This window comes from Paraburkholderia sp. RAU2J (assembly GCF_003634845.1).
Taxonomy (GTDB): domain Bacteria; phylum Pseudomonadota; class Gammaproteobacteria; order Burkholderiales; family Burkholderiaceae; genus Paraburkholderia; species Paraburkholderia fynbosensis.
This window is the reverse complement of sequence record NZ_RBXG01000001.1, coordinates 400,959-514,382: the sequence shown is the minus strand read 5'-3', so window position 1 is coordinate 514,382 and position 113,424 is coordinate 400,959. Positions and strand designations below refer to the sequence as shown.

General features: G+C 64.4%; 100 protein-coding genes, 5 tRNA genes, 2 pseudogenes and 1 riboswitch (1 of these 108 cut by a window edge). Of the genes and pseudogenes, 53 read left to right on the top strand and 54 right to left on the bottom strand.

The features are described from left to right. A protein-coding gene (gene hemN, locus B0G69_RS02375) for an oxygen-independent coproporphyrinogen III oxidase (protein ID WP_121315485.1) crosses the window boundary here: on the bottom strand, window positions 1-446 show its start. The gene continues 940 nt to the left of window position 1, outside the view; 446 of the gene's 1,386 nt are visible here — the first part of the coding sequence; it begins with the start codon at window positions 444-446; its stop codon lies off the left edge, out of view. A gap of 293 nt (window positions 447-739) precedes the next feature. Here hemN and B0G69_RS02370 point away from each other — a divergent pair, with 293 nt between their 5' ends. From B0G69_RS02370 to B0G69_RS02360, 3 genes are all read left to right on the top strand, one after another. Continuing rightward, a complete protein-coding gene (locus tag B0G69_RS02370) occupies window positions 740-1,042 on the top strand; it encodes a YkgJ family cysteine cluster protein (RefSeq protein WP_121319035.1) in 303 nt (100 codons plus the stop codon). A 103-nt stretch (window positions 1,043-1,145) separates the two neighbouring features. Beyond that, window positions 1,146-1,739 carry a DUF1439 domain-containing protein gene (locus B0G69_RS02365; protein WP_121315484.1) on the top strand — a complete coding sequence of 198 codons (594 nt, stop codon included), beginning with the start codon at window positions 1,146-1,148 and terminating at the stop codon, window positions 1,737-1,739. 91 nt (window positions 1,740-1,830) lie between these two features. Then, complete coding sequence (locus B0G69_RS02360; protein WP_121315483.1) at window positions 1,831-2,667, top strand: undecaprenyl-diphosphate phosphatase; 837 nt, start codon at window positions 1,831-1,833, stop codon at window positions 2,665-2,667. Window positions 2,668-2,771: 104 nt separating this feature from the next. On the opposite strand, the gene trmB is transcribed toward B0G69_RS02360, so the two are convergent. The 5 genes from trmB to B0G69_RS02335 all read right to left on the bottom strand — a co-directional run bounded on the left by trmB (window position 2,772) and on the right by B0G69_RS02335 (window position 5,989). Beyond that, entirely contained in the window at window positions 2,772-3,554 is a 783-nt protein-coding gene (gene trmB, locus B0G69_RS02355; protein ID WP_121315482.1) for a tRNA (guanosine(46)-N7)-methyltransferase TrmB, read from the bottom strand. 197 nt (window positions 3,555-3,751) lie between these two features. After that, window positions 3,752-3,825 (bottom strand) — tRNA-Gly (locus tag B0G69_RS02350). Between the two features lie 75 nt (window positions 3,826-3,900). After that, on the bottom strand, window positions 3,901-4,464 hold the full coding sequence (locus tag B0G69_RS02345; RefSeq protein ID WP_121315481.1) for a YggT family protein: 564 nt from the start codon (window positions 4,462-4,464) through the stop codon (window positions 3,901-3,903). Between the two features lie 194 nt (window positions 4,465-4,658). Further along, window positions 4,659-4,979, bottom strand: coding sequence for an EthD family reductase (locus B0G69_RS02340; RefSeq protein ID WP_121315480.1), 321 nt, complete (start codon window positions 4,977-4,979; stop codon window positions 4,659-4,661). Between the two features lie 77 nt (window positions 4,980-5,056). Beyond that, entirely contained in the window at window positions 5,057-5,989 is a 933-nt protein-coding gene (locus B0G69_RS02335; protein ID WP_121315479.1) for a DUF2520 domain-containing protein, read from the bottom strand. Window positions 5,990-6,237: 248 nt separating this feature from the next. Between B0G69_RS02335 and B0G69_RS41320 the strand changes: the two genes are divergently transcribed. From B0G69_RS41320 to B0G69_RS02325, 3 genes are all read left to right on the top strand, one after another. Next, entirely contained in the window at window positions 6,238-6,399 is a 162-nt protein-coding gene (locus B0G69_RS41320; protein ID WP_199731134.1) for a hypothetical protein, read from the top strand. A gap of 367 nt (window positions 6,400-6,766) precedes the next feature. Then, window positions 6,767-7,078 (top strand): hypothetical protein, encoded by a 312-nt coding sequence (locus B0G69_RS02330; protein ID WP_121315478.1) that lies wholly within the window; start codon window positions 6,767-6,769, stop codon window positions 7,076-7,078. 163 nt (window positions 7,079-7,241) lie between these two features. After that, window positions 7,242-8,207, top strand: a complete 966-nt coding sequence (locus B0G69_RS02325; protein WP_121315477.1) for a threo-3-hydroxy-L-aspartate ammonia-lyase — start codon at window positions 7,242-7,244, stop codon at window positions 8,205-8,207. A 57-nt stretch (window positions 8,208-8,264) separates the two neighbouring features. On the opposite strand, the gene B0G69_RS02320 is transcribed toward B0G69_RS02325, so the two are convergent. Together B0G69_RS02320 and B0G69_RS02315 are read right to left on the bottom strand one after the other, a co-directional pair. Then, window positions 8,265-8,942 (bottom strand): LysE family transporter, encoded by a 678-nt coding sequence (locus B0G69_RS02320; RefSeq protein WP_121315476.1) that lies wholly within the window; start codon window positions 8,940-8,942, stop codon window positions 8,265-8,267. A gap of 51 nt (window positions 8,943-8,993) precedes the next feature. Next, complete coding sequence (locus tag B0G69_RS02315; protein WP_121315475.1) at window positions 8,994-10,562, bottom strand: UbiD family decarboxylase; 1,569 nt, start codon at window positions 10,560-10,562, stop codon at window positions 8,994-8,996. Between the two features lie 602 nt (window positions 10,563-11,164). Between B0G69_RS02315 and B0G69_RS02310 the strand changes: the two genes are divergently transcribed. Beyond that, window positions 11,165-12,346, top strand: coding sequence for a lytic transglycosylase domain-containing protein (locus B0G69_RS02310; protein ID WP_121315474.1), 1,182 nt, complete (start codon window positions 11,165-11,167; stop codon window positions 12,344-12,346). A gap of 216 nt (window positions 12,347-12,562) precedes the next feature. On the opposite strand, the gene B0G69_RS02305 is transcribed toward B0G69_RS02310, so the two are convergent. The 8 genes from B0G69_RS02305 to B0G69_RS02270 form a co-directional block, all read right to left on the bottom strand. Continuing rightward, the gene (locus tag B0G69_RS02305) at window positions 12,563-13,759 is read right to left on the bottom strand and encodes a pyridoxal phosphate-dependent aminotransferase (protein WP_121315473.1); all 1,197 of its coding nucleotides are present in this window, start codon (window positions 13,757-13,759) and stop codon (window positions 12,563-12,565) included. A 140-nt stretch (window positions 13,760-13,899) separates the two neighbouring features. Then, complete coding sequence (gene nusB, locus B0G69_RS02300) at window positions 13,900-14,334, bottom strand: transcription antitermination factor NusB (RefSeq protein ID WP_121315472.1); 435 nt, start codon at window positions 14,332-14,334, stop codon at window positions 13,900-13,902. Further along, a complete protein-coding gene (ribH, locus tag B0G69_RS02295) occupies window positions 14,331-14,837 on the bottom strand; it encodes a 6,7-dimethyl-8-ribityllumazine synthase (protein WP_006050161.1) in 507 nt (168 codons plus the stop codon). Before ribH ends, nusB begins: the two co-directional genes overlap by 4 nt. A 49-nt stretch (window positions 14,838-14,886) precedes the next feature. Beyond that, window positions 14,887-16,020: a bifunctional 3,4-dihydroxy-2-butanone-4-phosphate synthase/GTP cyclohydrolase II gene (ribBA, locus tag B0G69_RS02290; RefSeq protein WP_121315471.1), complete on the bottom strand. Its 1,134-nt coding sequence runs from the start codon at window positions 16,018-16,020 to the stop codon at window positions 14,887-14,889. A gap of 209 nt (window positions 16,021-16,229) precedes the next feature. Then, window positions 16,230-16,844, bottom strand: a complete 615-nt coding sequence (locus B0G69_RS02285) for a riboflavin synthase (RefSeq protein ID WP_121315470.1) — start codon at window positions 16,842-16,844, stop codon at window positions 16,230-16,232. A 15-nt stretch (window positions 16,845-16,859) separates the two neighbouring features. After that, window positions 16,860-18,017, bottom strand: coding sequence for a bifunctional diaminohydroxyphosphoribosylaminopyrimidine deaminase/5-amino-6-(5-phosphoribosylamino)uracil reductase RibD (gene ribD, locus B0G69_RS02280; protein WP_121315469.1), 1,158 nt, complete (start codon window positions 18,015-18,017; stop codon window positions 16,860-16,862). Between the two features lie 81 nt (window positions 18,018-18,098). Next, entirely contained in the window at window positions 18,099-19,382 is a 1,284-nt protein-coding gene (hemL, locus tag B0G69_RS02275) for a glutamate-1-semialdehyde 2,1-aminomutase (protein WP_121315468.1), read from the bottom strand. Between the two features lie 158 nt (window positions 19,383-19,540). Beyond that, on the bottom strand, window positions 19,541-20,170 hold the full coding sequence (locus B0G69_RS02270) for a hypothetical protein (protein ID WP_121315467.1): 630 nt from the start codon (window positions 20,168-20,170) through the stop codon (window positions 19,541-19,543). Window positions 20,171-20,490: 320 nt separating this feature from the next. Here B0G69_RS02270 and B0G69_RS02265 point away from each other — a divergent pair, with 320 nt between their 5' ends. From B0G69_RS02265 to B0G69_RS02245, 5 genes are all read left to right on the top strand, one after another. Beyond that, window positions 20,491-21,711, top strand: a complete 1,221-nt coding sequence (locus B0G69_RS02265; RefSeq protein ID WP_121315466.1) for a Bcr/CflA family multidrug efflux MFS transporter — start codon at window positions 20,491-20,493, stop codon at window positions 21,709-21,711. A 194-nt stretch (window positions 21,712-21,905) separates the two neighbouring features. Further along, window positions 21,906-22,136, top strand: a complete 231-nt coding sequence (locus tag B0G69_RS02260; protein WP_121315465.1) for a hypothetical protein — start codon at window positions 21,906-21,908, stop codon at window positions 22,134-22,136. 150 nt (window positions 22,137-22,286) lie between these two features. Continuing rightward, on the top strand, window positions 22,287-22,691 hold the full coding sequence (locus B0G69_RS02255; protein ID WP_121315464.1) for a RidA family protein: 405 nt from the start codon (window positions 22,287-22,289) through the stop codon (window positions 22,689-22,691). A gap of 288 nt (window positions 22,692-22,979) precedes the next feature. After that, window positions 22,980-24,029, top strand: a complete 1,050-nt coding sequence (locus B0G69_RS02250) for a DUF4325 domain-containing protein (RefSeq protein ID WP_121315463.1) — start codon at window positions 22,980-22,982, stop codon at window positions 24,027-24,029. 328 nt (window positions 24,030-24,357) lie between these two features. Further along, window positions 24,358-24,900 carry a hypothetical protein gene (locus tag B0G69_RS02245; RefSeq protein ID WP_121315462.1) on the top strand — a complete coding sequence of 181 codons (543 nt, stop codon included), beginning with the start codon at window positions 24,358-24,360 and terminating at the stop codon, window positions 24,898-24,900. A 380-nt stretch (window positions 24,901-25,280) separates the two neighbouring features. On the opposite strand, the gene B0G69_RS02240 is transcribed toward B0G69_RS02245, so the two are convergent. Together B0G69_RS02240 and B0G69_RS41705 are read right to left on the bottom strand one after the other, a co-directional pair. Next, window positions 25,281-25,697 (bottom strand): DUF4279 domain-containing protein, encoded by a 417-nt coding sequence (locus B0G69_RS02240; RefSeq protein ID WP_121319033.1) that lies wholly within the window; start codon window positions 25,695-25,697, stop codon window positions 25,281-25,283. A 10-nt stretch (window positions 25,698-25,707) separates the two neighbouring features. Then, on the bottom strand, window positions 25,708-26,730 hold the full coding sequence (locus tag B0G69_RS41705; protein WP_121315461.1) for a hypothetical protein: 1,023 nt from the start codon (window positions 26,728-26,730) through the stop codon (window positions 25,708-25,710). 160 nt (window positions 26,731-26,890) lie between these two features. Between B0G69_RS41705 and B0G69_RS02230 the strand changes: the two genes are divergently transcribed. Then, entirely contained in the window at window positions 26,891-27,913 is a 1,023-nt protein-coding gene (locus B0G69_RS02230) for a hypothetical protein (RefSeq protein WP_121315460.1), read from the top strand. A gap of 20 nt (window positions 27,914-27,933) precedes the next feature. On the opposite strand, the gene B0G69_RS02225 is transcribed toward B0G69_RS02230, so the two are convergent. From B0G69_RS02225 to rph, 5 genes are all read right to left on the bottom strand, one after another. Then, window positions 27,934-28,425 (bottom strand): Arm DNA-binding domain-containing protein, encoded by a 492-nt coding sequence (locus B0G69_RS02225; RefSeq protein ID WP_121315459.1) that lies wholly within the window; start codon window positions 28,423-28,425, stop codon window positions 27,934-27,936. Window positions 28,426-28,637: 212 nt separating this feature from the next. Beyond that, a tRNA-Ser gene (locus B0G69_RS02220) sits at window positions 28,638-28,727 on the bottom strand. Between the two features lie 55 nt (window positions 28,728-28,782). Next, window positions 28,783-30,012, bottom strand: coding sequence for a radical SAM family heme chaperone HemW (hemW, locus tag B0G69_RS02215; protein WP_121315458.1), 1,230 nt, complete (start codon window positions 30,010-30,012; stop codon window positions 28,783-28,785). Next, a complete protein-coding gene (gene rdgB / locus B0G69_RS02210) occupies window positions 30,009-30,656 on the bottom strand; it encodes an RdgB/HAM1 family non-canonical purine NTP pyrophosphatase (RefSeq protein ID WP_121315457.1) in 648 nt (215 codons plus the stop codon). Before rdgB ends, hemW begins: the two co-directional genes overlap by 4 nt. After that, on the bottom strand, window positions 30,649-31,389 hold the full coding sequence (gene rph / locus B0G69_RS02205) for a ribonuclease PH (RefSeq protein WP_121315456.1): 741 nt from the start codon (window positions 31,387-31,389) through the stop codon (window positions 30,649-30,651). Before rph ends, rdgB begins: the two co-directional genes overlap by 8 nt. 302 nt (window positions 31,390-31,691) lie before the next feature. Here rph and B0G69_RS02200 point away from each other — a divergent pair, with 302 nt between their 5' ends. From B0G69_RS02200 to B0G69_RS02180, 5 genes are all read left to right on the top strand, one after another. Further along, window positions 31,692-32,615 (top strand): YicC/YloC family endoribonuclease, encoded by a 924-nt coding sequence (locus B0G69_RS02200; RefSeq protein ID WP_121319031.1) that lies wholly within the window; start codon window positions 31,692-31,694, stop codon window positions 32,613-32,615. 17 nt (window positions 32,616-32,632) lie between these two features. Continuing rightward, the gene (gene gmk, locus B0G69_RS02195) at window positions 32,633-33,316 is read left to right on the top strand and encodes a guanylate kinase (RefSeq protein WP_121315455.1); all 684 of its coding nucleotides are present in this window, start codon (window positions 32,633-32,635) and stop codon (window positions 33,314-33,316) included. A gap of 60 nt (window positions 33,317-33,376) precedes the next feature. After that, entirely contained in the window at window positions 33,377-33,580 is a 204-nt protein-coding gene (gene rpoZ, locus B0G69_RS02190) for a DNA-directed RNA polymerase subunit omega (protein WP_044848533.1), read from the top strand. Between the two features lie 100 nt (window positions 33,581-33,680). Continuing rightward, on the top strand, window positions 33,681-36,035 hold the full coding sequence (locus B0G69_RS02185) for a bifunctional (p)ppGpp synthetase/guanosine-3',5'-bis(diphosphate) 3'-pyrophosphohydrolase (RefSeq protein WP_121315454.1): 2,355 nt from the start codon (window positions 33,681-33,683) through the stop codon (window positions 36,033-36,035). A 122-nt stretch (window positions 36,036-36,157) separates the two neighbouring features. Then, complete coding sequence (locus B0G69_RS02180) at window positions 36,158-36,646, top strand: phage protein NinX family protein (RefSeq protein WP_121315453.1); 489 nt, start codon at window positions 36,158-36,160, stop codon at window positions 36,644-36,646. Between the two features lie 92 nt (window positions 36,647-36,738). Here B0G69_RS02180 and B0G69_RS02175 read toward each other — a convergent pair. Then, a tRNA-Arg gene (locus tag B0G69_RS02175) sits at window positions 36,739-36,815 on the bottom strand. A gap of 77 nt (window positions 36,816-36,892) precedes the next feature. Next, a tRNA-Arg gene (locus B0G69_RS02170) sits at window positions 36,893-36,969 on the bottom strand. Window positions 36,970-37,090: 121 nt separating this feature from the next. On the opposite strand from B0G69_RS02170, the gene greB reads away from it, so the two are divergent. Further along, window positions 37,091-37,660 (top strand): transcription elongation factor GreB, encoded by a 570-nt coding sequence (greB, locus tag B0G69_RS02165; RefSeq protein WP_121315452.1) that lies wholly within the window; start codon window positions 37,091-37,093, stop codon window positions 37,658-37,660. Between the two features lie 472 nt (window positions 37,661-38,132). On the opposite strand, the gene B0G69_RS02160 is transcribed toward greB, so the two are convergent. Together B0G69_RS02160 and B0G69_RS02155 are read right to left on the bottom strand one after the other, a co-directional pair. Beyond that, window positions 38,133-39,281 carry a porin gene (locus B0G69_RS02160; protein ID WP_121315451.1) on the bottom strand — a complete coding sequence of 383 codons (1,149 nt, stop codon included), beginning with the start codon at window positions 39,279-39,281 and terminating at the stop codon, window positions 38,133-38,135. 535 nt (window positions 39,282-39,816) lie between these two features. Next, a complete protein-coding gene (locus B0G69_RS02155; RefSeq protein ID WP_121315450.1) occupies window positions 39,817-40,059 on the bottom strand; it encodes a hypothetical protein in 243 nt (80 codons plus the stop codon). Window positions 40,060-40,499: 440 nt separating this feature from the next. Between B0G69_RS02155 and B0G69_RS02150 the strand changes: the two genes are divergently transcribed. Both B0G69_RS02150 and B0G69_RS02145 read left to right on the top strand, forming a co-directional pair. Then, a complete protein-coding gene (locus B0G69_RS02150; protein ID WP_035547750.1) occupies window positions 40,500-40,703 on the top strand; it encodes a cold-shock protein in 204 nt (67 codons plus the stop codon). A gap of 343 nt (window positions 40,704-41,046) precedes the next feature. After that, complete coding sequence (locus tag B0G69_RS02145; protein WP_121315449.1) at window positions 41,047-42,198, top strand: exonuclease domain-containing protein; 1,152 nt, start codon at window positions 41,047-41,049, stop codon at window positions 42,196-42,198. Between the two features lie 116 nt (window positions 42,199-42,314). Here the strand turns inward: B0G69_RS02145 and B0G69_RS02140 are convergent, their stop codons facing one another. Further along, a complete protein-coding gene (locus tag B0G69_RS02140; RefSeq protein ID WP_121315448.1) occupies window positions 42,315-42,911 on the bottom strand; it encodes a chorismate mutase in 597 nt (198 codons plus the stop codon). Between the two features lie 280 nt (window positions 42,912-43,191). Next, a complete protein-coding gene (locus B0G69_RS41310; RefSeq protein ID WP_175158391.1) occupies window positions 43,192-43,341 on the bottom strand; it encodes a hypothetical protein in 150 nt (49 codons plus the stop codon). Between the two features lie 872 nt (window positions 43,342-44,213). Here B0G69_RS41310 and B0G69_RS02135 point away from each other — a divergent pair. Further along, window positions 44,214-44,414 carry a hypothetical protein gene (locus B0G69_RS02135; RefSeq protein ID WP_121315447.1) on the top strand — a complete coding sequence of 67 codons (201 nt, stop codon included), beginning with the start codon at window positions 44,214-44,216 and terminating at the stop codon, window positions 44,412-44,414. A gap of 502 nt (window positions 44,415-44,916) precedes the next feature. On the opposite strand, the gene B0G69_RS02130 is transcribed toward B0G69_RS02135, so the two are convergent. The 5 genes and pseudogenes from B0G69_RS02130 to pepN all read right to left on the bottom strand — a co-directional run bounded on the left by B0G69_RS02130 (window position 44,917) and on the right by pepN (window position 49,833). Then, window positions 44,917-44,992, bottom strand: a tRNA-Thr gene (locus B0G69_RS02130). Window positions 44,993-45,047: 55 nt separating this feature from the next. Then, window positions 45,048-46,064 (bottom strand): class 1 fructose-bisphosphatase, encoded by a 1,017-nt coding sequence (locus tag B0G69_RS02125; RefSeq protein ID WP_121315446.1) that lies wholly within the window; start codon window positions 46,062-46,064, stop codon window positions 45,048-45,050. A gap of 121 nt (window positions 46,065-46,185) precedes the next feature. Then, window positions 46,186-46,641 carry a HigA family addiction module antitoxin gene (locus B0G69_RS02120; RefSeq protein WP_121315445.1) on the bottom strand — a complete coding sequence of 152 codons (456 nt, stop codon included), beginning with the start codon at window positions 46,639-46,641 and terminating at the stop codon, window positions 46,186-46,188. 19 nt (window positions 46,642-46,660) lie between these two features. Next, window positions 46,661-46,937 (bottom strand): annotated as a pseudogene (locus B0G69_RS02115) (type II toxin-antitoxin system RelE/ParE family toxin); the annotation flags it as partial. Window positions 46,938-47,136: 199 nt separating this feature from the next. After that, a complete protein-coding gene (gene pepN / locus B0G69_RS02110; RefSeq protein WP_121315444.1) occupies window positions 47,137-49,833 on the bottom strand; it encodes an aminopeptidase N in 2,697 nt (898 codons plus the stop codon). Window positions 49,834-50,063: 230 nt separating this feature from the next. Between pepN and B0G69_RS02105 the strand changes: the two genes are divergently transcribed. Continuing rightward, complete coding sequence (locus B0G69_RS02105) at window positions 50,064-50,762, top strand: DUF4136 domain-containing protein (RefSeq protein ID WP_121315443.1); 699 nt, start codon at window positions 50,064-50,066, stop codon at window positions 50,760-50,762. Between the two features lie 218 nt (window positions 50,763-50,980). Here B0G69_RS02105 and B0G69_RS02100 read toward each other — a convergent pair. Continuing rightward, a pseudogene (locus B0G69_RS02100) lies at window positions 50,981-51,551 on the bottom strand (TMEM165/GDT1 family protein); the annotation flags it as partial. Window positions 51,552-51,634: 83 nt separating this feature from the next. Next, window positions 51,635-51,791, bottom strand: a riboswitch (yybP-ykoY riboswitch). A 598-nt stretch (window positions 51,792-52,389) separates the two neighbouring features. On the opposite strand from B0G69_RS02100, the gene B0G69_RS02095 reads away from it, so the two are divergent. The 17 genes from B0G69_RS02095 to B0G69_RS02015 all read left to right on the top strand — a co-directional run bounded on the left by B0G69_RS02095 (window position 52,390) and on the right by B0G69_RS02015 (window position 69,324). Then, window positions 52,390-53,184 (top strand): beta-ketoacyl synthase chain length factor, encoded by a 795-nt coding sequence (locus B0G69_RS02095; protein WP_121315442.1) that lies wholly within the window; start codon window positions 52,390-52,392, stop codon window positions 53,182-53,184. Next, window positions 53,168-53,962 (top strand): lysophospholipid acyltransferase family protein, encoded by a 795-nt coding sequence (locus B0G69_RS02090; RefSeq protein ID WP_121315441.1) that lies wholly within the window; start codon window positions 53,168-53,170, stop codon window positions 53,960-53,962. Before B0G69_RS02095 ends, B0G69_RS02090 begins: the two co-directional genes overlap by 17 nt. After that, a complete protein-coding gene (locus B0G69_RS02085) occupies window positions 53,937-54,236 on the top strand; it encodes a phosphopantetheine-binding protein (protein WP_121315440.1) in 300 nt (99 codons plus the stop codon). Before B0G69_RS02090 ends, B0G69_RS02085 begins: the two co-directional genes overlap by 26 nt. 3 nt (window positions 54,237-54,239) lie before the next feature. Beyond that, window positions 54,240-54,491, top strand: coding sequence for an acyl carrier protein (locus B0G69_RS02080; RefSeq protein ID WP_121315439.1), 252 nt, complete (start codon window positions 54,240-54,242; stop codon window positions 54,489-54,491). Then, window positions 54,491-55,153 carry a hypothetical protein gene (locus B0G69_RS02075; RefSeq protein ID WP_121315438.1) on the top strand — a complete coding sequence of 221 codons (663 nt, stop codon included), beginning with the start codon at window positions 54,491-54,493 and terminating at the stop codon, window positions 55,151-55,153. The genes B0G69_RS02080 and B0G69_RS02075 overlap by 1 nt, the downstream gene beginning before the upstream one ends. Then, a complete protein-coding gene (locus tag B0G69_RS02070; RefSeq protein WP_121315437.1) occupies window positions 55,150-56,865 on the top strand; it encodes an AMP-binding protein in 1,716 nt (571 codons plus the stop codon). Before B0G69_RS02075 ends, B0G69_RS02070 begins: the two co-directional genes overlap by 4 nt. Then, complete coding sequence (locus B0G69_RS02065) at window positions 56,865-58,607, top strand: glycosyltransferase family 2 protein (protein WP_121315436.1); 1,743 nt, start codon at window positions 56,865-56,867, stop codon at window positions 58,605-58,607. The genes B0G69_RS02070 and B0G69_RS02065 overlap by 1 nt, the downstream gene beginning before the upstream one ends. Beyond that, window positions 58,594-60,198: an aromatic amino acid ammonia-lyase gene (locus B0G69_RS02060; protein WP_121315435.1), complete on the top strand. Its 1,605-nt coding sequence runs from the start codon at window positions 58,594-58,596 to the stop codon at window positions 60,196-60,198. Before B0G69_RS02065 ends, B0G69_RS02060 begins: the two co-directional genes overlap by 14 nt. Then, window positions 60,195-60,626: a thioesterase family protein gene (locus B0G69_RS02055; protein WP_121315434.1), complete on the top strand. Its 432-nt coding sequence runs from the start codon at window positions 60,195-60,197 to the stop codon at window positions 60,624-60,626. Before B0G69_RS02060 ends, B0G69_RS02055 begins: the two co-directional genes overlap by 4 nt. Then, entirely contained in the window at window positions 60,614-61,312 is a 699-nt protein-coding gene (locus B0G69_RS02050) for an outer membrane lipoprotein carrier protein LolA (protein WP_121315433.1), read from the top strand. Before B0G69_RS02055 ends, B0G69_RS02050 begins: the two co-directional genes overlap by 13 nt. Then, a complete protein-coding gene (locus tag B0G69_RS02045) occupies window positions 61,312-63,978 on the top strand; it encodes an MMPL family transporter (RefSeq protein ID WP_241991256.1) in 2,667 nt (888 codons plus the stop codon). Before B0G69_RS02050 ends, B0G69_RS02045 begins: the two co-directional genes overlap by 1 nt. Further along, on the top strand, window positions 63,975-65,159 hold the full coding sequence (locus B0G69_RS02040; protein ID WP_121315431.1) for a beta-ketoacyl-[acyl-carrier-protein] synthase family protein: 1,185 nt from the start codon (window positions 63,975-63,977) through the stop codon (window positions 65,157-65,159). The genes B0G69_RS02045 and B0G69_RS02040 overlap by 4 nt, the downstream gene beginning before the upstream one ends. Window positions 65,160-65,164: 5 nt before the next feature. Then, the gene (locus tag B0G69_RS02035; RefSeq protein WP_121319029.1) at window positions 65,165-65,653 is read left to right on the top strand and encodes a hotdog family protein; all 489 of its coding nucleotides are present in this window, start codon (window positions 65,165-65,167) and stop codon (window positions 65,651-65,653) included. Beyond that, entirely contained in the window at window positions 65,650-66,375 is a 726-nt protein-coding gene (locus B0G69_RS02030; protein ID WP_121315430.1) for a 3-ketoacyl-ACP reductase FabG2, read from the top strand. The genes B0G69_RS02035 and B0G69_RS02030 overlap by 4 nt, the downstream gene beginning before the upstream one ends. After that, complete coding sequence (locus B0G69_RS02025; protein ID WP_121315429.1) at window positions 66,375-67,601, top strand: beta-ketoacyl-ACP synthase; 1,227 nt, start codon at window positions 66,375-66,377, stop codon at window positions 67,599-67,601. The genes B0G69_RS02030 and B0G69_RS02025 overlap by 1 nt, the downstream gene beginning before the upstream one ends. Continuing rightward, window positions 67,598-68,839, top strand: coding sequence for a beta-ketoacyl synthase N-terminal-like domain-containing protein (locus tag B0G69_RS02020; RefSeq protein WP_121315428.1), 1,242 nt, complete (start codon window positions 67,598-67,600; stop codon window positions 68,837-68,839). Before B0G69_RS02025 ends, B0G69_RS02020 begins: the two co-directional genes overlap by 4 nt. Window positions 68,840-68,901: 62 nt before the next feature. Further along, window positions 68,902-69,324, top strand: coding sequence for a signal peptidase (locus B0G69_RS02015; protein ID WP_121315427.1), 423 nt, complete (start codon window positions 68,902-68,904; stop codon window positions 69,322-69,324). Between the two features lie 65 nt (window positions 69,325-69,389). Here B0G69_RS02015 and B0G69_RS02010 read toward each other — a convergent pair whose 3' ends face one another. Next, a complete protein-coding gene (locus tag B0G69_RS02010; RefSeq protein WP_121315426.1) occupies window positions 69,390-70,118 on the bottom strand; it encodes a class I SAM-dependent methyltransferase in 729 nt (242 codons plus the stop codon). Window positions 70,119-70,225: 107 nt separating this feature from the next. Between B0G69_RS02010 and B0G69_RS02005 the strand changes: the two genes are divergently transcribed. Then, a complete protein-coding gene (locus B0G69_RS02005) occupies window positions 70,226-71,470 on the top strand; it encodes an NAD(P)/FAD-dependent oxidoreductase (RefSeq protein WP_121315425.1) in 1,245 nt (414 codons plus the stop codon). Between the two features lie 149 nt (window positions 71,471-71,619). On the opposite strand, the gene guaD is transcribed toward B0G69_RS02005, so the two are convergent. The 10 genes from guaD to B0G69_RS01950 form a co-directional block, all read right to left on the bottom strand. After that, on the bottom strand, window positions 71,620-72,993 hold the full coding sequence (guaD, locus tag B0G69_RS02000; RefSeq protein WP_121315424.1) for a guanine deaminase: 1,374 nt from the start codon (window positions 72,991-72,993) through the stop codon (window positions 71,620-71,622). A gap of 83 nt (window positions 72,994-73,076) precedes the next feature. Further along, window positions 73,077-74,135, bottom strand: coding sequence for an adenosine deaminase (locus B0G69_RS01995; protein ID WP_121315423.1), 1,059 nt, complete (start codon window positions 74,133-74,135; stop codon window positions 73,077-73,079). A 46-nt stretch (window positions 74,136-74,181) separates the two neighbouring features. Continuing rightward, on the bottom strand, window positions 74,182-75,198 hold the full coding sequence (gene xdhC, locus B0G69_RS01990) for a xanthine dehydrogenase accessory protein XdhC (protein WP_121315422.1): 1,017 nt from the start codon (window positions 75,196-75,198) through the stop codon (window positions 74,182-74,184). Window positions 75,199-75,328: 130 nt separating this feature from the next. Beyond that, window positions 75,329-77,758 carry a xanthine dehydrogenase molybdopterin binding subunit gene (xdhB, locus tag B0G69_RS01985; protein ID WP_121315421.1) on the bottom strand — a complete coding sequence of 810 codons (2,430 nt, stop codon included), beginning with the start codon at window positions 77,756-77,758 and terminating at the stop codon, window positions 75,329-75,331. Beyond that, on the bottom strand, window positions 77,758-79,323 hold the full coding sequence (xdhA, locus tag B0G69_RS01980) for a xanthine dehydrogenase small subunit (RefSeq protein WP_121315420.1): 1,566 nt from the start codon (window positions 79,321-79,323) through the stop codon (window positions 77,758-77,760). Before xdhA ends, xdhB begins: the two co-directional genes overlap by 1 nt. A 469-nt stretch (window positions 79,324-79,792) precedes the next feature. After that, window positions 79,793-80,302, bottom strand: a complete 510-nt coding sequence (locus B0G69_RS01975) for a disulfide bond formation protein B (RefSeq protein WP_121315419.1) — start codon at window positions 80,300-80,302, stop codon at window positions 79,793-79,795. A gap of 144 nt (window positions 80,303-80,446) precedes the next feature. Continuing rightward, a complete protein-coding gene (locus B0G69_RS01970; protein ID WP_121315418.1) occupies window positions 80,447-81,826 on the bottom strand; it encodes an amidase in 1,380 nt (459 codons plus the stop codon). Between the two features lie 144 nt (window positions 81,827-81,970). After that, entirely contained in the window at window positions 81,971-82,651 is a 681-nt protein-coding gene (locus tag B0G69_RS01965; protein ID WP_121315417.1) for a GntR family transcriptional regulator, read from the bottom strand. A 269-nt stretch (window positions 82,652-82,920) separates the two neighbouring features. Further along, on the bottom strand, window positions 82,921-84,273 hold the full coding sequence (locus B0G69_RS01955) for an MFS transporter (RefSeq protein WP_121315415.1): 1,353 nt from the start codon (window positions 84,271-84,273) through the stop codon (window positions 82,921-82,923). A 7-nt stretch (window positions 84,274-84,280) separates the two neighbouring features. Further along, window positions 84,281-84,967 carry a DUF2848 domain-containing protein gene (locus B0G69_RS01950; RefSeq protein ID WP_121315414.1) on the bottom strand — a complete coding sequence of 229 codons (687 nt, stop codon included), beginning with the start codon at window positions 84,965-84,967 and terminating at the stop codon, window positions 84,281-84,283. 209 nt (window positions 84,968-85,176) lie between these two features. Here B0G69_RS01950 and B0G69_RS01945 point away from each other — a divergent pair, with 209 nt between their 5' ends. The 3 genes from B0G69_RS01945 (at window position 85,177) to B0G69_RS01935 (ending at window position 89,974) form a co-directional block, all read left to right on the top strand. Beyond that, entirely contained in the window at window positions 85,177-86,937 is a 1,761-nt protein-coding gene (locus tag B0G69_RS01945) for a cation:proton antiporter (RefSeq protein WP_121315413.1), read from the top strand. Between the two features lie 162 nt (window positions 86,938-87,099). After that, complete coding sequence (locus tag B0G69_RS01940) at window positions 87,100-88,611, top strand: type 1 glutamine amidotransferase (protein ID WP_121315412.1); 1,512 nt, start codon at window positions 87,100-87,102, stop codon at window positions 88,609-88,611. A gap of 583 nt (window positions 88,612-89,194) precedes the next feature. Further along, entirely contained in the window at window positions 89,195-89,974 is a 780-nt protein-coding gene (locus B0G69_RS01935) for a DUF2968 domain-containing protein (RefSeq protein WP_121315411.1), read from the top strand. Window positions 89,975-90,084: 110 nt separating this feature from the next. On the opposite strand, the gene B0G69_RS01930 is transcribed toward B0G69_RS01935, so the two are convergent. Both B0G69_RS01930 and B0G69_RS01925 read right to left on the bottom strand, forming a co-directional pair. Continuing rightward, on the bottom strand, window positions 90,085-91,191 hold the full coding sequence (locus B0G69_RS01930) for a hypothetical protein (protein WP_121315410.1): 1,107 nt from the start codon (window positions 91,189-91,191) through the stop codon (window positions 90,085-90,087). 304 nt (window positions 91,192-91,495) lie between these two features. After that, on the bottom strand, window positions 91,496-92,020 hold the full coding sequence (locus B0G69_RS01925) for a GNAT family N-acetyltransferase (protein ID WP_121319027.1): 525 nt from the start codon (window positions 92,018-92,020) through the stop codon (window positions 91,496-91,498). 306 nt (window positions 92,021-92,326) lie between these two features. Between B0G69_RS01925 and B0G69_RS01920 the strand changes: the two genes are divergently transcribed. Beyond that, complete coding sequence (locus B0G69_RS01920) at window positions 92,327-93,628, top strand: MFS transporter (RefSeq protein WP_121315409.1); 1,302 nt, start codon at window positions 92,327-92,329, stop codon at window positions 93,626-93,628. Window positions 93,629-93,844: 216 nt separating this feature from the next. Here the strand turns inward: B0G69_RS01920 and B0G69_RS01915 are convergent, their stop codons facing one another. After that, the gene (locus tag B0G69_RS01915) at window positions 93,845-95,692 is read right to left on the bottom strand and encodes a tetratricopeptide repeat protein (protein ID WP_121315408.1); all 1,848 of its coding nucleotides are present in this window, start codon (window positions 95,690-95,692) and stop codon (window positions 93,845-93,847) included. Between the two features lie 391 nt (window positions 95,693-96,083). On the opposite strand from B0G69_RS01915, the gene B0G69_RS01910 reads away from it, so the two are divergent. Both B0G69_RS01910 and B0G69_RS01905 read left to right on the top strand, forming a co-directional pair. Beyond that, window positions 96,084-97,226 carry a cation diffusion facilitator family transporter gene (locus tag B0G69_RS01910; protein WP_241991345.1) on the top strand — a complete coding sequence of 381 codons (1,143 nt, stop codon included), beginning with the start codon at window positions 96,084-96,086 and terminating at the stop codon, window positions 97,224-97,226. A 192-nt stretch (window positions 97,227-97,418) separates the two neighbouring features. Next, window positions 97,419-99,143 carry an FAD-dependent monooxygenase gene (locus B0G69_RS01905; protein WP_121315406.1) on the top strand — a complete coding sequence of 575 codons (1,725 nt, stop codon included), beginning with the start codon at window positions 97,419-97,421 and terminating at the stop codon, window positions 99,141-99,143. A 234-nt stretch (window positions 99,144-99,377) separates the two neighbouring features. On the opposite strand, the gene B0G69_RS01900 is transcribed toward B0G69_RS01905, so the two are convergent. The 4 genes from B0G69_RS01900 to B0G69_RS01885 are packed head-to-tail and all read right to left on the bottom strand — an operon-like array spanning window position 99,378 to window position 104,672. After that, complete coding sequence (locus B0G69_RS01900) at window positions 99,378-99,632, bottom strand: formate dehydrogenase subunit delta (RefSeq protein ID WP_121315405.1); 255 nt, start codon at window positions 99,630-99,632, stop codon at window positions 99,378-99,380. An 8-nt stretch (window positions 99,633-99,640) separates the two neighbouring features. Beyond that, a complete protein-coding gene (gene fdhF, locus B0G69_RS01895) occupies window positions 99,641-102,586 on the bottom strand; it encodes a formate dehydrogenase subunit alpha (RefSeq protein ID WP_121315404.1) in 2,946 nt (981 codons plus the stop codon). A 14-nt stretch (window positions 102,587-102,600) separates the two neighbouring features. Beyond that, entirely contained in the window at window positions 102,601-104,169 is a 1,569-nt protein-coding gene (locus tag B0G69_RS01890; protein WP_121315403.1) for a formate dehydrogenase beta subunit, read from the bottom strand. Beyond that, entirely contained in the window at window positions 104,166-104,672 is a 507-nt protein-coding gene (locus tag B0G69_RS01885; RefSeq protein WP_121315402.1) for an NAD(P)H-dependent oxidoreductase subunit E, read from the bottom strand. Before B0G69_RS01885 ends, B0G69_RS01890 begins: the two co-directional genes overlap by 4 nt. A gap of 118 nt (window positions 104,673-104,790) precedes the next feature. Between B0G69_RS01885 and B0G69_RS01880 the strand changes: the two genes are divergently transcribed. Together B0G69_RS01880 and B0G69_RS01875 are read left to right on the top strand one after the other, a co-directional pair. Further along, window positions 104,791-105,879: a substrate-binding domain-containing protein gene (locus tag B0G69_RS01880; protein ID WP_121315401.1), complete on the top strand. Its 1,089-nt coding sequence runs from the start codon at window positions 104,791-104,793 to the stop codon at window positions 105,877-105,879. Window positions 105,880-105,988: 109 nt separating this feature from the next. After that, a complete protein-coding gene (locus B0G69_RS01875; RefSeq protein ID WP_121315400.1) occupies window positions 105,989-106,255 on the top strand; it encodes a hypothetical protein in 267 nt (88 codons plus the stop codon). A gap of 78 nt (window positions 106,256-106,333) precedes the next feature. Here B0G69_RS01875 and B0G69_RS01870 read toward each other — a convergent pair whose 3' ends face one another. Continuing rightward, window positions 106,334-106,702 (bottom strand): hypothetical protein, encoded by a 369-nt coding sequence (locus B0G69_RS01870; RefSeq protein WP_121315399.1) that lies wholly within the window; start codon window positions 106,700-106,702, stop codon window positions 106,334-106,336. Between the two features lie 893 nt (window positions 106,703-107,595). Between B0G69_RS01870 and B0G69_RS01865 the strand changes: the two genes are divergently transcribed. The 4 genes from B0G69_RS01865 (at window position 107,596) to B0G69_RS01850 (ending at window position 113,325) form a co-directional block, all read left to right on the top strand. Further along, window positions 107,596-108,453 (top strand): hypothetical protein, encoded by an 858-nt coding sequence (locus tag B0G69_RS01865; RefSeq protein ID WP_241991255.1) that lies wholly within the window; start codon window positions 107,596-107,598, stop codon window positions 108,451-108,453. A 105-nt stretch (window positions 108,454-108,558) separates the two neighbouring features. Next, window positions 108,559-109,752: an HlyD family efflux transporter periplasmic adaptor subunit gene (locus B0G69_RS01860; protein WP_121315397.1), complete on the top strand. Its 1,194-nt coding sequence runs from the start codon at window positions 108,559-108,561 to the stop codon at window positions 109,750-109,752. A 2-nt stretch (window positions 109,753-109,754) separates the two neighbouring features. Further along, complete coding sequence (locus B0G69_RS01855; protein ID WP_121315396.1) at window positions 109,755-111,857, top strand: ABC transporter transmembrane domain-containing protein; 2,103 nt, start codon at window positions 109,755-109,757, stop codon at window positions 111,855-111,857. Beyond that, window positions 111,850-113,325 (top strand): TolC family protein, encoded by a 1,476-nt coding sequence (locus tag B0G69_RS01850; protein ID WP_121315395.1) that lies wholly within the window; start codon window positions 111,850-111,852, stop codon window positions 113,323-113,325. Before B0G69_RS01855 ends, B0G69_RS01850 begins: the two co-directional genes overlap by 8 nt. Window positions 113,326-113,424: the final 99 nt, after the last annotated feature.

Below are 113,424 nucleotides of genomic sequence, written 5' to 3'. Positions count from 1 at the left end.
ATCGAATATTCGGCCTCGGCATCGGGCTGCAACGCGAAGTGCTCACGCGTGGCGGCCATCAGTTCCGCCGTTTCGTCGTGCGACAGAAAGGTGGGCGTGCCGCCGCCCCAATGCAGTTGCGATACCGGACGTTGCGTGTCGAAACAGGCGGCCTGCAACGCGATCTCCCGCTTCAACCGATCGAGGTAGGGACGCGCGTGCGCGCGGTTTTTCGTCGCGACCTTGTTGCAGCCGCAGTAGAAGCACACGGTGTCGCAAAACGGAATGTGGAAATACAGCGAGAGCTCGGTCGAGGATGCGCCAGGGTCGGCGGCAGCGCGCAGATAATCGCCGGGGTCGAACTGCTCGTGGAACTGCAGCGCAGTCGGATAGGACGTATACCGTGGGCCGTTCGCCATGTATCTGGCGAGCAGGTCAGGGCGGAAAAGCGTATGGGCGAGGGTCATGAGGGGCTCGGGGCGGTTGGCCACGAGGAAGAGGCGGGAGCCGGCGGGTTTGCCAGACCGGATCGAACTGCGCGAACGCCTCTTGAGCATGGCCTTTTCGGAGTCGTCGAGTTTAAGTGAGGGGTCATCGGCCGGATTGTGTAAAAAGGTCGCACGGAACGCGGTGGCACAATGCGGGTCTGGCAATGCGGTTGCCTGCTTTCAAGATCAGGATGGATGCCGTGAGTGATGAGTTGAACAGCGTGTTGAACAGCGCGTTGACAAGCGTGTCGAAAAGCCCGTCGAACAGCGACGTGAAGCGCGAGTCGCCGATTCACGCGGCCGATCACGCGTGCCGTCCCGATTGCGGCGCGTGCTGTATCGCGCCGTCGATTTCGAGCCCGATCCCGGGCATGCCGGACGGCAAGCCGGCGGGCGTGCGCTGCGTGCAACTCGGCGACGATCTGCGTTGTGCAATCTTCGGTCAGCCGGAGCGGCCCGCGTGCTGTTCCGGTCTGCAACCGCAGACCGAGATGTGCGGCACCGACCGTGGCGAAGCGCTCGCCTGGTTGACGCAGCTCGAGGTGCAAACGCAACCGCACGCGGCGGCTCACTAGTCCGTCAGATTGGTCGCACCTGCCCCGCGCCATCCAACCCGCATCGGCCGGCCATCAGGCAACCCAACCGCATGCTTGAGAAGGCTTCCACTGGAGATTTCGCATGACTCGATCCGCAGCGCCGGCCCGGCGCCGCTTTCTGCGCGCCGCGCTGACCGGCTGTAGTGTGCTCGGCATCACCGTATCGCTCGCGGCCTGCGCGACGCCGATGTTTCCGTTCATCCCGTCGCACTACACGTTCTCGCAACAGCAGGTGCAGGACGCGGTGCAGCGCAAATTCCCGTACCAGCGCACGGTCTCACAGGTATTCGACGTCTCGCTGACTCATCCGGTAGTCGGTTTTCTGCCGGATGCGAACCGCGTCTCCGTGAAGCTCGACGCGCGCTTCGCGAGCCCGTTCATGCCGCAGCCGGTCGACGGCGTGTTCACGCTGTCGAGCGAGCTGGCCTATGACGCGGCCAGCAGATCGGTCGTGCTGAAGTCGCCGAATGTGGACAACGTCAGCGTGAACGGACAGGCGCAGGTCTACACCCAGCAGATCAATGCGGCGGCGGCGCTGCTCGCGACGCAGTTGCTGACCAACTATCCGATCTACACATTCAAGCCCGAACAACTGCAATTTGCCGGAGTGAATTACGAACCCGGTACAATCACCATCCTTACAAACGGCATACGCGTGCAAATCGTCGAAAAATGACGGAGCGCGCGGCCGGCGGGGCCGCGCAGACACGTGACTGTTCGCGCCGGTCCTGTTCGTTTCCGACAATCTACCGCGACAAGGGGCACGGATGGACTGGCTACTGGCTTGCAAGGCGTTGATTCTGGGCGTCGTCGAAGGTTTGACCGAGTTTTTGCCGGTGTCGAGCACCGGGCATCTGATCGTCGTCGGCAGTCTGCTGAATTTCACCGACGAACACGCGAAAACCTTCGATGTCGTGATCCAGCTCGGCGCGATTCTCGCCGTGTGCTGGGAGTTTCGCCGCCGCATCGGCACGGTGGTGGTCGGTTTGCCGACTCGGCCCGAAGCACGCCGCTTCACGCTGAACGTGATCATTGCGACGATTCCGGCGATCGTGCTCGGCCTGCTGTTCGAAAAAACGATCAAGGCGGCGCTGTTCTCGCCGGTGCCGGTCGCGTTTGCGCTGGTGGCGGGCGGTGTCGTGATCCTGTGGGCGGAGGCCCGTCAGCGGACGGGCGGCGCCGAGGTGGTGCGGGTGCGCAACGTGGACGACCTGAGCGCGCTCGATGCGCTCAAAGTCGGTCTCGCGCAGTGTTTCGCGCTGATTCCGGGCACCTCGCGTTCGGGCGCGACGATTATCGGCGGGATGCTGTTCGGGTTGGAGCGGCGAGTCGCCACGGAATTTTCGTTTTTCCTCGCGATTCCGATCATCTTCGGCGCAACTGCGTACGAGCTCTACAAGGACTGGCATCTGCTGTCCACTGACGCGCTTGGCAGCTTCGCGGTCGGCTTCGCGGCGGCCTTCGTCAGCGCGTTCATCTGCGTGCGCTGGCTGCTCCGATATATCGCCTCGCATGATTTCACCGCGTTCGCGTGGTATCGGATCGGCTTCGGCTTGCTGATCCTGCTGGTCGGCTATAGCGGTGTGTTGAGCTGGGCAGAATGAAGTCTTGCGCTTTGCTCGTGCCATGAAAAAAGGTCCGCTCGATTGAGTGGACCTTTTTGCTTTCGGGCAGTCACAACCTGCAGGCGGCTTGCCGGCGCGAGCCTTTACCCGGCGTTGCGTTTGCGGAACACCAGATCCCACACGCCATGACCGAGCCGCAGCCCGCGCCGCTCGAACTTCGTCACCGGACGATACGCCGGGCGCGGCGCATAGTCGTCAGCCGTGTTCTCCAGCGCCGGTTCGGCGCCGAGCACTTCGAGCATCTGTTCGGCATAGTTCTGCCAGTCGGTCGCGCAATGCAGATAGGCGCCCGGTTTCAGGCGCGACACGAGCAGTGCGACGAACTTCGGCTGGATCAGCCGGCGCTTGTGGTGGCGCGCCTTGTGCCAGGGGTCCGGGAAAAAGATGTGCACGCCGTCGAGGCTGTCCGGCGCGATCATCTGTTCGAGCACTTCGACCGCGTCGTGCTGAATGATGCGGATATTCGACAGCGACTGCTCGCCCATCAGCTTCAGCAGCGCGCCGACGCCCGGTTCGTGCACTTCGACGCCGAGGAAGTCGTCCTCGGGACGATGCAAGGCGATTTCCGCAGTAGTCGCGCCCATCCCGAAACCGATCTCCAGCACACGCGGCGCGGTGCGGCCGAACACGCTCGTCCAGTCGGGCTGGTGCGGCGTGAAGGGCAGCACGAAGCGCGGGCCGAGTTCGTCCATCGCGCGGCGCTGCCCGGTCGACACGCGGCCGGCGCGCGTGACAAAGCTGCGGATACGGCGCCGATGCAGCGCCTCGTCTTGCGGCGAGTCGTCGCTGGCGGATTGGCCTTCGACAGCGCTCGGGGGCGTCGGGAGTTCGTCCGGCAGGCCGGTGTCGTTTGGATCGTGGATCATCGTCGATGCTGCTACAAGGGTGAGGGCTTCGCGGCTCGCGCAGCGTGCCTGTCCGCGCGGGCGCAGGCCGCGAAACGTGTGCGCGGTTGGCGGAGCGCCGTGTTTTGCGACTCGCTATGCCGGGCCGCCGCCACTACAAAAAAGCCGCCTTCATGGAGGCGGCTCGTGCGGTATTTTGCTGAAGGCTCAGCGGAAGGTGGAGCGGGCGATGGGAATCGAACCCACGGCTCTAGCTTGGGAAGCTAGGGTATTACCATTATACGACGCCCGCAGAGCGCACAATTCTACTCGGGAAAGGGCGTTCAGCGCAAATCACGCCACGCTTTCCCGCCAACGCTGGGCGTCTTCAGATGACGAAGTAGGTGAGTTGAACGGCGGCGCGGGTGACCACCATCAACAACACCTGCACGATCACGAACAACAGGATTGGCGACAGATCGATTCCGCCCAGTTGCGGAATCACCCGGCGCAGCGGATTCAGGAACGGCGCGGTCAGCTGATACAGAATCGGCATGGCCGGCGAGCGCGGGTTGAGCCAGGACAGCAGTGCCATCAGGATCGTCATCCAGATGATCAGATTCAGCGCCCACTTGATGACGGTCAGCACGGCGACGATCAGCAGCGTCGGCACGAGCGTGAGTGGATCGGCGCCGGTGAGGACCACCATCAGCACGACGTACACGATCGCAGCGATCAGCGCCGCGACGAGGCTCGCCCAGTCGATGCTGCGCGTACTCGGCAAAATGCGCCGCAGCGGTAGCACGATCCAGTTGGTGGCCTGCAGCACGGCGTTCGTCACCGGGTTGTAGGGCGGCATGCGCACGACCTGCAGCCAGGCGCGCAGCAGCAGCGCCGCGCCGAACAGCGTGAAGACGGTATTGAGCAGAAAACGGGCGATATCGCCAAACATCTCGTGTCCTTATGCTTCGGATGGCGGCCGTCGAGCGGTCGCGGAGTGCCGGCGTCGACCGTTCAGTGCGCGCCGGCGGTTCATTGGGATTGCATGCGCGTTTCGCGCGTGGATTCGGTGACGCGGCTTCAGACCGGATGCCCCGGCAAGCATGATGACACGCCACCGTTTCACCGCTGTCTGTCTGCTCGACATCACACGGAAATCTTGATCTCGCTGATCAGGATCGTGCCGTTGCCGCCGTCGGTGTAATTGGGAATGTCGGCCGTCAGTTGCTCCGCGGCCGGCTTGAAGACTTTGTAGAAGTCGTCCGCGCTGTCGAACAGGAAGTGGCCCGCGGCCACATAAGGCGGCGGCGTTCCCGGCGGCCCGGCGTTGATGCCGACGTCGACCGACCAGCCCTTCAGCGACGGCCCGAACAGCTTCGCCGCGAGCGGCATATGCGTGACGCTGTAATAGTCCACATCGAAGTGGCCGTTTTCCCGATACGGATAGAGGATGCTGACCTTGATCATTGTGCGTTCTCGTCTGTTGGTCCCGAAGCGCGGCGCTGGCGGATTGCGTGCTGCGCCGGACGTCACATTATCACGCCTTACTTGACGCTTGCACCTGCTGCGGCCTGATTCAGCGACCGGTTCAGCGATTCTTCCACCGCCGCGGCGATTGCCTCGATCGCCGCGGGCGGGCTCGCGCGGCGCTTGGCGAGTCCGACCGCGCGCCGGGACAGCAAACCGTACAGCGCGGCGTGGTCGCCGCCGAGGTCTTCGAGCAGCGCCAACTGCTTCGCCACGACCCCGGTATCGCCGCGCGACACCGGGCCGGCGAGCGCGTTAGGCAACCCTTTGTCGCGGGCGGTTTCGATGGTCCCGGCGAGCATCGGCAGCAGCGCGCGCAGCGCGTCGTCTTCGGCGAAACCCAGTGTGCGCCACAGCGCGACGCATTCGGCGAGGCTGCACAGCGCGAAGCTGGCCGCGTAGTGCGCAGCGGCGTGATACAGCATGCGGCCGCCCGGCGGAATCGACAGCGGATGGCAGCGCAGCGCGATGGCCAGCGCTGTGAGCGTGTCCTTCAGCGCGCCGTTGGCCTCGATCGTCACCGAGCAGCCGGCGATCCGCTCGAGATCGGCGAGGTCCCCGCTAAAGAGGTACAGTGGATGAAATCCGCCGATCGCCGCGCCCTGGCCGCGCGCCGGTGCCAGCAGATCCACCGGCGTCGCGCCGCTGCAGTGCACCAACGCCTTGCCGGACTGGGCAGCGTCCGGGCCGAAACGCAGTGTGTGCGCTGACGTACCGATGCTGTCGTCGGGAACGGCTAAAAAGACGATATCGGCGGCGTCGACAACATGCTGTGGGTCGTCCGATGCCGTGCAATGCTCGATTTGACTGGCAAGCCTGGCGGCCGAGCTCGCCGAGCGGCTCGCCACCGCCGTGACCGGATAGCCGGCGCGTGAAAAGCTCAGCGCAAGACAACGCGCGAGCCGGCCCGCACCGATAAACCCGAGGCGCGGCAGAGGGAAGTGGGACATGGTTGCCTGCTCCAGACGGGACATTTGAACGGAAAGCAGAAGTATCGCGCATTCGGCTGCCAGCAGACTGATCTGGCACCGACTTTCCTCCGAGCGGCTTGCGCACGATCTGCCGCCTGCAGCCGGTCATCCGACCGCGCCACGGCGGGTTCGAAAACTGCTCGCCATTCGCGATTCGCGTGATACGTCAGTTTGGTAGTCGCTGTCTCTGGGTACTTCGTTTCGCAGTCAGATTCGGGAGGTCGACGATGAGCATTTTTTCTTACCGGAAGCACTTGCGGTTCCTGACACCTGCACAGCGCCGCCGCTGGTGGGACCAGAAAAAGCGCCTGACGCCGCGTGTGCGCATCAGCGGCGCATATGTCCCGCCCAGCGTGTCTCGTGAATTTGCCTATGTGAAAGTCGGCTAAACGGCGACGCTCACAGGCGAGAAATGCCCGGCGTATTCGCCGGGCATTTTTTATGGCGCAGCTCGATTGCGCCGTCAGGATTGAAGCTAATTTGTAATCAAACATTACTGAAACGCGAACTCGAAAAACGCCGGTGTCGTAAAATGACGATAGGCGTATCCCTGAAACTCCTCAAACCCTTGATTCTCGGCTCGCCACGATGCTGCGGCGAGGCTCGGCGCGCCCGCGCAAACCACAACCTATTGCGACGAATTGCAATTTGCAACAAATGCGAACAGAAGTACGCGGCCTTTTTCGATAAATTGTTCCAATAGCATGCAAGGCATGCCAAGTCGGCGACCTTATCAGGCCGCGCTAGGAGAACAAAGTGAAAAAGATCGTTCCGTTCGTTGTTGCCGCAGGGCTCGGCCTTGGACTCGCCGGTGCTGCTGAGGCGCACGTTTCCGTGGGTATCGGGATTGGGGTTCCGCTCGCGCCGGCTTATCCGGTGTATGCCGCGCCGCCGCCCGTTTACTACGCACCGCCGCCGCCCGTGTATGCACCGCCCGTCGTGTACGCGCCGGCGCCCGTCGTGGTAGGTGGCTACTACGGGGGCTATGGCCGCCCTTATTATCGCCACGGCTACTATCACGGTTATTACGGGCACGGTTATCACGGCCACGGCTATTATCGCCGCTAAACGCGGTATGCCTCCTTGAGGACTGACGACGGCGTAACGCCGGCTTGATCGCCGGGTTACGCCGTTTTTGTCTGATGCCCCCGCGCCAGCGGCATTGGCGTTCCAAAGCATTCGCGAAGCTGGGAGAATGGCTGTTTCGCCAACGCCCAGGAGAGTTTCGCCGATGCAAGCGCTTCCCGCTCCCACTTTCGACGACGTACTCGACGCCGCAGCGCGTCTTGAAGGCGTCGCCCACCGCACCCCGGTCCTGACATCGAGCACGTTCAACGAGCGCACGGGCGCGTCGGTGTTCTTCAAGTGTGAAAATTTTCAGCGCGCGGGGGCGTTCAAGTTTCGCGGCGCCTATAACGCGATTTCGCATTTCGACGCGGAACAGCGCAAGGCGGGGGTGCTGACATATTCGTCGGGCAATCACGCGCAGGCAATCTCGCTGTCGGCGCGCCTCGCCGGCATCCGCGCGACGATCATCATGCCGCACGACGCTCCCGCCGCCAAAGTAGCGGCGACCAGGGGCTACGGCGGTGAAGTGATCACCTACGACCGCTACAAGGAGAACCGCGAGGAGATCGGCCGGCGGCTTGCCGAGGAGCGCGGCATGACGCTGATTCCGCCGTACGACCACCCGCATGTGATTGCCGGGCAGGGCACCGCGGTGAAAGAGTTGCTCGACGAAACCGGCCCGCTCGACCTGCTCTTCGTATGCCTCGGCGGCGGCGGCTTGCTCGGCGGCAGCACTTTGTCGGCGGTTCAGCTGAGCCCGACGTGCACGATAATCGGCGTGGAACCGGAGGCGGGCAACGACGGCCAGCGGTCGCTCGCGCGCGGCGAAATCGTGCATATCGACACGCCGCGCACGATCGCCGACGGCGCCGCCTCCACGCATCTCGGCGACTACACGTTCGCGATCATCCGCAAGCACGTGGCGCGGATCGAAACCGTCAGCGACGCGCAGTTGATCGAGACGATGCGCTTTTTCGCGCAGCGCATGAAGATGGTGGTCGAGCCGACGGGTTGCCTCGCCGCGGCGGCGGTGTACAACGGCATCGTGCCGGTGAAGGGCAAGCGGGTCGGCGTGGTGGTGAGCGGCGGCAACGTCGATTTGCCGAAGCTCGCGGAGTATCTCGCCTGAACGATCGGTTCGAATCGGATTAACGACGACGGCTTGCCAGCGCAAGCCGTTTCTTCATCAGCTCGCGACGTGCGTGCTTTGCACGATCAGATCGTGATACCCGTTGACGATCACGCTGTACGAAAAATACGCGAACAGCAGCGCGGACAGCACATGGCAAGCGCGCAGCAGACCGGCGCCGGCGCGCTTGCGGCCATGACTACCGAGCCCGCAGATGAAGATCGTCCAGCACAGCCCGCCGAGGAAAAAGCCGCCAAGGAAGATCAGTGCGGTTGTGGGACTGGTGGCGCCCGCTTTTGCGATTAACGCCCCGCCGACCGCCGCGAACCATAGAATTGCCGACGGCGACGACACCGCCAGCAGCACGCCGCGCAAAAACCCGCGCCATGGCAACAGATGCGGCGCCGCGGCGCCGCCTTCGCCCGCTACCGCCGGCGCCGTTGCCGGGAACATTGCCTCGCGCGCCATTTTCCACGTGAGAAACAGCAGGACCGCCGCGCCGCCGATCCATACCACCCAGCGCACCGATTCGAACTGCAGCAGCGCGGCCATGCCCGCGAGCGCGAGCGCCGCGTAAATCAGATCGCCGACACATGAGCCGAGGCCGAGCCAGAACCCCGGCTTGAAACCGTGCGACAGCGTCAGCGAAATGATCGCGACATTCACGAGGCCGATATCCAGGCACAGCGACAACGACAGGAAAAACCCGTCCGACATCATAGAAAAGGCGTGCATCCGAGCAACTGCTCCATCTGCTTTGTTATTGGTCTTGTCGTACGGCTCGCCTTACAGGCCCAACTCGTTCCACAAGCTGTCCACGCGCTGTTTGACCGCGTCGTCCATGACGATCGGGCGGCCCCATTCGCGGTCGGTTTCGCCGGGCCATTTGTTGGTCGCGTCGAGTCCCATCTTCGAGCCGAGGCCCGCGACGGGCGACGCGAAATCCAGATAGTCGATCGGCGTGCGATCGACCAGCACCGTGTCGCGCGCCGGATCGATACGCGTGGTGATCGCCCAGATCACCTCTTTCCAGTCGCGGATATTGACGTCCTCGTCCACCACCACGATGAATTTCGTATACATGAACTGGCGCAGGAAGCTCCACACGCCGAACATCACGCGCTTCGCGTGGCCAGGGTAGCTCTTCTTCATCTGCACGATCGCCATGCGGTAGCTGCAGCCTTCGGGCGGCAGATAGAAGTCGGTGATTTCGGTGAACTGCTTCTGCAGCAGCGGCACGAACACTTCATTGAGCGCGACGCCGAGCACGGCCGGCTCGTCGGGCGGTTTGCCGGTGTAGGTGGAGTGATAGATGGCGTCGCGCCGCATCGTGATGCGCTCGACCATGAACACCGGGAACCACTCCTGTTCGTTGTAATAGCCGGTATGGTCGCCGTACGGGCCTTCGAGCGCGTGCTCGTACGCCGCCGACGCGCCCTTCGCCGGACGCGGCGGCGCGCCTGCGGGAGCGGGCGAGGGCGTGCCCTCTTGCGGATAGATGAAGCCTTCGAGCACGATCTCGGCGCGCGCGGGCACCTGCAGGCCGTCGACGCCCGGGGTGAGGCACTTAGCCAGTTCGGTACGCCCGCCGCGCAGCAGACCTGCGAACTGGTATTCGGACAGGGTGTCGGGCACCGGCGTGACCGCGCCGAGGATGGTCGCCGGGTCGGCGCCCAGCACCACGGCCACCGGATACGGCTTGCCGGGGTTCTGCAGCGCGAATTCGCGGAAATCGAGCGCGCCGCCGCGATGCGCGAGCCAGCGCATGATCAGCTTGTTACGGCCGATCAGTTGCTGGCGATAGATGCCTAAATTCTGCCGGCTCTTGTTGGGACCTTTCGTGACGGTCAGGCCCCACGTGATCAGCGGACCGGCGTCGCCTGGCCAGCACGTCTGGATCGGCAGTCTGGCGAGGTCCACGTCATTGCCCTCCCAGACGATTTCCTGGCAGGGCGGCGCGCTCACCGTCTTCGGCGCCATATCCCACACCGCCTTGGCGAGCGAGAGCAGCTTGCCCGCGTCCTTGAGGCCCTTCGGCGGCTCCGGCTCCTTCAGTGCCGAGAGCAGCCGGCCAACGTCGCGCAGCGACTCCAGCGCCGCGCCGTCGCCTTCGCCGGCTTGCGCGTCAATCCCCATGCCGAGCGCGACCCGGCGCGGCGTGCCAAACAGGTTGCCGAGCACCGGGAACGCATGCCGCTCCTTGCTCTCGAACAGCAACGCGGGGCCACCGGCGCGCAGCACGCGGTCGCATACCTCGGTCATTTCCAGGTTGGGCGAAACGTTTTGCGAGATGCGGCGCAGTTCGCCAATCGTTTCGAGACGGCCGACGAAGTCGCGCAGGTCTTTGTATTTCATCGGGTGCGGTCAGGGCCGCATCAGCGGCAAAAGAGAAGGGCGCGGCGGGCTGCAGGGTGCCGGAACGAATTGTCGATTTTACCTGCGTTGGCTAGCGCACGTAGATCGACCGAACGACGTAGTCCGAACAGATGAGTTCGGCGCGTCTAAAAGGCGCGTCCCGTGCGGCTCCTGGCGGACTGAACACTGTTCATTATTACAAATAGTTATACATTTGCTATTCTATAGTGTTGACGATCTATAAAACCCTGCATAGAATCCGTCCACATTGGTTGCAGGGCGTGAACCTTTTTACCACTGCCCCCGGTCCCACTGACGCAACGCGTCACCGCTTACCGATTCCCTGCACGGTTTTGCCGGCTTTTGAAGTCCTCGCCAGCGCCGATTGACGCTGGTTTTTCGCGTGGGAGCCAACGCCTGCCTTCTTGGCATCGCGTTTGCCATTTTTTTCGAGATGGCACCCCACAAACGGTATTTGCCGTTTTCCCGACGTCGCTGCTGCCCTAACCAGACAGAGCACGCGATGTCTTGACTCTGCGAACGTGTGGTACCGCCATCTTCATTGGGCGGGGTTCGCGGATCATGCAACATGGGAGATCTGAATGAACGCCTGGTTATCGTGGCGTCCCGATGAGCGTATCGCGCAAGTTGTGCGTGGTGTGCTGCGTCGCGGGACGCGAATGAGTCATTATCTGTTCAGCATTGTCGGCGGTGCTGCTGTCGTGCTGGCAGTCGCGCTGTGGCTGATGCCGGCCTGGCGCGGCACGCTCGCCGCGCGGTTGATGCCGGTCATCTCCGCGGCCGTGCAAGCGGGTCCCGCCCGTCTGCTGCAGGGCAATCCGCTGCCGTCCTTTGGGCCGCCTGGCAACGTGGCTGCGTCTTCCGACGACACGCTGTCGGCCAACTCGACGAACGGTGCCGAAACGAACAACGGTGCAAACAGCGGCGGCACCAGCCTTACCGTGAGCAATACCAGCTTCGACGGCGCTTTCGACGGCTCCGGCTCGACCGGTATGGGCGTCGCGGCGCTGAACGGGCTCGATCCGCGCACCATGCAGAGCGTCACCGCGCTCGCGCGCATGATCCCGTCGCAACGCGTGTCCGCCGATGCGCGTGACGATCGCGTGCTGATCTCGAGCCGCGAGCAGGATCTGGTCGCGTCATACCTGGCGCGGCGTTATCGCGTCGCTCAGGAGCCTGTCAGCGAGTTGGTGAAGGCAGCCTTCGACACCGGCCGCGAAGTCGGTCTCGATCCGCTCCTGCTGCTGTCGGTGATGGCGATCGAATCGGGCTTCAACCCGTACGCCGAGAGCGGCGTGGGCGCGCAAGGCCTGATGCAGGTGATGTCCAAAGTACATTCGGACAAGTTCCAGTATTTTGGCGGCGAGAGCGCGGCCCTCGAACCGGTCGCGAACATCAAGGTGGGCGCGCTGGTGTTGAAGGATTGCATCGCCCGCGGTGGTTCGCTGCCGGGCGGCTTGCGTCTTTACGTCGGCTCGACCTCGCAGGACGACGGCGGCTACGGCGCCAAGGTGATGGCCGAGCGTGGCCGTCTGCGCGACGTGGCGCGGGGCCGCAAGGTGCCGATCAACGCGCCGCAGGCTCCGGTACTGACCGCGTCGACCACCACCAATGCGGCGGCCAGCGGCGGCAAGCGGGTGCAGGTGACGCTTCAGGGCGCCCATCAGCTGAGCGCGGCGAGTCCGGTGACGGCACCGGCGGCTCCTGAGCAGGACGATGCCAACACGAAGCACGTGGCATCGGCTTCGGAGTTGGGCGCCTGAAGCTGGGCGGCACCATGCCGACGTAGCTGTCGGCAATGTGATGCATCAGCAGCGGTGATGAAAAAAGGACACCCAGGTGTCCTTTTTTTGCGTCTGGAGGATCAGGAGGGGCGCGGCGCGCTGGTGGTCGGCGCGTCAGGCGTGTGATGGCGCAGAGGTACTTGGCAGGTCCAGCGCGGAAAATTCCGAGCGCGGCAGATCCCGCCCGCAGCACTTTCAGTGCCGCCCGAAGAGCTTCGTTAACCGCTCGACCGCCTCCTCCAGCTTCGGATAGGCCGTGGCATACGACAACCGGATGTACTCCTTCGGCGCGTGCGTGCCGAAGTCCATGCCCGGCACCAGCACCACGCCCGCGTCGTGCAGCATGGCTTTGGTGAGCGCCGCGCTGTCGCCGGCAGCCGGATGCGAGACGGTGCGGCAATCGGCATACACATAAAAGGCGCCGTCCGGCATCACCGGGACCGAGAAGCCCAGCGACTTCAGCGCCGGCGCGATGAAGTCGCGGCGGCGCTTGAACTCGAGGCGCCGCGCTTCATAGACGGCGATCGTTTCCGGCTCGAAGCAGGCAAGCGCCGCGTGCTGGGCGAGCGCCGACGCGCAGATGAACAGGTTCTGCGCGAGCTTTTCGAAAGCGCCCACCATGCCGGGCGGCACCACCAGCCAGCCAAGCCGCCAGCCGGTCATGTTGAAATACTTCGAGAAGCTATTGACGGTAATCACGTCGTCGCCGAGCGAGAGCGCCGACACCGGCTTGGCGTCGTAGCTCAAGCCCTGGTAAATCTCGTCGACGATGGTGAATCCGCCACGCGCCCGTACGGACTTGACGATGCGTTCGAGTTCGGCCGGTTCGATCGACGTGCCGGTCGGATTCGACGGCGACGCGAGCAGCACGCCGCGGGTGCGCTCATTCCACAGGCGCTCGACATCGGCGGCGGTCAACTGGAAGCGTTCGGCCGGGCCGCTCGGCACCATCACTGGCTTGCCTTCGGCGGCGATCACGAAATGACGGTTGCACGGATAGCACGGATCGGGCATCAGCACTTCGTCGTCGCGATCGACCAGCGCCGCGCAGGCCAGCAGCAACGCGGCGGAGGCGCCGGCGGTGATGACGATCCGCGCCGGATCGACGCTGACGCCGTAGACCTCGCCGTAATGCGCCGAAATCGCTTCGCGCAGCGCGTGCAGGCCGAGCGCATTGGTGTATTGCGTGACGCCACGGCGAAGCGCATTGGCCGCCGCTTCGATGACCGGCTCGGGCGCGGTGAAATCGGGCTCGCCGATTCCCATGTGAATGATGTCGCGTCCGTCGCGCTCGAGAAGCGCTGCCTCCTTGGCCAGTTCCATCACGTAGAAAGGCTGGATGGCGTCGACACGCGCAGCAAGCCGCACCAAAGGTTCGGTCACGGAGTTCATACAATCAAATCCAGTTCAGAAGCAAAAGCGGGACGGCGTCCGGCGCATTCATCACGCGCGAAACGGCGTCCCCGCAAACAGTTCGGCTTTGTCAGGCGAGGCGCGAGGCACCGGCGTGGCCGGCGTCTTGCACCTCATACTCAATGCTTGCGAGCCGCCTGTGTTTCGTCAGCGCGCAGTTGCGCCGAGAGCTTGTCCAGCACGCCGTTCACGTACTTGTAGCCGTCGGAGCCACCGAACGTCTTGGCCAGTTCAACTGCTTCGTTGATGACCACGCGATAGGGAATATCGACGTGATTCTTCAACTCGAACGCGGCAACCAGCAGCACCGCGCGCTCGACGGGCGAGAGCTGCTCGATGGGACGGTCCAGACACGGCGCGATGGCGGCGGAGAGCGCTTCCGAATCGCGCATCACGCCATGCAGGATCGCGTCCAGATGCTCGTGGTCTGCCTTGTCGAAGCCTTGCGCGCCGCGCAGTTGCGCGTCGATCTCGCCGGCGGGCGAACCCGACAGCAGCCACTGATAAAGCCCCTGCGTGGCCAGTTCGCGGGAGCGTCGGCGTGCGCTCTTCATGCCTCTTCCTCTTCTTCGTCTTCTTCTTCGTCGTCGCCGCCGAGTTGTTCGAGCGCGACGGCGAGATTCGCCATTTCGACGGCCACGCGCGCCGCGTCACGACCCTTCTCGGTCATGCGGGCGACGGCCTGTTCGTCGTTCTCAGTGGTCAGCACGGCGTTCGCAACCGGAATGCCGAAGTCCAGACCGATGCGCGTGATGCCCGCGCCGCTTTCGTTCGACACCAGTTCGAAGTGGTACGTTTCGCCGCGAATCACCGCGCCGAGCGCGATCAGTGCGTCGAACTGCGCGCTTTCCGCGAGCTTTTGCAGCGCCAGCGGGATTTCCAGTGCGCCCGGCACGGTGACGAGCAGCACGTCTTCGCCGGTCACGCCGAGGCGTTCCAGTTCTTCGATGCAGGAGTCCGCGAGACCGTTGCAGACGGGTTCGTTAAAGCGCGCCTGAACGATGCCGATGCGCAGTCCGTCGCCGTCGAGATTCGGTTGGTATTGTCCGATTTCCATGTGAATTCCGTAGTGTTTTGAGTGGGCGCTAAGCGCGTGAATGGTCGGATCAGCCTTGCGGAGCCTGCGCGGCGCTGCCCGGCATCGGAACGAACCCCGTGACTTCGAGACCGTAACCCGACATGCTGCCCAGCTTGCGCGGGTTCGACAGCACCTGCATCTTGCCGACACCGAGCTCGCGCAGAATCTGCGCGCCGATGCCGTACGTCTTGAAATCGACCGGTCGGCGCTTGAGCGCGTTGGCTTTTTCCTTCGAGTCGAACGCCTTGAACACGTCGATCAGATGGTCTTTCGAGTCGCCGCAGTTCAGCAGCACGACCACGCCGAGGTCGCGTTCGGCGATCTCTTTCATCGCCGCGTCTAGCGTCCACGAGTGCGTGGATTCGCCGACTTCGAGCAGATCCAGTACCGACAGCGGCTCGTGCACCCGCACCAGCGTGTCCTTGTCCGGGTTCGGCGTGCCGCGCACCAGCGCGATATGCGGCTGGCCGCTCGGCTGATCGAGATACATGACCGCGCGAAACGCGCCGTGTGCGGTCTGCATGGTGCGTTCGCAAATACGCTCGACGATCGACTCCGTGCGGCTGCGGTAGTGGATCAGATCCGCGATCGTGCCGATTTTCAGATCGTGCTCTTTCGCGAACTCCATCAGGTCCGGCAGGCGCGCCATCGTGCCGTCGTCCTTGATGACTTCGCAGATCACCGCGGCCGGCGTGAGGCCCGCCAGCGCGGTGAAGTCGCAACCCGCCTCGGTATGGCCGGCGCGCACCAGCACGCCACCAGGCTGGGCCATGATCGGGAAGATGTGGCCCGGCTGAACGATGTGCTCGGCTTTGGCGTCCGGCGCGACCGCCGCGGCGATCGTGCGGGCGCGGTCGGCCGCCGAAATGCCGGTGGTCACGCCTTCGGCCGCTTCGATGCTGACCGTGAACGCCGTGCCGTACTGCGTGCCGTTGCGGTAGGTCATCAGCGGCAGGTTCAGCAGCTTGCAGCGCTCCTGCGTGAGCGTCAGGCAGATCAGGCCGCGGCCGTAGCGGGCCATGAAATTGATCGCTTCCGGCGTGACGAACTCGGCGGCGACCACAAGGTCGCCCTCATTTTCGCGGTCTTCTTCGTCGACGAGGATCACCATCCGGCCGGCTTTCAGTTCGGCGATGATCTCTGGAGTGGAGGCGAGCGTCATGTTGGCGAGATTTTCGGGAAAGCGCGTATTTTACGCCACGCGCGAGTCCAAGTCGCCTCCGCCGGATGGCATAGGCCGTTTGGCCGACTGGCGACGGCCCCCAGGGCGTTGCTATGCTCGTCGAAACGATGCACGCATGAAGCGGCTGAAAGCGGCGGGGCGCCGCTGCCAGCCCATGCGCGGCCGGGCCTTGGCCCGGCGCGGGTACGTTATTTCGGCGCGTTCAGCATGCGCTCGACGTAGCGCGCAATCAGATCGATTTCCAGATTCACCTGCGTGCCTTCGCGCAAACGCTTGAGCGCGGTTACTTCAACCGTGTGCGGAATCAGGTTGATCGAGAACTCGCAACCGTCGTCGCGATCTTTAACCGAGTTGACGGTCAGGCTCACGCCGTTGACAGTGATGGAGCCTTTGTACGCCAGATAGCGGCCGATCTCGCGCGGCGCCAGCACGCGCAGTTCGTGCGATTCGCCGACCGGCGCAAAATGCGTGACCGTGCCGAGGCCGTCCACGTGGCCGGAGACGATATGGCCGCCGAGCCGGTCGTGCGCGCGCAGCGCCTTCTCCAGATTGACTTCGCCGATTTCGCCGAGGCCGGCCGTGCAGTTCAGGCTTTCGCGCGACACGTCGACTTCGAACGAATGTGCGGTCTTCGCGACCACGGTCATGCAGGCGCCCTGGATCGTGATGCTGTCGCCGAGCTGCACGTCGCCGAGGTCGAGGCCGCCGGCTTCGACGTTCAGGCGCACGCCCGCGTCGCCGTCCGTGCCCAGCGGTTTGACTGATTCGATGCGGCCCACTGCCGCGACGATTCCTGTGAACATCGTGCTAATCCTTGGTCATTTCGAAACGGAGGGAGGCGCGGGAGTCGTGCCGGTTTCGCCTGAGGTCTGCGGCGCGATGCGCGCGAGAATCCGCAGATCGTCGCCGATCCGGTCGACCGCGTGGAAATTCAGTTTGACACGGCCGTCGAGCGATTCGGGCGCGCCGAGGTTGAACATGCTCATCGAATCCATGCCGAGCAGACTCGGCGCGAGATAGACGAGCAGTTCGTCGACACAGCCCTCGCGCAGCAGCGAGCCGTTCAGCTTGTAGCCTGCCTCGACGTGCAACTCGTTGACGTTGCGCTCGCCGAGCACTTTCAGCAGGCGCGGCAGATCGACCTTGCCGGCCGCGTTCGCCAACGGGATGATCTCGGCGCCGCGATCGCGTAACGCGGCCGCCCGATCGGCATGGCGCTGATCGAGATTGCCGCAGAAGATCAGGGTGGGTGCGCCGGCCAGAATCTGTGCGTCCGGCGGCACGTCGAGCTGACTGTCGATCAGCACGCGTTGTGGCTGACGTGGCGTGTCGACCGCGCGTACCGTCATGCGCGGGTCGTCTTCCCTGACGGTGCCGATGCCGGTCAGAATCGCCGATGCGCGGGCACGCCACGCATGACCGTCGGCGCGCGCCGCTTCGCCGGTGATCCATTGGCTGATGCCCGACGGCAAGCCGGTGCGGCCATCCAGCGAGGCCGCCACTTTCATGCGGACCCACGGGCGGCCGCGCGTCATGCGCGACACGAAGCCGATGTTCAGTTCATGCGCTTCGTTCGCAAGCAGCCCGCAACGCACTTCGATGCCGGCGTCGCGCAGCATCGCGAGACCGCGTCCGGACACTTGCGGATTCGGGTCTTCCATTGCCGCGACCACGCGCGCGACCTGCGCGTCGATGAGCGCGTTCACGCACGGCGGCGTGCGGCCGAAGTGGCTGCACGGTTCGAGCGTCACGTAAGCGGTGGCGCCGCGCAGATCGTGGCCGCGCGAACGCGCGTCCTTCAACGCGCGAATCTCCGCGTGGTCCTGGCCGGCAGGTTGCGTGAAGCCTTCGCCGATCACCTCGCCGTTCTTGACGAGCACGCAACCCACGCGCGGATTCGGATCGGTGGTGTACATGCCGCGCCTGGCCAACGCGAGCGCGCGTTCCATATGGACGAAGTCGGTTTGCGAAAACATCGGGATCCGGTCGGGTACGGTGGCTAGGCTATATCGTGTTTCGGTTTCGGCGGTCTTTGCTGCTTCGAAGCCGCGCGGGCCTCAGGCCGCGAGCGACGCAAAGGCGCCGCGCGCCGCGTCGATCGTGGCGTCGATGATCGCATCGTCGTGAGCGATCGACACGAAGCCCGCCTCATACGCCGACGGCGCGAAGTACACGCCCGCGTCGAGCATCTTGTGAAAGAACGCGTTAAAGCGCGGCACGTCGCTCTTCGTGACTTCGGCGAAGCTGCTCGGGATCGACTCGGTGAAGTAGAGGCCGAACATGCCGCCGAGCGAATCGGCCGCGAACGGCACCTTCGCTTCGCCTGCGACTTGCGTGAGTCCCTGCACGAGGCGTGCGGTGCGTGCCGCGAGCGTGTCGTAGAAGCCTGGCGCCTGGATCAGCTGCAGCGTCTTCAGGCCGGCGGCAACCGCGATCGGGTTGCCCGACAGCGTGCCCGCCTGATAGACGCCGCCGAGCGGCGCGAGGTGAGCCATGATGTCGCGCCGTCCGCCGAAGGCCGCCGCCGGCATGCCGCCGCCGATCACCTTGCCCAGACACGTGAGGTCCGGCGTGATGCCGTACACCTCTTGCGCGCCGCCGAGCGCCACGCGAAAGCCGCACATCACTTCGTCGAAGATCAGCACCGAGCCGTATTCACTGCATAGGCGGCGCAACGCCTGCAGGAATTCCGGCGTGGCGCGCACGAGATTCATGTTGCCCGCGACCGGCTCGACGATCACCGACGCGATCTCGTTGCCGAACGCCTTGAACGCTTCTTCGAGTTCGGCGACGTTGTTGTATTCGAGCACGGTGGTGTGCTTCGCGATATCCACCGGCACGCCCGCCGAGGTCGGATTGCCGAAGGTCAGCAGGCCCGAGCCGGCTTTGACGAGCAGGCTGTCCGCGTGACCGTGGTAGCAGCCTTCGAACTTGACGATGCGGCTGCGGTTCGTGAAGCCGCGCGCGAGACGCAGCGCGCTCATGGTCGCTTCCGTGCCGCTCGACACCATGCGGACCTGTTCGATCGACGGCACGAGCTTGCAGATCTCTTCGGCGATTTCCACTTCCGACTCGGTCGGCGCGCCGAACGAAAAGCCGTTGGCCAGCACGCGCTGCACTGCTTCGAGCACTTCCGGGTGAACGTGGCCGAGGATCATCGGGCCCCACGAGCCGATGTAGTCGGTGTAGCGCTGGCCGTCCGCGTCCCAGAAGTAGGGGCCTTGCGCGCGCTCGATAAAGCGCGGCGTGCCGCCGACGGAACGGAAGGCGCGCACCGGCGAGTTCACGCCGCCAGGAATGGTGCGTTGCGCGCGTTCGAAGAGGAGTTCGTTTTTGGACATGGCGATGGCTGGAATTGGGGTTGCGCAGCGGCGCAGGCTGCCCGTGGGCGATTCGCGCGATGCTGGGATAGGTGGAGAAATTGTACCGGAGTCGGCGTGAACGGGTCTTGCGGCGCGCCCGATAGCGTCCTTGTGGCGCGGCTCGCGCGGCACGCCTTTTAACCTTGTTGTGCGCGTTTCGTCACGGCCTTCTTCGCCGCGGTTCGGCTTGCCGGCGCGCGTCTCTGCTTGCTTGCCGTCTTTGGCTTCGAGTCCTCGGGACTTGGCGCCGCGCGTTGTGCGGCCGCCGCATGCGCCGTGACTTTGCTCGAACGCGTGGGGCCCGCTGGCGTGTCGAGTTTCGGCGGCTTGCGTTTGCCCGTGAGTTCGGCCCAGCGCTTTTCCAGCGCGCCTTCGGCGCTCGGCTTGATCACGGTGCCCGAGCTCTGCGCGTCCCATGTCTGCACGGAGAACGGAAACATGCGCAACATCTCGCGCGGGATCACCGGTGCTTCGTGCGCGTCGACGAGCCAGTCGTACACGAAGTCGATGCATAGGCGATAGCCGCGTTTCGTCGCCGGGTCGGGGACTTCATAGGGGGCACGCGTTACGTAACCCGAGCCGAAGATGCCTTTCGGTTGCTGCGCGACGCGATGCAGGAATACGCGATCGCCCGGCAGGATGCTGCGCGCAAATCCGCAGCCCCACACGTCGCTGACCGCGACGCCCGCGGCGACGCGTTTCGCAACGTCGGGCAACTCGGGCCACGGCCATTTCTTGGGGCTCCAGATCAGCAGGAAGGCGGTCATCGCATGCTCGAAGCAGAATGGATGGGGAAGGGCGTGCGTAGCTTCTGGCGCGGCCCGAACGGTCAGGCGGCAGCTTAACCGATCGACGGCGCGCTTGCCGCGTGGTGTCCACCCAGTGGCCGCCCGGCCATATTCGCGTGTGGAAACCGGCGAGGCACGGCTAAACACGGCGAGATACGACGCGAAGGGCGCGAACGGCGAGCATAGCCCAGGCACTCGCAAGCCGAGCCCGTCGCGTACAATCGGTCCCGATACCTTGCTGCTATCCCGTTCTACCCGCTCTGCTGCCGATGTCGGCGCGGCGCTCCATCCGGATTTCCATGTCTCACGTCCCCAGAAGCCGGCCAGATGGCCGGCTGATTCTGTTGCTCGGTGCGCTTGCCGCGTGCGGGCCGATTTCCATCGACATGTATTTGCCGAGCCTGCCCACCATCGCGCAGGCCTTCGCGATCAGCACCGGCGCGGCCCAGGCGACGCTCACCAGTTTCATGTTCGGCTTTTCGATCGGCATGCTGCTGTACGGCCCGCTGTCTGATACATATGGACGGCGGCCGGTGCTGCTAGGCGGCATCGTCATGTATGCGCTGGCGAGTGTGGCGTGCGCGCTGTCGTTCTCGATCGGCTCGCTGGTGATGTTCCGCTTCGTGCAGGCGCTCGGCGCGGGCGCGGCGTCGGTGCTCGCGCGTGCAATTGCGCGCGACGCACACGGGCCGACCGATGCCGCCCGCGTGCTGTCGATGCTCGCGATCGTCACGTCGATCGGTCCGTTGCTCGCGCCGCTGATCGGCGGACAACTGCTGCTGCTCGGCGGCTGGCGCGTGGTGTTCGTCGTGCTGACGCTGTTCGGCGCGGTGTGCGCGGTGACCGCTTTCTTCAAGGTGCCGGAAACCTGGCCGCGCGAGAAGCGCGCGCAGTCGGCGCTGCTGAAATCGTTCGGCGCGTACGGCAAGCTGCTGCGCGATCCGGTGGCGTGGGGGCACATGCTGTGCGGCGGCATGGCGTTCGCATCGATGTTCGCCTACATTACGGCGACGCCGTTCGTGTACATCGAGTATTTCCACGTGTCGGCGCAGCATTACGGGTTCCTGTTCGCGTTGAATATCGTCGGCATCATGTTCGGCAACTTTCTGAACACGCGTCTGGTCGGCCGGCTCGGCTCGCTGCCGATCATCTCCTTGGCGGCGACCGTGAGCTGTGTGGCTTCGCTGTTCGTCTGTCTCGTATCGCTGACCGGGTGGGGCGGCTTGTGGTCGATCGTGTTCGGTCTGTTCTTCGTGGTGGGCGTGGTCGGTGTGCTGGCCGCCAATTGCACGACCGATCTGATGCACCGTTATCCGCTGAATGCCGGCGCTGCGGCCGCTGTGTTCGGCGCGGTGCAACTGGCGCTCGGCGCATTGTCGAGCCTCGCGGTCGGACTATGGCAGGACGGTTCACCGAGAGGCATGGGCATCGTGGTCGGCGTCGCCGGTTCGTTGTGTTATGTCGGGCGGATGCTGGTCGTCCGGTGGCATGGGACGAAGGCGCCTGCGGCGGTTGTGTGACGGTTGCCACGAGGTTTCGGCCGAGCTTGCCTGAGCCTTGCCCGAGGCGAACCCGATAGATCGCCGGCATGACACATCCGTTCGTCGCTCGCAACCGGGCGTCTCTACGGAAAACACCAGGTGTTGCGTGCGCGCGACCTTGCGTTTCAAATTGCATTGCTATGATGGAGTCACTGTTCCTCGGAGCGGCAATCATGGCGATCAGAGACTTGATGAATGGCGAACGGCAGCATGCGGCTTTCGCCGAAGCGCAGAAGCTGGCCGACAGCGGCGCTTATCACGATTACACGGACATCGAATACGTCTTGCGCTTTGATTATGGGTTGACCGATGTATCGGCTCTGCTCGACAGTCAACCGATGCATCGCGACCTGAATCTCCGTTGCGCGGATGCGCGCGAAAAGCTGGAGATGCTCAGCGTGTGACGGGGCGGTGGGGGACTCGTTGGTCGATGCGTGTGAGCGGTGCCGGATGTTGGTTGGTTGGTGGCGCGCAACCTCGTGCAGCGAATGCAGCGGCTTCCGTTCGCTATGGCCGCGTGTTGCGTGACGCTTGGTCACCATTGGAGTGAATTCATGGCGGATAGCCAGCAGGATACACGTCTACCAAAGACGGACAATCCCTCTACGCTTGCAAAACCAGGTGGTCATTACAGCCACGTCGCGATAGCAAACGGCTTCGTGTTCGTCTCCGGGCAATTGCCGATCAACGCGCAAGGCGACAAGCTCGCCGATGCGTCGTTCGAAGCGCAGGCCGAACAGGTTCTGGCGAACGTGCAGGCCGCTCTCGAGCGCGCCGGCAGCAGCATCGCGCAACTCGTGCAGGTGCGCGTCTATATCGTCGATGTCGAACACTGGATGAGCTTCAACCAGATCTACACGCGCTGGGCCGGTGAAGCACGGCCTGCGCGTGCCGTCGTGCCGGTGCCCCAACTGCACTATGGATTCAAGATCGAAATCGAGGCGACTGCGCTGGTTTAGACCGTGGTGTTTGCGTCGCAGCGTGACCGCACGCGGCACAAACGAAAAACGGGCCAACTGGCCCGTTTCGTGATGACTTGGCGGAGACGGTGTCCGCCAAGCTAGTATATCTGGAAGGGGTTTCAGGCTTGATGTTCCTATCAGTCCACCAAAGAGACCACCATACGACCGACGGTTACCAAGTGGTGTGATCTCGATCCTAAGCCGGGGCGGCAGTGTGAATAAGGTTGACGAACGCATCAATAAGGTTGACAATAAATCTAACTTAGGTTGTCAAAGAGGCGTCGTGTGACCAGCAAAGTTAGAGAAAAAGGCGAGCAAGTACGTAGTTTTATCCTGGCGAACATAGAAAGCCATAATGGCGACATAGCAGCCCTCGTCGCCAACAAGTTCGGTATCACTCGGCAGGCCGTGAACAAACATCTCGTGAGACTGCGAGAGCAAGGGACCATCGTAAAAGAGGGCAGCGCTCGCTCGCCCGTTTACAAAATGGTTCCTATGGTGGCAAAAACCTTCGTTTATCATTTAACTCCTACTTTGCAAGAGGACGTGGTTTGGAGTTCAGCAATAAAAGAGGCAGTGCTGCCATTGCCGGACAATGTGCTTAACATCTGGCATCACGGTTTCACCGAGATGTTCAATAATGCGATTGACCATTCGGGCGGAACCGAAATTCTAGTAACGGTGAAAAAGAATGCCCTTTCTACCGAAATAATGATTGCGGACAATGGTATTGGGATTTTTAAGAAAATTCAAACTGAATTCGACCTGCTCGATGAGCGGCATGCCATCTTTGAGCTGGCTAAAGGGAAGCTGACGACTGACCCACGAAATCATTCTGGAGAAGGGATTTTCTTCACGTCGAGGATGTTCGATACTTTTGAGATTCTCTCCGGCGGTCTTTACTTTGGGCATGAAAGGGGTAAGCCAGAGGACTGGTTGCTTGAGAGATCCAAGGCTGATAACGGTACAAGTGTTTTTATGCAACTGAATAATCATACATCGAGAACAACAAAAAAAGTCTTCGATGAATATACGGAAGGCGACGACTACGGTTTCGACAAAACGGTTGTTCCTGTAAATCTAGCGAAATACGGGATGGATGAGCTAATCTCACGTTCACAGGCGAAGCGGTTATTGGCTCGCGTCGAGTTATTTAAAAAGGTGATTTTCGATTTCAAAAATGTCGAGCAGATTGGTCAAGCATTTGCGGACCAAATATTTAGAGTTTTTGCTAACGACCATCCAGAAATAATATTGCAGCCTATCAATACGAGCGAAGCTGTGAGAGAGATGATTTCTCGTGCCCAAGCTCACCGTAGCGCCGAAGAGGGATGACCCAACCGCCCCTTCCCCGGGGGCACTCTATTCAGCATTAACATCTAAATGTATCGCATTGACAGATCGTTGCGAGGCCGGCCCGCCGGTAAAGCGTGGTGGACTGGCCTTCCCGCCGATTTCCGGGGTTGTTAAAAGCTTTAACAAAATCCTGAAAAGGGAAAATTTTCTGCGCGTGCGGGAACGTGTGGTCTATACCGGCGCTGGTCGCGGACTTTTCCCGTACCCCTCTCGTTCGGCCGCAGAGAACCACGCCGCGGCTTGGTGCAACACGCACGCATGCTGCCCGGCGCTCTATAGAATCCGGGTATCAGAACGAGGCCCAGCCATGTGCACGAAAGATTTATGGAGTATCGCGGTTGACATTGCGCAGATCGCTTCCGCCCTCGGCACTTGTGCTGCTGTTGTTGTTTCGCTATGGCTTGCCGGCAGGGGAGATTGGCTGCGAGTTCGCGTGTCGTTGACGGTGCGCAATCGGATGTTCTCTTCGACGAATCCATCGGACGCCCGGTTCGAATTGACCAATGTGGGCGAGCGCGACGTCTTCATCTCGCGTGTTTATTGGCGCATCGCGCGAACGTCGACGACACATTGGATGAGCTGGCAGCGGTACGGTGATGACGAGGAGCAGGGCGACATTTACGGTGTCGGGCTGCGGCATGGGAAGCCCCTCGCGATTCTTGTGCCGTATCGAATCAATGTCCGACACATCCGCGAGTTGCTTGGCATCGAAGGGCGGTTGTCCAAGAGGCGACTGAAGCGCATCCGACTCGAAATCATCTTCACAACCGGCCGAGTTAAGTGCATCAAGATCCCGGATGATGTCGCCCGGGAGATAGAGGCAGTGTCCGGACAGCCTGAGCCGGCCTGAGTGCACCGGCTCATGTCGGCGAAATTGGTTTTCATTTTTCGCGGGCGTGAAGATTTGACGAACTGGTCGGTCCCGGGCAGGTATGCCTCCGACTTTGCCTACACCCCTTGGGTGCGGCCAATGAAAGAGCCGCGCCAAGAACGTCTGGCGCGGCTCAGTGCAGGTGCCTCAGGTAAGGCCGTCGGGGACTCGCGTCGCCCCCGGCGCATCCCGGCTCGCCATGGCTCGGCTCTAACGTAAGGGTGTCTCTTACATCATAGGCTGCATGGTGAGGCGTACTTGTGCGCTATCAATTGCTATCAATCGCGCGGCCGGGGACCTGGCGGTGTGTGGGGGTGATCGGTCAGGCGTGCGTGAGAGGGCAAGGTAAAGCACGCGCCCTATCGGTACTCGTCAATCTCGATGGTGCCGCCCATGGCTTCCATCATCGCGCGGATATCGTCCGGAACGTCGGGCACGCGGTCGCCGGTCTCGTTGTCCCAATAGCAGAAGAAACGCATCTGTGCGCCTTTGTTTGCGAGTAGCTGGCGCAAGTCATCTCGCGGCAAATTCAGGCGATCAATGAGATAGCGGAGATGCGGTTCTAGCGAGTCGCTACGAATGGCGGCCTTGCTTTTCACCCCCCACACGCCGGTACGCCCTGGCACCCTGCTCAAGCGCCCCGACGGAGTCATAAAAGGCTTGCCCTTGACTATCGCCGTGTCCGGCGGAACGCCGAAATATCTAGTCCAAACCTCGGGCTCCAAATCATCCCCGGCTATCGAAAATGATGCATGTGCGAGTTGATGTGCGTTCATCGTATGAAGGTCAGTTTGCATAGTCGTGCATATTGCCGATGATGTTTTTCCTAAATTCAACGTCCCCACTATCGTGCCAAATGACATTGTCATCGCCTCGCAGCTTGAGGTCGTCTTTCATCGCATGGACCATGTCGCCAAACGTGTCGCGGTCGTATCCGAGCATTTTTGCCGCGTAGTTTGGATTGTTTGTCCTGGCCGCCAGCTCTTCCACGTCACCGCTCACGGCATCCGGGGTGTACTCGAAAGGCTGCGCGTCGCCGAGTGGCGTCGAGGTGTCGTTGCCCGATTCTGCGAACCCATCGGCCACGCCGTCATCTTTATCCATATCCGTGTCGCCGCCGACAAGCGCGCCGGCCACGGCCTCCACTATCCCAAGCAGGCCACCGCCACTGCTGCTGCGGCTGCCGGTCGTCGCGGCGCGCGCGGCTATCCGTCTCACCTCGATGGTAGCGGGATCGTACGGGCCGGACAGGACCGGCTCGCCGTTGAATGAGGTGGTGCCGGGAGGGAACAGATTGGGTGAGCGACTCCAGTAGGTTTCACCTCCACCCCCTGACGCCGGCCAGCGCAGCGGTGCCGGGCTGGGGCTGCACACACGGGCCAGCCCGGAGTGCCGATCGCGATGGACCACCGGCATCAGGCGTTCGTCCGCGACGGCTCGCCTGAGAACGCGCTCAATGCCGGCATTGTCGGTTGGCAGGTTCCAGTGTGCGAGGCCCAGCGCATCGCGCACGTAGGTCTGGATGGCAGACAGAGCCTGGCCGCCGGTGATCGTTCGCAGGTCAAGGCGTGGCCGAAAATACCTGTCAAAGTCCCGCCGGTCCTGTTCAAGCTGCCTGCGCGCGTCGTCTTCTTCGTGGCGCCTGTCATCGCTCATGAACGACGACGACCCGCCTCGCGAGCGGCGGCTGTCTCGATCCAAGGACAGGCGACTGCGCCGTTCCCGCTCCATGCTGTGATACTGGCTGGCGGGATGCAGTGCGCATTGCCAGCCGCACTCCAGCGGAATTTCGAGCGTGTTCCAAGACATATGGAGATCTCTGTTTTTGTGACGGCGTAAACCTAGCAGATCGGCCGCCGCAGTTGTTTACGAGATACGCCAACTACGCGAGCCGGTTCAATTGTCGAGTATCGTTATCTCTTTGTGCTGTCTCCTTAAAGTGCCTTGTGGCTAGCTAAACGGAAAAGCTATGGAAGAAAATGAAGACAACACCCCAAATGAGTTTCCTATAGCACCGCAGACCGCACCCGAGAGTTTTTCTGTCAGTGTCTGGGGATTCGACACGGCGGACAGAGCTAGTCGGTACGCAGAAATTATCGGCGCCTACGTTCGCGGTCTCAGTTCTCTGTTCGATCTGAGCAGTCTTGATGGAATTACGATTGCGTTCGACTACCGACAGGCGCTGTTAGATGTTGATCTAGGCATACCCACGACTCGTCAATTGGCACCGAGCGACGGAAACGTAGTTGGCGTGGCAATCACCCCTTCGGTTTTGAGAGAAGGCAAGGTGAAAAGCCATATCGTTCTCAACGCGGCGTATGTCATTGGATTGGAGGATTCCCCCTCTGGGGATCACTTCAATTTTGCGCTGCATTTGTTGGCGCACGAATGTGCCCATGTCGACGCGACACATCACTTCGACAGGGCGTTTCCTGGAATGCTGCTTCAGAGTAGCGCCAGCGATGTATATCAAGCCCTTAGATGGCGAATCATTCAAGTCTGCTGGGACGAATATGCGGCAACGTACCTTAGTAAAGACATTGGGCGCAATCCGGTCCGCGACTACGAAGAGACGTTTCTCCTGGCGCTCGAGGAGACGCGGAAAGCGGCCAACAACGCGATACGCCTGTATCGCTGGCACGCCGACGCACCGCGTGTTTTGGAGGAGGTCTACGGTGCTTATGGCAATCTCATGAAGTTCGCCTGCTACTTCCTCGGAAACATGGCCGGAACCGGGGTTGGACTGGACGACCTGCCGAACACCCGTGCCGCGCTGGAGGATCATTGGTTCGCGCCGTACTTCGCCCGTCTGGATGATATTTGTCGGCGCCTTGGTGAGGACTACGGCGCATGGAGTGACCAGAAGACCTTCGAGGAACTGGGCGATTGCGCCGATGCAATCGCGGCCGAAGGCGGCATCATCGTTAGGCATACTGCCGCCGGTGGCGTCTACGTGGACGTTCCGTTCTCGCAGCCCACCATGCCATTTTAGGTATAGCTAGATCGGTGGCCCTAGCTTTCTATTTCGAATGCCGTTTGAAGGAGGAGCCGCCCATTTGCATCTAGGACATAGGCGAAAAAGCCGACCATCGCGGGTCGCCTTTCTCTTCCTCGTCTTTCCCGGCTGTCCCTTCGCCATTCCGGCTCTTTCACTTTGATGAAACGCTTCGCCGCTTGCTCGAACGTCATTTCGAGCGCCTGGCTCGCACGCAGACGGCTTTTGGCCTCTTTCTTCTGCATAACCGGATCGACGCCGCGGGCGATATCCTCACGCACGGCCAGTGCCTTCACTCGCGCTGCCGCGACACCCATGCCGGATTCGGCGTATGCGCCCAAGCCAATTTCACGGCGCTGACCCGCGACGGCGACACGTAGCACCCATGAGCGCGCATGTTCGCTGATGACTTTGAGATACAAGCCGGCCACGCCGCCAACGGGATGTTTTCCCGGGGTCGTCAGTCGCTTGACGGCCAGCGGCCCGAGTTCCTTGGCTTTCTTTGGCATCGTTGCTCGTTATCGATCGGCGCGCCGGCAGTCCACCAACTGGTCCACCAACGCTAGTCCACCATCCAGTCCACCATAAAATTTACGACTGAACGCGATTAATTGCAACGAAACCAGACAACTACATTTGGCAGTTTTGCGCTGAGAGCCTTAGCTGGTAAGGCTTTGCGCGATTGAATCGGATTGATCCGGACGGATCAAAACAAGCGTCCTGGCGGAGGCGGTGAGATTCGAACTCACGGAAAGATTGCTCCTTCGCCGGTTTTCAAGACCGGTGCCTTAAACCACTCGGCCACACCTCCAAGCCCGAAATTGTAACCCGAAAAAACCTCGCTGCGGTGCTCAGTCGATCGGCAATCACTGCGGATCTTTCAGAAACAGCGCTTGCAGATCGTTCAGGAACGCCTGGCCGAGCGGCGTGGGCGCGATCTTCTCGTGGTCGCGTGTGATCAGCTTGCGTTTTTCGGCTTCCTGCAGCGCCGGCTCGATCGACGTCATCGACAGCCCCGTGCGCTCGATAAACCGATGCACCGGAAACCCTTCCACCAGCCGCAGCGCATTCAACATGAACTCGAACGGCAAATCGCGCGGCGCGACTTCGTGCTCTTCCTGCACCGCCGTGCCCGCCTTTGCCTGCTCGATGAACGTGGTCGGATGTTTGTAGCGCACCTGGCGCAGCACGCGATTCGGAAACGACAGCTTCGTATGCGCGCCGGCGCCGATGCCGAGATAGTCGCCGAAGCGCCAGTAGTTCAGATTGTGCTTGCTCTGCCGATGCGGCTGCGCATACGCCGACACCTCATAGCGCCCGTAGCCTGCGGCCGTCGTGCGTTCGTGGATCCAGTCCTGCATGTCGGCGGACGCGTCGTCGTCGGGCAACGCGGGCGGGAATTTCGCAAACAGCGTGTTCGGTTCGAGCGTCAGGTGATACAGCGACAGATGCGGCGGCGCGAACGACAGCGCCGTGTCGATATCGGCCTGGCATTCGGCGAGCGTCTGCCCTGGCAGCGCGAACATCAGATCGAGGTTGAAGTTGTCGAACGTGGTCGCGGCGACTTCGACCGCGTGGCGTGCTTGCGCCGCGTCGTGAATCCGGCCGAGCGCCTTCAGATGCGCTTCATTGAAACTCTGGATCCCCACCGACAGCCGGTTGACGCCGCTCGCGCGAAACTGCGCGAACTTGTCGGCCTCGAACGTGCCGGGGTTGGCTTCGAGCGTGATCTCCGCGTCGGCGTCGAGCGGCAGCAGCGCGCGGATATCCGACAGCATCCGGTCGAGACCCGCCGCCGACAACAGGCTGGGCGTGCCCCCACCGATGAACACTGTATGCACCTGACGACCCCAGATCAGCGGCAGCGCCATCTCGAGGTCGGCGCGCAATGCGTCGAGGTAATCGTTCTCCGGAAACGTCTCGCCTTTCCACTCGTGCGAGTTGAAATCGCAATACGGACACTTGCGCACGCACCACGGAAAATGCACATACAGCGCCAACGGCGGCAGCGATGTCAGCCGAATACTGCCCGGCGAGGTGAATGCCTTGATGACGCCGTTGCCGATGTCGGCGGGCGCCGGCCTGATCGGAATCACGCTTCCTCCGAGAGGCGCGCAAGCAGTTGCCGCAACGCAATCGCACGATGGCTGCTGGCGTTTTTCACCGCGGGCTCCAACTCGGCGGCGCTCGCGTTCAACGACGGCAAAAAGAAGTACGGATCGTAGCCGAAGCCATGTTCGCCGCGCGGTGCGCCGAGAATTTCGCCATGCCAGCGGCCCTCAGCGATCAGCGGTTCGGGATCGTCCGCGTGACGCACGAGCGCGAGCACGCAGTAGTAATAGCCGCGCCGATCGGTTTCACCCTGCAACGCGGCGACGAGGCGCGCGTTATTCGCGGCGTCGCTTTTCTCGCCGCCGGCGAGTTGCGCGTAGCGCGCCGAATACACACCCGGCGCGCCGCGCAATGCGCGCACACACAGACCGGAGTCGTCGGCGAGCGCGGGCAGGCCGGTGAGCTTCGCCGCATGACGCGCCTTGGTCAGCGCGTTTTCGACGAAGGTCGGATGCGGCTCTTCCGCTTCCGGCACGTTCAGCGTGCCCTGGGCAATCAGTTCGATGCCGGCCGCGTCGAGCAGCGCCGCGAACTCGCGCAGCTTGCCCGCGTTATTCGACGCCAGCACGACTTTCTTCAACGCCGCGCCTGATGCATGCGCGCCGTCGTCTTGACGAACCTCATTCACTCTTTTGCTCCAGCGCTTCTTTCTGCCTGGCGATCAGCGTGTTGATGCCGTCGCTCGCCAGATCCAGCAGCGCGTTCATTTCGTCGCGCGAGAACGGCACGCCCTCGGCGGTGCCCTGAATTTCGACGAAGCCGCCTGCGCCCGTCATCACCACGTTCATGTCGGTGTCGCACTGCGAGTCTTCGTCGTAGTCGAGGTCGAGCACCGGCAGCCCGTCGTACACGCCGACCGAGATGGCCGCGACGTAATCGGTGATCGGCGAGCTTTCGATGCGGCCCGTCGTCAGCAGTTTCGCCACCGCGTCATGCGCGGCCACAAACGCGCCGGTGATGCTGGCCGTGCGCGTGCCGCCGTCGGCCTGGATCACGTCGCAATCGATGTGCAGCGTGCGCGCGCCGAGCTTCTCGAGATCGAACACCGAGCGCAGCGCGCGGCCGATCAGCCGCTGGATTTCCTGGGTGCGCCCGGTCTGCTTGCCGCGCGCCGCTTCGCGGTCGCTGCGGGTATGGGTGGCGCGCGGCAGCATGCCGTATTCGGCGGTGAGCCAGCCTTGGCCGCGGTCGCGCAGGAACGACGGCACGCTCTCGGCGATGCTCGCGGTGCAGATCACTTTTGTGTCCCCGAACTCGACCAGCACCGAGCCCTCCGCGTGCTTCGTGTAGTGGCGCGTGATGCGCACGTCGCGCAGCTGATTGGCCTGGCGGCCGCTGGGGCGTTGGGTGTCGTTGGTCATGTTGGGATCGGTCAGGAAGAAATGCGGAGGGAAACCGCGATTTTACAGCCGATCGACGGGCGCGGTGAGCCGCGCCGAATGGTGCATCGGTGAAGTCGAGTCACTGCGCGGGCCACTAAGCGGGTCACTAAGCGGGCCACTGCGCGGACCACTGAGTGCTCGCCCGCATGCACGCTCGCTCGCGGGGGAGGTCGCCGCCAAAAATGGGATAATGCCGGTTCTCCGTCCCGCGTCTCGTACACGCCGGGCGATCTGCCTCTCAGGCCTGCGTCGAACGCATGGCCGCAATCGCGAGAAATACGATGATCTACAGCATGACTGGCTATGCGAGCGCCACGCGCGAACTCGTCGCGGCTTCCGGGACAGGCGGCGTGAGCGTGTCGGTCGAACTGCGCACGGTGAACTCGCGCTTTCTCGATCTGAATTTCCGCATGCCGGAAGACGTGCGCGTCTGCGAGCCGACGCTGCGTGAAATGCTGATGAACAAGCTGTCGCGCGGCAAGGTGGATATCCGCATCAACCTGCAACGCAGCGAACAGTCGGCGAACGCGGGCGCGATCAATCGCGACGCGCTCACGCAGCTGGCACTGCTCGAACGCACGGTGCTCTCGACATTCCCGGAAGCGGGCCGCCTGCGGACCGGCGAGATTCTGCGCTGGCCTGGCGTGCTGGCAGAAAGCGGCGTGGCGCCGGAAGTGCTGCGCGACGCGGTGCTCGCGTGCGGCAAGCAGGCGATCACCGACCTGATCGACGTGCGGGCTCGCGAAGGCGCGCAACTCGCGACGATGCTGCTCGCCAACGTCACCGAAATGGAAACGATCGTCACGAAGATCACGCCGCTCGTGCCGGAACTGATTACGAGGCACCAGCAGAAGATCGTCGAACGGTTGCAGGAGGCGCTCGGCATCGCCGCGCCGGACACGGCCGCGACCATCGTTTCGCGCGAAGAGATCAACGAGCGGATTCGCCAGGAAGTGACGATGTACGGCATCCGTATCGACATCGCCGAAGAACTGTCGCGCCTCACGGCTCACCTGAACGAAACGCGTCACGTGATCGAGAAGGGCGGCAAGGTCGGCAAGCGGCTCGACTTCATGATGCAGGAGCTGAACCGCGAGGCGAACACGCTCGGCTCGAAGGCGGCCGCGAAGGAACTCGCGGATTCGTCGATGACCCTGAAGCTGCTCATCGAACAGATGCGTGAGCAAGTACAGAATCTGGAATAAAGCTGGACACCACCAACATGATCGATCACCACACACGCGAAAGCGGCGCACCGCGCAATCCGTACGCCGGCGCTTATCCCGGCAATCTGTTCATGGTCGTCGCGCCTTCGGGCGCGGGCAAGTCGACGCTCGTGAACGCGTTGCTCGCCGGCGACGACGCGATCCGCCTGTCGATCTCGTACACGACGCGGCCGCCGCGTCCGAAGGAGCAGGACGGCGAGCACTATCACTTCACCAGCGTCGACGACTTCATGAAGCGTCACGACGAGGGCGAGTTTCTCGAAAGCGCGGAAGTGCACGGCAACTACTACGGCACGTCGCGCGTGTGGATCGAGGAACAGATGAGGAGCGGGCACGACGTATTGCTCGAAATCGACTGGCAGGGCGCACAGCAGGTGAAGAAGCAGTTTCACAACGCGGTCGAAATTTTCATCCTGCCGCCGTCGCTCGACGCGCTCGAAGAGCGTCTGAAAAAGCGCGGCCAGGACGAGCCGAACGTGATCACGCGCCGCCTGCTGGCAGCTGGCAGCGAGATGGCGCACGCGGCCGAAGCGGAGTACGTCGTGATCAACGAGAACTTCGATCGCGCATTGAGCGAACTGCAGTGCCTCGTCGCCGCCACGCGTTCGCGCTTTGCCTCGCAGTACGCGCGTCACACGCAGCTTTTCGTGCAGCTCGGCATTCACCTGCCGCACGCTTGAGCGCGGCGTTGTGCCGAGCACATAAGGTAGAATAAGCAACATACTGAGAAGGAACCCAACATGGCCCGCATTACCGTCGAAGACTGCCTCAAACAGATCCCGAACCGTTTCGAACTCGCGCTTGCCGCAACCTATCGCGCGCGTCAGCTCGCTCAAGGCCACACGCCGAAGATCGAAAGCCGCGACAAGCCCACCGTCGTCGCGCTGCGCGAAATCGCATCCGGCCAGGTCGGCGTCGAAATGCTGAAGAAGGTGCCGGTTTAAGGCGCAGTGTTCCGTTTTCGATTGCCACGTATTTGCCACACCCAGTTGCATCATTAACGTACAGACCGGCGTCCAACCCTAACCCGCTACGGAGGCGACCATGAGTGCTACCCCGCCCACCGCCACGGAAGCGGACCACGACGCCGACTCACCCTCGTCTGCACGGAAGTACATCGACGCGGTCCTGGAACAATCGTTCCGCCATCTGTTCGGACCCACCGCCACGCCGGAGCAACCGCGCCGGCATGACGTCGTCTCCATCGCCAAACTGACGTCCGTGTTGTCCGGCTATCTGCAGCCGGAAGAGATCAAGGACATCAAGGCGGCGTTCCATTTCAGCGACGAAGCCCACCTCGGCCAGTACCGCCAGAGTGGCGAGCCTTACATCACGCATCCTGTCGCCGTCGCGGAAATGTGCGCCGGCTGGAATCTCGACGCCCAGTCGATCATGGCGGCGCTGCTGCACGACGTGATGGAAGACCAGGGCGTGACCAAGGCCGAACTCGCCGAGCGCTTCGGCGCGAAGGTTGCGGAACTGGTCGACGGCCTGTCGAAGCTGGACAAGATGGAGTTTCGCAATCGCGAAGAAGCGCAGGCGGAAAACTTCCGCAAGATGCTGCTCGCGATGGCGCGCGACGTCCGCGTGATTCTGGTGAAGCTCGCCGACCGGCTGCACAACATGCGCACGCTCGGCGCGGTGCCGCCGGAAAAGCGCCGCCGCGTGGCCCGCGAGACGCTGGATATCTACGCGCCCATCGCCCACCGCCTGGGCCTGAACAACACCTACCGCGAACTGCAGGATCTCAGCTTCGCCAACTTCAATCCGCATCGGTACGCCACGCTCGAAAAAGCCGTCAAGGCGGCGCGCGGCAACCGGCGCGAGGTGGTGGGCAAGATTCTGGAGTCGGTGCAGCGCGCTATCGCCGACGCGAAGATCGACGCCGAAGTCACCGGCCGCGAGAAAACCATCTTCAGTATCTACAAGAAGATGCGCGACAAGCAGTTGTCGTTCTCGCAGGTGCTCGACGTGTACGGCTTCCGTGTGGTGGTCGAAAGCGCGCTGGAGTGCTACACCTGCATCGGCGCGCTGCATGCCTTGTATAAGCCCGTGCCGGGCAAGTTCAAGGACTACATCGCGATCCCCAAGGTGAACGGCTATCAGTCGTTGCATACCACGCTGGTCGGCCCGTTCGGCGCGCCGATCGAGTTCCAGGTGCGCACGCGCAAGATGCACGAGATCGCCGAGGCGGGCGTGGCCGCGCACTGGCTGTACAAGAACGGCAGCGCGGACCTGAACGATGTGCAGAAACGCGCGCACCAGTGGCTGAAGTCGCTGCTCGACATTCAGAGCGAAGCGGGCGATTCGAGCGAGTTCCTCGAGCACGTCAAGATCGATCTGTTCCCGGATGCAGTCTATGTGTTCACGCCGAAGTCGAAGATCATGGCGCTGCCGCGCGGCGCCACCGCGCTCGATTTCGCGTATTCGATCCACAGCGACCTGGGCAACCAGTGCGTCGCGGTGAAGATCAACAATGAACTGCTGCCCCTGCGCACCGAGTTGAAGAGCGGCGATATCGTCGAAGTGATCACGGCGCCATACTCGAAGCCGAATCCGGCATGGCTCGGTTTCGTGCGCAGCGGCAAGGCGCGTTCGGCCATTCGCCACTATCTGAAGACGATGCGTCTGAACGAGTCCGTGCAGCTCGGCGAGCGTTTGGTCGACCAGGCGCTGAAGGGCTACGGGCTCGCGCTGTCGGATGTGACGCCGGAAGCGTGGGAAAAACTCGTGCAGTGGACGGGCAACAAGAACCGTCAGGAAATTTTCGCGGACATCGGTCTCGGCCGGCGTGTCGCGGCGGTGATGGCCAAGCGCATCGAAGTGCTGATGAGCGGGCGCGACGCCGACGACGACGGCTCGCGCTCGGGGTCCACGCCGCATGCGCCGCCAGTGGTCATCACGGGCACCGAGGGCATGTCGGTGCAGTTGTCCGCCTGCTGTCGTCCGATTCCGGGCGACGACATCATGGGCTATATCGGCATCGGGCTTGGCATGGCCATCCACACCACCGACTGCCGCGTCGCGCAGCGCATCCACAAGCGCGATCCGGGCCGCTGGATCGACGTCGCGTGGGCGCCGCAGCCGGGCCGGCTGTTCGACGTCGCCGTGAAGGTGCTGGTCAAGAACACCAAGGGCGTGTTTGCCCGCGTGGCGGCCGACATCACGTCGGCGGATGCGAACATCGTCCATATCGCGATGGACGAAGACCTGTCGCAGGAATCCACGGTGCTGCGCTTCGTCATTCAGGTCAGCGATCGCGTTCATCTGGCCAACGTGATGCGCCGCGTGCGTACGAACCCGGACGTCATGCGCATTGCGCGTGAACGGCCGAGCGAAGAAGGGCATCACCGTCACGAAGGCGGCATGCGAATCGATCGCGAGCGCGCGGACTACTGAGCGCGCGCGGTTTTGCGCCCTTGATTCGCCTTGGCGTACTCAGCGGGCTCCAGATGTTCTCTGCTCTTATCTGAACGTGCCGGCTACCGGCGAGTCTCATCTGTAACTCTGGGAGAACGCTGATGAAAGTAGCCGACCTCAACGGCGTGGCGCTCGATTATTGGGTGGCCCGCAGCCTGCACGACTTCGTGCGCGAAATCTATTTCACCGACAGCGGCGAAACCGTTTCGATTCGCGGCAATGACCGCGGCCGTCCATGGGACGGGCGCTTCACGCCGTCCACATCGTGGGAGGCGGCCGCAGCGGTCCTCGAGCGTGCGCAGCGGCTCGAAGTGAGTGAGCGGACCGATGTCGGCGCGGCGCACTGTGTCGCGGAGTTTCACGGTGGGCAGCGGGCTGTCGAAGGGCGGGGCGATTCATTGCGGGTGGCGTTGCTGCGAGCGTTCGTCGCAAGCCGTTTCGGCGATAGCGTGGACGAAATGCTGCGCGAGCCGCAAGCGCTGACCGGCGACCGGGTTCGGCCGATCGGCGAGCGCGCGTCCGGGGATGTTGTCGAGGATGTGCCGAGCCCGGATGGGCGAATCGGAGATATCCAGTCGCCGCCGCGGTAACCTGAGAGGGTGATGCGAGCAGAGCGCCGAGCGCTTGCCCAAAAGCACGAGACAAAAACAAAGGGCCTTCCGATTGGAAGGCCCTTCATAGTTGGTGCGGCTGGCAGGATTCGAACCCACGACCCCTTGGTTCGTAGCCAAGTACTCTATCCAACTGAGCTACAGCCGCACGCTTAAACCGGTGATGCTTACTGCAATGAAACCAGGTGAAACTGAGGACTTCCGGCACGGAAACCCTCGAATAATTGGTGCGGCTGGCAGGATTCGAACCCACGACCCCTTGGTTCGTAGCCAAGTACTCTATCCAACTGAGCTACAGCCGCACACAGAAACGAGATTATAGCCAAACGTTTTGGAAAATGGAAGCGTGTAACTGCGATTTGTCTCATGGGCCTGATCGTGTACCCTTGATAGGCAGTCGATTGCTGCAGTTAACGGACCATCATGAACAAGGCCTTTGTCAAAGAGTCGAGTGAAGAGAATGACGACGACCTCGACGTCGCCCAGCCGGAAGTCCCCGCGGGTACCAAAAACTACATCACGCCTCGCGGTTACCGGCGCATGCGCGATGAACTGCTGAATCTGATCGATGTCGAGCGGCCGGAAGTGGTCAGACTCGTGTCGTGGGCGGCGTCGAACGGCGATCGCTCGGAGAATGGCGACTACATCTACGGCAAGCGCCGCTTGCGCGAGATCGACCGGCGAATCCGTTTTCTGACCAAGCGTCTGGACCTCGCTGAAGTCGTGGATAGCAGCAAACAGGAGAACGTCGATCAGGTTTTCTTCGGCGCGACCGTCGACTATGCGACGGAAGATGGCGCTGCGCATGCCGTGACAATTGTCGGGATTGACGAGGTTGATCTGGATATCGGGCACGTGAGCTGGATTTCGCCGATTGCCCGTGCGCTGCTCAAAGCGAAGATCGGCGATACGGTCACGTTGTTCACGCCGGCCGGTCCGCAGCCGATCGATATTCTCGACGTCAAGTACCCGCCGCCGGATCCGGGCGGATAAGCGCGCCCACGGCGTGCTTGATATCGATGAGGGCGGGGAGCGGATCAGACGGTCTCGTTGAGATCCTCCGCGCTGCTGCTCAACGTGGAGCAGCAGAGGGAGCGTTTGTCTGCTATGGGCAAGCAGTGTAGGCACCCGATCGAGCATGCCGCTACGCTTCCAGTTCAGATACTTCGCATAGCAGGTTTGTTGCGGCGGAATGTGTGCGGGAAGGTACATTCAGCGCTCGCCCGTACGCTCGATCCACAGAATGGCTTCGGGCACGGCGCGCGACTTGGCGGCCGGGCGTCCGGTGGCTTTTTGCATGGCTGCCGGCGGAATCAGCTATTGAATGCGCTCCCACTCGGCACTCGCCAGTCGGTCTATCTCGTCTTCTCCTCAAAAGCATCGTAGGGCGCATGTAGACGGGGCGAAAAAAAAGGCGCCGAGAACGGCGCCTTCGATATTGCGAGTACTCCGCAGCTTTTGAAGCTTAGAAGCGGTGACGCAGACCTGCGGTCACAGCGACCTGCTTGTTGCTGCTCGACGCTGCGCCCAGACCATTGATGCTGGCGTCGACGATGGCGCCCTCGTTGGTTTGCTGATACACGCCTTGCAGGTACACGTCGGTACGCTTGGACAACGAGTATGCGGTTTGCAGATTGAACTGGTTCCAGTGCATATGCGAGCTGGACAGGTTCGCGCGAGTGTACGTATATGCACCGGCGATGCTCAGAGCCGGCGTCAGAGCATAACGGGCATTGGCTTCGAAGTTCTGGAATTGAGCGCTGTTAGTCGGGAAGCCAACGCCACCCGCCACGCCCGACGAGCCCTGGCTGATGCCGGCGAGGCCCGACAGGTTCGTTTGCGAATACACGAGGCCGACCGTTGCCGGGCCGAACGCGTAGTTAGCGCCTGCGCCCCACGTTTGCTGACGTTGAGCGAAGAACGTGTTGTCGCCCGAAACCGCACCACCCGAGTTGAAGGCAGCGGCTGCAGTGTTCGCGCCGTTGCTGTTCAGTTGCATGTAAGCGGCAGCGACGTTCAGGCCACCCCAGTTGTACGACGCGCCTGCACTGTACGCACGGTTGTTCGCGAAGCCGGCAGCCTGGTTCGAGAAGCCGTACAACGCGCCGAACTTGAAGCCGCCGTAGTTCGCGCTCTGGTACTTGACCGAGTTATTGATACGGAACGAGTTGTTCAGGTTGTCGTTGTCGAACGGGTGCGCGAACTGCGTGCCGCCGTATTGCGTGCCCGTCAGCGCCAGCGGGCCGACGTAATCGACCATGCTGTCATACTGACGACCGAGGGTCACGGCGCCGAATTGGTCACTTGCCAGACCGACGAAAGCCTGACGGCCGAACAGACGGCTGTTCTGCTTGAGCGTGCCGTCATTGATGCCAAAGCCGTTTTCCAACGTGAAGATGGCCTTCAGACCGCCGCCCAGATCCTCAGCGCCACGCAAGCCGAAACGGCTGCCGTTCACCGAGCCGCTCGTCATCTGCCAGTTGCTGTGGTCATGCTGGTTGTTCGTATAGGTGATGCCGGCGTCGATCAAGCCGTACAACGTCACGCTGCTTTGCGCATGCGCGGCGGTTGCAAAAACGCCCGTGAGGGCCGCGACCATGAGTGTCTTCTTCATTGTGTAACTCCGAGAGCGAGAGATGTACTTGGAACCCTGGCTTGGGAGACCTTCACACGAGCGCATGTGCTGCGAGAGGCAGATTCGTGTGAGAAGCGCGTTGACCAATTCGCGCTGGTTTCCGGTTAGGCAGAGTTTAGAGAGACACTTCGCAAAGTGGGCGTTCCGATTTTCGCAATAAAGTATTACTCGATTGGAAACGATGCGCGAATGCCGCTTGAGCCTTATGGATAAAGGCTTGCAGCGTTATTGCGGGAGTGGGGTGATGGGTTCGCGTTCGATTGCGTTGCTCATTTGCGACACTAAACGACGCAAAAAAACAACGCACCAATATCGAAAAAGGATTGTTGTTGTCTGTGCAATAGCAGATTGTTAATTGTGTGAATAATGGAAATGAGTTGTGCGTCTATACTGTAACTTCTGCTTTTCGAAGCAGACTTTTTCGTTGACGAAAAAGATCTCCAAACCTTTGTCGGCGCGACTCCCCAGTCGCGCTTTTTTTTCGTCTGCGCGATTCGAATTCGCAGTGCATCACTCAGTGTGCGGGCGCTGCGCCCTCCAGGTCGCTCCAGTCGGTTGTCGGCGGGGCGCTCCAGTCTTCCATCACGTACCGGCGGGCGTCCATTGGGGATGACAGGAGGTTCTGCCAATGATCGCCGTGCCACATGGGATCGAATTCGAACGGCGCGTCGGTGACCGGCTCGGGATGATCGGCGACGGTCTTTGCGTGCGAGGGGGTAAGCCAGACAAAGAGGCGGCGGAGTTGATTGAGCAGCATGGCAATCTCCTGATACGCGTTTACTACAACCACTGGGTCCGATCATCCCGCCGCGAATGTGGCGCAGCAAGTCGGACAAACACTTACTAAATACAGTTTTTGTTACATTTTATTTTCCGTGAACCAGAAAAATTTCCCCGTTGTAGGGGCGTATTGAACTGTTCGGGCAATATTGCCTTCATGATTTACTCAGTAGTTAATGAATATGCACCGGGGATTTTCTAGTGAAATCCGGTCGTTATCTCGGCATGTGCTAACTGCATATGAAAAATTTACTTGACGACAATTATTCGTTCCCCGTATAACGGCAAGTCTGAATTTCAGTTGTCAGTTCCGGGTATTGGAAGGCTGCCTGATATCAGGATGCCCGGCGAAGTGGCGGTGTTATTCGGACATAAGGGTAATACCCGATTTTTGTACATCATCGAGGGAAACTGAAAATGGAAACTGGTATCGTCAAATGGTTCAACGATGCTAAGGGTTTTGGCTTCATTACGTCGGATTCAGGTGGAGAAGATCTGTTCGCACATTTTTCCGAAATTCGCGCTGACGGCTTCAAGTCGCTGAAGGAAAACCAGCGGGTTTCCTTCGAAGTCAAAGCCGGTCCGAAGGGCAAGCAGGCAGCGAACATCCAGCCTCTGTGAGCCGCGCGGGCACGCCGCCGATTGCCAGAGAGCCCTCGCCGCGTGCGAGGGCTTTTTTATGGCTTGTACAATTTTTTCCAGTCAGATCCGTAGGAGTTTTTTGATTAAAGCCGCGTGGGCACGAATGGCGAAGCGTTGATTTTCGGGCGTGGTAGTTATTGTTTTGGATCAAATCGAATAGTGTTCCCCGGTTCGCCAGCGTTCAACGGCATCGGGCGGTTTGCACTAAAAAAGGCGTCTCTCGCCCGGCAATCGCATCGCCTCGATGCGATGCGATTTGGGTGCGGGCCGCTCAACTAAGGCATACTTGCCGCAAAGCCACGCGTCTAAAGTATCTCTTTCCATGTCTGAACAGTTTTTGCCGGAACCGGCCCTCGATGTACCCATTGTCTTCGTCGACCTCGAAACCACTGGCGGCTCGACCAGTGAGCATCGCATTACCGAGGTCGGCGTCGTCGAAGTAGGGCCGGCCGGCGTGTCGCGCTGGAGCACTCTGGTCGACCCGCAGCAGTCGATTCCGTCGTTCATCCAGCAGCTCACCGGCATCACGAATGCCATGGTGCGCGGCGCGCCGACCTTCGACGAAATCGCACCCGCGCTGTTCGAACGCCTGAGCGGCAAGCTCTTCATCGCGCATAACGCCAGTTTCGACCGCGGTTTTCTGCGCGGCGAGTTTCGGCGGACCGGACTCGCGTTTGATCCCGACGTGTTGTGCACCGTGCGTCTGTCGCGCGCATTGTTTCCGACCGAAAAGCGTCATGGTCTGGACGCGCTGGTCGAGCGTCATGGGCTGGTGCCGTCAGACCGCCACCGCGCGCTCGCCGACGCCGATCTGATCTGGCAGTTCTGGCAACGTCTGCACGGCCTCGTGCCGCTGGACGTGCTGCGCGCGCAGATCGAGCGCACCACGCGCCGCTACCGGCTTGCCGGTGACATCACGGAGGATCTGCTCGACACCGCGCCCGCCGGTTGCGGCGTCTACGCTTTTTATGGCGAAGGAGACTCCCCGCTGTACGTCGGGCGAAGCGTGCGCGTACGTCAGCGGCTGCGCTCGCATCTGACAGGTGAGCGGCGTTCGTCGAAGGATATTCGGCTGGCGCAGCAGGTACGGCGTGTCGAGTGGCGTGCGACCGGCGGGGAGTTGGGGGCGATGCTCGCGGAGGCGCAATGGATTGCGACGCTGCGTCCTGGCCATAACCGGCTTGCGCGCGTGACAAAAAGCGACCCGGCGGATGCGCCCTGGCCATTTCAGGGGCCGGTCGTTTTTGAGGAGCGCGAGGAAGCGTCGCAGGCGCGGGCTTTCCATGTCGTCGACCGCTGGCGCTACGTCGGGCATGCGCCGTCGCTCGCGCAGGCGGCCGACTTGTATGCGTCGAGCGTTGCTGGGTCATTCGAGCTGTCGACGTATCGCATCCTGCAGAGCCATCTTGCACGCGGGCTGCGCGTGATGCCGCTGAGCGTTTCGAGCGACGCACCGGCTTCGAGCCTCGCTTGACGCGCTGCCTCACCGCTCAAAGCAAAGCAGGTTCAGTCCTCAGGTAAGCGCAGTTCGGTCGCGCGCGGCAGGCCGAGCGCCTTGGGCCCCCCGTGCTTCGTCCCCCCCGGTCCGAATCAGCCGGTTGCCCCCACGCCGCCCGTTTCGCACACGTGACCTAGCGCGCGCGTCAATGCGCTCGCGTGAGCAGAGTCGTAACGGGTCAGCGATTTCCAGTTGGCAAGCGATTGCGCGACGCGCGACGGGCAGTCGTCCGCCGTCCGCAGCGGCTGCACACGCGCAAGACTGGTTACGAGCGATTGCGTCAGCCGGTCCAGCTGCGGCCTCGTGCTGGTCGCGAGGTCGGGCGCGGGCCCTTGCGGCGGTTGCGTGCTGCGCCAGGTGGCAAACAGCGCGTTCTGCACGTCCTTGCTTGCGTCGATCTGATCCTGGAAGAACGCACGGGCGAACGCCGGGTCGACGTTCGCCGCCGCGGCGCGCTTTTCCACATCGGCAAGCAGCGCGTTCTCGCGCGGCGTATCGGTAATCGCCTGATGGTTGGCCCACTTCCAGCGCGCGACCGGTTCCGCGAGCGCGAGGCGCTGCGAAGCCAACGCAATCAGATTGGTGAGCGCCGTGTCGTCGCCGTCGGCGACGGCGGGGGACGGGGCGAGGGCGACGCAAGCGGCCAACGCGAGTGCGCATGACGCGCCAAATCGATACGAGCGATTCATGGGAAATGGACGTGGCCGAATGGCCGCTGAGGAAAACCAGAAGATTAAATGATGCGGCGGTCACGGAGCGTTTAGTCCGACCGACAGTCAGTGCCCGGTTGTCAGACGCATGAATCGGAAGCGCGCGCGGTCAGGCGCCGCGGTCCGAACAGCCGGACGTAGCGTGCTTCAGGCGAGCCGAATTAGCGTCACGCGCCGCACGCAAGACGCGTAGGGGGCGCGTGCTCACACCGCGCGTCGCTACGCGCGGACGTCGATGCTGCATCGCGCCGCTGTCCAATTACTTCGAGTCGCACGACCTACGTTGTTCGTCGAAAAATGCGCGCACGTGCTCAGGCAATTCGGCACCCAGAAACTCGACGCCAGCGGGTTCCGGATCCGGGCAAAAGACTTTATCCGGGGTCGGAATCTTCGTTGGTTTGGCATCCATGATCTTTCTCCTTTACCAACCGATTATCTGCCTCGGTCGTTGTTTTGCACCAGTGTGAGATGCTGGTCAGATGTTCTCTGTTGCTTTAACGGCACAAGCCAACACTTCAACAGAGTGTTTGAATAGAATTTATCGTCTATCTATTGCCGCGCGGTTTCTCCGCACGAATCAAAAATCAGTCCGGCCTGCTGCGTCGTTTCCTTCTCCGCCTTGTCCCGTGCGCTTCGCGCCCGAAGTTCCTTGGCGTCCGCGCGATACACACTCCAAATGACTTTTGTGTGACCAAATCGGCGTATTTCGTGCGGTGCAGCATCGGGAGGATTTTCTCGATAAGTGACTGAACGTTCGTTAATTACCGATGCACTCAGTCTCGATGGTCGTCGGCTCCCTAATGTTTCGTAAACGATTGATTTACGGTTTCGTTGACGAAATTAACTTTTATTAAGGTTTTTCTTCAGAGACTCGCGCATTCACGGTCGGCATCAGTTCGAACTCAAGTCGTGAACAACTGGGCGTGGCGAGCGAAACAGCTGGTCGCCCGCCGGACCGAGTCGCGGATTGCGGGGCAAAGGGGCAGCCACGCCTGTCCTGGAGGAGGGTGTGCCGTCGCGTTGGCGGCGCGCGCTGGCGTGCATTCATGTTCCGACTCAGGTCGGCGCGAATAGAAGAGCGACGGCGAATGAACCCCGCGTTTCTGTACGCGATGCCACGCTCCGGCTTTCGTGCCAAAACCTCCTCACCCGATGACATGCCGCTCAACGCAGCCTCCGCCTATGCTTGAAGGGGCTATCTGCCATACGACGTGCGGTGGCTAACGGACGCGCCTATCCCCGACGCGGACGATGTCAGTCTTCGCTCTTTGGAGAAGTTCCATGGAAAACGCTGTCTACTGGAAAGGACGTCAAGTCGGAATCGAATGTGCCGGCAGAATCTTATGGTTTGCGTCGGCGCCGCAGGCAGCGATCGCCGCGTACGGCAAGGCACGAGAAGAACCGGCGGTGGCCGAGGATTCCATCGTGGCCCGCAACCTCGTCATGACGCAGTCATATGACCGCTCGCATTTTCGCGGATGACCAGCGCGGCCGCTTTCATCGAACTGGCTCTGAAGGAAGTCAATGAAACTGGACTTGCTCCTGCGTGAGCGAGTCGAACATTGGCCGTTCGCGTCGCGGAATTCTCTTGTCGCGCGACGAAGCGCTTGACGCAGGTGAACGTCGTCGTATCAGCTTTACCGCTTCAACCGGAAAGCAGGTTCACAAGGGCTCGAGCCAGCGAGTTCTGAATGATGGCTGCGCGACAACTCCGTTCAAATGAACTTACAGGATGCGGACGACTCCTCGCCGGCACGTGTAGTCGACCTGCGTCAGGTTGATCAGCGCGAATGTTTCGCCCATCTCTTCCTGTTCCCGCTTTGCACGAAAGCGCTGTGACATGTTCGGCGCTGAGCCGATATTTTGAGATGCGTTGGATCAACGTGGTGAGCGATGCGGATTGCACGCGCGTCTGTCTTGTCGATGGACTTGCAGAAAGCAAAAAGCCCAGTCGCAAGGACTGGGCTTTTTGCTTGAATCTTGATGGTGCCGGAAAGAGGAATCGAACCCCCGACCTTCGCATTACGAATGCGCTGCTCTACCGTCTGAGCTATTCCGGCATCAGGAGAAACGAGATTATAGGGACTTCTTCAGCAGCTTGGCAAGCCCCCTAACTCATTTTTTTATTTCGAGATGGTAGCGTGTGACGCGATCGACCTCGTTCTTCGAGCCGAGGAATACCGCTACGCGCTCGTGCAGGCTTTTCGGCTGAATGTCCAGAATGCGTTTTTCGCCGTTGGTCGCCGCGCCGCCCGCCTGCTCGACGATGAACGCCATCGGGTTCGCTTCGTACATCAGGCGCAGCTTGCCCGGCTTGTCCGGCGTGCGCTTGTCAGCGGGGTACATGAAGATGCCGCCACGACTCAGGATACGGTGCACGTCCGCGACCATCGACGCGATCCAGCGCATGTTGAAATCGCTCTGGCGTGAACCATCCTTGCCGGCCTTCAATTCGCCGATGTATTGCTCGACCGGCGGATACCAGTGTCGCTCGTTCGACGCGTTGATCGCATACTCGCGCGTTTCGACGGGAATGCGCATGTCGCTTTGCGTGAGCACCCACGATCCAAGCTCGCGGTCGAGCGTGAAGCAGTTCACGCCATTGCCCGTGGTCAGCACGAGCACGGTTTGCGGACCGTACACCGCATAACCCGCGGCGACCTGTTGCGTGCCCGGTTGCAGGAACGACTGCTCGGTGGGCTGCTGGCCGTCCGGGCAACGCAGCACCGAGAAGATCGTGCCGATCGACACATTGACGTCGATGTTCGACGAGCCGTCGAGCGGATCGAACACCAGCAGATATTCGCCCTTCGGATAGTTGGCCGGAATAGGGAAGAACTGTTCCATTTCCTCGGACGCCATGCCGGCCAGGTTGCCGCCCCATTCATTCGCTTCGAGCAGGATTTCGTTCGACAGGATGTCAAGCTTCTTCTGCACTTCGCCCTGCACGTTCTCGCTGCCCGCGGTGCCGAGCGCATCGCCGAGCGCGCCTTTGCTGACGTGGTAGCTGATCGCCTTGCATGCACGCGCGACGACTTCGATCAAAAGGCGCAGGTCGGCTGGCAGGTTATTGGTCTCGCGCTGCTGCTCGATCAGGTACTTCGTGAGAGTGGTACGACGTTGCAAAGCCATTGCTGTACTCCGGGAAGGCTAGAGGAATATCCCGATTTTACCCGCTCGGTGTGTCTGCTCTGTGCTTTTAAGCGCGAAGAGCGCGCGTTGATGCGGCCGGCGCTGTGCGGCGCGGGCGTCATCAGGCTTTGCGGCGTGCTTTGCCGGCGGTGCGGCTGCCCCTCACGCTGACCGCGAGCGCTGCTGCGCGGGCATGCTCGGCCGACACTTTCGGCATTTTCGGGCGATTCGCCCGGGGCATCGGTTCGATCTCCCGTTCGATCTGCTCGCCGGCTGCCGCGGTGGCGATGCGCAGGTCATAGGCGATCTGCAGGTTGAGCCAGAATTGCGCGCTCGCGCCGAAATAGCGCTCGAGCCGCAGCGCGGTGTCGGCCGAAATGGCGCGCTTGCCGCGTACGACGTCGTTGATGCGCGGCGCCGGCACGCGCAGCGCAAGCGCGAGCGCGTTGACGGACATGCCGAGCGGTTCGAGGAACTCGCTGCGCAGAATCTCGCCCGGATGGATCCCGGGGATGGTGTCGCCGGTATCGATGCCCGAGAAATCGATGCTCTTCAGCGCGGAGCGTTTGATGACCATGCCGGTCTCCCAATAATCTGTGATAGTCGACAATCTCGACATTCAGAGCCTCCTCGGCGACGAAGCGGAAACAGATGCGCCATCGCGCATTGATGCGGATGCTCCACTGCCCGCTGCGCTGGTCTTGCAAGGCCTCGAGCCGGTTACTGGGCGGCGCGCGCAGACTCATGATGGAGTCTGCGCATCGATCATCAGCAGCCTGCGGCGTGCGAGCGTCTGGACGTGACGCGGCATGAGTGCACGAACTTGCCTTGAAAGATTCTCGCAGTAGTTTTGTCGCCGAATGTCGTGATCATAGGGAACATATAACGCATTGCGTTAACCGCAAACCGTTAAGAGAATGCGTTTGCTTTCGCCCCGCCGGCGTCAGACAAACAGTCGTCCAGATGGCTAACGCCTACTTCGCCAAGTACGGACGCCGGCGCAAACTCAGGACGAAAAAAAGCCGGCAACGCGTGCCGGCTTGTCGAAGCGAGTGCGGCTGTCAGGCGGCGATCAGGCCAAGGCTTTTTCCACGATCTCGCGCACGTCGCGCGACTTCACCTGTGACGCCACTTTCTCCAGCGCCGCGCGCATGCCTTCGCGCAGCGCCGGCGTGAAGCGGCGCCACAATTCGAGCGAGCGGGCGAGGCGGGCGGCCACTTGCGGATTGATCGCATCGAGCGCGATCACCTGCTCGGCCCAGAACGCGTAGCCCGAGCCGTCTTCGGCGTGGAATTGGGCGGGGTTCGCCGCACAGAAGCTGAAGATCAGCGAACGCGCGCGGTTCGGATTTTTCAGATTGAAGGCCGGATGCGTCATCAGCTTGCGCACGATGTCGATCACCGGACGTTGCGCGCTGCCGCGCTGCGTGGCCTGCAAGGCGAACCATTTGTCGATGACGAGCGGCTCCTTTTCGAAGCGCCGGTAGAAGTCGTCGAGCGCCTGCTGCGCCTGAACGCTGCCGCCGTTGGCGGCAGCCGCGTTGAGCAGCGCAGAGAGTGCCGCCGCGCGGTCTGTCATGTTGTTCGCCGCGTCGTATTGCGCGGACGCGAGGCGCACCGCCTCGGTAGGATCGTCCAGCTCCGCGAGATACGACAGTGCGAGATTCTTCAGCGCGCGATGGCCGCCCGCCTCGGGCGTCGCCTCGTAGGCGCCCGGCGTGCGATGCTGCTCATACACCTTGAGCCAGTCGTTTTTGAGCGCATTGGCGAGACGCTTGCGCACGAACTGCCGGGCGGCATGCACGGCCGCCGGATTCGACTCGGCCATCTGCTCGGCCAGGTACGCTTCGGACGGCAGCATCAGCGCGAGTTCGCGGAACGCCGGCGACAGTGTTTCGTCGGTGAGCACGCGCGCAAACGCGGCGACCACCGAGTCCTCGAGTTGCAGCGGCACGCCCGAGGCCGCGCGGCCGGCGAGCGCCATCAGCTCGCGAGTGGCGAGCCGTTGGCCGGCTTCCCAACGGTTGAACGGATCGCTGTCGTGCGCGAGCAGGAACGCGAGCTGGTCCGCCGAGTAGTCGTATTCGACGATCACCGGCGCCGAGAAATTGCGCAGCAGCGACGGCAGCGGCTCCTGCGCGACGTCGACGAACGTGAAGGTCTGTTCGGTTTGCGTGAATTCGAGCACGCGCGTGGTGGCGGCCGACGCCTTCGCTTCGCCTTCCAGCTTGAGCGGCAAATCCGTGCCGTCCTTGCCGATCAGGCCGATCGCAAACGGAATCAGCAGCGGTCCTTTTTGCGTTTCGCGCGCGGCCGCCTGAGCGTCGCCGTAACCTTGGCGCAGCGTCACGCTGTAGCGCCGCTGCACGGCGTCGTACTGGGCGCGCACGGATACTCGGGGGGTGCCGGCCTGGCTGTACCAGCGCTCGAACTGCGCGAGGTCGCGGCCGTTCGCGTCGGCGAGCGCGTGGCGGAAGTCGTCGCAGGTCACGGCCTGGCCGTCATGGCGCTTGAAGTACAGGTCCATGCCCTTGCGGAAGCCGTCACGGCCGAACAGCGTCTGATACATCCGCACGACTTCCGAGCCTTTCTCGTAGACGGTCATCGTGTAGAAGTTGTTGATTTCGACGTAGCTTTCCGGACGCACCGGATGTGCCATCGGACCCGCGTCCTCGGCAAACTGCATCTGGCGCAGCACGCGCACGTCCTCAATGCGCTTGGTCGCGCGCGCGGCTTCGTGCGTCGCGCCGCCGGCCATGTCGGCCGAGAATTCCTGATCGCGGAACACCGTCAGGCCTTCCTTCAGGCTCAGCTGGAACCAGTCGCGGCAGGTCACGCGGTTGCCGGTCCAGTTGTGGAAGTACTCGTGGCCGACCACCGCCTCGATGTTCGCGAAGTCGGTGTCGGTTGCCGTTTCGGGGTTCGCCAGCACGTACTTCGTGTTGAAGATGTTGAGCCCCTTGTTCTCCATCGCGCCCATGTTGAAGTCGCTCACCGCGACGATCATGAAGCGGTCCAGATCAAGTTCGAGCCCGAAGCGTTCTTCGTCCCAGCGGATCGAATGGATCAGCGAATCCATGGCGTGACGGGTCTTGTCCAGATCGTGCGGCTCGACCCACACCTGCAGCAGCTTTTCCTTGCCCGAGCCGCTCTTCACGCGTTCTTCGAGTGCGACCAGCTTGCCCGCGACCAGCGCGAACAGATAGCTAGGTTTCCTGAACGGATCTTCCCAGCGCGCGAAATGGCGGCCGTCCGGCAACTCGCCTTCTTCGAGCAGATTGCCATTCGATAGCAATACCGGATAGTCGGCCTGGCTCGCGCGCAGCGTGACCGTGAAGGTCGCCATCACATCCGGGCGGTCGAGGAAATAGGTGATGCGGCGAAAGCCTTCGGCCTCGCACTGCGTGAAGAAGTTGCCGCCCGATACATAGAGGCCCGACAGCGTGGTGTTCGCGGCCGGATTGCAGATGCTGGTGAGCGTCAGTTCGAAGCTGTCCGGCACGTTGTCGAGCAGCAGTCCGTGCTCGTGCGCATGCGCGTTGGCGAACGGCTGGCCGTCGATTTGCGCGCCGACGAACTCCAGTTGCTCGCCCATCAGTTCGAGATGCGCGGCGCGGGACGCCTCCGGGTTGCGGCGCACGCGCATCGTATTCCTGACGATCGTGCGTTCGGGGACCAGATCGAACTCCAGCGCGACGGTGTCGATCAGGAAGGCGGGCGGCGCGTAATCGGCGCGGCGGATCACATTGGGCGTTGCGGTATCGGCCATGGCGTTCTGTAGTGTTGGTACTCGAGCGGTCAGGCGCGCGAAGGGCACGCAAGCCGGGCTGGTCGGGCCATTGTACAAAGCCTCGGGCAATCGTGCGGAGCGAACTTTTTACCGGCTCGCGGGGTCAGCGTCTTATCGGGCACCCGCGCGTGAAAAAGCCGCGTGCACGTTCGACGCAGCCGGTCATCACTGGCGATAATGGGCAATTCAAAGGCCTCACGAGGTAGACCATGAATATCGATCGATGGACCCGCCGCGCCACGCTGCTGTTGGCCGTGCTGGCGGTGCTCCTGTCCGGCTGCACGACCTACGTGACGACTCAGGTCACGGCATTCTCCGACTGGAGCGGCAGCGACGCCACCCGCACCTTCGCGTTCACGCGGGCGCCGGATCAGCAGAGCAATCTCGAACTCGCCACCTACGAGCGCATGGTCGCCAGCGAACTCGCGGCGCACGCGTTCCGTGAAGTCGACGGCGCACAAGCGCGCTATCTGGTCGGACTCTCGTACGGCATCCGCTCGGACATGGTGACGGTTGCTGAACCGGTGTACTACAACCCGTGGCCGTCGCCGTACTGGGGCCGCCCGTTCGATCCGTGGGGACCGTGGGGTCCGTATCCGGCCACATATGTGAACCAGACCTATCCGATTTTCACGCATCTGCTGGGCATACGGATCACCGAGCGCGCGACCGGCAAGGAGGTCTACAACGTGACGGCCCGCAACTCGGGCGGCGAGTCGTCGCTGGTGAGGGCGATGCCGTATCTGGCGCGCAGCGCGCTGGCCGATTTCCCGCTCGGCAATGGCGCTGTGCATACGGTGAAGATTCCGCGCGGCCAAGGCGGCGGCCCGGCGAACGAAGTGGTCGCGAACGGCGGCGCGCCGGCCGCGGTGCCGGCTCCGGCGTCGGGCGCCAAGGCGGCGGAGTAGGTGACGGGCAGCGTGGCGCAGGTTGAAGCGCAAAAAGAGCGGCCCGGCGGGTTATCCCTGCCGGGCCGTTCTGTTTGTGCAGTCGTGAGAAGCAAAACGTCTCACGCGATCTGGAGTTTTACAGGCTGGCCGATGCAGCGAAGCGCAACGCTAGTGCGACGCACCCGAGCGCGCAGTGCCGCCCGAAGACCGCACAGACGTCGCCCGAGCGCCGCCTCAACGCCGACGCCAAACAACGCCATCGCCCCCAGCACCACGAACAGCACTGCCGCGATGCCGTGCACGAGCCCGGTCGGCAGGCGGTGGGCGAAGCGGTCGCCGAGCAGGATCGCCGGCACGTTGGCGATCATCATGCCGAGCGTGGTGCCTGCCACCACGCCGAAGAAATCGTGAAAGCGCGCGGCGAGAGCGACCGTCGCAATCTGCGTCTTGTCGCCCATTTCCGCGATGAAGAACGCCACCACGGTCGCGCCGAAGACACCGAAGTGCGTGCGGTTCGTGTTGGCTTCGTCCTCGTCGAGCTTGTCCGGCACAAGGATCCACAGGCCCATCGCGATGAACGAGGCGGCCAGCGCCCAGCGCATGATGGTTGGCGTCACCAGCGAGCCGAGCCAGGCACCGAGCGCACCCGCACCCGCGTGATTGATGAGGGTCGCGGGTTAGCACGCCGAGAATGATCGGTACGGGTTTGCGGTAGCGGGCCGCGAGCACGAGCGAGAGCAGTTGTGTCTTGTCGCCGATTTCGGCGAGCGCGACCGCTCCGGTCGAAATGAGAAAAGCGTGATTCACGATTGTGGGGTTTTTCGGGCCGAGATGTGAACGAGCGACGACCCACGACCCACGACCCACGACACGCCGGGCCCTGTTGCGGCGCGTCTGGATCATCGGTCTCGCCAGGCCAGAGGCTACGGCTGCCATGGCCATGCAGGCCAAGTCTGTTGACAGGCGCCCCCGCGAACCGCACGTTCGACGCACCGGGTACAGCGGTGCGGACATGGCGCGGGGCGGCTACTCCCCAATGAGCGACGGAGTACAGCAGGCAGGGATGTGTCTGATTGCGCGAGCGGGCTGCGCGGCGGCCGCGGCGTTTGCTCAGGCGGATCGGCGATGAGCGGGTTGAGCCCGGGATGTTTATCGCATACCAGGCCCGCCATAACGCTTGGCCTGTGTGCAAATGTTCGGATCTGAAACACCTCTGAAGAAAGTCGAATGAAAGTATTCGCGCAGATCGCGCGTTTTCGACCGGGCCGCCGGCTCGAACCGAAACATACCGGAAGGGACTTTCAGCGGGATCGCGGCGCGGAGCGCAAATGTCGATCCGGCGGTTCGGCGCGGTTCAGCCACCTGTCGCACCGGCGATACGGATACAGATGGATACGTCTTTTGTGGCTGATTTAATCCAGAATATTCAGTATGATTCCGGCGACCAGGAGCGCCTCGGACGATTCATCTGACTAAACGTCACAGGCCTCTAACAATTAGGGCCAAGTGCCGTTAATGCGCGACCCTATAAGAAAATTGCCCACCGGCTGGAGATCGCCGATCCGCGCGGCGCGTGCAGGCCGTGACGATTTGTGTTCCGTCTGGCGCCTGAGCCTCTCCCCCGTTTGAACGCGCAAGCACCGATATGCCCGATCTGCACTGGACCATTCCGGTCGGTCGCTGGTCTAGCTGGCCGGCCACCGCATCTGCCGCACCCGATATTGGCTTTATCGAGCCGATCGTGCGGCGTCGTCTGAGCACGCTGTCGAAAGTCGCGCTGAAGGTCGCGCACGACTGCGTCGCGCAGGACGCGGTGCGGGTGGTGTTCGCGTCGCGGCATGGCGAATTGCGCCGCACCACCGACATCCTGCGCAGCATCAGCGCTGGCGAACCGGTTTCGCCGACCGCCTTCAGCCTGTCGGTGCTGAACGCCATGACCGGTGTGTTCGGTATCGCGCGCGGCGACCGCTCGGCGGCCAGCGCGATTTCGGCCGGCGCGCAAACACTCGGCTACGCGCTGCTGGAAGCGCACGCGCAATACGCGACGCAGTCCGACTCGCCGGTCTTGCTGGTGTACGCCGACGAACCGGCCGACGCCGCCTACGGCACGATCGAAGACGAAGTGCAGGGCGGCGCGCTCGCCATTCTGCTCGACAGCGAGGCGGCGACCGGGCATATGGTGTGCTCCCTGTCACGCGCCGCCGGTGATCAGACGTCCGGGCGGCTCGGCGGCGTAAGCGAAGCCGGCGCAACCGAACCCGGCGAAACCGGCATCGACCCGGGCGCGGGCGCAAGCACCGGCATCGCTCCAACCCCCGCGCCCGCGTCCTTCGCGACCCAAAGCCAGGCGTTGCTGCACTGCCTCGAAACCGGCCAGCCTGCATGCTGGCAGCGCGCCGGCATCATCTGGCACTGGAGTTGGCATGACCGCGCGGCTTGATTATCTGTGGCGTTTTTGCGCGACCGGCGTGGCCTTCGTGATATTCGGCGTGTGCGGCATGCTGTTTTCCGTGCTGGTGTTTCCGCTCGCATGGCTGTGGCCGCATCGCGTGTCGCGGCAGCGGGCGGTGAGCGGCGTGATCCACTGGTTTTTCCGCGCGCTGATCGCTGCGTTGCGGCGCATCGGCGTGATGGCACTCGACGTGTCGGGATCGGACGCGCTGCGCGCCGGCGGCCCGGCGATCGTGGTCGCGAATCACCCGACCTACCTCGACGTGATGGTGCTGCTGTCGCTCACGCCGCGCGCCTGCTGCGTCGTGAAGAACGCGCACTGGCGCAACCCGTGTTTCTGGGGGATCGTGCGCGCGGCGGAATACGTCAGCAACGCGGACCCCACCGAATTGATCGAAGCGGGCGCACGGCAACTCGCGGCCGGCTACACGATGATTATTTTTCCCGAAGGCACGCGCAGTCCCGCGCCGAACCGGCTGCACGCATTTTCGCGCGGCTTCGCGCACATGGCGCTGAAGGTCGGCGCGCCGATCGTGCCGGTGCTGATGGATTGCGATCCGCCCGCGTTCACCCGGCAGATGCGCTGGTACGACGTGCCCGCGCGCGCGTTCCGGATGCGCGTGAACGTGCTCGATCCGCTCGGCGTCGAGCAGTTCGCGGCCCATGACACGGCACCGGCTCTGGCGGCGCGCAGCGTGACGAGCGCCGTCGAAGCCCACATTACCCGGCACCTGTTCGATTATGGATTCTTTAAAACTGGAAATTAAACAGCTTCTGATCGAAGCGCTCGATCTGGAAGACCTGAGCCCGGCCGATATCGACGACGATGCCCCGCTGTTCGACACCGACGGCATCGGTCTCGATTCGATCGACGCGCTCGAAATCGGCATCGTACTGCGCAAACAATACCAACTGACCATCGCGGCCAACGACGAACGCACGCGCGAACATTTTCGCTCGATCAGCACGCTAGCGGCGCTGGTCGAGAGTCAGCGCGAAGCGGCGCACGCTGCGAACGAAACCGCAAAGAAGGGGGAGTAAACCGTGTCCGACGCAGAGATTCTTGAACGCATCCGCGCGATCTTCAAAGAGAACTTCGCCATCGAGCCCGAACGGGTGACGCCCGACGCGCATCTGTTCGAAGACCTCGATCTCGACAGCATCGACGCCGTCGACCTCGCGATCAAACTGCAGGAAATGACCGGCCGCCGCATCAAGCCGGAAGAATTCAAATCGGTGCGCACCGTCGGCGACGTGATCGCTGCGGTCGAATCCCTGCTGGCGGCCCAAGGCTGATGCCGCTCGCGCGCTCGCGGGTGGCAGCGGCGCCGCCGGACGCTGCCGTGGCGACGCCCGGCACTGAGCGCCATTGGGGCAAGACCGTCGTGCAGGTGCTGTTGAAGCTCGCGTATCCCGCGCTGATTCTGTGCGCGTGGCGCTGGGACGAGCCGCGCCTCGTCGGCGGCATGCTGTTGGCGATTCTGTGGCTGCAGCGCTGGGCCGGCAGCGGCCCGGTCGCCGCTTCGCTGCGGCGTCTGTCGGCGCTCGACTGGAGCGTGGTCGGCTTGCTGAGTGTCGCGTCGGCGGCGATCGTCGTCACCGATAGCGAACTGCTGCTGCGCCTCTACCCGTCGCTCGTCAATCTCGGTTTGCTGATCGCGTTCGGTGCGACGCTCGTGCGCGGCCCGTCGATGATCGAGAAATTCGCGCGCCTCGGCAATCCCGATCTGCCGCCCGCGGCGGTCCATCACACGCGGCGCGTGACGCAGGTGTGGTGTGCGTTCTTCGTGCTGAACGGCGCGTTCTCCGCCTACACGGCGCTGTACTGGAGCCGCGCGAGCTGGTCGTTGTATAACGGCGCAATTGCCTATGGACTGATCGGCGTGCTGCTCGTGGCCGAACTCATCTGGCGTTATCTGGTCGTGTTGCCGCGAGCCGCGCGTTCGGAGGCGGCATGATCGCGTTGCATGATCTGCTTTCGGCTTGCGGGGAAGCTTCGTGGAACACGCCGGTGTGCCGGGACGGCGGCGAGGTGCTCGATCGCGCGGCATTTCGCGCGCGCGTCGCGGCATGGATCGCACGGGTGCAAACGCAGGCCGCGCAACGCTACGCGTTGTGTATCGACGATCCGTTCGACTTCGCCTGTGCGTTGTTCGCGCTATTCGCGTGCGGCAAGGAACCGGTGATTCCGGCCAACGCGACGCCCGGCTATCTCGCTGATCTCGCCGACGCCTACGATGCCATGCTGAGCGATGCGGATCTGCCGCCGTTCGCGCGGCAAGCGGGCGCAGACGCCAGCGCAACCGTCGGCACAGGACACTGCATCGACCCACAAGCTCCGCTGACGCTCTACACGTCCGGCAGCAGCGGCAGCCCCAAACCGATCCGCAAGACGCTCGCGCAGTTCGACGCCGAAGTGCACACGCTCGAGCAGCAGTGGGGCGCTTTGGTCGGCGACGCGACGATGCTTGCGAGCGTGCCGCATCATCACATCTACGGTTTGCTGTTTCGCGTGTTCTGGCCGCTGGCGGCCGGCCGCGCGTTCGACCGTGCGATCAGCGTCGAGCCGCTGCATTTGCAGAGCCGCATCGAGCAATGCGGTGCAACCGTGGTCGTCTCGACGCCCGCGCAGTTGTCGCGTTGGCCCGCGTTGCCCGGCTTCGCGTCGTTGCTGCCGGCCCCGCGCGCCTTCTTTTCGTCGGGCGGCCCGCTCGCGCTCGATGCCGCGCAGCCCTACGCCGCGGCTTACGGCGCTGCGCCGCTCGAAATCTACGGCAGCACGGAGACGGGCGGCATCGCGTGGCGGCGTCAGGATCGGACCGATGCGTGGCAACCGGTGAGCGGCATCGAAATTCGCCGCGATGAAGACGGCGCGTTGAACGTGCGCTCGCCGCATCTCGGTCACTCCGGCTGGCACCGCACCGACGATCAGATCGCCTGCGACGAGCACGGCCGCTTCCGTCTGCAGGGCCGGCTCGACCGTGTGCTGAAGCTGGACGGCAAACGCGTGTCGCTGCCCGAGCTGGAAGCGCGTCTCGCGCTGCATCCGTATGTCGCGCAAGCGGCGCTCGTGCCGCTGGCCGGCGCGTCGCGCGAACGCGTCGGCGCGCTGGTCGCACTGACCGAAGCGGGCAGCGTAGCCTTGCGCGACGAAGGCCGCGTGCTGCTCGCGCGAACCTTGCGCCGGCATCTCGCCGGTTATGTCGACGTGGTGGTGCTGCCGCGTCATTGGCGTTTCCGGCTGAGCTTGCCGTTCGACGCGCGCGGCAAGCTGCCGGTCAGCGCGGTGGCGGCCGCTTTCGGCGCGCGCGCCGAAGGTATCGAAGTGCTGGCCGAAGCGCTGACCCAGGCGCACAGCGGCGACACGCTGCACTACGAACTGCGCGTGCCGCCCACGCTCGTGCATTTCGCCGGCCATTTCCCGGGGCTGCCAATTCTGCCCGGCGTGGTTCAGGTCGACTGGGCGGTTCGCCTTGCCGCCGATCATCTGCCGGCCGTGCGTGCGGTGGCGTCGATCGATCGGCTCAAGTTCATGGCGCCGGTTTCGCCGGGCGCGGTGCTCAAGCTCACGCTGGCCCACGACGCCGCACGCCGGCGCGTGCAGTTCGCGTACCGGCTGGACGGCCGTGAATGCGCGTCGGGCGTGATCGTCTATCGGGAGCCCGGGTGATGAAGTTCGCTCCCTGCGTCGTCATTCCGATTTACAACCACAAGGACGCGATCGGCGCGAGCGTCGCGCATCTCGCGGTGCATCGCCTGCCGATCTTCGTCGTCGACGACGGCAGCGACGACGCGACCCAGCAGGTGCTCGCCGCGCTCGCGCAACAGTACGCAGGGCAACTCGCGCTGTTGCGGCTGCCTGTCAACGGCGGCAAGGGCGCGGCGGTGATGGCGGGGCTGCGCGCCGCGCGCGAGGCAGGGTACACCCACGCATTGCAGATCGACGCCGACGGCCAGCACGATGCGACCGACGTGCCGCGTTTCATCGACGCCGCGCGCGCCGAGCCTCGCGCGGTGATTCTCGGCCGCCCGGTCTACGACGAGAGCGTGCCGAAAGCGCGCCTCTATGGCCGCTATCTGACGCACGTGTGGGTGTGGATCGAAACGCTGTCGCTGACGATCCGCGACTCGATGTGCGGCTTCCGTCTCTATCCGCTGGCGCTCGCATGCGAGCTGATCGACAGTGTGCCGTTGCCCACGCGCATGGACTTCGACATCGAGATCCTCGTGCGCCTGCATTGGCGGCGCGCGGCGTTCCGATCGATTCCGACGCGCGTCACCTATGCCGCCGACGGCGTGTCGCATTTCGACGTGCTGTGGGACAACGTGCGCATCAGCCGCAGCCACACGCGGCTCGTGTTCGGCATGCTGTGGCGTCTGCCGATGCTGCTTGCGCACAAGCTGATGCCGCGCCGCGCCGCGCCCCTGGATGCGCCGAGCGAAGCACAACAACGCGATGAACCGGATGACGAGGCCTGGTGGCGGATCGCCGAACGCGGCAGCCACCTCGGCATGGCCTTGCTCGCGCTCAGTTGCAAGCTGTTCGGCCGCCGTTTCACCGGGCTCTGGCTGCATCCGGTCGTCGCGTACTTCCTGCTGACGGGACGCGCCGCGCGCGAGGCGTCGGGCACTTACTTCAGGCATCTCGGCGCGGCCGCGCCGCAAGACGAAACGCCGCGCCCGGGCTGGTTGTCCGCGTATCGCCACATGCTGGCGTTCGCGCAGTCGGGTTTCGACAAACTCGCCGCGTGGTCCGGCCGCTTCGATGACTCGGACGTGACGTTCGAAGATCGTTCGGCGTTCGAAGCATTGGTGGCGAGCGGCAAGGGCGCACTCGTCATCGGCGCGCATCTCGGCAACCTGGAGATGACCCGCGCGCTCGCCGCACACGGTGCTCACGCGAAGGTCACCGCCGTGGTCTACACGGAGCACGCGCGCCGCTTCAATAGCGTGCTGGCGTCGGCCAATAGCGAGTTCTCGCGGCATCTGCTCGAAGTCCGCGACTTCGGTCCCGAGACCGCGATGCTGATGCAGCAGCGCGTCGATGCCGGCGAGCTGCTGGTGATCGTCGGCGACCGCGTGCCCGCGCACGAAGCGGGCCGTACCACCGATGCGCGGTTTCTCGGCGCGAGCGCGCCGTTCGCGCAAGGTCCGTATGTGCTCGCGCACGCGCTCGGCTGCCCGGTCTACCTGTTCTTTTGCCTGAAAGAGCACGACGGTTATCGTCTGTATTTCGAGCCGTTCGCCGAACGCATCGAATTGCCGCGCCGCGAACGCGCGCAGCATCTCGCCACGTGGGCGCAGCGTTACGCGGCACGTCTCGAACATTATTGCCGCAAGGCTCCCTATCAATGGTTCAACTTCTTCGATTTCTGGGCCAGCCCCAAGCGAGGCGCGAATGGCCGAACATGATCTGAGCGAAGCCGGCACGAACACGCAAGCCGGGGTGAATCGACCCGCCGCGGCGGTCGTGATCGGCGCGCGCCAACTGACGATCGAAGAGGTCGTCGCGATAGCGCGGCAGCGCGCACCGGTCGCGCTAAGCGCGGACCCGGCATGGCGCGCGCGTATCCAGCGCGGCGCGGATTTTCTGCGCCGCCATCTGGCCGCGGGCGCGACCGTCTACGGCGTGAACACCGGTTACGGCGACGCCTGCGTGGTCGACGTGCCGATGGAACTGGTCGAAGCGTTGCCGCTGCAACTGATGCGTTATCACGGCTGCGGTATGGGCCAGTATCTCGACGACGCACAAACGCTCGCGGTGATCGCCGCGCGCCTGAACTCGCTCGCGTATGGTTTTTCCGGCGTGCGTCCGGTGTTGCTCGAACGCCTTGCCGATCTGATCAATCATCGCGTGTTGCCGCGCATTCCGGCCGAAGGCTCGGTTGGCGCGAGCGGCGATCTGACGCCGCTGTCGTATGTGGCGGCGGCACTTGCCGGCGAACGCGACGTGCAGTTCGACGGCGCGCTGCGCGATGCGCGTGACGTATGGACCGAACTCGGCCTCGCGCCGCTCACGCTCGCACCGAAAGAAGGCCTCGCGCTGATGAACGGCACGGCGGTGATGACAGGCCTCGCCTGTCTCGCGTTTGTCCGCGCGAATCATCTGACGCGGCTCGTCGCGCGTTTGACGGCGCTCTCGACCGTCGCGCTCGACGGCCGCGCCGCGCATTTCGACGCGACGCTGTTCGAGGTGAAGCCGCACGCGGGCCAGGCCGAAGCAGCCGCATGGATTCGCGACGATCTGAGGGGCCGCGACGATACGCCGGGGCATCGTCTGCAGGACCGGTATTCGATTCGTTGCGCGCCGCACGTGATCGGCGTCGCGCGTGATGCGCTGACGTGGGTGCGCCGCGACGTCGAGAACGAATTGAACAGCGCCAACGACAATCCGCTGATCGATCCCGACAACGGGCGCGTGCTGCACGGCGGTAACTTCTACGGCGGGCATATCGCGTTCGCGATGGATGCGCTGAAGGTCGCGCTCGCGAATCTCGCCGATCTGATGGACCGGCAACTCGCGCTGCTGGTCGACGTGAATTTCAACAACGGCTTGCCGCGCAATCTGTCGGGCGCCGAGGCCGCGCGCGCCGCGATCAATCACGGCTTCAAGGCCGTGCAGATTTCGTCGTCGGCATGGACTGCGGAAGCGTTGAAGAACACGATGCCCGCGAGCGTCTTTTCGCGCTCGACCGAGTCGCACAATCAGGACAAGGTCAGCATGGGCACGATCGCCGCACGCGACTGTTTACGCGTGCTGGAGTTGACTGAACAGGTGGCCGCCGCGCATACGCTCGCGACGGTGCAGGCCGCGCGGCTGCGGTTGCGGATCGACGGCGCGACGCCGGTGCCTGCGCCGCTGCGGCGGTTTATCGACGAGGTGGGCGCGGTGTCGCCGTTCGTCGCCGAGGACCGGGCGCTGGAGAGCGAGCTGCGCGCATTGACCGCGCGCATCGCCGCCTGCGAGCTGCTCGACGACTATCGTCAGGGAGCGAATGCATGAGCGCAACGCCGAAAGTGCTGAGCGCGAGCGCGACGGTCGAAGTGGCGTTTCACGACGTCGACGCGATGAACGTGTGCTGGCACGGCAACTATCTGAAGTACTTCGAGATCGGCCGTGCAGCGCTGCTGCGCGCGTTCGACTACGACTACCGCGAGATGCAGGCGTCGGGCTATCTGTGGCCGATCGTCGAGGCGCATCTGAAGTACGTGCGCCCGGCCGTCTACGGTCAGAAGCTCGATGTGCGCACGCAACTGCTCGAACACGAAAATCGTCTGAAAATAGGCTATGAAATCGTCGATTGCGAATCCGGCACGCGACTGACGAAGGGCTATACGATCCAGGTCGCGGTCGATGCCGCGACCCAGGAGTTGCAGTTCGTCTCGCCACCGGTCGTGTTCGACAAGCTGGAGCGAGTATGGGGACGATGACATTGCGTGCGCTGATGGTGAGCGCGGTGAGCATGTCGAGCCTGATCGGCGTGGTTGGCGTGACGGCATGGCCGGCACCAGCCGTGAGCGCAACGGCGGCAACGGCGGCAGCCACCGCACCCGCCGGCAACCCCGCGCTCGTTTCGCAGATCGCCGCGCACCTCGCCCAGGCCAAGGGGGTGCGCGCGCAGTTCACGCAGACGCAGACACTGGCCGCAATGAAACAGCCGCTCGTCAGCAACGGCTCGCTGCTGTTCCTGCGCGAGCGCGGCGTGCTCTGGCAGATCGACACGCCGTATAAGGCCGCCTATGTGATCACCGACGCGGGCGTCGTGCAGATCGACGCCACCGGTCGGCGTGTGAACGCCCACGGCGCGCAAGGCACGCGCGGCGTCGCGCAGGTCTCGAAGATGATGCGCGCGATGCTCGGCGGTGACCTGTCGGCGCTGTACTCGCAATTCGACGTGCAGGCCGAAGGCAGCGCCGCGCAATGGCGCATGCAGCTGACGCCGAATCAGCCGCAGATCGCGCAATCGATCAAGCGTCTGGAGATGGAGGGCGGCGACTATCTGCAAAGCTTGCGCATCACGCTGGCAAACGGCGATGTGACGAAGCTAGAGTTCACCAGGAGTACGGCGGTGAGCGAACCGACGGCGGCTGAAGGTAGCCTGCTCGGAGCGCCGTAATGAATATACGGGACGTGCGACACATGCCGCAACAGCGGTCCGCGAAACGGACGTGGGGCGTGCGCGCCGCGTGGCTGCTGCTCGCGCTGATCGCGGCGCTGTATTGCGCGTGGCGCTTCGCGGGGCCGTCGCCGTTGCAGACCAATCTGCTCGCGCTTCTGCCCGCCACCGAGGCGGACCCGGTCGCCGAAAAAGCGCTCGACACGCTGGCGAGCGCGCTCGGCGACCGCACGGTGCTCCTCGTCACGAGCAACGACGACGCGCACGCGAAAGCGGCGGCGAGGCAGCTTGGCGCGGCGTTGCAAAAGAGCGGGGCGTTCGGCTCGGTGACGGCGGAGTTGCCGCCGTTCGATCTCGCGCAGATTGCTGCGTTGTACATGCCCTATCGCTTTGGCTTGTTGACGCCGGCCGATCGCGCGGCGCTGGCTGGAGGGGCGGCCTCAGAAAATGCAGCACTCGCAGCCAACTCGACCCTGCGCGACACCCTCGCCCAACGCATCTACAGCCCATTACACGGCGGCCTGACCACGTCGCTCGCCGACGATCCGTTCGGCTGGCTCGAACGCTGGCTTGGCGGCCTGCCGCTCGCGACGTCGAACCTCGACATCGAAGACAACCTGCTGGTGGCGCATCGCGGGGCCGCGACCAGCGTGCTGATCGTCGCGACATTGCCGGGCTCCGCGTACGAAACCCAAACGCAGCGCGCGGTGCACGCGGCGCTCGTCCAGGGCGAAAGCGCGTTGCGGCAGACGTTCCCCGATGTGTCGGTAGCGCGCACCGGGGCGGTGTTCTACGCGGAGTCGGCGCGCAGCGCGTCCGAGCGCGAAGTGCATCTGATCGGCGTCGCGTCGCTGTGCGGGATCTCGCTGCTGATGATGTGGGTATTCCGCTCGCCGCGTCTGTTGCTGCTCGGCTTCGTGTCGACGGCGCTCGGCATAGTCTGCGCGCTCGCGGCCACGCTGCTGGTCTTCGGCCAGCTACATCTGCTGACGCTGGTGTTCGGCGCGAGCCTGATCGGCGAGGCCGTCGATTATTCGATCCAGTACTTCGTCGTGTATCTCGGCGCGCAGCGCGACTGGGACGCACGGCGCGGCGCGCGCACGGTGCGGCCCGCGCTGACGGTCGCGTTGCTGACGAGCCTGCTCGGCTACGCGATCCTGCTGTGGGTGCCGTTCCCCGCGCTCAAGCAGATCGCGTGCTTCGCGATGGTCGGCATCGCGACCGCGTTCGCGTCCGTGCTGTCGCTGTTGCCCACGCTGTTGACCCGCGCGCCGAAGCGCAGCCCGCAACGCGTGTTCGCGGGTGCCGCACGCTTGCTGACGCTCTGGCATCGCGCGATGGGCGGACGGCGCGCATGGGGCGTGGCGGTGTTGTTGCTGATCGCCGCGATTCCCGGCTGGCTGCGCCTGACCAGCGACGATGATATCCATCTGCTGATCCAGCGCGACCCGTCGCTCGTCGCGCAGGAGAACAAGGTGCGCGATGCGGTGGGCATCGATAACAGCGCGCAGTTTTTCGTCGTGCGCGGCGCGACGCCGGAAGTCGTGCTGCAACGCGCCGAAGCGTTGGGCGCGAAACTGGACGGCTTGAACGGTACGCCGAACCAGGTCGGCGGTTATCAGTCGGTGGCGCAATTCGTGCCGTCGGCACAGCGGCAGAACGACGACCGCGCGCTGCTCGCGCAGCATGTGTTCAACGATCCCGCTGCATTGCGCGCGACGCTGCTGCAAGCGGGCTTCAAGGACGAAGTCGCCGATGCGTGGCTCGCCGCTTACGCGAAGCGACAAGCGCCGCTCACCGTCGAGCGCTGGCTGGCCACGCCGTGGTCGCAACCGTACCGGCATTTGTGGCTCGGCGAAGTCGGCCCGGCCGCGAAAACCTATGCGGCCGTCGTGATCCCGCAAGGCGTGACGCCGCACAACGCGCCCGCACTGAACGCGCTCGCGCAAGGCGTGCCGGGCGTCGCGTTCGTCGACAAGGCCGCGAGCGTGTCGAAACTGTTCGGCGCGTATCGTGTCGACAGCGGCTGGTGGCTCGGCGGGGCGCTTGCACTCGTGCTCGTATTGCTGACCGTGCGATACGCGCCGAAGAAAGCCTCTTTCGGTAGCGCTTCGAATGAAGCCGCCTTGGGGCACACTCCGCAGAAAACCGTGTTGCAAAACGCCTCAGAGCAAGAGCTTTTATGGGCCGCGCGACCCGACGCTCGGCTCGCGCCCACGCAACGTGAAGCCTCTTCGGTGGACGCCCGGAGCAAGGCCTCTGCGTCCGACGCTTCGCAAACGGTCTCCCTGGCAGCCGGCCTGCGCGGCGGCATCGCCACCACGTTGCCGGTGGCGCTCGCAGTCGGCGTGACGCTCGCGGTGTTCGGCTACGCGGGCGTACCGCTCAACCTGTTCAACTGGCTCGCGTTGATGCTGGTGCTCGGCGTCGGCGCAAACTATGCGGTGTTCCTGCGCGAAGGCTGCCTGCGCGCGGACGCGGATCTCGGCGCGGTGTGGACCGGCGTGCTGCTGTCGGCGGCCACCACGCTGTTGTCGTTCGGCATGCTCGGCATGAGCGAGATGCCCGCGCTGAAGAGCTTCGGCGCGACGCTCGCGCTCGGCATCGCGGTCTCGGTGCTGCTCGCGCCGATCGGCATGCCATCGGAATCGAGGAGGGTGGCATGAAGGCGCCATCGGTTTATTTGCATGCGCTCGGCATGATCAACGCACTGGGCGGCAACATCGACGAGATCGTGCCGGCGCTCGCCGCGACGTGCGCACCTGGCATGGCGAACGTGCATACCGGCATCGGCGACGCGTTTGCCGGCAGCGTGCTTGCGCCGCTGGATCTTGCGCCGCCCGCTGCCCTCGTGCGGTACGACTGCCGCAACAACCGTCTGCTGCTGGCCGCACTCGCGCAGATCGCCCCCGCCATCGACGCCGCGCGCGAGCGTTACGGCGCTCACCGGATCGGCGTGGTGCTCGGCACCAGCACGTCGGGCATCGAGGCGGCCGAAGCCGCGTTCGTCTACCACGCGCAGGCGGGCCAGTTGCCCGAGAACTTCAACTACCGGCAGATGGAGATCGGCACCGCCGCGCCGTTCGCCGCCGCCGCGCTCGGTGTGCAAGGGCCGGCCTTCACGATTTCGACCGCGTGCACGTCGAGCGCGAAAGCCTTCGCGTCGGCGCGGCGTTTGCTGCAATTGCAACTGTGCGATGCGGTGGTGGTGGGCGGCGTCGATTCGCTCTGCGAATTGACCGTGCAGGGTTTCGCGTCGCTCGAATCGACCAGCGGCGTGCGCACTAATCCGATGAGCGTGAACCGTTGCGGGATCAACGTCGGCGAAGGCGCGGCCGTGTTTTTGATGAGCCGCGACGAAGCGGCCGTGCGTCTCGCGGGCCTCGGCGAATCGAGCGACGCGCATCATATTTCGTCGCCAGACCCGCAGGGCGCGGGTGCCGAGCTGGCGTTGCGCGAAGCGCTCGCCGATGCGGGCATCGGACCGTCCGCGCTCGACTATGTGAATCTGCACGCCACCGCCACGCGCAAGAACGACGAGATGGAAGCGAAGCTGATGGCGCGCGTGTTTCCCGACGGCGTCGCGACGAGCGGCACCAAGCCCTTGACCGGCCACCAGCTCGGCGCGGCGGGCGCCACCGAACTTGGCTTCGCGTGGCTCACGCTCGCACGCGACGACGTGCCACTGCCGCGTCACGTGTGGGACGGCGAGGCCGATCCCGCATTGCCGGCGCTCGACCTCGTGGAAAGCGAGCGCTTCCTGTCGCGCGGCGCAGGCGCTCAATACGTGATGAGCAATTCGTTTGCGTTTGGCGGCAGCAACGTCAGCCTGATCCTCGCACGGTGACGCGCATGACGGCCACGACGCCCACCTTCGCGCAACTCGCGCAGCACCCGATCGAAGCGATCATTCCGCATCGCGGCAGCATGTTGCTGATCGACGCCGTCGACACGTTCGCCGAGGAAACGCTGAGCGCGCGTGCCCGCGTGGACTCGCAGGCATGGTATGCCGACGCCGATGGCGCGATGCCCGCGTGGATCGGCATCGAACTGATGGCGCAGGCGATCGCCGCGCACGTCGCCTTGCTGGCGATGCGCGGCGGCGGCCACGCGCGGCCAGGCGTGCTGCTCGGCTCACGCAGCTACAAGGCGTGGCAGCCGACGTTCGCGGCCGGCGCGTGCCTTTCGATCCGCGTCCTCGAACTGTTGCGCAGCGAGGCGGGCCACGGCGCGTACGAATGCACGATCCATCACGGCGACGTGTGTTGCGCCGAGGCCGTCATCAAGGTTTTTCAACCGCCCGATTTCCAGTCATTCATCGAAGGGAGTTTCAGTTCATGAGCCGGCGTGTTCTCGTTACCGGCGCAAGCCGCGGCATTGGCCGCGCGATTGCGTACAAGTTGGCCGCCGACGGCTTCGCGGTCTCCGTGCATTGCCGCACGGGACGCAGCGAAGCCGACGCGGTTGCGACGGGCATCGCCGCGCAAGGCGGCACGGCGCGCGTGCTGCAGTTCGACGTGCGCGAGCGCGCCGCGTGCCGCGAGGTGCTCGAAGCGGACCTCGCCGCGCACGGACCGTATTACGGCATCGTATGCAGCGCGGGCGTGACGCGCGACGCCGCGTTTCCCGCGCTCACCGAGGAAGACTGGGACATCGTGATCGAGACCGGTCTCGACGCGTTCTACAACGTCGTCCATCCGCTCACCATGCCGATGGTGCGCGCGCGCAAGGGCGGGCGCATCGTCACGATCGCGTCGGTGTCCGGCGTGATGGGCAATCGCGGGCAGGTCAATTACAGCGCGGCGAAGGCCGGGCTGATCGGCGCGACCAAGGCGCTCGCGGTCGAACTGGCGACGCGCAACATCACCGTCAATTGCGTCGCGCCGGGGCTGATCGAAACCGGCATGCTCGAGCAGATGCCGCTCGAACAGGTCTTGAAGACAGTGCCGATGAACCGCGTCGGCCAGCCTGCCGAGGTCGCCTCGGTGGTCAGCTTCCTGATGTCGGATGCGGCTTCCTATGTGACGCGCCAGGTGATCGGCGTCAATGGCGGGATGGTGTGATGAAGCGCGTCGTCATTACCGGCATGGGCGGCGTTACCGCATTCGGCGATAGCTGGGACGTCATCGAAGCGCGCCTGAGAAGCGGTGAGAACGCGGTGCGGCGCATGGCCGAATGGGATTACTTCGAATCGCTGCATACGCGGCTCGCCTGTCCGCTGCCCGATTTCAACGTGCCGGCCCACTATCCGCGCAAGAAAACGCGCTCGATGGGGCCGGTGTCGATGTACTCGGTGCGCGCGAGCGAACTCGCGCTCGCCGATGCGGGGTTGGCGGACGACCCGAGCATCGCCGACGGCCGCATGGGTGTCGCGTATGGCTCGTCGTCGGGCTCGGTGCAGCCGATCCGCGCGTTCGGCGCGATGCTCGAAACCGGTTCGATGGGCAGCGTCACGTCGAACAGCTACGTGCAGATGATGCCGCACACCACGGCGGTCAACGTCAGCCTGTTCTGGGATCTGAAAGGGCGGATCATTCCGACTTCGTGCGCGTGCGCGTCGGGCAGCCAGGCGATCGGCTACGCCTTCGAGGCGATCCAGAGCGGCAAGCAGACGCTGATGCTCGCGGGCGGCGCGGAAGAACTGTCGGGCCCGGCGGTCGCGGTGTTCGACACGCTGTACGCGACCAGCACGCGCAACGACGAGCCGCATCTGACGCCGCGTCCTTTCGATGCCGCGCGCGACGGCCTCGTGGTCGGCGAAGGCGCGGTCACACTGGTGCTCGAAGAATACGAACACGCGGTGGCGCGCGGGGCGCGGATTCACGCGGAGATCGTCGGCTTCGGCTGCAATTCGGACGGCGCGCACATGACCCAGCCGACCGCCGACACCATGGGGCTCGCCATGCAGCTCGCGCTGCGCGACGCGCAACTGCCGCCTGAGGCGATCGCGTACGTGAACGCGCACGGTACCTCGACCGATCGCGGCGACATCGCCGAGAGCCATGCGACCGCGCAGACCTTCGGCGAGCGCATGCCGATCAGTTCGCTCAAGAGCTACGTCGGGCACACGCTCGGCGCGTGCGGCGCGCTCGAAGCGTGGTGGACCATCGAGATGATGAAGCGCAACTGGTATGCGCCGACCCTGAACCTCGACAACGTCGATCCGGCCTGCGCGCCGCTCGACTACATCGTCGGCACGGCGCGTGAGATCGATGCCGAACATGTGATGAGCAATAACTTTGCATTCGGCGGCATCAACACGTCACTGATTTTCAGGCGCGTTCGATGAGCGTCGCGCTGCAACGCGTGGTCGTCACGGGCATGGGGATCGTGTCGTGCATCGGCAATACGCTCGACGGCGTGTCCGCCGCGTTGCGCGCGGGCCGCTCGCGCATCGAACGGATCGACGCGTGGCGTGAGCGCGGGTTCGGCTCGCAGGTGGCGGGCGTCGCCTCGGTCGCGCACGAGCCGCCGTTCGAGCGCAAGCTCGAACGCTTCATGGGCGATACCGCGCGCTTCGCCTGCCACGCGGCGCGCCACGCGATCGACGACGCCGGGCTCGCGCCTGCTGCGTTGCGCTCGCCGCGCGCCGGGGCGGTGATCGGCTCGGGCGTCGGCACGATGGCGAGCTACGACGCCGCGCTCGCGATCGCGCAGGCGCGCGGCGTCGAAAAGGTGCCGCCGTACATCGTGCCGCATGCGATGAGCAGCACCGCGTCGGCGAATGTCGCGCAGGTGTTCGGGCTCGAGGGAGTGAGCTATTCGCCGTCGTCGGCGTGCACGACCTCGGCGCTCGCGATCGGCCAGGCGATGCAGTTGATCCAGACGGGCCGCCAGCAGATCGTGCTGGCCGGCGGCAGCGAAGCGCTGCACGACAACACGACATTGCTGTTCGACTCGATGGGCGCGCTGTCGCGGCGTTTCAACGACACGCCGCAGCACGCGTCGCGTCCGTACGATACACAGCGCGACGGTTTCGTGATCGCGTCGGGCGGCGGCGTGCTGGTGCTCGAAGCGCTCGATCACGCGTTGGCGCGCGGCGCGCGCATTTACGCGGAGCTGACCGGCTTCGGCGATTGTACGGACAGCGCGGCGATGGTCGCGCCGCGCGCGGCCGGCATCGCGCGGGCGATGCGCGGCGCGCTCGACGCGGCGGCCAGGTGTCCCGATTACATCAACACGCACGCACCGTCGACGCCGCTCGGCGACATCGAGGAACTGCGCGCGTTGCGTGACGTATTCGGCGCCGCGTCCGGGCGGCGCATGCCGGCGTTTTCGTCGACCAAGGGGATGACCGGGCATTCGATCGGCGCGTGCGGCGCGCACGAGGCGATCTACACGCTCTTGATGATGCGCGATGGGTTCATCGCGGGCACGCCGGATATCGGCACGCCGGAGCCGGAAGTGAGCGGTATGCCGCTCGTGCGGAGTGCGCACGCTGCGCGTATCGACGCGGCGATGTCGGTGTCATTCGGGTTCGGCGGCAGTTGCGCGAGCCTGATGTTCGAAGCATGGCAGGGCGGTTGAATGGGCCGGCAACGCGGCCGGAAAAAGCGGCCGCGACTTCAAAATTAACGAAGGTGATGACAATGAAAAAATCGGCTGTGCTGGGTGCGCTCGTTGTGGTGGCGTTGACGCAGGCGGGTTGCGCGACGCAGGTGAAGTCGCTGCCGTTCGCGGCGGCCGGCGGCGAGTCGCGTGGCGAGGTACCGGTGTTCTTCGGTCGGCAGGACCATCCGGCGGTACAGAGCCAGGTGGGCGAGGTCGCGTATTCGGTGCGCATCGCGCGCAAGGTTTCGAGTCCCGACGACGCATGCCACGAAGCGCTCGCCGAAGCGGTGCGCAAGCTGCGCGACGCGGCGCGCGCGCGTCATGCGAATGCGGTGATCGACGTGTCGACGCGGTTTCATAGCACCGAAACCAGTTCGTCGACCGACTTCACGTGCGGCGTGAGTCCGAGCGCCGCGGCGCTTGCGGTGCGCGGGCAACTCGTGGTGCTGGAAGCGCATTGAGTCGAAACGAGGCGGCAAGGAGCCTTTGCTGCCCGGTTCTCGAAGAAGGCGCGTTGCAACCGGCTTTAATCAGCCTTGAGTGCCGCGACATTGACCAGCGTCTCACGACGCTTGCCCGGTTGCGGGCGATGCAGACCGAGCCGTTCGAACAGACCGAAGTCCTTCGCGCGGCTCCACCAGAGATAGGGCAGCGAGACGTTGCGCTGGCCGAAGCTGAAGCCGCCGCGGCGAATCATGTCGAGGTAGCCGTCGGCGCTCTTTTGCACCTGCATCGGATGACGGAACAGCAGCCGGATCACCCAGGACTTGATGTACGCATCGGTCGATTCGGCGAACAGCAGGATGCCGCCCGGCTTGAGCACGCGGCGGAACTCGGCGAGCGCACGCTCCTGTTCGACGAGATGATGGAAGGTTTGATGGCAGAACACGATATCGGCGCTGGCGTTGGGCTGCGGCAGGTTCGCGCAGTCGCCGTGCAGCAGTTCGATATCGGCCAGCGTGGCGCGGCAGGCCCGGGCCGCGTCGGCGGCGAGCGTGAGCGACGGCGCATGGAAATCGATGCCGACGATGCGGCGCGGCTTGAACGCATCTGCGAGCAGGCGAAACGAAATGCCTTGCCCGCAGCCGACGTCGACGATGACCGGCGCATCAGGCAGGGGAGCGTCGATCAAACGTTTGAGATCGTTGATCGCGACGCGCAGCACATGATGCTCCCACGTGTGCGTGCGCAGGAACCAGATGCCGAAAGCCGTCTCCGGCACGAACGGCACACTGGATGTTTCGGTTGGCGACACGCTGCACTCCCGGCGAAATGTTGTTCTTGCAGTCAGAGGCGTGATTGTAACGAGAAGTAAGGGCGCGACGTACTGCGGCGCGCCGCAGGCAAACCATTGAGGCAATTTTGAGCACACATTCATCAAAGCGCATGAGCGTCGATGTGGCGATCATCGGAGCCGGTCCGGCCGGTGCGGTAGCGGCCGCGCTATTGCGCCAGGCGGGCCGTTCTGTGCTCGTGCTGGAGCGTCAGCATTTCCCGCGTTTCTCGATCGGTGAGAGCCTGCTGCCGCAAAGCATGGCCTACCTCGAAGAAGCGGGGATGTTGCAGGCCGTGGTCGAAGCGGGCTTTCAGCATAAGAACGGCGCGCATTTCGTGTATCGCGACCAGTCGTCGTCGTTCGATTTCCGTGACAAGCATTCGGCCGGTTGGGGCACCACCTATCAGGTCGAGCGCGCGGTGTTCGACGACATCCTGATTCGCTGCGCCGCCGGGCAGGGCGCCGACGTGCGCTTCGGCCATATGGTGCGCGCGGTGCATACCGGTGCCACGCCGCTCGTCGACGTGGTCGACGAAGCGGATCACGCGTATCAGGTCGAGGCGCGTTTCGTGCTCGATGCGAGCGGCTTCGGGCGCGTGCTGCCGCGTCTGCTGAATCTCGAATCACCGACGCGGATGCCGACGCGCGCCGCGATTTTCACGCACGTGCGCGACGGTATTGCAGTCGACGCGTGCGACCGCAACAAGATCTGCATCGCCACGCATCCGGAGCGCCGCGACGTGTGGTTCTGGATGATTCCGCTGGCGGGCGGGCGCTCGTCGGTAGGGTGCGTGGCCGAGGCGAGTTTTCTCGACGTACCGGAAGCGGAGCGCGACGCGACGCTGCGCGCGCTGATCCAACAGGAGCCGACATTGAACCGGCTGATCGGCCATGCGCCGTTCCTGATGCCGGTGCGCCATATCGGCGGCTACGCGGCGAACGTCGAGCGCCTGCATGGGCCCGGTTACGCGCTGCTCGGCAATGCCGGTGAATTTCTGGATCCGGTGTTCTCGTCCGGCGTGACGATCGCGCTGCGCTCGGCGCATCTCGCGGCGCACACGTTGAACCGGCAACTGGACGGCGAAACGGTCGACTGGTCGGCGGATTACGACGTGCCGTTGCGCAAAGGCATCGACACATTCCGCGCGTTCGTCGAGCGTTGGTACAGCGGCGAGTTGCAGGACATCATCTATTACCCGGACCAGGTGCCGTCGATTCGCCGCATGATCAGCGCGGTGCTGGCGGGGTATGCGTGGGACGAGTCGAATCCGTATGTTGCCGATCCGGTGCGGCGGCTTACTGCACTACATGAGGTGTGTATGCAGCGGTGAGTGGCGGCATCGTTCGAGCCGCACGTTGAAGAGGTCAAATGAAAACGGCGCTTTCTGATTTCGAAGCGCCGTTTTTCATTCAGCGGCCCGAGCGAGGCAGCCTCGTCATGTCGCGATCAACGCGCGCTCAAGCGGCACTCAAGCGGCACTCAAGCCGCAATCCGCGCTGCCCGCGCCGCATGCTGCCGCCCAGCGTCGCGACGATGCACGCGCTTGCCGGCCGCATACGTTTCGTAGACCGCACGATCGTCGCCGAGCAGCGCAAACGCGAACAGCAGTTCTTCCAGCGATTCGCTGCGCGCGGTGCGGCGCGCGAGCAGCGGCGTCGCCTGCGGATCGAGCACGACGAAGTCTGCTTCCGAGTTCGGCTTCAACGTGCCGATCTTGTCCGCGAGATCGAGCGCAACGGCTGCGCCCGCGGTCGCCAGATAGAACATGCGCGTGGCGCTCAGATGATGCCCGCCCAGGCGCGCGACCTTGTGCGCTTCGTTCATCGTTTGCAGCATCGAGAACGAGGTGCCGCCGCCGACGTCGGTTGCCAGCGCGATCGGCATGCCCGCCGCGTCGGCCTTGTCGAAATCGAACAGGCCGCTGCCGAGAAACAGGTTCGAGGTCGGGCAATGCGAGGCGAGCGTGCCGGTTTGCGCCATGCGTCGGCGATCCTCCTCGTCGAGGTGGATGCAATGGCCGTACACCGCGCGGCGGCGCAGCAGGCCGTAGTGATCGTAGATGTCCAGATAGCTGCGGTGGTCGGGAAACAGACCCGCGACCCATTTCACTTCGTCGACGTTTTCCGCGACATGGCTCTGAATGAACACGTCCGGATGCTGGCGCGCCAGCACGCCGCACGCTTCGAGCTGCGCTTCGGTCGAAGTCGGCGCGAAACGCGGCGTGAGCGCGTACATCTGGCGCCCGCGATTGTGCCAGCGGCCGATCAGTTCGGCGCTGTCGTCGTAACCCGATTGCGCGGTGTCGCGCAGGAACTCGGGGCAGTTGCGGTCCATCAGTACTTTGCCCGCGATCATCCGCAGATGGCGCGCTTCGCTCTCGGCGAAAAGCGCGTCGGCGGACTCCTTGTGGACCGTGCAGTACACGAGCGCGGTGGTCGTGCCGCACGCGAGCAGTTCGTCGACGAAAAAGCTCGCGGTGTCGCGTGCATACGCCGGATCGGTGAAGCGGCGCTCGGTCGGAAACGTGTAGGTGTCGAGCCACGGCAACAAACCCGGCGCCGGCGACGCAATCATGTCCGTTTGCGGAAAGTGAATGTGCGTGTCGATGAAACCCGGCACGATCAGCTTGTCGCGCATTTCCTGCACCTGGGTGCCCGGCGCGAGCCGCGCCGCAAGCGCCGCATACGCGCCCGCGGCGGCCACGTGGCCGTCCTCGACGATCAGCAGGCCGTCCTCGTGGTACACCGCCGCATCGGGCGACCGAGCGGGGTCGCCGGTGAAGCTCAGCAGTTGCGCGCGAAATGCCGACTGCGCTGCTTTGGCCGGGTGGGCCGGGTTAGTCGCTTGAGTCATGGAAAAACCGTCTCCGAATGTGAAAAGCCGGGCAGCGCGCACGGACGAACCATGCCGCCGTTGGCCACTTTATGTCGGCACCGTCAGTGCGGGCCGCTTTGATGCCAGTGCGCGTCGAGCTTCGCGATCAGCGCGCCACGCTCCGCGGGTGTCACGAACGACGCTTCGAAGCTGTTGCGGATGATCGTGTAGACCTCGGCGTCGTTGAGCTTCAACGCGTCGATGGTGGCGAGATAGTTGGCGTTGACGTAGCCGCCGAAGTAGGCCGGGTCGTCGGAGTTCACCGTCACCGCGACGCCGCGATCGAGCAGGTCCTTCAGCGTGTGCTTGGTGAGGTCGTCGAACACGCACAGCTTCAGGTTCGACAGCGGGCACACGGTCAACGCGACGCGCGAGTCGGCCAGACGCGTGACGAGCGCCGGGTCCTCGATGCTGCGCACGCCGTGATCGACACGGTCCACTTTCAGCAGATCGAGCGCTTCGTAAATGTACGAGGGCGGCCCTTCCTCGCCCGCGTGCGCGACGAGTTTCAGGCCGAGCGCGCGCGCCTTCGCGAACACGCGTTCGAACTTCGATGGCGGATGGCCGCGCTCCGACGAGTCCAGGCCGACACCGATCAACCGGTGCTTGTACTGCTCGAACAGAGGCAACGCTTCGTCGAAGGTGGCGAGCGCATCCTCTTCGGACAGATGGCGCAGGAAGCACAGAATCAGCTTGCTCGTCATGCCGCGTTTTTCCGCATCGGCTAGCGCGCGTTCGATGCCGGCCACGACGGTGGCGATCGGCACGCCGCGTTCGGTGTGCGTCTGCGGATCGAAGAAGATCTCGCTGTGAATCACGTTGTCGGCGAGGCACCGTTCGACATACGCCATCGTCATGTCGTAGAAGTCCTGCTCGTGCAGCAGCACGCTCGCGCCCGCGTAGTAGATGTCGAGGAACGATTGCAGATCGGTGAACGCGTAGGCGGCGCGCAGCGCGTCGATCGAGTCGTAAGCGAGCGTCACGCCGTTGCGCCCGGCGAGCGCGAAAATCAGTTCGGGTTCGAGCGAGCCTTCGATATGAATGTGCAGCTCGGCCTTCGGCGCCCGCGTGGTTTTATCGGCGAGCGAGGGGGAGATCGTGGTGGCGGTCGTTGTAGTCATGGTGGTTCGAAGTTCGTTGGAGCCGTTGCGCGCCGTGCGTCGCGTTTCAGACCGCTTGCGGCGCGTGATGCGTGCCCGTGTTTGCCTCGACGGCCTGCAGCACCTGCGCGGCCGCCGAGATCGCGATGATCTCCGGCGACTTGTCGACGATGCCGTCGACGCCGAGCGGACACTTCATCCGCGCGATCTGCGACGGGTCGATGCCGCGCGCCGCGAGCCGGTGTTCGAACTGCTTGCGCTTGCTATGCGAGCCGATCATGCCGAAGAACGCGAAGTCGCCGCGCCGCAGAATGCGCTCGGCCAGTTCGAGATCGAGCGCATGATTGTGCGTCATCACGATGAAGTAGGTGTTCGGCGCGGCCTGATCGATCGCTTCGTCGGGCGCGTCGTTCGGATCGAGCTTGACGTTCGGCGCGTGCAGCGATTCGAGCGGCGGGAACTGCGCGTCGCGTTCGTCGACCCAGCGCACGGTGCAGGGCAGCGTGGCCAGCACGCGCACGAGCGCGGCGCCCACATGGCCCGCGCCGAACAGCACGACGGCAAAGTCGCCCGGTGCGATGGTTTCGGTGAGCAGCGCGCTGCTGTCGTCGAAACCGGCGCCGTCCCACAGCAGGCAGTCGGCGGCATCGACGCCTGGCTCGGGGTCGGACAGCATCACCGCGTCCGGCGCGGGGCCGAATGATACGCTACGCACCGTCGATTGACCCGCGGCCACGCGCTTCGCGAGCGACGTGATCCAGCCGAGGTCGCCGATGTCGAGCCGCTCGAACGCGAGTATCACCGCGCCGCCGCAGCATTGGCCGAGGCTCGGGCCGAGCGCGAAACGCTCCAGCCGGCGCATATGCGGCGAGCGCATGCCGTCGCGCAGCACCTGGCGCGCGGTCTCGATCGCCTTCCATTCGAGGTGGCCGCCGCCGATCGTATGCTTCGCCGATTCGCGGGTGACGATCATCTTGGTGCCGGCTTCGCGCGGCGCCGACCCTTCGACGCGCGCGACCGTCACCAGCACGGCGGCGTCGCCGTGCGCGAGCAGTTGTTGCAGCTCAGGTAGCCAGGCTTGCATCCGGCGGTTCTCCATACAGGGCCGCACGGGGTGTCCGCGCGGCCGGTTGCGCTTTTGCGTGCGGCCTGACGCGTTCGTGTCGCGTGAGGCCGTGGGGTCGAGTCATTCCGGTCATTCTATTGCGGTTGTTTCAGGCCGTCGCGCCGGTGCTCGTCTGCGTGGCGGATCGTTCGGCCGCATAAGCGGACTGCAACGCGTCCAGCGCATCGAGTATTGCTTCGGGCGTGGCCGGCGCGCGTAACGGTGGAGCGGGTTGCGCGCCTGGCACGGCCGCCGCGATCGCGTCGCGAATCGCAAGGAACACCGAGAACGGCAGCAGAAGCGGCGGCTCGCCGACAGCCTTCGAGCGGAACACGGTCGGCTCCGCGTTCTGGTTCTGATAGAGCTGCACGTAGAACGCGGCGGGCGTGTCGCTGACGGCGGGAATCTTGTACGTGGACGGCGCGTGCGTCATCAGCCGGCCATCGCGGTTCCACCACAGTTCCTCGGTGGTGAGCCAGCCCATGCCCTGAATGAAGCCGCCTTCCACCTGGCCAATGTCGATCGCCGGATTGATCGACTGCCCGGCGTCGTGCAGCACGTCCGCGCGCAGCAGTTTCCATTCGCCGGTCAGTGTGTCGATCACGACTTCGGACACCGCCGCGCCATACGCGAAGTAATAGAACGGATGGCCGGTCAGCGTCTTCGCATCCCAGTGCACTTTCGGCGTCGTGTAGAAACCGTCCGACCACAACTGCACGCGCGCGAGATACGCCGCGCCGACCAGTTGTTCGAAGGGCATTGCGCCGCCGTTCACCGAAACCGTGCTATTGGCGAATTGCACGTCTTGCGCATTGCCGCCGAGCTGTTTGGCCGCGAGTTCGGCGAGCCGCGCGCGAATCGTGCACGCCGCCGCTTCGGCCGCTTTGCCGTTCAGATCGCTGCCGGTCGACGCCGCGGTCGCCGACGTATTCGCGACCTTGGAGGTATCCGTGGCCGTCACCCGCACGCGTGAGAGCGGCAAACCGAACTGATTCGCGACCACCTGCGCGACCTTCGTGTTGAGCCCCTGGCCCATTTCGGTGCCGCCGTGGTTGACGAGCACCGAGCCGTCCTTGTACACGTGCACCAGCGCGCCGGCCTGGTTCAGAAACGGCACGTTGAACGAGATGCCGAACTTGACCGGCGAAAACGCGATGCCGCGCTTGAGCACCGGACTGCTCGCGTTGAAGGCGGCGAGCGCCGCGCGCCGTGCGCGGTAGTCGCTGCTATCGAGCAGCGCGTCGGTCAGCGGCGCGATGATGTTGTCTGTGACGCGCTGCCCATACGGCGTCGTATCGCGTTCGCCGACGCCGTAGTAGTTGGCGAGACGCACGTCGAGCGGGTCGCGCTTCAACTGACGCGCGATGCCGTCGAGCATCACTTCCATCACGAGCGCGCCTTGCGGTCCGCCGAAGCCGCGGAACGCGGTGTTCGATTGCGTGTTGGTCTTGCAGCACAGCGCGACGATATCGACGTCGCTGAGGTAGTACGCGTTGTCGACGTGGCACACGGCGCGCGTCGCGACCGCGCCCGACAGATCGGCCGAATAGCCGGCGCGCAAAGCGATTTCGACGCGCGCGCCGAGAATGCGGCCGCTGTCGTCGAAGCCCGCCTCGTACTCGTAGATCGCGTCGTGGCGCTTGCCGGTGATCATGAAATCGTCGTCGCGATCGGCGCGCAGTTTGACCGGGCGGCGCAGCAGCTGCGCCGCCAACGCCGCCACGCACGCAAACAGGGCCGACTGCGATTCCTTGCCGCCGAAGCCGCCGCCCATGCGCCGGCATTCGCACACCACGTTGTGCGCGGGCCAGTCGAGCATATGCGCGACCACCTGCTGCATTTCGCTCGGATGCTGCGTCGAACTGTAGACGAGCATGCCGTCCATTTCCTTCGGCACCGCGTAGGCGACCTGGCCTTCCAGATAAAACTGCTCCTGGCCGCCCACTTCGAACGTGCCGCTGATTCTGTGCGGCGCGGCGGCGATCTTCGCGTCGGGCTCGCCGCGTTTCAGATGCAGCGGCGGCAGCACGAACTGCTTCGCGGCCTTCGCTTCGGCGGGCGTGAGGATGGCTTCGAGCGGTTCGTAGCGGATCACGTCGTCGCTTTTTGCGAGCGCTGCCGCTCGGCGCGCCAGTTCGTGGCTCTCGGCAATGACCGCAAACACCGGCTGGCCGAGATACAGCACTTCGTCGACGGCGAGAATCGGGTCGTCGTGCAGCACCGGGCCGCAATTGTTTTCGCCGGGGATGTCCGCGGCGCTCAGCACCGCGATCACGCCGGGCGACTTCCTGAGCGCGTCCAGATCCATCGACACGATCCGCGCGTGCGCATGGCGGGACAGGCCGAGCGCCGCGTGCAGCGTGCCTTGCAGTTCGGCGATGTCGTCCGTGTAGGTGGCTTCGCCGCTCACATGCAGGGCAGCCGATTCGTGCGGCAGGGACACGCCGATTGCGGCGTGGTTGTCGTGTTCACGCGCGGCGGCGTGCTTGCTCGCCAGCGTCCCGCCCGCGTGTTCGACGAAAGCATCGGTGCGGTTCATCACGATGGCTCCTTCGCTGCGGCCGCATCCAGCATCGCCGGCACACCTGACAGCGCGGCCGCGAAGCCGAACGCATTCACGTCGAGCAGCGCGAGCGGCGCGTCTTGGCGCGTTTCGAGGTGAAAACGCCACAGCAGGTTGCGCGCCACCTTCAGCCGGTAGGCGCTCGACGCGCGCATGTCGGTGAGCGGCTGATAATCGGCGACGAGTGCGTTCATCGCCTGCCGCGCGGTGCTTTCATTCCAGATTGCGCCGTTCAGCACGGCTTCGGTTTGCGCGGCGCGCTTCGGCGTGGCCGCCATGCCGCCGAAGGCGATGCGCGCGGTCTGAATCGCGCCGTCGTCGCCGAGGTGCAGGGCGAACGCAGCGCATACCGCCGAGATGTCCTGATCGTAGCGCTTCGCCACCTTGTACGTGCGAAAGCGCAGGTTGCCCGCCGGGCGCGGCACGCGCAGCGCCGCGACGAATTCGCCGGCGGCGAGCGCGGTTTTCTGATAGCCGAGGTAGAACGCGTCGAGCGGCAGCGTGCGGCGGGTCGGGCCGTGGCGCAGCACGACTTCTGCGCCGAGCGCGAGCAGCGCGGGCATCGAATCGCCGATCGGCGAGCCGTTCGCGACATTGCCGCCGAGCGTGCCGGCATTGCGGATCGGCAGCGACGCGAAGCGCGTCCACAGTTCGGCGAGTTCGGGATAATCGACGGCGAGGGCCGCGTACGCGTCTTCGAGCGTGACGGCCGCGCCGATCGTCAGCGTCTGCGCATCACGTTCGATGGCTTTCAATTCGGCGACGTTGCCGATGTACAGGATGTCGCCGAGATCGCGGAACTGCTTGGTGACCCACAGGCCGACGTCGGTGCTGCCGGCGAGTAGCCGTGCCTGAGGATGTGCGGCACGCAGCGTGGCGAACGCCTCGAGCGTGACCGGCGCGCGGAAGGTGGACGAGCCGAACGCCGCGCCGCGTGCATCGGGCGCGCCGTATTCGAAGGTGTCGGGGCGTTGCAGGTCGCGCAACGTGTCCGCGATGGCGGCGCGGTCCAGCGTCACGCGCGGGTAGTGCGGATAGTCGAACATCTTCTGGGACGCCTCGACGATCGGCCGGTAGCCGGTGCAGCGGCACAGATTGCCGGACAACGCGGCGTTGATTTCATCGCGGGTGGGCAGGCCGGCGTCGGCGGGCTGGTTTTCGTACAGCGCCCACATCGACATCACGAAACCGGGCGTGCAGAAGCCGCATTGCGAACCATGGCAATCGACCATGGCCTGTTGCACGGGGTGCAGCGCGCCGTCGGCGGCGCGCAGGTCTTCGACGGTGAAGAGCGCGCGGCCGTCCAGCGTGGGCAGGAACTGGATGCAGGCGTTGACCGCTTTGAGCGCGAGCGCACCGCGCGCGTCCAGTTCACCGACGACCACCGTGCAGGCGCCGCAGTCGCCTTCCGCGCAGCCTTCCTTGGTGCCGGTGCAAAACGCGTCCTCGCGCAGGTGCTGAAGCACGGTGCGCGTCGCCGGGACGCCCGCGACCTCGCGGACGGACCCCTGGTGATAGAAGCGGATGGTTTGCGTTGTCATGGCGAATCCGAAAGACAGTGCGGACCGGGCGCGCGTTACGCATGGGGTCGCCAAAGCCGGCCTCGCGCACGTAGATCGCCATCCAGGTCCCAAGATAGCATTACCGCGGCCCGAAAATATTTCCCATGTCGCATGAAGCTTATTCGGCGGTGGTCATGAGCGGTCCGTCGCCTCAGTACGATTCGCGCGGCGACGGGAAGTTGCGTAGGCGGGCGGGATCGGGCAAAAGCCGGACGGGAGCGTGTGGGCGGGTGCTTGGCGGGCGCTTGTCGGTTATTGCCGGGTCTTTGGTGGGGCATTGCCGTGTCGGTGCCGCGGTTTTTGCCGATTCATTGCCGGGCATCGCAAAGACGCTCGCACAAGCCACGCGGACGCACAAACGCCGGCCTTCGGCCGCCGCGAACGGCGACGCGAAGTCCGGCGTGGTGTCGGGACAGGAAGCGGGGAAGCGGGAAGCTGGGAAGCGCGTTCAGGCGATCCGGCGGCGATTGCGGAGCAGGCTCAAAACCAGCGGAATGAACGCCAGCACGAACGCGACCAGCGACCACATCGGCAGCGTCAGGCCGAGAATCGGCGGATAGGCGGTTTCGCACAGGCCGGCCACCTTGAACACGCCCGGCAGCCAATGGGCGGGCGGCAGACCGTCGACCACCGGCTGCAGCGCGTCGAAGCCGCAGCTAAAGCCCGGATTGGCCTGCACATACACGTGCCGCGCGGCCGTCACGATGCCCGCGAGCGCCGACAACGCCGCCAGCAGTTCCAGCAGACGCACGCCGCGCCAGTGGTTGAAGCGGGCGCCGAGGAACGCGAAGATCGCAATCAGCAGGAAGAAATAACGCTGGATGATGCACAACGGGCACGGGTCTTCGTGCCGGAAGTACTGCAAGTACAACGCGCCGCCCACCAGGGCGACGCAGATCAGGCCAAGCAGAACCAGCAGGGAGCGCTCGCGGCGCAGCATCGCAGTGTCGTTGTTCATGGATCGTAGGGCGGTCTGAAGACAAAAGGGCAAGTGCCCGCGATTCTAGCGCGAACCCCTGCCCCGACGCTTATCGCACTATTGCGTTCGCTGGGCCGCTGGGCCTCCAAGCCGCCCCGCATCGCACTCGCCGCCCCCTCCCGCTCAACGAATCGCGTTGAGCACTGCCTCTGCGCCGCGCCCGATCGCCAGCAGCGCATCGTCGGCGTGCGGCGCGCCCGCCAGCATCAGCCCGACCGGCGCGTCGCCGCGCAGATGGCAGGGCAGCGACAGCGCACAGGTGTCGAGGAAGTTGAATACGCTCGGGTTGCGCAGGATCAGCGCATTGGTGCGGCCGAAGGTGTCGTCGTCGTGGATCAGGTCGGCCACGCGCGGTGGCAGCACCGGCACGGTCGGCGCGACCACAGCGTCGAAGCGCTGCCACAGCGTGCGCGCGGCTTCGTCGAGCATCGCTTGGCGTTCGGCGAGCAGGTCCAGATAGTCGACGGCGCTGGCCGGCTGGCCTTTGAGAATGCGCGTGAGCACGCGCGGGTCGTATTGCTCGCGATGCTTGTCGAGCAGCGGCCGATGCCACGCATACGCTTCGATCGGCGAGAAGCCGAAGCGGTTGATTTCGGGCAAGCGGTCGAGCGGCGCGAAACGCACTTCGCTGACGATCGCGCCGGCCGCTTCGAGGTGCTTGAGCGCGGTGTCGATCGCGGCGGCGACCGCCGGCTCGACGCCGTCGGTGACGAAGTTCGTCAGCACGCCGAGGCGCACGCCTTCGAGCGGCCGCGCGGCCGGAATGCGCGGCTCCAACCCGGCCAGCATCCGGTCGACCAGCGCGCAGCACGCGACCGACACGCCGATCGGCCCGAACGAATCGAGCGTCGTCGAGAGCGGCACGCCGCCCTGTTTCGGGATGCGCGAGGCGGTCGGCTTGAAGCCGGTCAGGCCGCACAGGGCGGCCGGGATGCGGATCGAGCCGCCGGTGTCGGTGCCGAGCGCGATGGCCGCCATGCCGTCGGCAACCGAGGCCGCCGCGCCCGACGACGAGCCGCCCGAAATCCGCTCGTCGCCTTTCACGTTGCGCCGGTATGGCGAGAGCGGATTGCCGTAGTGCGGATTCAGGCCGAGTCCGGAAAACGCGAACTCGCTCATGTTGGTGCGGCCGACGATCACCGCGCCGGCCCGCTTCAAACGCGCGACCGCGACGGCGTCGGTTTTCGCGGGCGGGGCGTCGGCGAGCACGACGGAGCCCGCGCGGGTCGGCTGGCCTTCGATGTCGAACAGGTCCTTGACCGACACCGGAATCCCGGCGAGCGGCGAGAGCATGGTGCCGGCTGCGCGCAGGCGGTCATGCGCGTCGGCGGCGGCGCGGGCGCTGCCGGCGTCGACGTGCATGAAGGCGGCCGCGCCCTGGCCGGCCGGATCTTCGATCCGTTCGAGCGCGGTTTCGACGAGCGCGCGGCTCGTGGTGCGTCCGGCGGCGAGGTCGGCGGCAAGCTGGGCTAGCGGCGGGAAGGGCGTGAATTCAGTGGCCATGATGTCGGTGAGAATCCGGTTGAACCGGGCGAAGCCGGTTGATCAAGGGATGCGGCAGGTGAAGGTGGCTAATGAAGAGGGCAACCAGGTATGCGCTTGGAAACGGTCGCCGTGACGCACCGTGATGCGTGCGCCCCGGATGCTTCAGATGCGGCTGAAGAGCGTCGCGCGGAACGCCTCGATATGCTTCTGCACCGATTGACGCGCGCCTTCGGCATCGCGCTCGCGCAGCAGCCGGAACAGTTCGAGATGTTCTTCATGGACGTCTTCGAGATGATGCGGCTCGGACAGCGAAATGAACCAGAAGCGCAGCGAACGCTCATGCAGCCCGCGCAGGATGTCGGCGAGCACCGGGTTGCGCGAGGCGGCCGAGACGGCCAGATGAAACTCGCGGTCGATGTCCATCATCCCTTCGACGTCGTGTGCGGCGACGCACACCGACGAGCGGTCCAGCAGCGCCTGCATCGCGTCGTAGTCGTGCTGCTGCGCGTGGCGCGCGGCGAGTTCGACGCAGTAGCTTTCGTTGACGAGACGCACGTCGATGATCGCCAGCACGTCGTCGAGCGAAACCGGCCGGACCATGATGCCCTTTCTCGGCATGATGGTCAGCATGCCTTCGTGCACGAGGCGGTGCAGCGCCTGGTGGACCGGCGTTCTGCCGATCCCGGTCAGCGCCATCAGTTCCGCTTCGTTGAGCACCTCGCTCGGCCGCAGCCGCATCGTGATGATCTCGCGCTTGACGAACGCATACGCCTGTTCGGCGAGGCTCGCGGCGGCGCTCGCGCGGGTGGGCGGGGAAGGACGGGCAATTTGCTGGAGCGTCATGGGTCGAGCGAGCGGGCGGTGTCGTCCGCATTGTAGTGCAAGGTTTTGCGCGCACGGGGCGCACGGTGCGCATGGATGTCGGGCTGCGCGTCGCTCGTGCTGCGAGCGCGGTGAGTGAGGTGCGCGGACATCGCCGCGAGCGTGGTCCGGGGGCGGGCCGGATGCGCACCAGACCACGTGTGCTGCGCGTTATCCGTCACGCCCTGCGCCCACGCATCTGTGTCGATCTCCGTGCCGCAAACTCGATTCCGGCGCGCTTCATGCCGGGCTCACGCACGCCCCGGCGCAACCTGCGCCGCATGCTGCACCTTCACGCGCGGCATCATCAACGTGACCAGCCCGCCGACGGTCAGCGCCCCCGCGATCAGCACCAGCCCGAACGTCACGCTATGCGTCGCGTCCTTGACGATGCCGAGCACGTACGGGCTCACATAGCCCGCGAGGTTCGCGATCGAGTTGATGACCGCGATCCCCGCGACGGCCGCCGTGCCTTGCAGGACAGTCGTCGACATCGACCAGAAGATGCCGAAGCCCGCGAGGATGCCGATATACGCGATCGACAGGCCTGTGACGGCGAGCGGAATCGAGTTGGTCACCGATGCGCTGCCGAGCAGCCCCGCCGCGCCGATGAAGCAGCATATCGCATAGTGCCAGCGCCTCTCGCCGGTGATGTCCGACGAACGGCCGATCAGGATCATGCCGATGCCCGCGGCCAGATACGGAATCGCGGTGACGAAGCCGTTGGTGACGAGGTTCGTCACGCCGAGATCCTTGACGATCTGCGGCAGCCAGAACGAGAAGCCCGCGTTGCCGGTGACGAGGCAGAAGTAGATCAGCGTCAGCAGCCAGAAACGGCCCGAGCGCAACGCGACCGCGAGACTGTGCTCGGCGCCGGCCGCCGTGGCCGCGCTGTTTTCCCGCGCGAGGCGGCTCGTGATCACGCGCTTTTCGTCGGCGCTGAGCCACGCGGCTTCGGTGGGCGTGTTGCGCAGGACGGCGAGCGCCCAGAAGCCCGCGAGAATCGACGGAATGCCTTCGATCAGGAACATCCACTGCCAGCCGCGCAAGCCGTGCGCGTCATGCAGCGCCGACATCAGAAAGCCCGACAAAGGCGCGCCGATGATGCCCGCCACCGGAATGGCCGCCATGAACACGGCGACCATCCGTGCGCGCCGGTCGGACGGAAACCAGAAGGTCAGATACAGCACCACGCCCGGCACCAGCCCGGCTTCGGCCACGCCGAGGAAAAAGCGCAGCACGTAGAACATCGTTTCGCTGTGCACGAACATCATCAGGCACGACAGCAGGCCCCACAGCATCGTGATGCGGGCGATCGTGGCGCGCGCGCCGAACTTCTTCAGCAGCAGGTTGCTCGGCACTTCGAACACGAAGTAGCCGAAGAAAAAGATCCCCGCGCCGAGTCCGTACGCCGCGTTCGACAACCCGAGGTCGCCGGTGAACTGCAGCTTCGCGTAACCGATGTTGACGCGATCCAGATACGACAGCACATAGACGAGAAACAGGAACGGCATGATGCGCCAGGTGATCTTGCGCAGCGCGGTGGCTTCGAGCAGCGCGTCGGAAGACGCGGCGGCATTGACGGCGGGCGATGGGGAGCTCATGCGTGCCTCATTCGACGATAGGTAGCGCGCGCACGCGATAGGCGTGGCGCAGCGTGCGGTTCAGGATGGGGTCGTGCAGTTCGAGTTCGAGCGCATCGCCATCGGCCATCCCGACGATACCGCCTTGCACCGCCAGCGTGCCGCAGAACATCGCCGCGCCGGCGGCGAGCGGCGCGCGAGCGAGCAACTCGGCGGCCGGCAGCAGCGATGCGATGCTGCCTTGCTGATAGACGCGCCGCTCGCCGTTCGCGACGGCATGCGCGCGCATTTCCAGCTGGTCCCAGTGGCCGGCGACGTCGTCGAAACGCCACGCGTCGCGCGCGAGCGGTTTCGGGCAGACCTGTTTGGAGACGGTCACGCCGTACGCCTCGACCTCGCGGTCGGTGTGGTCGGAGCCGATCGTGACGAGCAAGCCCGCTGGCGTTTGCAGCAGCACACACTCGGCTTCGCCGCTGGACTTCACGCCGACCACGTCGATCTGCTCGGCCTGCGTCAGCAGTTCTGCACCGAGCCGATAGAAGCACGGCGTGGTGGACGGCCGCTTCACGCCGAGTTCGGCCAGCTCTGCAATGTGATGCTCGATGGCCGCCTGATCGCGCCCGGCCCACCCGGCGATGGTCAGACGGCTCACCTCGACCTGCTCCGCACGGCTCTGGCCGGCGCGGTCTGCAACATGGAAAGACAACGGCTGCATCAATCGGCTCCAAGGAAAATATTCGGCAGATATTATTGTGATATTTCACGTGAGTCCAGCGTGTCAAAAACATTCCGGCTGATCCTGCGCGCAAGGGGCGCGGTATTCCTTGGGGAATCCCAAGCCCTCCGGCCTTTTGCGCGATCGGGCGGTGCGGATGCGGCTGGTACACTGCCTCTTCGAGATTACTTTTTGTAAGGGGCGCATCCATGCACCATGGCATTGGCTTCATTCAGGATCTGGCGGTCGTGATGGCGCTCGCCGGCGTCGTCACCGTGCTGTTCCATCGCCTGAAGCAGCCGGTGGTGCTCGGTTATATCGCCGCGGGCGTGATCATCGGGCCGTACACGCCGCCGTTCCAGTTGATCCACGACGAGCAGACCATCCAGACGCTGGGCGAACTCGGCGTGGTGTTCCTGATGTTTTCGCTGGGCCTCGAATTCAGCCTGCGCAAGCTCTTCCAGGTCGGCGCGACCGCGATCGTCGCGGCGCTCTCCGAGATCGTGCTGATGCTGTGGATCGGCTACGAGATCGGTAGCGCGTTCGGCTGGAGTCCGATGGATTCACTGTTCCTCGGCGCGATCCTCGCGATTTCGTCGACCACCATCATCGTCAAGGCGCTGTCCGAACTGGGCCTGAAACGCGAACGTTTCGCGCAACTGGTGTTCGGCATTCTGATCGTCGAGGACATTCTCGGCATTGCGATGCTCGTGCTGTTGACCGGCATCGCGCAGACCGGCCAGTTGAGCGCCGGCCTCGCGATGGTCACGCTCGGCAAGCTGCTGCTGTTCATGACGGTGTCGCTGCTGGTGGGCGTGCTGGTGGTGCCGCGTGCGCTGAACTACGTGGCGCGCACGCGCAGCGACGAGATGCTGCTGGTGTCCGTGCTCGGCTTCTGCTTCGGCTTCTGCCTGCTGGTGGTGAAGCTCGACTACAGCATTGCGCTCGGCGCGTTCCTGATCGGCGCGATCATGGCGGAGTCGCGCCATCTGCATCGGATCGAGCATCTGATCGCGCCGTTGCGCGACGCCTTTTCCGCGATCTTCTTCGTGACGATCGGCCTGATGCTGAACCCCGCCGTGCTGCTCGACTACGCGTGGCCGATCGCGGTAATCACGGTCGCCGTGATCGTCGGCAAGATCGTGTCGTGCGGGCTCGGCACCTTCCTCTCGGGGCAGGACGCGCGCACCTCGATGCGCGTGGGCATGACCGTGTCGCAGATCGGCGAGTTCTCGTTCATCATCGCGTCGCTCGGCTTGACGCTGAAGGTGACGAGCGCGTTTCTCTATCCGATCGCGGTGGCGGTGTCGGCGCTGACCACGCTCTTCACGCCGTATCTGATCCGCGGCGCCGATCCGCTGACCCGGCGCCTCGGCCAGGCGATGCCGGCCACGCTCGCCAACGCGTTCAGCCTCTATGGCCAGTGGCTGCGCAGCCTGAGCACGGGGAGCGGCGAGCCGACGCTCTTCAGCATGACGCGCAGGATCATCGTGCAGATCGCGGTCAACCTCGCGCTGGTCGCCGCGATTTTTCTGACCGTGTCGTACAGCGCGCCGTATACGGCCAAGCTGCTCGCGCACTGGCTGAGTTCGGAGCCGATGCAGCGGGTGGTGCAGTGGAGCGTCGCGCTGGTCGTGTCGCTGCCGTTCCTCGTGGCGGTCTATCGCAAGACCAAGTCGCTCGCGCTGCTGCTCGCCGAAGTCAGCGTGCAGCCGGTTACAGCGGGGCGCTTCACGAGCGCGCTCCGTTACGCGATCTCCGACCTGGTGCCCGTGGTGTCGATGGTCGGCGTGTTTCTGCTGGTCGCCGCGCTGTCGGGCAGCATCCTGCCGCCGACCGGCCTGCTCGCCGTGGTACTGGTCTGCGCGGCGGTGCTGCTCGCGCTCGTGTGGCGCTGGTGCGTGAAGATCCACGCGTCGATGCAGATTGCCTTGCGCGAGACTTTCGAGGAACAGCCGGATCATGAGTGATCGGCACGGGCCCTGCGCGCTCTGCGGCTTCGTCAGCCGCGAGTTCCGCCCGAGTGCCCGCAACAATGTGAGCAATTGTGTGTGCGTTTGCGGGGCGTGCTGGGCTGGCGGATAATCAGGGCATATTCATTCGTTCGCGTGGAAGGCGCCTGTCTGACTGTCATGAGCGAAAATAAACCTGACAACGCCGGCATGCCCGGCAGCCCATCGTCGCCTTCGGCGTCGCCAACGCCGGTGCCGCCGGCAGCAACGCCCGGCGCGTCGAAACCCGGCGCCACCCCGCCCGAACCGGCGGCTTCGCTACCTCCCGCGCATGAAGACGCGATCCAGTCGCCGATGAAGGATGTGACGCCGGCTGCCGAAGAGGCGGCCGCGCGCTCGTCCACTGACGACCCGGAGAGCGCGTCGACCGTGACGCCCACCGATCCCCAAACGGCCCGCCGGCGCGATGCGGCCGAAGCGCGCAGTTCGGCCGCTGCATCGACGGCGAAGCAGGAAGCCGAAGTGCATGAGCGTGAGGCGCGCCGTGCGGGCGCACCCGCTGCACACCCCGGCATCATGAAAGGCACGAAGAGCGCGGCCGGCACGACAAGCACCAGGAGCGCGCCGAGCTTCTCGAGCAGCGAGCCGCTGGCCGGCGGGTTGACCACGCCGGCCTCGACCGACGACAACGCCGCCGAACCAGCCGAGACCTCCACCTCGCGCCCGGCCGGCGCGCCGCCGCCGGGCTTCGGCGCGGCGCCCGACTTCAGCGCGGCCAATCCGCCGCCGCCCAATGCGTTGCCGCCGTCGCCGCCGCGCTATCTGAAGCAGAACGATTCGGCGTGGACGGTGTTCGGGCGCATCATCGCGGCGCGCGCGCGTCAGCTGTTCGATCGCGCGGGACAGCGGATCACGCAGCGCACGCTGCGCATCGGCGTGTCGGCGCGCATCTTCCATCCGGAGCCGGGCGCGAAGGGGCTGCGCGGCAAGACGCTGCAATACCTCGAGGAATCGATCGCGCACTGGGTGATGTCGCGTGACGTACTGGTGTTCATGATTCCGACCGTCGGTCATCAGGGCATGCTGCATCCGAGCAATATCCGGTTGCGTGACTACGCGAAGCATCTCGACGGCTTGCTGTTGCAAGGCGGCGCCGACGTTTCTCCGCAGACTTACGCGGAAGAGGCGACCAGCCACGAGTGGCCCGGCGACCGCGTGCGCGACATGTACGAGCTGGAGTTGCTGCACGAGTTTGTCGAGTCGGGCAAGCCGGTGCTGGGCGTGTGCCGCGGCTGTCAACTGATCAACGTGGCGTTCGGCGGCACCTTGTATCAGGACATCGCGACCGATGTCCCGACCGCGGCCGCGCACGTCAACGAGAACTACGATCAGCATCGGCACGGGATTCATTTTCCGGACGGTTCCACGCTGGTCAACATGTTCCCCGGCCGGCGCGATGCGATCGTCAACTCGATTCACCATCAGGCGGTGAAATCGCTCGGGCGCGATCTGAATATCGAGGCGGTGTCGGCGACGGACGGCATCATCGAAGCCGTGCGCTACCGGCGTGCGCCGTTCGTGATGGGCGTGCAGTGGCATCCGGAGTTTCATCGCGCGGGCGGCCCGGAGTTGCTCGATTGCACGCCGCTGCTCGATACGTTTTTGCGGGTGGCGCGGGAAACGCGGTTTTGAGGTTTTTTGTGTTTGTCAGGCTCGCGTTCCGGTGTGTGGACTGGGAGGGGAGCGGGCTTCGGTTGGACACTGTTTCCCGAAGCCAATCTGTTTGACGCGCCGTCGCGTGATGCGGCGGTGCGCTTCGCGCGGCATTCGGCCCGCGCTATTTCCCTCTGTTTCCATCTCGCAGTTTGCTTCTGCATTTTCTCGACGGCTGGTGTTGCACGACCTCGCGTGACTGATGCGAGCACACCGGGTTCAAGTTCGTCAGCCTCCCTTTATCAAGACAATACGGAATCCGAACGTAGATGAATTTTGCGATATGGCTCCGGCTGTCTATCGCAATATTGAAACCCGTTCGCTGTTGGATTCGTACAAATCCAATGACAAGTTGGGAAACTTGTGCGCGAGGTGGTTTGCAACGGTTTGGTCCTATCCGGAAACGTTTATTTCCTGATTGTGCGCTTTGCTTATCCGGATTCGTTCGCCGTCGATGTATCTCAATTTGAAGGCGTGTCAGGCGGCATTTGAGTGCTTCGCTTCACGGCAAATCCGCGCGATAATCTGCGGCTGTCTTGGGATCTGGATGGAGCAAGCAGGTATGAAGTACCACTTAGTAATACGGCGTGCCATGCTGCTCGCGGTTTCATACGCACTGCTGCCGCATGCCGGTTTGGCGCTCGCGGCGCAAAGCGAAGATGCCGCGCAGATTGGCGGGATGCGGCCGGCAACCAGCGCGTTGACGCCGCAGCCCAATGGGGCCGCTCTCGCCGATGCGCGGGCAGATACATCGTCCGCATCGGATGCATCGGACGCAGAGACCTCCTCGAGCGACGCGCAAGGCAATGTCGCCGAATTGATGCAGATGATTCACGACGCGAAGCTGAGCGAACTGCGCACCACATACAACGGCAGTTACGGCGCGAGTCTGTTCTTCTACCCGCAAGAAATGACTTACTACGTCGCGTTATTTCAGAACAAACATTTCTGGCGCGTGATCAAGTCCGAGAACGTGGATCGCGCGGAAGCGATCTACGCGGGGTTTGCGCGGCAGACGGCGCAGCTCGCCGATGTCGAAATCCGCCGTGTGCAATTACAGGCGCAAAAGGAGTACATCGCGGAGATCATCGCGATGTCGCAGGATCGCGCGAAACGCTTGCAGGCCGATCTGGCTGTCGCACGTACGCAGCAGGCCAAGGTCGATGACTACCAGCGACAAGCGCAGGGCGAGGCGGTCACGTTGCGCGCGGAAAAGGAACGCGCGCAGGCCCAATTGCGTGCGGCGCAGAACGAAGTGATGCAATTGCAGCGGCAGACGGAATTCGGTCTGCCGACGCAGAGTGGACTGCCGCCGCAAAGCGGATTGTCGAACCGGAAGTAATGGTCAAATAACGGCGTTGTGATTGGAGAAAAGCCCGGCTATGAATGAACAGCCGGGCTTCCTTTTGCCGCCCACATTGCGCTGGCGCTGGGTAGCGGCACGTTAGCGCTTCACTTCCCGAATTGATCTGGGACCTCGGTCACGCGACGCTGCGACATATGGTTTATCCATTCCGTCCCGTTGGCGATCGGCGAATGGTTTGACGCAGCAGGGCGGGGCGGCGGCGCGATATCGTGCAGGTGCGTGGCGGCGGACATCGTCACGTCGGCGTATTCGTCGATGCCGAGTTGCGCCGGCGCGAGAGGCGAGTAATTTCCCGCAGTGGATGGTGCCGGCGAGGTTCGTTGCGCGATCGGCGGGACGGTGATGTGCGGCATACCGTCGGCCATGGGCGCAGCGCGCGATAGCGGATTTGCAGTTGCGCTGCGCGCGAGATGATCGCGTGTTTTTTCTCGCCGGCTGCCGGCCGTTTCGCGAAGCGTGTGGCGGCGTGAGACAGTATCGCTACTTGCGACACGCGGCGCCGCCGCTGCTTGAGTCGCGCTGGGCACAGGCGCATAAGTGGAGCGGGCAGATGAAGATGCACGCTGCGCACGCGCTGATGTCGCGCTTCGAGCCCGCGCTTTAACTGCGCCACCGCTAACGGGTTCCCTCGCAATAACCGCATCGGGCACGCGACGCTGCGCCGGCGGCACATCGCGGTTGGCGGTGGCCGTGACCACGGGTTTCTCAACGGCGATCATCTGACGATGCGCCGAATGATCGAACGCAATCCATGCGAGTATCGCGGCGCCGCTGAGTGCGCATGCGCCACCTGCGAACGCTTTCCAATGTGGCGGAACATCGCGCGACCTGGACACGAACACAGGTGGCTCGACCATCGGCAGCGCGCCGGCCTCAGCGCCCCCATGCGGAGTTTCTTCGCGCGCGGGGTGAAACACCGTCGTCGCGCGCGTCGCTGTTGCTGCCGAAGCAACTGCGGCAGCTGCGCGCCGTGCATTCAACGGCACCCATGTGCAAAACGACAAGATGGCCTTGTCGCTCATGCAGAAGGTGCGCAGCACCGCTGCATAGAGCGCCTTGATTTCGGTGCGCCAGCTTTGACCAGGCGGAAGAAGCGTCCAGTCACGGCCGAAGGGCGTCGGCAGACGATCGAGCGGACGCAGGCGCGGCATTGCGATCGCGCCTTCGATCAGGGTGAACGGAATAGTGGACATCGGTCTGTTCCGGCGCCTCGTAATGGGGCCGCCGTCGGCGGCTGCGGGAATCGGTAGGGACTCAGGCTTGCGGTGAGGCCGATAGAACGCCTTGCATGCATACCGCACGTCGACGCGAACATCAGCAAGCGTATTCACGAGGAACACATGACCGGGTGCACGCACGCCAACCGGTGACGCCCTCGATTACACGCGATGATGACGGGCCGCTGTCATACCGGAAATCAGACCGCTCCGAAAAATGGGGACACCCCCGCGACCCGGGCCGATCCAACCACGACGACCCGTCCCCGCGCTCGCCGCCTTATCGATTCAACCGGTACACGTAGCGTAGCGCGGTGATATCCACGCCGCCCATATGATCCGGTTCAGCGCCGACGAACTGCCAGCCCTGCCGCTCATAGAATCCGATCGCCGGCGTATTGCCTTCGAGCACGTACAGATACAACTGCGCCTCGCCTTGCGCGCGTGCCCAGTCTTCGGCGGCGCGCATCAGCAGTTTGCCGACACCGATGCCCTGATAGCCCGGCAGCGCATGCAGGTTGTCGAGCAGCACGCCCCACGCGGATTCCGGTTGCCGTTCGACGCAGACGAAGCCAATCGGCTCGCCCGCCAGTTCGGCGATCAGCACGATGCGGCGCTCGCCGCCCGGCGCACTGAGCCGCGCTTCCCAATACGCGGCGCGCTCGCGCGTGACTTCGCCATCGAGGAACGCGTCGGGCAGCAGGCCGCGATACGTGGCTTGCCAACTGGCGCTGTGAATCGACGCGATCAACGCGGCGTCGTCGACGGTGGCGGGGCGCAACGAAAGAGCGGGGAAGGTTTGCATCAGCCGATGATCAACGCAAGTGCCGGGGCAGAACAGTTTACCGCGATGAATGCTCGCGTCGTCCGTAAGCAAACTGTATGTGTTTCACAACAGCGCCATCAACGGTAACATTGCCTGGGGCGGCTTTTGGATGAGTCTCAAGGTTTGCCCTGATTACGCGTCAATACGTTCACCAGGATAATGCTGCGCCCGTCGGCGCGGCCTTTCCTTACCGTTTGCCTGCGGCCTCCGCTTGCAGTCGTGCAGCGGACCGTTTCAACTGCCCGCCGTCATCGTGTCACGGCGACGGGCCTATCAGAGAACTTCATGTCCACAGCTTCTCCCACCCTTTCCGTTCAGGAAGAATCCAAGGTCAAGACAGTGTTCCGCGTCGTCAGCGGCAACTTTCTTGAGATGTACGACTTCATGGTCTATGGCTACTACGCCTCGGCGATCGCCAAGACCTACTTCCCCAGCGGCAACGAATTCGCATCGCTGATGCTGTCGCTGTCGGTGTTCGGCGCGGGCTTCCTGATGCGGCCGATCGGCGCGATCGTGCTGGGCGCCTACATCGACCATCACGGCCGCCGCAAAGGTCTGATCCTCACGCTCAGCCTGATGGCGCTCGGCACGCTCACGGTCGCGGCGATCCCGGGCTACGCGACCATCGGCCTCGTCGCACCGGTGCTCGTGCTGCTCGGCCGGCTATTGCAAGGCTTCTCCGCCGGGGTCGAACTGGGTGGCGTGTCCGTGTATCTGTCGGAGATCGCGACGAGGGGCAACAAGGGCTTCTATTGCTCGTGGCAGTCGGGCAGCCAGCAGGTCGCCGTGGTGTTCGCCGCGCTGATCGGCGTAACGCTGAACAAGCTGCTGCCCGCCGACCAGATGACCGCCTGGGGCTGGCGCGTGCCGTTCCTGATCGGTTGCCTGATCGTGCCGTTCCTGTTCATCATCCGCCGTTCGCTGAAGGAAACCGAGGAGTTCAAGGCGCGCAAGCATCGTCCGAGCATGAGCGAGATCATGAAGTCGATGGCCACCAACTGGGGCGTCGTGCTGGGCGGCATGGGCATGGTCATCATGACCACGGTGTCGTTCTACACGATCACCGCCTACACGCCGACCTTCGGCAGGGAAGTGCTGAAGCTGTCGGCCATCGACACGCTCGTCGTCACCGTCTGCGTGGGTCTGTCGAACCTGGTCTGGCTACCGGTCGCGGGCGCGCTGTCGGATCGCATCGGCCGCCGTCCGGTGCTGCTCGCGTTCACGATCCTGACGATCGCCACCGCGTATCCGGCGCTGCAATGGCTGGTCGCCGAGCCGTCGTTCGCGCGCCTGCTGGCGGTCCAGTTGTGGCTGTCGTTCCTGTACGGCAGCTATAACGGCGCGATGGTGGTGGCGCTGACCGAAGTGATGCCGGTCGAAGTGCGCACCGCGGGCTTCTCGCTCGCCTACAGCCTCGCGACGACGGTCGGCGGTTTCACGCCGGCGATCGCGACGCTGCTGATTCACGTCACGAGCAACAAGGCGGCGCCGGGTCTGGTCCTCGGCGTGGCGGCGATTTGCGGCTTGATCGCGACGCTGTTTCTGTATCGGACGCGGGAGTCGCGCAATCAGTATCGAGCGGCTTGAGCTCTCGCGGCCGCGCTGCGGTTGCACGGGCTAAAGAAAAACCCCGCGTTCTCACGGACGCGGGGTTTTTTATTGTTGAACGTGGCGGGGAGCCTGTGATGAAGTGCTGTCGGACGGGGTTGCCTGCGCTCGGTGGCTTGCGGTGCGGTGCGGCGCTTTGCATGCGTGCCTGCGCGCCCGGCGCCCCACGCGACCTGCTTCCAACACCACGCGCAACTAGCCTTTGCGCAACTCGCTCGCCACCCCGTCGACGACTTCGTCCCACGCGCCGGGCCGCGGCTGACGCACGAGGGTCGCGCCCGGATACCACGGGCTGCGCGCGTCGCCCTCGAACCAGCGCCAGTCCGCCGCAAACGGCAGCATCAGCCAGAGCGGCTTGCGCAATGCCCCGGCGAGGTGAGCGATGGACGTGTCGATCGACACCACCGCGTCGAGCCGTTCGATGATCGCCGCGGTGTCCGCGAAGTCGCCGATCCGCGCGTCGAACCGATGGATCGATGCGGCGCGCGGATGCGCGTCGAGCGTCGCGCGTTCGTCGGCGCTCAGATCGGGCTGCAGCACGATCCAGTCGATGCCGTCGAGTGCGAACAGCGGTTCGAGCGCGGCGAGCGGCATCGAACGCGTTTCGTTCTGCTGGATGCGTCCCGACCACGCGAGGCCGATCTTGCGTTTGGCCTGGCCACCGAGCGAGCCGCGCCATTTGCGGCCGTATGCGGGCGGCACGTCGAGATAAGGCGTGCGGGCGGGGATGGCGTCGAAGCTCGTGCCGAGCGCAAGCGGCAGGCTCAGCAGCGGGCATTGCAGATCGGCGGCGGGGCGCGGCGCGCCCTGGGCGATCAGCGTCACGCGCCAGGCCTGGGCGGCGGGCGCGAGCAAGGGCAGCAATGGCGGCTGGACTTCGAGCACCACGCGCGTCGCGCGCTGCGCGGCGAGCGGGACGAAGCGCACGAACTGCAGCGTGTCGCCGAAACCCTGCTCGGCGTGGATCAGCAGCGTGCGTTGCTCGATCGGCTCGCCGTGCCAGCGCGGCAGCGTCTGGATGACCGGCTGCGCGACGGTCTGCAGCCGCCATTCGTATTCCGGCAGCCCGCGTGCGAAGTCGCGCAGGGTGAGCCACGCGAGCGCGCGGTTCATGTGCGCGGAGGCGAGTTCGGGGCGCAGGCGCAGCGCCTGATCGAACGCGCGCACGGCTCGCGCGGGCGCGCCGAGCGCCTGATGCGCGGTGCCGAGACTGAGCCAGGCGAGCGCGAATTGCGGATCGAGGCCGACGGAGCGTTCCAGATACGGCAACGCCTGCGCGTGGCGCCCGAGTGCGGCGAGCGCGTTGCCCATCCCGTAGATGGCGGGGGGCAGATTCGGCTGGAAACTCAGCGCGGCCTCGAAGGACGCGACTGCTTCGGCATGGCGGCCGGTGGCGTCGAACGTATTGGCGAGATTGAAGTGCGCGGCGACGAAGCGCGGCTCGGCGGCGAGCGCCGCCTGGAAGCACGGGATCGCCTCGTCCGCGCGGCCCAGCGCGTTCAGCGCCATGCCCATGTTGTTCAGCGCGCCGGCATGGCCGGGGCGCAGTTCGAGCGCGCGCCGGAACGACGCGATCGCTTCCGGGTGGCGCCCGAGCGCGTGCAGCGCGTTGCCGAGATTGTTGTGCGACGACGCGTCATCGGGTTGCAGGCGCAGCGACCGTTCGAACGCGTCGGCGGCGTCTTCGTGACGACCCAGCGATGCGTACGCGTTGCCGAGGTTGTAGTGCGCCATCGGGAAGGACGGCGCGAGCGTCAGCGCGTTGCGGAATTGTTCGATCGCGTCGTCGATCTGGCCGAGCGCCTTCAGCGCGTTGCCGAGATTCAGTTGCAGCGCGGCGTCTTCCGGGCGCAGGTTCACCGCGCGCCGCACGAGTGCGGCGGCTTCGGCGTGCTGGCCTTGCTGATGGCGCAGCACGCCCAGCAGGTGCAACGCGTCGACGTGCGTGGGATTGCCGTCGAGCGTCGCGCGATAGCCGCGTTCGGCGTCGTCGAGGCGGCCGTCACGATGCGCCGCGAAAGCGCGGTCAAATACAGGTTGCATGACGGGGGATGGCATTCGGGTGAGGCAGAGGCCGCATTTTCCCACACTCGCCGGACCGCGCTCCGGTTTGACCGGTTTGCTTACCCTCTATAGCATCTGGATACCTGAGCATGGTTTTGCTGCGATGCATCGATTCGAGATGTCCGTGGCGGATTGTTCAACGGGTTCCTGCGCGGCTTTCGTGCTGGGTGTGTCTGCGCCGGCCAGTGGCGCGGCGCGTGCGGCACGCGATCGGTGTGCGGCCGGCCGGGTTGCTTCGCCTGCCCGGTGACAATTCTCTGGATGCGTGATGAAGAAGAAGGATGCGGTGGGTCTCGGGGATGAAGGGCTCGCGCGGGAGCGGAACGCGCGTGGACCTGCGCATGTCGCCGGTGCGCATCGGCGGGATGGGGTGGACGGACTTCGTGATGAAAGCGGTGCGGACGGCTCTCATGCCGGGGATGTCCGAAGCGGCAATCCGCCCCGCGGTCACGATGGAAGTGGTCACGGCGATAGCGGCAGCGCCCGTGGCGGTCACGAGCATAGTGGTCACGACCATGGCGGTGACAGCCACAGCGACCACGATCACCGCGACCCCAGCCAGCCCAGCCAGCCCAGCAACACCCACGGCCACCACACCCACGCCGGCCACCACCATCACCACCACATCCCCGCCGCAGGCCATGGCCGTGCTTTCGCCATCGCCGTCGCGCTGAACATCGCGATCGTCGTAGTCCAGGCGATCTACGGCGTGCTCGCGCATTCCACCGCGCTGCTCGCCGACGCGGGCCACAACCTCTCCGACGTCCTCGGCCTGCTGCTCGCATGGGGCGCCGCCTGGCTCGCCACGCGCCGTCCGTCGGTGCGCTATACATTCGGCTACGGCAGTTCGTCGATCCTCGCCTCGCTCGTCAACGCGGGGTTGCTGCTGTTCGCGTGCGGCGTGATCGTCGCCGAGGCGATCGGGCGCCTGATGAACCCCGCGCCGGTGGCCGGGCTCGCGGTGTTCGTCGTCGCGACCGTGGGCGTGGTGGTGAACGGCGTGTCCGCGTGGCTTTTCATGCGCGGCCAGAAGGAAGACCTCAACATTCGCGGCGCCTTCCTGCACATGGCCGCCGATGCTGGCATTTCGGCGGCGGTCGCGGTGAGCGGCCTCGTGATTCTCTATACCCGCTGGCTCTGGCTCGATCCACTGATGAGCCTCGTCGTGGTCGCGGTCGTCGTGGCGGGCACGTGGAGCCTGTTGCGCGATTCGCTGCGCCTCGCGCTCGACGCCGTGCCGCCCGGCATCGATCCGCAACGCATCCGCGAATATCTGGCCGCGCAACCCGGCGTGGTCGACGTGCACGACCTGCACGTGTGGGCGCTGTCGACCACCGGCAACGCGCTCAGCGCGCATCTGGTGATGCCGGCGGGCCATCCCGGCGACGAGTCGCTCGACCACATCGTCAGCGCGTTGCGCGAGCGTTTTTCGATGCAGCATGCCACGCTGCAAGTCGACCTCGGCACGACCGAGCATCGTTGCGCGCTGGACCACGCGCCGCATGCGCATTGATTCAGATAGTGCGCAACTGAGGTGATGCGGCTGGACTCACGTCATGCGGAGCGACAGTGCAATAAGCCGCTCCGGGAACGTCATCGACAGAGCGCCGTGCGCATTCCCACGGTCTGCCGAATGACGCAGCGCACTGCCGCCCTCTATATCGGCGGCGTACACTAGAGCGCATTGTTGTCTCCGGAGTGCCGCATGGACGCTGCAGCCTACGACGCGTCGCCGGTGCTGATCGTCGGGGCGGGTCCCACCGGACTTGCCGCAGCGATGAGTCTCGCGCGTGCCCATATTCCCGTGCGTCTGATCGACAAAGCGATGCAGCCGAACCCATATTCGCGGGCCATCGGCATTCAGGCGCGCACGCTCGAACTGCTCGAGCAGCATCGGCTGGTCGAACCGTTTCTCGAACTCGGTCATCGCGCGCGCATCGCCAATCTCTTTTCGAACGGCATGCGTCTCGCGCAACTCGATTTCGATCCGCTGCACACGCGCTATCCGTATCTGCTGTTTCTCGACCAGTCCGTGACCGAGCGCCTGCTCACTGAACATCTCGCCACCTTGGGCGTGGCGATCGAACGGGGCGTCGAACTGACGATGTTCTCGCAGGGCTCCGCAGGCCTGCAGGCGACGCTGCGTCGTGCCGACGGCCACACCGAAACGTTGCGCCCGTCATACATGATCGCCGCCGACGGCGCGCACAGTGCGATCCGTCATCGGCTGGGTCTGAGCTTCGAGGGCAAGACCTTCGAGCAGACCTTCCTGCTCGCCGATCTGCACGCCGAAACCGCGTGGCCCGATGACGAGTTCCACATCTTTGCGTCGGGCGAAGGCCTCGTCGCGCTGTTTCCGATGGGGCACGGCCGGCATCGGCTGATCGCGGATCATGCGATCGAACCGGCCGCGCTCGCCTCGCCCCCCACACCCGCGGTACTCGGCGAGCCGCCGCTCGACCGCGTGCCCGAGCCGTCGCTCGAACAATGCAAGGCGCTGATCGCGCGGCGCGTGCGTGAACGCGTCGAGGTGTCGGATCTCGCGTGGTCCTCGTATTTCCATCTGAACAGCCGGATGGTGGAGCGGCTGCGCGTCGGCCGCATCTTCCTCGCCGGCGACGCCGCGCATGTGCATAGCCCGGCCGGCGCGCAAGGCATGAACACCGGCATTCAGGAAGCGTTCAATCTCGGCTGGAAGCTCGCGCGCGTGCTCAAAGGCGCGGCGCCGGACCGGCTGCTCGATACCTACCATCTCGAACGGCATCCGATCGAGCGCGACGTGCTGCGGCAGACCGGCTTCATCACGCAGATGGCCGAGGCCGATCACGGGCCGCTCAAGCTGCTGCGCGAACGCGCGATGCCGGTGCTCGCCGCGCTCGGTCCGCTGCGCGATGCCGCGCGCCTGACCATCAGCGAGTTGTCGATCCAGTACCGGCGCAGTCCGCTCACGCTCGAACGGGTGCTCGACGGCGGCCCGCGCGCCGGCGAACGCGCGCCCGATGCGCTGGTGCATGTGGTCGATGGGCCGCTTGGTCGCGCGCCGGGTGTCGGCTGCATTTTCGATCTGCATGATCCGGCGTTCTTCTCGCTATTCCTGCTGGTGCCGCCGCTGCCCGTCGACGATACGCCGCTCGATCCGGCCGCCAAACATGCGCCGCCGCCGGACCCGGAACTGGAGCGGCTCGCCGCCGAAGTCGAGCGCCTGCTGCCGGGCGCGGTGCGGATCTGGCGCATCACCGATACGACCGGCGACGGCGGGCCGGCGTTGTCCGAATCGTATGGACGCACGCGGCCGTCGTTCTATCTGGTGAGGCCGGATGGCTATATCAGTGCGCGCGGACGCACCGGCTCGGATTTTCACGGCCTGCTGCGCCATTGCGAAGCGTGGTTTGCGGTAGGGGGCGAGATACCGGAGCAGGCGGCGCTGTGAGGTGAGCCGTGGTTGGTTTTCGCTGTCTTGCCAGGAAGAAGAGGGAGAGCGCCGCGCGACCAGTTGTGCGTGAATCGTGAGAGAGCAGACACTGACTCGTGAATTCGCCGCTGCCTGAAGCGAAAGGCTGGCCGCGTCGCAAACTCGTGAGGCACGTCCGCTCTCTGCATATCGAGGCGGCTGCTCGGTGGTTCGAGCCGCTGCTCGATCCACCGAGCAGCGGCCATGAACCGCCTAAGCGGTCGAAGCCGCCGCGGGCGTCAACTCCTCGCGATGCTTGACGAGCGCCTCCCTGACGAAGTCCGACAACACAATGCCGTTCGCATCCGGTGCCTCGTCGAGCGCCGCCAGCAACGCACGTCGCATGCGCGGCTCCCAGAAGCGGCGAATATGATCGGCGACCCCGGTGAGCGCTTCCTCGTGGTCCGGCATCGACTCGAAGAAGTCGCCGATCCGGTTCGCCATGTCGATCAGGTTCTGAGTGTCCATCGCTCGCCTCACTTACCCGATGTCGTATTGGCCAGCTCGCGCTGTCTGAGCAGATCGAGCTGCTCGTTGTTAAAGCGCGAGTAGTCCTGCTGCCATTGGGACGGCTGTTCGACCGGCGTCACCTGCACCGCGGTCACCTTGTATTCCGGACAGTTGGTCGCCCAGTCCGAGCTATCGGTGGTGATCACGTTCGCGCCCGATTCGGGGAAGTGGAACGTCGTGTAGACCACGCCCGGCTGCATGCGCTCGGTCACCTTCGCGCGCAACACGGTCTGCCCCGCGCGCGATTCGATGCCGACCCAGTCGTCGTTCCTGATGCCGCGATCTTCGGCGTCCTGTGGATGGATTTCGAGCCGGTCCTCGTCGTGCCAGCGAGAGTTCTCGGTGCGGCGCGTTTGCGCGCCCACGTTGTACTGCGACAGGATGCGGCCGGTCGTGAGCAGCAGCGGAAACTTGCGCGTGACTTTTTCCGGCGACGCGATGAACTTCGTGATCACGAAGCGCCCCTTGCCGCGCACGAAGGCATCGACGTGCATGGTCGGCGTGCCGTCCGGCGCGTTCTCGTTGCACGGCCACTGGATGCTGCCGAGTTCGTCGAGCTTCTGATACGACACGCCGTGGAAAGTCGGCGTGAGACGCGCGATCTCGTCCATGATCTGCGACGGGTGCGTGTAGTCCATTTCATAGCCGAGCGCGCGCGAGAGCAGGATCGTCGCTTCCCAGTCGGCGTAACCCGCGAGCGGCGGCATCACCTTGCGCACGCGCGAAATGCGGCGCTCCGCGTTGGTGAAGGTGCCGTCCTTTTCGAGGAACGACGAGCCGGGCAGCAGCACGTGCGCGTACTTGGCGGTCTCGTTGAGGAAGATGTCCTGCACGACGATGCATTCCATCGACGACAGCGCCGCCGACACATGATGTGTGTTCGGGTCCGACTGCACGATGTCTTCGCCCTGGCAGTAGAGGCCCTTGAAGGTGCCGTGCACGGCGGCGTCGAACATGTTCGGAATGCGCAGGCCGGGTTCCGGCTGCAGCGTGACGTTCCAGGCATCTTCGAACAGCGTGCGCGTGACCGTGTCGCTGATATGGCGGTAGCCCGGCAGTTCGTGCGGGAACGAGCCCATGTCGCACGAACCCTGCACGTTGTTCTGGCCGCGCAGCGGATTCACGCCCACGCCTTCGCGGCCGATGTTGCCCGTTGCCATCGCGAGGTTGGCGATGCCCATGACCATCGTCGAACCTTGCGCGTGTTCGGTGACGCCGAGGCCGTAGTAGATCGCGGCATTGCCGCCCGTCGCGTAGATGCGCGCGGCTTCGCGCACCTGCTGCGCGGGCACGCCGGTGAATGCCTCCGTGGCTTCCGGCGCGTTCTCCGGCAGCGCGACGAAATCGCGCCACTGCCCGAACGCGCGGGTTTCGCAACGCTCGGCGATGAACGCTTCGTTCAGCAGACCTTCAGTGACGATCACATGCGCGAGCGCGTTCACGACGGCCACGTTGGTGCCCGGCCGCAATTGCAGATGATGCGACGCCTTCACGTGTGGCGTATCGACGATATCGATGCGCCGCGGATCGACGACGATCAGCTTCGCGCCCTCGCGCACGCGGCGCTTCAGACGCGAGGCGAACACCGGGTGGCCGTCGGTCGGATTCGCGCCGATCACCATGATGACGTCGGCTTTATCGACCGACGCGAACGTCTGCGTGCCCGCCGATTCGCCGATCGTCGTCTTCAGGCCATAGCCGGTCGGCGAGTGGCACACGCGCGCGCAGGTGTCGACGTTGTTGTTGCCGAACGCGGCGCGCACGAGCTTCTGGACGAGATAGGTTTCCTCGTTCGTGCAGCGCGACGACGTGATGCCGCCGATCGAATCGCGCCCGTGCTTCTCCTGGATGCGGCGGAATTCGGACGCGGCATAGCTGATCGCTTCCTCCCAGCTGACTTCACGCCACGGGTCGGTGATCTTCGCACGGATCATCGGCTTCGTGATGCGGTCCTTGTGCGTCGCGTAGCCCCACGCGAATCGGCCCTTCACGCAAGCGTGGCCTTCGTTGGCCTGGCCGTTCTTGTGCGGCACCATCCGCACGACCTGGTTGCCCTTCATTTCCGCCTTGAACGAGCAGCCGACGCCGCAATACGCGCAGGTGGTGACGACCGAATGCTCGGGCTGGCCGAGCATGATCACGGACTTTTCCTGCAAGGTCGCAGTCGGGCATGCGGCGACGCACGCGCCGCACGACACGCACTCCGAGTCCATGAACGGCTGGTTCTCACTGGCCGCCACGCGCGATTCGAAGCCGCGTGCGGCAATGGTCAGCGCGAACGTGCCTTGGGTTTCCTCGCATGCGCGCACGCAGCGATTGCAGACGATGCACTTCGACGGGTCGTACGTGAAGTACGGGTTCGACTCGTCCTTCTTGTCCTTCAGGTGATTCGCGCCGTCGAAACCGTAGCGCACTTCGCGCAGGCCGGTCACCCCCGCCATGTCCTGCAGCTCGCAATCGCCGTTGGCGGGACAGGTGAGGCAGTCGAGCGGGTGGTCGGAGATGTACAGCTCCATGACGTTGCGGCGCAGCGACTGCAGACGCTCCGTTTGCGTGCGGACCTTCATGCCCGCTTCGACCGGCGTCGTGCACGACGCGGGATAGCCGCGCTTGCCTTCGATTTCGACGAGACACAGCCGGCACGAGCCGAACGGTTCGAGCGAATCGGTCGCGCAGAGCTTCGGCACGTTGACGCCGGCTTCGGCGGCGGCGCGCATCACCGAGGTGCCGGCGGGCACCGTGATCGCCTGGCCGTCAATTTCGAGCGTGACGTCGACGTCGGCGTGACGCGCGGGGGTGCCGTAGTCGGTGTCGTCGAGGAACGAGCGGGTGGCGCGTTGCTGCGCCTGCGACTTGCACGCGCAGTTGCCTGAGCCGCAGCCGCCGGCGGGAGAGTTGAGCATGTCGGACATGGTGAGCTCCTGGGTCAGGCCGCGGCCTTGGGCACGCTGTGAGTTGTATCGGCGAGACCGAAGTCTTCGGGGAAATGGTCGAGCGCGGACAGCACCGGGAACGGCGTCATGCCGCCCATCGCGCAGAGCGAGCCGGACACCATCGTGTCGCACAGATCGCGCAGCAACTGCACCTGGCGCGTGGACGTGTCGCCGTTGCGAATCCGGCCGATCACTTCGACGCCGCGCGTCGAGCCGATCCGGCACGGCGTGCACTTGCCGCACGATTCGATCGCGCAGAAGTGCATCGCGTACTGCGCGAGCTCCGCGAGATTCGACGTGTCGTCGTGCACGACGAGACCGCCGTGGCCGACCACCGCGCCGACCGCCGCATACGCCTCGTAGTCCATCGGAATGTCCCACTGGCTTTCGGGTAGATACGTGCCGAGCGGGCCGCCCACCTGCACGGCACGCGCCGGCCGGCCGCTGGCCGTGCCGCCGCCGAAGCCGTAGAGCAGTTCGCGCAGCGTCACGCCGAACGCGAGTTCGACGAGGCCGCCTTGCTTGATGTTGCCGGCCAGCTGGAACGGCAGCGTGCCGCGCGAGCGGCCCATGCCGAAGTCTTTGTAGAACGCCGCGCCGCGCGCGAAGATGATCGGCACGGTGGCGAGCGTGATCACGTTGTTGATTACGCTCGGCTGGCCGAACAGGCCCGAAAGCGCCGGCACCGGCGGCTTCGCACGCACGATCCCGCGCTTGCCTTCGAGCGATTCGAGCAGCGCGGTTTCCTCGCCGCAGACGTACGACCCGGCGCCTTTCGCGACGAACAGTTCGAAGCGGTGCGCGCTCTCGCCGAGCACGCTGTCGCCGAGCCAGCCGGCGGCGCGCGCGCGGGCGATGGCCGCTTCGAGCGTCGCGATCGAATGCGGATATTCGCTGCGCACGTAGATGTAGCCGACCGTCGCGCCGGTCACGACGCCCGCGATGATCATGCCTTCGATCAGCATGTACGGATCGCTTTCCATCACGAGGCGATCGGAGAAGGTGCCCGAGTCGCCTTCGTCGGCATTGCAGACGATGTATTTTTGCGCCGCTTGCGCGCCGCGCACCGTGCGCCATTTGATGCCGGCCGGGAACGCGGCGCCGCCGCGGCCCCGCAGGCCGGATTCGATCAGCGCGGCGCAGGCGGCGTCGCCGTCGGTTCGCAACGCCTGACGCAGGCCTTCGAGGCCGCCGTGCGCGACGTAATCCTCGATCGAGAGCGGGTCGGTGATGCCGATGCGCGCGAAGGTCAGGCGTTGCTGCTTCTTCAGATAGGGAATCTCGTCGACCACGCCGACGCGCCGCGCATGCTCGCCGCCTGCGACGAAACCGGCGTCGAACAGCGCGGCGACGTCGCCGGCTTCGATGTTGGCATAGCCGATGCGGCCTTCGGCGGTGGCGACTTCCACGAGCGGTTCGAGCCACAGCAGGCCGCGCGAACCGTTGCGCACCAGTTCGATCTCGATGCCGCGGCGCGCGGCTTCGGCTTCAATGGCCTGCGCCACGGCATCGGCGCCGAGCGCGAGCGCCGACGAATCGCGGGGAACGTAGATGCGCGTCATGCCGGCACCTCCACGCATTTGCTGGCGGCGGCGAAGAGCGCGTCGAATTTCTGCGGCGTGACCCTCGCGTGCAATGTGCCGTTGAGCATCATTGCCGGCGACAGTGCGCATTGACCGAGGCAATATACCGACTCCAGTTCCACCGTCGCGCCAGGCTGATGGCCGGCGTCGAAGCGGCAACCGGTGTGCGCCTCGATGTGCTGGGCGAGCGCTTCGGTGCCCATGCTGCGGCAAGCTTCCGCGCGGCACAGCTGCACGGTGACCGGCGCGGCGGGCTCGCTGCGGAAGTGGTGGTAGTAGGTGATGACGCCGTGCACTTCGGCACGCGACAGGTTCAGCGCACGCGCGAGCGGCGCAACCGCGCCGGGCGGCACGTAGCCGAGTTCATCCTGAATCGCGTGCAACACCGCAAGCAGCGACATACCCGGACGCGCGTGACGCTGCACGAGCTGATCCGGCACGATAGTGAGGGAATCGGTCAAAGGGCGCTCCTCCAAGGTCATATATGCACTTGTTATTCATAAAGCGTGCACTTATGCTTCGTCTATTCAATGTGGTGTGGGTATAGCCGAACGATAGGCGGGCAAATCGGCTCGCGCAATAGGAAAGAGTTGAACATATATGATCAGGATCGAATGTCAGGCGCAGCTGGTGGTGAAGGGTGCGGACGGCCGCGAATCCAGCCTGTCGGACGTGGTGCCGCTGCTCGCGCTCGTCGACGAATCCGGCAGCATCGCGCAAGCGGCTACGCTTAAGGGTTTGTCCTACCGGCACGCGTGGGGTTTGCTGCGCAGCATCGAAGAGCGTCTGGGCGGTCCGTTGATCGCCAAGGAGCGTGGCCGCGGCTCGGTGCTATCAGAGCTCGGGCAGGCGGTTCTGCGCGCGCAGCGTCTGTGCGGCGAGCGGCTCGACGGCAACATGCAGGCGCTCGCGAGCGAAGTGGCGAGCGACCTGAATCGCTGGCTCGCGCCGCTCGCCGACGACGTGCGGATTCATGCGTCGCACGGCTACGCGGTGGCCACGCTGGTGACGGTGCTGGTCGCGAGCGATCTGCCGGTCGACATCAAATACCGCGACGGTGTGGACGCCGTCAGCGCGCTCGCGCGCGGCGAGTGCGATCTGGCGGGCTTTCACCTGCCGCTCGGCGAGTTCCGCGCGGCGTGCGCCGACACGTACCGGCGCTGGCTCGATCCGCAGCGTCACGTGCTCGTGCATCTCACGCGACGCAAGCAGGGGCTGTTCATCGGCAAGGGCAATCCGAAACGGATCGACGGACTCCGTGATCTCGCACGCGACGACATTCGCTTCGTCAATCGTCAGCCCGGTTCGGGCACGCGCATCCTGCTCGATCTCGCCCTGCGCCAGCTCGGCATCGATCCGGACGGGGTCAATGGCTATGCGTCGGCCGAACTCACGCATTCGGCGATCGCGGCGTTCGTCGCGAGCGGCATGGCGGATGTGGGCTTCGGCGTGGAGCCCGCGGCGCATCACTTCGGGCTCGACTTCATCCCGATCGTCGACGAGGACTATTACTTCGCGTGCGACCGCGCGAATCTCGAACGCACGCCGCTCGCCACGGTGATCGATCTGTTGCGTGGCAGCGCGTTTCGACATAACGTCGAGCATCTCGACGGCTACGATCCGCGCGGCTGCGGCAAGCTCGTCGATCTTGCCGCCGGTCTCGCCGGATTTCCCGATGCGCTGGCGTAAGAGGCTGTAAGCTTCGGGCTGCCTGCGGCGCTGCGGATCGCCGCCGTTTCGGCTACTCTCTCAACTTCCGCTTCCGCCTTAACCGCGCGCCACGCCGCGCTAACTCGATATGAAAGCTCTTCTCCACGCATGTGCCGCCGCCGCGACGGCGAGTGTGCTGCTCGCTACCGCCCCGGTCGCCTTTGCACAGAATTCACCCGGCGTGCCGGGCGGCATCCTGCAAGACCAGTTCCGTCTTGCCGAACATCCGCAAATGCCGTTTGCCGCGTCGGCGCCGTCGGACAAATACCAGTCCAGCAAAAAGTCGGCCATGCGCAAGCGCGGCGACATGGGCGATCCGAACGGCTGCAATCTGCAGTGCCCTAAAGACGAATAACGTTGCCCGCATGGCGGCGCCGGGCTCGCCCCGGCGCCGCCGTTTCACGGCTGATGTTCGGTCGGCCGCTGCTCACACTCAGGGCTTGGCCGTGTGCCACATGTCCTTGAAGCCTTCCCCCTTCGCATCCCCCGCCTGCTTGTCCTCCGCGTAGCGATACAGCGGATGGCCCTTGTACGCCCATTGCTTCTTGCCGTCGGCACCGGGGATCAGCGTCCAGTCGCCCGACGGTTTGTCCGTCGGGCCCGCCGTTGCCGCGGGCCAGTGGCTCATGCAGCCGCCGGTGCAGGCGCTCACGCCGGGCGTGGTGTCTTTGTCAAACGTATAGAGCGTCATGCCGTCCGCGTTGACGAAGCGGCCGTTGTTCACCTTGGGCGGGTCGGCGAACGCGCTTTGTTGCAGCGCGACCAGCGCGAGCGGGGCGAGGAAAAGGATCGTCTTGCGCATGATGCGGGCTCCTGTGTTGACAAGGTGGTTGACTGCGTGTGGTTGGAGTATAGGCAGCGCGTGGAATCTGGCCGGCCGTCGGTGTGCCTGCCAGCAATAAACGGATGAGCGCGGTTGGATATTCCGTGTCGGGTCGATTGTTGCGGGGCTTTTTCGTAAGGCCGTGATTGCGGCGATAAAGTTTATTTGAATTGCAAATGGGCCGTGAATTTTCCTTGTTGAATTGGGAAGGTTCCCTGTCATTTTTATGAAAAATAATTCAGTTTACTGGCGGTATTTAATGTAGCTGCGTTATTGTCGTGTCTGGTTAATGAATAAATCAATGAGGTTTTTTAGCCGGCTGCGGATAAAAATAGGACGCCCAACGAAGAGGATCGTCGATGCGTGGCGCCGGAGCGTGCCGCGATGCATGTATATGGCGCGTGGATGAGAGGAGGTGCCTGTAATTTGATAATCGAACGGTGGTTTTTGAATACACCCCCGGAAGTGTAAAAAAACGCAAAGAGCCACTCATAAAGAATTTCCGATGTTAGGATTTGCATCGCTCGATGAATCGGGGTTTTATCTCGCGAGCTAATTTTTTTAACCATTAGATAGGTAATCGAAATGCAAAAGATCAATCGCAATGACTTGGCTAAATCCGCTGTTGCAGGCGGCTGCTGCAAGGGCTCTGCCAGTACGCCGACCACGCCGACGCCCGTTGTCAAGGCGTAAGGTTGTGAAGGCGTAAAAGTCTCACGCGCCGGAGTGGTAGTCGTACGACCACTCCGGCCCTTTGCGTCAACGTGGAGTGAAATATGGGGTGGTGGAGCGCCGCTCCGGTCAGGATGACTTCGCTGCGAAATGAAATCGCGCGCGCAAGGCGCCGGCTGCAAGGATGGTTGATCGCTCATATGCCGCCTTCGGTAATCGAACCGTTGGCCGCTGCCGTATGGAAAGCTCACAGCCTCGTCGACGCGCGTGTGCGCTGGAACGGCATCTCGCGCTGCGAGATCGGGCGCGAGATGGCGGGGGTGGCGCCGTTCAGCGCAACTCAGGTTTCGTCCGGCAGCTTGCGTGAAAGCCTGATCGACAAGCGGATCTATTACGGCCGTCTGTTACGCGGCCGCGAGGACTGGCCGGACCTGCAACACGTGGCGAAGATGCTTGCCGCCCGAATCCGGCAATTGCAGGCCGAGGTGCCGGGGCGTCCTGTCATCGTGTCGCCGTTTCACTACGTGTCGCAATACGCGAACATTTATGTGATCGACGCATTGCGCGAAATGCTCGGGCTCGAATCGATTTCGGTGGTGTCGGGCGTGCCGCGCGACATGTACGGTGACGACCGGACGCTCATCCCCAGCGTGACGGTGCTGTACACGTATGGCGACGATAACCGTAATGGCCTTGGCCTGCGCGTCGCGAGGACGTTGAGGCGCAACGGCGTCGCGGTACTGTTCGCCGACGTGCCGCCGTTCGCGCTGCACCGCTATCCGATGGAAACGGTCGGCGTGTCGATCTTCGGTCGCAACGCGCGCATTCACAACGGCGTGTTCCGGCTAGGCGCGCCGTTCAATGCCATGCTGCTGCCGTTTTATCTGCGTTTCCGGCAAGGGCGGTTCAGCGCCGAACTGTTCGAGGCTTTGCCGCTTGCCGCTCCTGACGCTCCGCAATGGCTCGCCGGTTACATCGAAAGCGCGGCGCTCGACAACTATCCCGACTGGCTCGTATCAGGACATCCGTCGATGTACGCGTTCGCGCCGGTCCGCTAGACACCCGCGCCCAGCCCGGCGGCCGCGTGGCACGACGTTCGCCCAGACGGGCCGCTGCGGCGCAACTCATAACAACACTGGCCGGCACCGGGCAGCAATCACGCTATGGAACCCATCAATCTCCCCCAGTTCAGGGATGTCTCATGGCGCTGGATCGCGTATGCGACCTCCGCACTCGTGAGCGTCGCCATCGTGTTCGCGTTCGTCTACGACGTCGAACTGAAGCAGGACGTGCGCGCGGAAATCGTATCGCCGTCCGAAATCAAGATTCAGGGGCTGAGCGGCCTCGTGTCGGACATCTATGTGAATCGTTCGACGCGCGTCGCGCAGGGCGCGCCGCTGTTTCGTCTGGACCGCGATCTCTCGCTCGCGAGCAACGGCCTGCAACGCAAAGCGTTCGACGAGCATGACCGCGACGAACAGCTCCGCACGAGCGACGCGCAATACCTTCAGCGCAGGGCCGATCTTGCCGCGCAACTGAATGCCGCGCGGCTCACCGCGCAAAGCCGCCGCGCGGAAATCTCCGCGCTCGACGAACAACTGGTGCAGAACCGCGCGCTCGCCGACGAAGCCGGCCGCAAGCTGACGCGGCTAGTGTCGGTGGCCGACTACATCACCGCCGACCGGATCGAGCAGGCGAGTGCCGACATCCATCAGGCGAAAGTCGCGCTCGCACAAAGCGCGGCGCGGCGTCAGCAACTCGACGCGGATCTGGGCGCGGCGATCGGTACCCAAACGGGCCTGGGCGCGCAACTCAATGAACTGGACGCGCGCCACGCACGCGAGTTGCAGGACATTCGCATGCGCTTCGAACAGACCCGCCAGGACGCGACGATCTCCGCACCGAAAGCCGGCGTGGTGACCTACTCGGGTCTCGTGCCGGGACGCACTCTCGCACCCGACGACGTCGCGCTCGTGATCTCGACCGGCGAGAAGGGCGCGTTGCGCGCCGCGCTGCGCATTCCGTCGCGACGGCGCGGTTTCGTGCGCGAAGGGCAGATCGTGCGCCTTAAGTTCGATGCGTTTCCATACGCGAAATTCGGCAGCTACCCCGCGCGGATCGATTCGATCTCCCGCACCACCGTGCGCTCGGCGATGTCGCCGGCAGCCGCATCCGAGCCGGGCAGTCCCGACGGAGACTACATGGCGTGGGCCACGCTGGGCGGCGACACGTTCCACTTCGAGCGGCAACGCTTCGACATTCTGCCGGGCATGGCGGCGACGGCGAGCATCGTGATCGAGCGCCGCACCATCGCCGAATGGGTGCTCGCGCCGCTGTTCCGTGTGCTGCGAGGTTGACGATGCGCGCGATCTATCAGAACGAAGTCGCCGAATGCGGTTACGCCTGTCTGGCCATGGTGCTGTCGCACTTCGGCCGCTCGACCGAAGTGCGCGAGCTGCAGGCGTTCAGGCCGATCTCTGCCAATGGTTTGACGATGATGGACCTGTACGACGTCGCGGTCGAATACGGGCTTGCGGTGCAGGCGTACCGCTTCGGCAGCGGCGATCTGGCGAGCGTGAAGCGCGGTTCGATCATGCATTTCGGCGGCGCCCATTTCGTCGTGTTCGAAAAGTACGGGCGCGGCTACGTGCAGGTGATCGATCCGGCCACCGGCCGGCGCCGTATTTCGATGGACACGTTCGTCGCCAATGTGTCGGGCTTCCTGCTCGAATGTGCGCCGACGCCAGCCATGCCGCGTGTGCGCAACAAGTCGCGGGTGCCGGCGGCGCTCGCGCGGGTGCGCGCGCTGAATCCACAACTCGGCGCGCAGATCGTCAAGGTGATGTTCATTGCGCTCGGCAGCCAGTTCGCGATTCTCGCGATGCCGTACCTCGGCAATCTCGTGCTCGACGACGTGGTCGCCGCCGACAACCTGAATCTGCTCAACGTGCTGGTGCTGACGTTCTCCGGCATTTTCATCGTCGGCGCGCTGAGCCAGTACATCCAGACCTACCTCGTCGAACTGTTGCACGGCCTCGTGCAGATGAACATGATCGAGGGTTTGCTCGCGAAGCTGTTGAGCAATCCGATTCCGTACTTCGAGAAGCGCCATGTCGGCGATCTGTTCGCGCGCGTGAAGGCGCAGGACGAGATCAGCATCTACGCCACACGCACCGCGATTTCGCTTGGCATCGATCTCGTGGTCGGTTTGCTCGCGCTGCTCCTGATGCTGGTGCAGAGCCCGCAGCTGACCGCGATTGCGCTGTTGATTTTCGTGCTCTACGTGGCGGTCTCCTTTGCGCTGTTCACGCGCATGCGCGATACGCACGCACTCGTGCTCGAAGAATCGGCGCGCTGCGACGACATGCTGATCGAGACGATACGCGGCGCGTCGTTGATCAAGCTGTCGCAGGGGGAGACGCGGCGTACGGCGATCTTCATGGCGAAGTACCGCGCCTATTTTGCAGCGCTCGTGCAGAACAGCCGTCTCGGCAGCGCGCGCGATGCGATCCTGAAGCTCGTCAACTACGCGGACATGATCGCGATCACGTGGTTCGCCGCGCGCCTGATGCTCGGCGGCGCGATTTCGGTGGGCGTGTTCTATTCGTTTCTGATCTACAAGTCGCTGCTATCGGAGCGCTTTGCGAACTCGATCAACGCGGCCTTCGCGTACTTCATGCTGAGCGTTCCGGTCGCGCGGGTCGGCGACATCGTGGACGGTGACGCGGAGCGCTACACGCCGCCGGGCGAGGTGCACAAGAGCGTCGAAGTGCGTGCTTTCGAGCGCATCGACGTGCGCAACGTGACGTTCCGCTACGGCGCGTCGGATCAGCCCGTGCTCAAGAACGCGAACATCGTGATACGCAAGGGCGACAAGATCGTGATCACCGGTGCGTCGGGCAGCGGCAAGTCCACGCTGTTCAAGCTGCTCGCGGCGGCCGAACCGCTTCAGGATGGCGAGATCATGCTGAACGGCATCGCCTGGCCGAATCTCGCCGTCGACGAAATCCGCCGTCACGCCGTGCATATGCGGCAGGGCGATCTGATCCTGCACGGCTCGATTGCGGACAACGTGACACTGTTCGCGGGCAACGTGGACGAAGCGCGCGTCCACGCGCTGCTCGACGACGTCGGGCTGCTGCGCGACGTGATGCGCTTGCCGATGCGCACGCGCACGGTGATCAGCGACACGATCGCCAATATTTCCGCCGGGCAGCGGCAGCGCCTGCTGCTCGCGCGTGCGCTGTACCAGCAGCGCGAACTGTTGCTGCTCGACGAGCCGACGTCGAATCTCGATCCCGCGTCGGTGCGGCAGATCGTGGCGTTGCTGCAGCGTATCGAACGCACGGTCGTCGTGATTACGCACGACATGTCGCTCGCGGCGGCGTTCGACACGCGCTACCGGCTGGTCGAAGGCGAGCTGGTGTGCGAGGCGCGCGCCGAGGCGTTGGCCGATGAATAAGCGCAACGCATCGGGCCTGCTGATCGTGCTTGCCTGCGCCGCGCAGACGAGTACCGCGGCGGCAGCCGACCTGCTCAGCGTCGCCGCTCAGGCCGCCGACCACGACGCGGACCTGGCCGCATCGCGCGCGGGTTCCCGGGCCGCGCGCGAGGCGCTGCCCAAAGCCCGCGCGGCATTGTTGCCGCAACTGTCGGGCGGCTGGGGGCGCGCCTACAACCGCACAGCGATCGAGGGTTTCCCACGCGACAGCTACTGGCAGAACGGCTGGACTGTCGAGCTGTCGCAACCGGTCTTCGACTGGGGCCGCTGGACGGCTTACCGGCAGGCCGACCTGATCGGCGCGCGCGGGGTGGTCGATGCGGCGCGCGCGCAGCAGGCGGCCATTCTGCAGGCAGTACGCGCGTACTTCGACGAACTCGCCGCCGAAGACGAACTGGCCCGCGCCGACGACTACACGGCCGCGCTCGAACAACACATGGTTCAGCTGCATCGCCGGCAGGCGGCGGGCGAGGCGACCGTGATCGACTTGCAGGAGGCCGAGGCGGCGCGCGAGCAGGCGCAGGTGCAGCAACTGGATGCCCGCAGCGATTTGCAACTGCGGCGGCTCTCGCTCGAACAGATCACGGGGCAGCCGTTCGCGGGGTTGTCGCGGCTGCCGGATACCGTGTCGATGCCGCGCCTGAGTCCCGACAACGAGGCCAGCTGGATCGCGCAGGCTGAAGCACACGACTATCTCGTGCAGTTGAAGCAGATCGACCGGCGCATCGCGCAATTCGACGTCGAGAAGGCGCGGGCGAGAAATCTGCCGGTCGTGAACCTGACGGCGAGCCATACGCCGGCAGGCGCCGCCTCCGGCTACTCCCGTCCGACGACGACCACGACGGCAATGCTGTCGGTGACGATTCCGATTTTCGAGGGCGGCGGGACGGACGCGATCATCGACGAGACGCTGGCGCTTCAGGACAAGGCGCAGGACGAACTGGTCGGCGCAACCCGGCTGGCTGGCGCGACGGCGCGGGAAAACTGGTCACGCTTTCACGACGGCGTCACGCGGGTCGATGCGCTGACGCGTCTCGCGCAGACTTCACACGCCGCGTTACTCGCGACGCAGGTGGGCTACAAGGTGGGCAGCAGGACGAGCACCGACGTGTTGCGCGCGGCGGATTCGTTTTACGCGAATCGCCGGGATCTGATCCGGGCGCGCTACATGGCGCTTGTTGCATTGCTGCAGCTCAAGGCCGCGACGGCGGCGCTGGACCTGGACGAGGTAGCGCGGGTGAATGGTTTGCTGGTTGGCGCGGACGGGGGCAGGGCGCTCGAGACGGATCGCGCCCTCGTGGAAAAAACGGATCGAAGCGTTGCGCCTGAAAGCATGCCGCCGACCAGGCCGATCGACGGGCCGCCAGTGATGACGCCGTTCGAAGCCTTGCGCGTCGCGCAGCGGAAACCGCTTGCGGCGACTCCTTGACGCGCGCGGCTGGGGCCAGGCCGAAATGCTGGCGAATGCCGGCTGCAGTGGCGGAAACAAAAAAACCCCGGGAGCCTGCGGCTAACGGGGTTTTTCATA

What these genes read in the sequence shown, in the direction of transcription:
- B0G69_RS02365 (WP_121315484.1), top strand. Translation starts at nt 1,146, where the DNA reads ATGACTCGATCCGCAGCGCCGGCCCGGCGCCGCTTTCTGCGCGCCGCG.
- B0G69_RS02360 (WP_121315483.1), top strand. Translation starts at nt 1,831, where the DNA reads ATGGACTGGCTACTGGCTTGCAAGGCGTTGATTCTGGGCGTCGTCGAA.
- trmB (WP_121315482.1), bottom strand. Translation starts at nt 3,554, where the DNA reads ATGATCCACGATCCAAACGACACCGGCCTGCCGGACGAACTCCCGACG.
- B0G69_RS02345 (WP_121315481.1), bottom strand. Translation starts at nt 4,464, where the DNA reads ATGTTTGGCGATATCGCCCGTTTTCTGCTCAATACCGTCTTCACGCTG.
- B0G69_RS02340 (WP_121315480.1), bottom strand. Translation starts at nt 4,979, where the DNA reads ATGATCAAGGTCAGCATCCTCTATCCGTATCGGGAAAACGGCCACTTC.
- B0G69_RS02335 (WP_121315479.1), bottom strand. Translation starts at nt 5,989, where the DNA reads ATGTCCCACTTCCCTCTGCCGCGCCTCGGGTTTATCGGTGCGGGCCGG.
- B0G69_RS41320 (WP_199731134.1), top strand. Translation starts at nt 6,238, where the DNA reads ATGAGCATTTTTTCTTACCGGAAGCACTTGCGGTTCCTGACACCTGCA.
- B0G69_RS02325 (WP_121315477.1), top strand. Translation starts at nt 7,242, where the DNA reads ATGCAAGCGCTTCCCGCTCCCACTTTCGACGACGTACTCGACGCCGCA.
- B0G69_RS02320 (WP_121315476.1), bottom strand. Translation starts at nt 8,942, where the DNA reads ATGCACGCCTTTTCTATGATGTCGGACGGGTTTTTCCTGTCGTTGTCG.
- B0G69_RS02315 (WP_121315475.1), bottom strand. Translation starts at nt 10,562, where the DNA reads ATGAAATACAAAGACCTGCGCGACTTCGTCGGCCGTCTCGAAACGATT.
- B0G69_RS02310 (WP_121315474.1), top strand. Translation starts at nt 11,165, where the DNA reads ATGAACGCCTGGTTATCGTGGCGTCCCGATGAGCGTATCGCGCAAGTT.
- B0G69_RS02305 (WP_121315473.1), bottom strand. Translation starts at nt 13,759, where the DNA reads ATGAACTCCGTGACCGAACCTTTGGTGCGGCTTGCTGCGCGTGTCGAC.
- nusB (WP_121315472.1), bottom strand. Translation starts at nt 14,334, where the DNA reads ATGAAGAGCGCACGCCGACGCTCCCGCGAACTGGCCACGCAGGGGCTT.
- ribH (WP_006050161.1), bottom strand. Translation starts at nt 14,837, where the DNA reads ATGGAAATCGGACAATACCAACCGAATCTCGACGGCGACGGACTGCGC.
- ribBA (WP_121315471.1), bottom strand. Translation starts at nt 16,020, where the DNA reads ATGACGCTCGCCTCCACTCCAGAGATCATCGCCGAACTGAAAGCCGGC.
- B0G69_RS02285 (WP_121315470.1), bottom strand. Translation starts at nt 16,844, where the DNA reads ATGTTCACAGGAATCGTCGCGGCAGTGGGCCGCATCGAATCAGTCAAA.
- ribD (WP_121315469.1), bottom strand. Translation starts at nt 18,017, where the DNA reads ATGTTTTCGCAAACCGACTTCGTCCATATGGAACGCGCGCTCGCGTTG.
- hemL (WP_121315468.1), bottom strand. Translation starts at nt 19,382, where the DNA reads ATGTCCAAAAACGAACTCCTCTTCGAACGCGCGCAACGCACCATTCCT.
- B0G69_RS02270 (WP_121315467.1), bottom strand. Translation starts at nt 20,170, where the DNA reads ATGACCGCCTTCCTGCTGATCTGGAGCCCCAAGAAATGGCCGTGGCCC.
- B0G69_RS02265 (WP_121315466.1), top strand. Translation starts at nt 20,491, where the DNA reads ATGTCTCACGTCCCCAGAAGCCGGCCAGATGGCCGGCTGATTCTGTTG.
- B0G69_RS02260 (WP_121315465.1), top strand. Translation starts at nt 21,906, where the DNA reads ATGGCGATCAGAGACTTGATGAATGGCGAACGGCAGCATGCGGCTTTC.
- B0G69_RS02255 (WP_121315464.1), top strand. Translation starts at nt 22,287, where the DNA reads ATGGCGGATAGCCAGCAGGATACACGTCTACCAAAGACGGACAATCCC.
- B0G69_RS02245 (WP_121315462.1), top strand. Translation starts at nt 24,358, where the DNA reads ATGTGCACGAAAGATTTATGGAGTATCGCGGTTGACATTGCGCAGATC.
- B0G69_RS02240 (WP_121319033.1), bottom strand. Translation starts at nt 25,697, where the DNA reads ATGAACGCACATCAACTCGCACATGCATCATTTTCGATAGCCGGGGAT.
- B0G69_RS41705 (WP_121315461.1), bottom strand. Translation starts at nt 26,730, where the DNA reads ATGTCTTGGAACACGCTCGAAATTCCGCTGGAGTGCGGCTGGCAATGC.
- B0G69_RS02230 (WP_121315460.1), top strand. Translation starts at nt 26,891, where the DNA reads ATGGAAGAAAATGAAGACAACACCCCAAATGAGTTTCCTATAGCACCG.
- B0G69_RS02225 (WP_121315459.1), bottom strand. Translation starts at nt 28,425, where the DNA reads ATGCCAAAGAAAGCCAAGGAACTCGGGCCGCTGGCCGTCAAGCGACTG.
- rph (WP_121315456.1), bottom strand. Translation starts at nt 31,389, where the DNA reads ATGACCAACGACACCCAACGCCCCAGCGGCCGCCAGGCCAATCAGCTG.
- B0G69_RS02200 (WP_121319031.1), top strand. Translation starts at nt 31,692, where the DNA reads ATGATCTACAGCATGACTGGCTATGCGAGCGCCACGCGCGAACTCGTC.
- gmk (WP_121315455.1), top strand. Translation starts at nt 32,633, where the DNA reads ATGATCGATCACCACACACGCGAAAGCGGCGCACCGCGCAATCCGTAC.
- rpoZ (WP_044848533.1), top strand. Translation starts at nt 33,377, where the DNA reads ATGGCCCGCATTACCGTCGAAGACTGCCTCAAACAGATCCCGAACCGT.
- B0G69_RS02185 (WP_121315454.1), top strand. Translation starts at nt 33,681, where the DNA reads ATGAGTGCTACCCCGCCCACCGCCACGGAAGCGGACCACGACGCCGAC.
- B0G69_RS02180 (WP_121315453.1), top strand. Translation starts at nt 36,158, where the DNA reads ATGAAAGTAGCCGACCTCAACGGCGTGGCGCTCGATTATTGGGTGGCC.
- greB (WP_121315452.1), top strand. Translation starts at nt 37,091, where the DNA reads ATGAACAAGGCCTTTGTCAAAGAGTCGAGTGAAGAGAATGACGACGAC.
- B0G69_RS02160 (WP_121315451.1), bottom strand. Translation starts at nt 39,281, where the DNA reads ATGAAGAAGACACTCATGGTCGCGGCCCTCACGGGCGTTTTTGCAACC.
- B0G69_RS02155 (WP_121315450.1), bottom strand. Translation starts at nt 40,059, where the DNA reads ATGCTGCTCAATCAACTCCGCCGCCTCTTTGTCTGGCTTACCCCCTCG.
- B0G69_RS02150 (WP_035547750.1), top strand. Translation starts at nt 40,500, where the DNA reads ATGGAAACTGGTATCGTCAAATGGTTCAACGATGCTAAGGGTTTTGGC.
- B0G69_RS02145 (WP_121315449.1), top strand. Translation starts at nt 41,047, where the DNA reads ATGTCTGAACAGTTTTTGCCGGAACCGGCCCTCGATGTACCCATTGTC.
- B0G69_RS02140 (WP_121315448.1), bottom strand. Translation starts at nt 42,911, where the DNA reads ATGAATCGCTCGTATCGATTTGGCGCGTCATGCGCACTCGCGTTGGCC.
- B0G69_RS41310 (WP_175158391.1), bottom strand. Translation starts at nt 43,341, where the DNA reads ATGGATGCCAAACCAACGAAGATTCCGACCCCGGATAAAGTCTTTTGC.
- B0G69_RS02135 (WP_121315447.1), top strand. Translation starts at nt 44,214, where the DNA reads ATGGAAAACGCTGTCTACTGGAAAGGACGTCAAGTCGGAATCGAATGT.
- B0G69_RS02125 (WP_121315446.1), bottom strand. Translation starts at nt 46,064, where the DNA reads ATGGCTTTGCAACGTCGTACCACTCTCACGAAGTACCTGATCGAGCAG.
- B0G69_RS02120 (WP_121315445.1), bottom strand. Translation starts at nt 46,641, where the DNA reads ATGGTCATCAAACGCTCCGCGCTGAAGAGCATCGATTTCTCGGGCATC.
- pepN (WP_121315444.1), bottom strand. Translation starts at nt 49,833, where the DNA reads ATGGCCGATACCGCAACGCCCAATGTGATCCGCCGCGCCGATTACGCG.
- B0G69_RS02105 (WP_121315443.1), top strand. Translation starts at nt 50,064, where the DNA reads ATGAATATCGATCGATGGACCCGCCGCGCCACGCTGCTGTTGGCCGTG.
- B0G69_RS02095 (WP_121315442.1), top strand. Translation starts at nt 52,390, where the DNA reads ATGCCCGATCTGCACTGGACCATTCCGGTCGGTCGCTGGTCTAGCTGG.
- B0G69_RS02090 (WP_121315441.1), top strand. Translation starts at nt 53,168, where the DNA reads ATGACCGCGCGGCTTGATTATCTGTGGCGTTTTTGCGCGACCGGCGTG.
- B0G69_RS02085 (WP_121315440.1), top strand. Translation starts at nt 53,937, where the DNA reads ATGGATTCTTTAAAACTGGAAATTAAACAGCTTCTGATCGAAGCGCTC.
- B0G69_RS02075 (WP_121315438.1), top strand. Translation starts at nt 54,491, where the DNA reads ATGCCGCTCGCGCGCTCGCGGGTGGCAGCGGCGCCGCCGGACGCTGCC.
- B0G69_RS02070 (WP_121315437.1), top strand. Translation starts at nt 55,150, where the DNA reads ATGATCGCGTTGCATGATCTGCTTTCGGCTTGCGGGGAAGCTTCGTGG.
- B0G69_RS02065 (WP_121315436.1), top strand. Translation starts at nt 56,865, where the DNA reads ATGAAGTTCGCTCCCTGCGTCGTCATTCCGATTTACAACCACAAGGAC.
- B0G69_RS02060 (WP_121315435.1), top strand. Translation starts at nt 58,594, where the DNA reads ATGGCCGAACATGATCTGAGCGAAGCCGGCACGAACACGCAAGCCGGG.
- B0G69_RS02055 (WP_121315434.1), top strand. Translation starts at nt 60,195, where the DNA reads ATGAGCGCAACGCCGAAAGTGCTGAGCGCGAGCGCGACGGTCGAAGTG.
- B0G69_RS02050 (WP_121315433.1), top strand. Translation starts at nt 60,614, where the DNA reads ATGGGGACGATGACATTGCGTGCGCTGATGGTGAGCGCGGTGAGCATG.
- B0G69_RS02045 (WP_241991256.1), top strand. Translation starts at nt 61,312, where the DNA reads ATGAATATACGGGACGTGCGACACATGCCGCAACAGCGGTCCGCGAAA.
- B0G69_RS02040 (WP_121315431.1), top strand. Translation starts at nt 63,975, where the DNA reads ATGAAGGCGCCATCGGTTTATTTGCATGCGCTCGGCATGATCAACGCA.
- B0G69_RS02035 (WP_121319029.1), top strand. Translation starts at nt 65,165, where the DNA reads ATGACGGCCACGACGCCCACCTTCGCGCAACTCGCGCAGCACCCGATC.
- B0G69_RS02030 (WP_121315430.1), top strand. Translation starts at nt 65,650, where the DNA reads ATGAGCCGGCGTGTTCTCGTTACCGGCGCAAGCCGCGGCATTGGCCGC.
- B0G69_RS02025 (WP_121315429.1), top strand. Translation starts at nt 66,375, where the DNA reads ATGAAGCGCGTCGTCATTACCGGCATGGGCGGCGTTACCGCATTCGGC.
- B0G69_RS02020 (WP_121315428.1), top strand. Translation starts at nt 67,598, where the DNA reads ATGAGCGTCGCGCTGCAACGCGTGGTCGTCACGGGCATGGGGATCGTG.
- B0G69_RS02015 (WP_121315427.1), top strand. Translation starts at nt 68,902, where the DNA reads ATGAAAAAATCGGCTGTGCTGGGTGCGCTCGTTGTGGTGGCGTTGACG.
- guaD (WP_121315424.1), bottom strand. Translation starts at nt 72,993, where the DNA reads ATGACTCAAGCGACTAACCCGGCCCACCCGGCCAAAGCAGCGCAGTCG.
- B0G69_RS01995 (WP_121315423.1), bottom strand. Translation starts at nt 74,135, where the DNA reads ATGACTACAACGACCGCCACCACGATCTCCCCCTCGCTCGCCGATAAA.
- xdhC (WP_121315422.1), bottom strand. Translation starts at nt 75,198, where the DNA reads ATGCAAGCCTGGCTACCTGAGCTGCAACAACTGCTCGCGCACGGCGAC.
- xdhB (WP_121315421.1), bottom strand. Translation starts at nt 77,758, where the DNA reads ATGAACCGCACCGATGCTTTCGTCGAACACGCGGGCGGGACGCTGGCG.
- xdhA (WP_121315420.1), bottom strand. Translation starts at nt 79,323, where the DNA reads ATGACAACGCAAACCATCCGCTTCTATCACCAGGGGTCCGTCCGCGAG.
- B0G69_RS01975 (WP_121315419.1), bottom strand. Translation starts at nt 80,302, where the DNA reads ATGAACAACGACACTGCGATGCTGCGCCGCGAGCGCTCCCTGCTGGTT.
- B0G69_RS01970 (WP_121315418.1), bottom strand. Translation starts at nt 81,826, where the DNA reads ATGGCCACTGAATTCACGCCCTTCCCGCCGCTAGCCCAGCTTGCCGCC.
- B0G69_RS01965 (WP_121315417.1), bottom strand. Translation starts at nt 82,651, where the DNA reads ATGACGCTCCAGCAAATTGCCCGTCCTTCCCCGCCCACCCGCGCGAGC.
- B0G69_RS01955 (WP_121315415.1), bottom strand. Translation starts at nt 84,273, where the DNA reads ATGAGCTCCCCATCGCCCGCCGTCAATGCCGCCGCGTCTTCCGACGCG.
- B0G69_RS01950 (WP_121315414.1), bottom strand. Translation starts at nt 84,967, where the DNA reads ATGCAGCCGTTGTCTTTCCATGTTGCAGACCGCGCCGGCCAGAGCCGT.
- B0G69_RS01945 (WP_121315413.1), top strand. Translation starts at nt 85,177, where the DNA reads ATGCACCATGGCATTGGCTTCATTCAGGATCTGGCGGTCGTGATGGCG.
- B0G69_RS01940 (WP_121315412.1), top strand. Translation starts at nt 87,100, where the DNA reads ATGAGCGAAAATAAACCTGACAACGCCGGCATGCCCGGCAGCCCATCG.
- B0G69_RS01935 (WP_121315411.1), top strand. Translation starts at nt 89,195, where the DNA reads ATGAAGTACCACTTAGTAATACGGCGTGCCATGCTGCTCGCGGTTTCA.
- B0G69_RS01930 (WP_121315410.1), bottom strand. Translation starts at nt 91,191, where the DNA reads ATGTCCACTATTCCGTTCACCCTGATCGAAGGCGCGATCGCAATGCCG.
- B0G69_RS01925 (WP_121319027.1), bottom strand. Translation starts at nt 92,020, where the DNA reads ATGCAAACCTTCCCCGCTCTTTCGTTGCGCCCCGCCACCGTCGACGAC.
- B0G69_RS01920 (WP_121315409.1), top strand. Translation starts at nt 92,327, where the DNA reads ATGTCCACAGCTTCTCCCACCCTTTCCGTTCAGGAAGAATCCAAGGTC.
- B0G69_RS01915 (WP_121315408.1), bottom strand. Translation starts at nt 95,692, where the DNA reads ATGCAACCTGTATTTGACCGCGCTTTCGCGGCGCATCGTGACGGCCGC.
- B0G69_RS01905 (WP_121315406.1), top strand. Translation starts at nt 97,419, where the DNA reads ATGGACGCTGCAGCCTACGACGCGTCGCCGGTGCTGATCGTCGGGGCG.
- B0G69_RS01900 (WP_121315405.1), bottom strand. Translation starts at nt 99,632, where the DNA reads ATGGACACTCAGAACCTGATCGACATGGCGAACCGGATCGGCGACTTC.
- fdhF (WP_121315404.1), bottom strand. Translation starts at nt 102,586, where the DNA reads ATGTCCGACATGCTCAACTCTCCCGCCGGCGGCTGCGGCTCAGGCAAC.
- B0G69_RS01890 (WP_121315403.1), bottom strand. Translation starts at nt 104,169, where the DNA reads ATGACGCGCATCTACGTTCCCCGCGATTCGTCGGCGCTCGCGCTCGGC.
- B0G69_RS01885 (WP_121315402.1), bottom strand. Translation starts at nt 104,672, where the DNA reads ATGACCTTGGAGGAGCGCCCTTTGACCGATTCCCTCACTATCGTGCCG.
- B0G69_RS01880 (WP_121315401.1), top strand. Translation starts at nt 104,791, where the DNA reads ATGATCAGGATCGAATGTCAGGCGCAGCTGGTGGTGAAGGGTGCGGAC.
- B0G69_RS01875 (WP_121315400.1), top strand. Translation starts at nt 105,989, where the DNA reads ATGAAAGCTCTTCTCCACGCATGTGCCGCCGCCGCGACGGCGAGTGTG.
- B0G69_RS01870 (WP_121315399.1), bottom strand. Translation starts at nt 106,702, where the DNA reads ATGCGCAAGACGATCCTTTTCCTCGCCCCGCTCGCGCTGGTCGCGCTG.
- B0G69_RS01865 (WP_241991255.1), top strand. Translation starts at nt 107,596, where the DNA reads ATGCCGCCTTCGGTAATCGAACCGTTGGCCGCTGCCGTATGGAAAGCT.
- B0G69_RS01860 (WP_121315397.1), top strand. Translation starts at nt 108,559, where the DNA reads ATGGAACCCATCAATCTCCCCCAGTTCAGGGATGTCTCATGGCGCTGG.
- B0G69_RS01855 (WP_121315396.1), top strand. Translation starts at nt 109,755, where the DNA reads ATGCGCGCGATCTATCAGAACGAAGTCGCCGAATGCGGTTACGCCTGT.
- B0G69_RS01850 (WP_121315395.1), top strand. Translation starts at nt 111,850, where the DNA reads ATGAATAAGCGCAACGCATCGGGCCTGCTGATCGTGCTTGCCTGCGCC.